The sequence below is a fragment of the Flexivirga lutea genome (genome assembly GCF_054778955.1).
The window spans coordinates 671590-784396 of the sequence record NZ_BAAGZB010000002.1 but is presented as its reverse complement, the minus strand read 5'-3'; the positions used below and the strand labels follow the sequence as shown (position 1 = coordinate 784396).

At 68.7% G+C, this 112807-nt stretch carries 108 protein-coding genes and 3 pseudogenes (2 of these 111 running past the window's edge); 56 read left to right on the top strand and 55 right to left on the bottom strand.

Annotated elements, in window-relative coordinates:
- Positions 1-841: the 5' portion of an aldo-keto reductase family protein gene (locus ACYVBN_RS10115; protein ID WP_460600401.1), read on the bottom strand. The gene continues 182 nt to the left of window position 1, outside the view; the window shows 841 of its 1023 coding nt (coding positions 1-841); its start codon is at positions 839-841; its stop codon lies beyond the left edge, outside the window.
- Positions 842-952: 111 nt separating this feature from the next.
- Here ACYVBN_RS10115 and ACYVBN_RS10110 point away from each other — a divergent pair, with 111 nt between their 5' ends.
- Positions 953-1579, top strand: coding sequence for a TetR/AcrR family transcriptional regulator (locus ACYVBN_RS10110; protein WP_460600400.1), 627 nt, complete (start codon positions 953-955; stop codon positions 1577-1579).
- Between the two features lie 61 nt (positions 1580-1640).
- On the opposite strand, the gene ACYVBN_RS10105 is transcribed toward ACYVBN_RS10110, so the two are convergent.
- A complete protein-coding gene (locus ACYVBN_RS10105) occupies positions 1641-2144 on the bottom strand; it encodes an MmyB family transcriptional regulator (protein ID WP_460600844.1) in 504 nt (167 codons plus the stop codon).
- A gap of 75 nt (positions 2145-2219) precedes the next feature.
- Positions 2220-2450 (bottom strand): annotated as a pseudogene (locus tag ACYVBN_RS10100) (helix-turn-helix domain-containing protein); the annotation flags it as partial.
- 68 nt (positions 2451-2518) lie between these two features.
- Here ACYVBN_RS10100 and ACYVBN_RS10095 point away from each other — a divergent pair.
- The gene (locus ACYVBN_RS10095; RefSeq protein ID WP_460600399.1) at positions 2519-3241 is read left to right on the top strand and encodes an SDR family NAD(P)-dependent oxidoreductase; all 723 of its coding nucleotides are present in this window, start codon (positions 2519-2521) and stop codon (positions 3239-3241) included.
- A 120-nt stretch (positions 3242-3361) separates the two neighbouring features.
- On the opposite strand, the gene ACYVBN_RS10090 is transcribed toward ACYVBN_RS10095, so the two are convergent.
- Positions 3362-3718 carry a hypothetical protein gene (locus ACYVBN_RS10090; RefSeq protein WP_460600398.1) on the bottom strand — a complete coding sequence of 119 codons (357 nt, stop codon included), beginning with the start codon at positions 3716-3718 and terminating at the stop codon, positions 3362-3364.
- 21 nt (positions 3719-3739) lie between these two features.
- On the opposite strand from ACYVBN_RS10090, the pseudogene ACYVBN_RS10085 reads away from it, so the two are divergent.
- Positions 3740-3922 (top strand): annotated as a pseudogene (locus ACYVBN_RS10085) (alcohol dehydrogenase catalytic domain-containing protein); the annotation flags it as partial.
- A 77-nt stretch (positions 3923-3999) separates the two neighbouring features.
- Positions 4000-4635, top strand: a complete 636-nt coding sequence (locus ACYVBN_RS10080; protein ID WP_460600854.1) for an MDR/zinc-dependent alcohol dehydrogenase-like family protein — start codon at positions 4000-4002, stop codon at positions 4633-4635.
- A 19-nt stretch (positions 4636-4654) separates the two neighbouring features.
- Here ACYVBN_RS10080 and ACYVBN_RS10075 read toward each other — a convergent pair whose 3' ends face one another.
- Both ACYVBN_RS10075 and ACYVBN_RS10070 read right to left on the bottom strand, forming a co-directional pair.
- Positions 4655-5197 (bottom strand): DUF2231 domain-containing protein, encoded by a 543-nt coding sequence (locus tag ACYVBN_RS10075; RefSeq protein WP_460600397.1) that lies wholly within the window; start codon positions 5195-5197, stop codon positions 4655-4657.
- Positions 5198-5276: 79 nt separating this feature from the next.
- Positions 5277-7502, bottom strand: a complete 2226-nt coding sequence (locus tag ACYVBN_RS10070) for a heavy metal translocating P-type ATPase (protein WP_460600396.1) — start codon at positions 7500-7502, stop codon at positions 5277-5279.
- Between ACYVBN_RS10070 and ACYVBN_RS10065 the strand changes: the two genes are divergently transcribed.
- Both ACYVBN_RS10065 and ACYVBN_RS10060 read left to right on the top strand, forming a co-directional pair.
- Complete coding sequence (locus ACYVBN_RS10065) at positions 7474-7680, top strand: hypothetical protein (protein WP_460600395.1); 207 nt, start codon at positions 7474-7476, stop codon at positions 7678-7680. The two genes, ACYVBN_RS10070 and ACYVBN_RS10065, sit on opposite strands and share 29 nt — an antisense overlap.
- Before the next feature lie 243 nt (positions 7681-7923).
- On the top strand, positions 7924-9687 hold the full coding sequence (locus ACYVBN_RS10060) for an HNH endonuclease signature motif containing protein (protein WP_460600394.1): 1764 nt from the start codon (positions 7924-7926) through the stop codon (positions 9685-9687).
- Between the two features lie 60 nt (positions 9688-9747).
- Here ACYVBN_RS10060 and arsB read toward each other — a convergent pair whose 3' ends face one another.
- A complete protein-coding gene (gene arsB / locus ACYVBN_RS10055; protein WP_460600843.1) occupies positions 9748-10749 on the bottom strand; it encodes an ACR3 family arsenite efflux transporter in 1002 nt (333 codons plus the stop codon).
- A gap of 106 nt (positions 10750-10855) precedes the next feature.
- Positions 10856-11668, bottom strand: coding sequence for a class I SAM-dependent methyltransferase (gene arsM, locus ACYVBN_RS10050; RefSeq protein ID WP_460600393.1), 813 nt, complete (start codon positions 11666-11668; stop codon positions 10856-10858).
- Between the two features lie 86 nt (positions 11669-11754).
- Here arsM and ACYVBN_RS10045 point away from each other — a divergent pair, with 86 nt between their 5' ends.
- From ACYVBN_RS10045 to rocD, 4 genes are all read left to right on the top strand, one after another.
- Entirely contained in the window at positions 11755-12111 is a 357-nt protein-coding gene (locus ACYVBN_RS10045; RefSeq protein ID WP_460600392.1) for a metalloregulator ArsR/SmtB family transcription factor, read from the top strand.
- A gap of 112 nt (positions 12112-12223) precedes the next feature.
- Entirely contained in the window at positions 12224-13189 is a 966-nt protein-coding gene (locus tag ACYVBN_RS10040) for a GNAT family N-acetyltransferase (RefSeq protein ID WP_460600391.1), read from the top strand.
- Between the two features lie 141 nt (positions 13190-13330).
- Positions 13331-13804, top strand: a complete 474-nt coding sequence (locus ACYVBN_RS10035; protein WP_460600390.1) for an Hsp20/alpha crystallin family protein — start codon at positions 13331-13333, stop codon at positions 13802-13804.
- 178 nt (positions 13805-13982) lie between these two features.
- Complete coding sequence (gene rocD / locus ACYVBN_RS10030; RefSeq protein ID WP_460600389.1) at positions 13983-15236, top strand: PLP-dependent aminotransferase family protein; 1254 nt, start codon at positions 13983-13985, stop codon at positions 15234-15236.
- A 30-nt stretch (positions 15237-15266) separates the two neighbouring features.
- On the opposite strand, the gene ACYVBN_RS10025 is transcribed toward rocD, so the two are convergent.
- From ACYVBN_RS10025 to ACYVBN_RS09980, 10 genes are all read right to left on the bottom strand, one after another.
- A complete protein-coding gene (locus ACYVBN_RS10025) occupies positions 15267-15521 on the bottom strand; it encodes a hypothetical protein (RefSeq protein ID WP_460600388.1) in 255 nt (84 codons plus the stop codon).
- A 268-nt stretch (positions 15522-15789) separates the two neighbouring features.
- Entirely contained in the window at positions 15790-16311 is a 522-nt protein-coding gene (locus ACYVBN_RS10020) for a MarR family winged helix-turn-helix transcriptional regulator (protein ID WP_460600387.1), read from the bottom strand.
- 48 nt (positions 16312-16359) lie between these two features.
- Entirely contained in the window at positions 16360-17751 is a 1392-nt protein-coding gene (locus ACYVBN_RS10015; protein ID WP_460600386.1) for a tryptophan-rich sensory protein, read from the bottom strand.
- Positions 17752-17754: 3 nt separating this feature from the next.
- On the bottom strand, positions 17755-18489 hold the full coding sequence (locus ACYVBN_RS10010; protein WP_460600385.1) for a CPBP family intramembrane glutamic endopeptidase: 735 nt from the start codon (positions 18487-18489) through the stop codon (positions 17755-17757).
- Between the two features lie 79 nt (positions 18490-18568).
- Positions 18569-19006: an SRPBCC family protein gene (locus ACYVBN_RS10005; protein ID WP_460600384.1), complete on the bottom strand. Its 438-nt coding sequence runs from the start codon at positions 19004-19006 to the stop codon at positions 18569-18571.
- Between the two features lie 93 nt (positions 19007-19099).
- On the bottom strand, positions 19100-21163 hold the full coding sequence (locus tag ACYVBN_RS10000; RefSeq protein ID WP_460600383.1) for an alpha-galactosidase: 2064 nt from the start codon (positions 21161-21163) through the stop codon (positions 19100-19102).
- A gap of 82 nt (positions 21164-21245) precedes the next feature.
- Positions 21246-22589 carry an ABC transporter substrate-binding protein gene (locus ACYVBN_RS09995; RefSeq protein ID WP_460600382.1) on the bottom strand — a complete coding sequence of 448 codons (1344 nt, stop codon included), beginning with the start codon at positions 22587-22589 and terminating at the stop codon, positions 21246-21248.
- A 54-nt stretch (positions 22590-22643) separates the two neighbouring features.
- Complete coding sequence (locus ACYVBN_RS09990) at positions 22644-23552, bottom strand: carbohydrate ABC transporter permease (protein WP_460600381.1); 909 nt, start codon at positions 23550-23552, stop codon at positions 22644-22646.
- On the bottom strand, positions 23549-24457 hold the full coding sequence (locus ACYVBN_RS09985; protein ID WP_460600380.1) for a carbohydrate ABC transporter permease: 909 nt from the start codon (positions 24455-24457) through the stop codon (positions 23549-23551). Before ACYVBN_RS09985 ends, ACYVBN_RS09990 begins: the two co-directional genes overlap by 4 nt.
- Positions 24454-26502 (bottom strand): beta-galactosidase, encoded by a 2049-nt coding sequence (locus ACYVBN_RS09980; protein ID WP_460600379.1) that lies wholly within the window; start codon positions 26500-26502, stop codon positions 24454-24456. Before ACYVBN_RS09980 ends, ACYVBN_RS09985 begins: the two co-directional genes overlap by 4 nt.
- Positions 26503-26627: 125 nt before the next feature.
- On the opposite strand from ACYVBN_RS09980, the gene ACYVBN_RS09975 reads away from it, so the two are divergent.
- Positions 26628-27650 carry a LacI family DNA-binding transcriptional regulator gene (locus tag ACYVBN_RS09975; RefSeq protein WP_460600378.1) on the top strand — a complete coding sequence of 341 codons (1023 nt, stop codon included), beginning with the start codon at positions 26628-26630 and terminating at the stop codon, positions 27648-27650.
- 39 nt (positions 27651-27689) lie between these two features.
- On the opposite strand, the gene ACYVBN_RS09970 is transcribed toward ACYVBN_RS09975, so the two are convergent.
- Positions 27690-28583 (bottom strand): MerR family transcriptional regulator, encoded by an 894-nt coding sequence (locus ACYVBN_RS09970; protein WP_460600377.1) that lies wholly within the window; start codon positions 28581-28583, stop codon positions 27690-27692.
- A 61-nt stretch (positions 28584-28644) separates the two neighbouring features.
- Here ACYVBN_RS09970 and ACYVBN_RS09965 point away from each other — a divergent pair, with 61 nt between their 5' ends.
- The 12 genes from ACYVBN_RS09965 to ACYVBN_RS09910 all read left to right on the top strand — a co-directional run bounded on the left by ACYVBN_RS09965 (position 28645) and on the right by ACYVBN_RS09910 (position 39119).
- Entirely contained in the window at positions 28645-29034 is a 390-nt protein-coding gene (locus tag ACYVBN_RS09965; protein WP_460600376.1) for a sigma-70 family RNA polymerase sigma factor, read from the top strand.
- Entirely contained in the window at positions 29034-30464 is a 1431-nt protein-coding gene (locus ACYVBN_RS09960) for a cryptochrome/photolyase family protein (RefSeq protein ID WP_460600375.1), read from the top strand. Before ACYVBN_RS09965 ends, ACYVBN_RS09960 begins: the two co-directional genes overlap by 1 nt.
- A complete protein-coding gene (locus ACYVBN_RS09955; RefSeq protein WP_460600374.1) occupies positions 30461-31300 on the top strand; it encodes an SDR family NAD(P)-dependent oxidoreductase in 840 nt (279 codons plus the stop codon). The genes ACYVBN_RS09960 and ACYVBN_RS09955 overlap by 4 nt, the downstream gene beginning before the upstream one ends.
- Positions 31297-31743: a pyridoxamine 5'-phosphate oxidase family protein gene (locus tag ACYVBN_RS09950; protein WP_460600373.1), complete on the top strand. Its 447-nt coding sequence runs from the start codon at positions 31297-31299 to the stop codon at positions 31741-31743. The genes ACYVBN_RS09955 and ACYVBN_RS09950 overlap by 4 nt, the downstream gene beginning before the upstream one ends.
- A 74-nt stretch (positions 31744-31817) precedes the next feature.
- Positions 31818-32204: a hypothetical protein gene (locus tag ACYVBN_RS09945; protein ID WP_460600372.1), complete on the top strand. Its 387-nt coding sequence runs from the start codon at positions 31818-31820 to the stop codon at positions 32202-32204.
- Between the two features lie 39 nt (positions 32205-32243).
- Positions 32244-33338: a polyprenyl synthetase family protein gene (locus ACYVBN_RS09940; RefSeq protein ID WP_460600371.1), complete on the top strand. Its 1095-nt coding sequence runs from the start codon at positions 32244-32246 to the stop codon at positions 33336-33338.
- Positions 33335-34285, top strand: coding sequence for a phytoene/squalene synthase family protein (locus tag ACYVBN_RS09935; RefSeq protein ID WP_460600370.1), 951 nt, complete (start codon positions 33335-33337; stop codon positions 34283-34285). The genes ACYVBN_RS09940 and ACYVBN_RS09935 overlap by 4 nt, the downstream gene beginning before the upstream one ends.
- Positions 34282-35940, top strand: a complete 1659-nt coding sequence (gene crtI, locus ACYVBN_RS09930; protein ID WP_460600369.1) for a phytoene desaturase family protein — start codon at positions 34282-34284, stop codon at positions 35938-35940. The genes ACYVBN_RS09935 and crtI overlap by 4 nt, the downstream gene beginning before the upstream one ends.
- Entirely contained in the window at positions 35937-36293 is a 357-nt protein-coding gene (locus tag ACYVBN_RS09925; RefSeq protein WP_460600368.1) for a lycopene cyclase domain-containing protein, read from the top strand. Before crtI ends, ACYVBN_RS09925 begins: the two co-directional genes overlap by 4 nt.
- Complete coding sequence (locus ACYVBN_RS09920) at positions 36290-36631, top strand: hypothetical protein (protein ID WP_460600367.1); 342 nt, start codon at positions 36290-36292, stop codon at positions 36629-36631. Before ACYVBN_RS09925 ends, ACYVBN_RS09920 begins: the two co-directional genes overlap by 4 nt.
- Positions 36628-37989 carry a cytochrome P450 gene (locus ACYVBN_RS09915; RefSeq protein WP_460600366.1) on the top strand — a complete coding sequence of 454 codons (1362 nt, stop codon included), beginning with the start codon at positions 36628-36630 and terminating at the stop codon, positions 37987-37989. Before ACYVBN_RS09920 ends, ACYVBN_RS09915 begins: the two co-directional genes overlap by 4 nt.
- Entirely contained in the window at positions 37986-39119 is a 1134-nt protein-coding gene (locus ACYVBN_RS09910; RefSeq protein ID WP_460600365.1) for a glycosyltransferase family protein, read from the top strand. The genes ACYVBN_RS09915 and ACYVBN_RS09910 overlap by 4 nt, the downstream gene beginning before the upstream one ends.
- A gap of 169 nt (positions 39120-39288) precedes the next feature.
- On the opposite strand, the gene ACYVBN_RS09905 is transcribed toward ACYVBN_RS09910, so the two are convergent.
- From ACYVBN_RS09905 to ACYVBN_RS09895, 3 genes are all read right to left on the bottom strand, one after another.
- On the bottom strand, positions 39289-39966 hold the full coding sequence (locus ACYVBN_RS09905; RefSeq protein ID WP_460600364.1) for a GntR family transcriptional regulator: 678 nt from the start codon (positions 39964-39966) through the stop codon (positions 39289-39291).
- Between the two features lie 72 nt (positions 39967-40038).
- Positions 40039-40983, bottom strand: a complete 945-nt coding sequence (locus ACYVBN_RS09900; protein WP_460600363.1) for a beta/alpha barrel domain-containing protein — start codon at positions 40981-40983, stop codon at positions 40039-40041.
- Positions 40983-42215 carry a CaiB/BaiF CoA transferase family protein gene (locus ACYVBN_RS09895; protein ID WP_460600362.1) on the bottom strand — a complete coding sequence of 411 codons (1233 nt, stop codon included), beginning with the start codon at positions 42213-42215 and terminating at the stop codon, positions 40983-40985. The genes ACYVBN_RS09900 and ACYVBN_RS09895 overlap by 1 nt, the downstream gene beginning before the upstream one ends.
- Positions 42216-42465: 250 nt before the next feature.
- On the opposite strand from ACYVBN_RS09895, the gene ACYVBN_RS09890 reads away from it, so the two are divergent.
- The 3 genes from ACYVBN_RS09890 to ACYVBN_RS09880 are packed head-to-tail and all read left to right on the top strand — an operon-like array spanning position 42466 to position 47060.
- Positions 42466-44559, top strand: coding sequence for a hydantoinase/oxoprolinase family protein (locus tag ACYVBN_RS09890; RefSeq protein ID WP_460600361.1), 2094 nt, complete (start codon positions 42466-42468; stop codon positions 44557-44559).
- Positions 44560-44562: 3 nt separating this feature from the next.
- Entirely contained in the window at positions 44563-46434 is a 1872-nt protein-coding gene (locus ACYVBN_RS09885) for a hydantoinase B/oxoprolinase family protein (RefSeq protein ID WP_460600360.1), read from the top strand.
- Positions 46431-47060: a cysteine hydrolase family protein gene (locus ACYVBN_RS09880; RefSeq protein WP_460600359.1), complete on the top strand. Its 630-nt coding sequence runs from the start codon at positions 46431-46433 to the stop codon at positions 47058-47060. The genes ACYVBN_RS09885 and ACYVBN_RS09880 overlap by 4 nt, the downstream gene beginning before the upstream one ends.
- A gap of 16 nt (positions 47061-47076) precedes the next feature.
- Here the strand turns inward: ACYVBN_RS09880 and ACYVBN_RS09875 are convergent, their stop codons facing one another.
- Entirely contained in the window at positions 47077-48030 is a 954-nt protein-coding gene (locus ACYVBN_RS09875) for an aldo/keto reductase (protein ID WP_460600358.1), read from the bottom strand.
- 137 nt (positions 48031-48167) lie between these two features.
- Between ACYVBN_RS09875 and ACYVBN_RS09870 the strand changes: the two genes are divergently transcribed.
- Positions 48168-49076 carry a helix-turn-helix transcriptional regulator gene (locus tag ACYVBN_RS09870; RefSeq protein ID WP_460600357.1) on the top strand — a complete coding sequence of 303 codons (909 nt, stop codon included), beginning with the start codon at positions 48168-48170 and terminating at the stop codon, positions 49074-49076.
- Positions 49077-49242: 166 nt separating this feature from the next.
- On the opposite strand, the gene trhA is transcribed toward ACYVBN_RS09870, so the two are convergent.
- Both trhA and ACYVBN_RS09860 read right to left on the bottom strand, forming a co-directional pair.
- Complete coding sequence (gene trhA / locus ACYVBN_RS09865) at positions 49243-49878, bottom strand: PAQR family membrane homeostasis protein TrhA (RefSeq protein WP_460600356.1); 636 nt, start codon at positions 49876-49878, stop codon at positions 49243-49245.
- A 104-nt stretch (positions 49879-49982) separates the two neighbouring features.
- Positions 49983-50390: a DUF5994 family protein gene (locus ACYVBN_RS09860; protein WP_460600355.1), complete on the bottom strand. Its 408-nt coding sequence runs from the start codon at positions 50388-50390 to the stop codon at positions 49983-49985.
- Positions 50391-50930: 540 nt separating this feature from the next.
- On the opposite strand from ACYVBN_RS09860, the gene ACYVBN_RS09855 reads away from it, so the two are divergent.
- On the top strand, positions 50931-51149 hold the full coding sequence (locus ACYVBN_RS09855; protein ID WP_460600354.1) for a hypothetical protein: 219 nt from the start codon (positions 50931-50933) through the stop codon (positions 51147-51149).
- A 42-nt stretch (positions 51150-51191) separates the two neighbouring features.
- On the opposite strand, the gene ACYVBN_RS09850 is transcribed toward ACYVBN_RS09855, so the two are convergent.
- The 6 genes from ACYVBN_RS09850 to ACYVBN_RS09825 all read right to left on the bottom strand — a co-directional run bounded on the left by ACYVBN_RS09850 (position 51192) and on the right by ACYVBN_RS09825 (position 56239).
- Positions 51192-52700, bottom strand: coding sequence for a cryptochrome/photolyase family protein (locus tag ACYVBN_RS09850; protein WP_460600353.1), 1509 nt, complete (start codon positions 52698-52700; stop codon positions 51192-51194).
- 5 nt (positions 52701-52705) lie between these two features.
- Complete coding sequence (locus ACYVBN_RS09845; protein ID WP_460600352.1) at positions 52706-53557, bottom strand: oxygenase MpaB family protein; 852 nt, start codon at positions 53555-53557, stop codon at positions 52706-52708.
- On the bottom strand, positions 53551-54033 hold the full coding sequence (locus ACYVBN_RS09840; RefSeq protein WP_460600351.1) for a DUF427 domain-containing protein: 483 nt from the start codon (positions 54031-54033) through the stop codon (positions 53551-53553). Before ACYVBN_RS09840 ends, ACYVBN_RS09845 begins: the two co-directional genes overlap by 7 nt.
- A 70-nt stretch (positions 54034-54103) precedes the next feature.
- Complete coding sequence (locus ACYVBN_RS09835; protein WP_460600350.1) at positions 54104-54769, bottom strand: class F sortase; 666 nt, start codon at positions 54767-54769, stop codon at positions 54104-54106.
- A 31-nt stretch (positions 54770-54800) separates the two neighbouring features.
- Positions 54801-55619 carry a DUF4397 domain-containing protein gene (locus ACYVBN_RS09830; protein WP_460600349.1) on the bottom strand — a complete coding sequence of 273 codons (819 nt, stop codon included), beginning with the start codon at positions 55617-55619 and terminating at the stop codon, positions 54801-54803.
- Positions 55620-55762: 143 nt separating this feature from the next.
- A complete protein-coding gene (locus ACYVBN_RS09825; protein WP_460600348.1) occupies positions 55763-56239 on the bottom strand; it encodes a MarR family winged helix-turn-helix transcriptional regulator in 477 nt (158 codons plus the stop codon).
- A 63-nt stretch (positions 56240-56302) separates the two neighbouring features.
- Between ACYVBN_RS09825 and ACYVBN_RS09820 the strand changes: the two genes are divergently transcribed.
- A complete protein-coding gene (locus tag ACYVBN_RS09820) occupies positions 56303-56797 on the top strand; it encodes a nitroreductase/quinone reductase family protein (protein WP_460600347.1) in 495 nt (164 codons plus the stop codon).
- A complete protein-coding gene (locus tag ACYVBN_RS09815) occupies positions 56794-58893 on the top strand; it encodes an MMPL family transporter (RefSeq protein WP_460600346.1) in 2100 nt (699 codons plus the stop codon). The genes ACYVBN_RS09820 and ACYVBN_RS09815 overlap by 4 nt, the downstream gene beginning before the upstream one ends.
- 40 nt (positions 58894-58933) lie before the next feature.
- Here ACYVBN_RS09815 and ACYVBN_RS09810 read toward each other — a convergent pair whose 3' ends face one another.
- Complete coding sequence (locus tag ACYVBN_RS09810; RefSeq protein WP_460600345.1) at positions 58934-59599, bottom strand: hypothetical protein; 666 nt, start codon at positions 59597-59599, stop codon at positions 58934-58936.
- 161 nt (positions 59600-59760) lie between these two features.
- Between ACYVBN_RS09810 and ACYVBN_RS09805 the strand changes: the two genes are divergently transcribed.
- The 3 genes from ACYVBN_RS09805 to ACYVBN_RS09795 all read left to right on the top strand — a co-directional run bounded on the left by ACYVBN_RS09805 (position 59761) and on the right by ACYVBN_RS09795 (position 61734).
- Positions 59761-60333: an RNA polymerase sigma factor gene (locus ACYVBN_RS09805; protein ID WP_460600344.1), complete on the top strand. Its 573-nt coding sequence runs from the start codon at positions 59761-59763 to the stop codon at positions 60331-60333.
- The gene (locus ACYVBN_RS09800) at positions 60317-61096 is read left to right on the top strand and encodes an anti-sigma factor (protein WP_460600343.1); all 780 of its coding nucleotides are present in this window, start codon (positions 60317-60319) and stop codon (positions 61094-61096) included. Before ACYVBN_RS09805 ends, ACYVBN_RS09800 begins: the two co-directional genes overlap by 17 nt.
- A gap of 95 nt (positions 61097-61191) precedes the next feature.
- Positions 61192-61734 (top strand): glycosyl-4,4'-diaponeurosporenoate acyltransferase CrtO family protein, encoded by a 543-nt coding sequence (locus tag ACYVBN_RS09795; RefSeq protein WP_460600342.1) that lies wholly within the window; start codon positions 61192-61194, stop codon positions 61732-61734.
- A gap of 3 nt (positions 61735-61737) precedes the next feature.
- Here ACYVBN_RS09795 and ACYVBN_RS09790 read toward each other — a convergent pair whose 3' ends face one another.
- The 4 genes from ACYVBN_RS09790 to ACYVBN_RS09775 all read right to left on the bottom strand — a co-directional run bounded on the left by ACYVBN_RS09790 (position 61738) and on the right by ACYVBN_RS09775 (position 65677).
- Positions 61738-62478: a GAF and ANTAR domain-containing protein gene (locus ACYVBN_RS09790; protein ID WP_460600341.1), complete on the bottom strand. Its 741-nt coding sequence runs from the start codon at positions 62476-62478 to the stop codon at positions 61738-61740.
- A gap of 66 nt (positions 62479-62544) precedes the next feature.
- The gene (locus ACYVBN_RS09785) at positions 62545-62901 is read right to left on the bottom strand and encodes a hypothetical protein (protein ID WP_460600340.1); all 357 of its coding nucleotides are present in this window, start codon (positions 62899-62901) and stop codon (positions 62545-62547) included.
- Entirely contained in the window at positions 62898-63926 is a 1029-nt protein-coding gene (locus ACYVBN_RS09780; protein WP_460600339.1) for an SDR family oxidoreductase, read from the bottom strand. The genes ACYVBN_RS09785 and ACYVBN_RS09780 overlap by 4 nt, the downstream gene beginning before the upstream one ends.
- Complete coding sequence (locus ACYVBN_RS09775) at positions 63923-65677, bottom strand: glycoside hydrolase family 15 protein (protein WP_460600338.1); 1755 nt, start codon at positions 65675-65677, stop codon at positions 63923-63925. Before ACYVBN_RS09775 ends, ACYVBN_RS09780 begins: the two co-directional genes overlap by 4 nt.
- Positions 65678-66498: 821 nt before the next feature.
- On the opposite strand from ACYVBN_RS09775, the gene ACYVBN_RS09770 reads away from it, so the two are divergent.
- Together ACYVBN_RS09770 and ACYVBN_RS09765 are read left to right on the top strand one after the other, a co-directional pair.
- Positions 66499-66642: a hypothetical protein gene (locus ACYVBN_RS09770; RefSeq protein WP_460600337.1), complete on the top strand. Its 144-nt coding sequence runs from the start codon at positions 66499-66501 to the stop codon at positions 66640-66642.
- Positions 66643-66667: 25 nt separating this feature from the next.
- On the top strand, positions 66668-66970 hold the full coding sequence (locus ACYVBN_RS09765) for a YrhK family protein (protein WP_460600336.1): 303 nt from the start codon (positions 66668-66670) through the stop codon (positions 66968-66970).
- A gap of 31 nt (positions 66971-67001) precedes the next feature.
- On the opposite strand, the gene ACYVBN_RS09760 is transcribed toward ACYVBN_RS09765, so the two are convergent.
- Positions 67002-67787, bottom strand: a complete 786-nt coding sequence (locus tag ACYVBN_RS09760; protein ID WP_460600335.1) for a glucosamine-6-phosphate deaminase — start codon at positions 67785-67787, stop codon at positions 67002-67004.
- A gap of 53 nt (positions 67788-67840) precedes the next feature.
- On the opposite strand from ACYVBN_RS09760, the gene ACYVBN_RS09755 reads away from it, so the two are divergent.
- A complete protein-coding gene (locus tag ACYVBN_RS09755) occupies positions 67841-68728 on the top strand; it encodes a MurR/RpiR family transcriptional regulator (RefSeq protein WP_460600334.1) in 888 nt (295 codons plus the stop codon).
- Positions 68729-69109: 381 nt separating this feature from the next.
- Here ACYVBN_RS09755 and ACYVBN_RS09750 read toward each other — a convergent pair whose 3' ends face one another.
- Genes ACYVBN_RS09750 through ACYVBN_RS09740 form a run of 3 tightly spaced genes read right to left on the bottom strand, consistent with a single transcriptional unit; the run spans position 69110 to position 71270 of the window.
- Complete coding sequence (locus tag ACYVBN_RS09750; RefSeq protein WP_460600333.1) at positions 69110-69721, bottom strand: hypothetical protein; 612 nt, start codon at positions 69719-69721, stop codon at positions 69110-69112.
- A gap of 25 nt (positions 69722-69746) precedes the next feature.
- Positions 69747-70484, bottom strand: a complete 738-nt coding sequence (locus tag ACYVBN_RS09745; RefSeq protein ID WP_460600332.1) for a class F sortase — start codon at positions 70482-70484, stop codon at positions 69747-69749.
- Between the two features lie 15 nt (positions 70485-70499).
- Positions 70500-71270, bottom strand: a complete 771-nt coding sequence (locus ACYVBN_RS09740) for a hypothetical protein (RefSeq protein WP_460600331.1) — start codon at positions 71268-71270, stop codon at positions 70500-70502.
- A 282-nt stretch (positions 71271-71552) separates the two neighbouring features.
- Here ACYVBN_RS09740 and ald point away from each other — a divergent pair, with 282 nt between their 5' ends.
- Positions 71553-72668 carry an alanine dehydrogenase gene (gene ald / locus ACYVBN_RS09735; RefSeq protein ID WP_460600330.1) on the top strand — a complete coding sequence of 372 codons (1116 nt, stop codon included), beginning with the start codon at positions 71553-71555 and terminating at the stop codon, positions 72666-72668.
- Positions 72669-72780: 112 nt separating this feature from the next.
- On the opposite strand, the gene ACYVBN_RS09730 is transcribed toward ald, so the two are convergent.
- The 4 genes and pseudogenes from ACYVBN_RS09730 to acs all read right to left on the bottom strand — a co-directional run bounded on the left by ACYVBN_RS09730 (position 72781) and on the right by acs (position 78057).
- Complete coding sequence (locus tag ACYVBN_RS09730) at positions 72781-73143, bottom strand: DUF779 domain-containing protein (protein WP_460600329.1); 363 nt, start codon at positions 73141-73143, stop codon at positions 72781-72783.
- A gap of 24 nt (positions 73144-73167) precedes the next feature.
- Positions 73168-74691 (bottom strand): aldehyde dehydrogenase family protein, encoded by a 1524-nt coding sequence (gene exaC / locus ACYVBN_RS09725; RefSeq protein WP_460600328.1) that lies wholly within the window; start codon positions 74689-74691, stop codon positions 73168-73170.
- Between the two features lie 97 nt (positions 74692-74788).
- Positions 74789-76048: a sigma-54-dependent transcriptional regulator family protein gene (locus ACYVBN_RS09720; RefSeq protein ID WP_460600327.1), complete on the bottom strand. Its 1260-nt coding sequence runs from the start codon at positions 76046-76048 to the stop codon at positions 74789-74791.
- Between the two features lie 49 nt (positions 76049-76097).
- Positions 76098-78057 (bottom strand): annotated as a pseudogene (gene acs / locus ACYVBN_RS09715) (acetate--CoA ligase).
- A gap of 235 nt (positions 78058-78292) precedes the next feature.
- On the opposite strand from acs, the gene ACYVBN_RS09710 reads away from it, so the two are divergent.
- Positions 78293-78934: an acetate uptake transporter family protein gene (locus ACYVBN_RS09710; protein WP_460600326.1), complete on the top strand. Its 642-nt coding sequence runs from the start codon at positions 78293-78295 to the stop codon at positions 78932-78934.
- Positions 78935-78949: 15 nt separating this feature from the next.
- On the opposite strand, the gene ACYVBN_RS09705 is transcribed toward ACYVBN_RS09710, so the two are convergent.
- Both ACYVBN_RS09705 and mftR read right to left on the bottom strand, forming a co-directional pair.
- Positions 78950-80191, bottom strand: coding sequence for a GAF domain-containing protein (locus ACYVBN_RS09705; RefSeq protein ID WP_460600325.1), 1242 nt, complete (start codon positions 80189-80191; stop codon positions 78950-78952).
- Positions 80192-80280: 89 nt separating this feature from the next.
- Positions 80281-80877: a mycofactocin system transcriptional regulator gene (gene mftR / locus ACYVBN_RS09700; RefSeq protein WP_460600324.1), complete on the bottom strand. Its 597-nt coding sequence runs from the start codon at positions 80875-80877 to the stop codon at positions 80281-80283.
- Between the two features lie 106 nt (positions 80878-80983).
- On the opposite strand from mftR, the gene mftD reads away from it, so the two are divergent.
- The 4 genes from mftD to ACYVBN_RS09680 all read left to right on the top strand — a co-directional run bounded on the left by mftD (position 80984) and on the right by ACYVBN_RS09680 (position 85495).
- Positions 80984-82204: a beta/alpha barrel domain-containing protein gene (mftD, locus tag ACYVBN_RS09695; protein ID WP_460600323.1), complete on the top strand. Its 1221-nt coding sequence runs from the start codon at positions 80984-80986 to the stop codon at positions 82202-82204.
- 93 nt (positions 82205-82297) lie between these two features.
- Positions 82298-83491 carry an iron-containing alcohol dehydrogenase gene (locus tag ACYVBN_RS09690; RefSeq protein ID WP_460600322.1) on the top strand — a complete coding sequence of 398 codons (1194 nt, stop codon included), beginning with the start codon at positions 82298-82300 and terminating at the stop codon, positions 83489-83491.
- 4 nt (positions 83492-83495) lie between these two features.
- A complete protein-coding gene (locus ACYVBN_RS09685) occupies positions 83496-84842 on the top strand; it encodes a sensor histidine kinase (RefSeq protein WP_460600321.1) in 1347 nt (448 codons plus the stop codon).
- Positions 84839-85495 carry a transcriptional regulator gene (locus tag ACYVBN_RS09680; RefSeq protein WP_460600320.1) on the top strand — a complete coding sequence of 219 codons (657 nt, stop codon included), beginning with the start codon at positions 84839-84841 and terminating at the stop codon, positions 85493-85495. Before ACYVBN_RS09685 ends, ACYVBN_RS09680 begins: the two co-directional genes overlap by 4 nt.
- A 121-nt stretch (positions 85496-85616) precedes the next feature.
- On the opposite strand, the gene mftM is transcribed toward ACYVBN_RS09680, so the two are convergent.
- The 4 genes from mftM to mdo form a co-directional block, all read right to left on the bottom strand.
- Positions 85617-86519, bottom strand: coding sequence for a mycofactocin oligosaccharide methyltransferase MftM (gene mftM / locus ACYVBN_RS09675; RefSeq protein ID WP_460600319.1), 903 nt, complete (start codon positions 86517-86519; stop codon positions 85617-85619).
- Between the two features lie 53 nt (positions 86520-86572).
- Positions 86573-88099: a VWA domain-containing protein gene (locus tag ACYVBN_RS09670; RefSeq protein ID WP_460600318.1), complete on the bottom strand. Its 1527-nt coding sequence runs from the start codon at positions 88097-88099 to the stop codon at positions 86573-86575.
- A 7-nt stretch (positions 88100-88106) separates the two neighbouring features.
- Positions 88107-89324 carry an AAA family ATPase gene (locus ACYVBN_RS09665; RefSeq protein WP_460600317.1) on the bottom strand — a complete coding sequence of 406 codons (1218 nt, stop codon included), beginning with the start codon at positions 89322-89324 and terminating at the stop codon, positions 88107-88109.
- 119 nt (positions 89325-89443) lie between these two features.
- Positions 89444-90736 carry a dehydroquinate synthase/iron-containing alcohol dehydrogenase family protein gene (gene mdo / locus ACYVBN_RS09660; RefSeq protein ID WP_460600316.1) on the bottom strand — a complete coding sequence of 431 codons (1293 nt, stop codon included), beginning with the start codon at positions 90734-90736 and terminating at the stop codon, positions 89444-89446.
- Positions 90737-91153: 417 nt separating this feature from the next.
- On the opposite strand from mdo, the gene mftA reads away from it, so the two are divergent.
- From mftA to mftF, 6 genes are read left to right on the top strand one after another with little or no spacing between them, the layout of a single operon-like run.
- Positions 91154-91273: a mycofactocin precursor MftA gene (gene mftA, locus ACYVBN_RS09655; RefSeq protein ID WP_460600315.1), complete on the top strand. Its 120-nt coding sequence runs from the start codon at positions 91154-91156 to the stop codon at positions 91271-91273.
- A complete protein-coding gene (gene mftB, locus ACYVBN_RS09650; RefSeq protein ID WP_460600314.1) occupies positions 91239-91610 on the top strand; it encodes a mycofactocin biosynthesis chaperone MftB in 372 nt (123 codons plus the stop codon). Before mftA ends, mftB begins: the two co-directional genes overlap by 35 nt.
- Positions 91607-92815 (top strand): mycofactocin radical SAM maturase, encoded by a 1209-nt coding sequence (mftC, locus tag ACYVBN_RS09645; RefSeq protein WP_460600313.1) that lies wholly within the window; start codon positions 91607-91609, stop codon positions 92813-92815. Before mftB ends, mftC begins: the two co-directional genes overlap by 4 nt.
- Before the next feature lie 48 nt (positions 92816-92863).
- Positions 92864-93613 (top strand): mycofactocin biosynthesis peptidyl-dipeptidase MftE, encoded by a 750-nt coding sequence (mftE, locus tag ACYVBN_RS09640; protein ID WP_460600312.1) that lies wholly within the window; start codon positions 92864-92866, stop codon positions 93611-93613.
- Positions 93610-94383 (top strand): SDR family oxidoreductase, encoded by a 774-nt coding sequence (locus tag ACYVBN_RS09635; protein WP_460600311.1) that lies wholly within the window; start codon positions 93610-93612, stop codon positions 94381-94383. The genes mftE and ACYVBN_RS09635 overlap by 4 nt, the downstream gene beginning before the upstream one ends.
- Positions 94376-95782: a mycofactocin biosynthesis glycosyltransferase MftF gene (gene mftF, locus ACYVBN_RS09630; protein ID WP_460600310.1), complete on the top strand. Its 1407-nt coding sequence runs from the start codon at positions 94376-94378 to the stop codon at positions 95780-95782. Before ACYVBN_RS09635 ends, mftF begins: the two co-directional genes overlap by 8 nt.
- A 10-nt stretch (positions 95783-95792) precedes the next feature.
- Here mftF and ACYVBN_RS09625 read toward each other — a convergent pair whose 3' ends face one another.
- The 3 genes from ACYVBN_RS09625 to ACYVBN_RS09615 all read right to left on the bottom strand — a co-directional run bounded on the left by ACYVBN_RS09625 (position 95793) and on the right by ACYVBN_RS09615 (position 98587).
- Positions 95793-96473 (bottom strand): class I SAM-dependent methyltransferase, encoded by a 681-nt coding sequence (locus tag ACYVBN_RS09625; protein WP_460600309.1) that lies wholly within the window; start codon positions 96471-96473, stop codon positions 95793-95795.
- A 99-nt stretch (positions 96474-96572) separates the two neighbouring features.
- On the bottom strand, positions 96573-98090 hold the full coding sequence (locus ACYVBN_RS09620) for an efflux MFS transporter permease (protein ID WP_460600308.1): 1518 nt from the start codon (positions 98088-98090) through the stop codon (positions 96573-96575).
- A 179-nt stretch (positions 98091-98269) separates the two neighbouring features.
- On the bottom strand, positions 98270-98587 hold the full coding sequence (locus ACYVBN_RS09615) for an antitoxin (protein ID WP_440281061.1): 318 nt from the start codon (positions 98585-98587) through the stop codon (positions 98270-98272).
- Positions 98588-98705: 118 nt separating this feature from the next.
- On the opposite strand from ACYVBN_RS09615, the gene recC reads away from it, so the two are divergent.
- The 5 genes from recC (at position 98706) to ACYVBN_RS09590 (ending at position 108513) form a co-directional block, all read left to right on the top strand.
- Positions 98706-102086, top strand: coding sequence for an exodeoxyribonuclease V subunit gamma (gene recC / locus ACYVBN_RS09610; RefSeq protein ID WP_460600307.1), 3381 nt, complete (start codon positions 98706-98708; stop codon positions 102084-102086).
- The gene (locus tag ACYVBN_RS09605; protein WP_460600306.1) at positions 102083-105484 is read left to right on the top strand and encodes an exodeoxyribonuclease V subunit beta; all 3402 of its coding nucleotides are present in this window, start codon (positions 102083-102085) and stop codon (positions 105482-105484) included. The genes recC and ACYVBN_RS09605 overlap by 4 nt, the downstream gene beginning before the upstream one ends.
- Positions 105481-107337 (top strand): exodeoxyribonuclease V subunit alpha, encoded by a 1857-nt coding sequence (recD, locus tag ACYVBN_RS09600; protein WP_460600305.1) that lies wholly within the window; start codon positions 105481-105483, stop codon positions 107335-107337. Before ACYVBN_RS09605 ends, recD begins: the two co-directional genes overlap by 4 nt.
- A 211-nt stretch (positions 107338-107548) precedes the next feature.
- The gene (locus ACYVBN_RS09595; RefSeq protein ID WP_460600304.1) at positions 107549-107875 is read left to right on the top strand and encodes a DUF2087 domain-containing protein; all 327 of its coding nucleotides are present in this window, start codon (positions 107549-107551) and stop codon (positions 107873-107875) included.
- Between the two features lie 2 nt (positions 107876-107877).
- The gene (locus tag ACYVBN_RS09590) at positions 107878-108513 is read left to right on the top strand and encodes a hypothetical protein (RefSeq protein ID WP_440281056.1); all 636 of its coding nucleotides are present in this window, start codon (positions 107878-107880) and stop codon (positions 108511-108513) included.
- Between the two features lie 6 nt (positions 108514-108519).
- Here ACYVBN_RS09590 and ACYVBN_RS09585 read toward each other — a convergent pair whose 3' ends face one another.
- Together ACYVBN_RS09585 and ACYVBN_RS09580 are read right to left on the bottom strand one after the other, a co-directional pair.
- Complete coding sequence (locus tag ACYVBN_RS09585) at positions 108520-109140, bottom strand: transcriptional regulator (RefSeq protein ID WP_460600303.1); 621 nt, start codon at positions 109138-109140, stop codon at positions 108520-108522.
- Positions 109137-110375, bottom strand: coding sequence for a sensor histidine kinase (locus ACYVBN_RS09580; RefSeq protein WP_460600302.1), 1239 nt, complete (start codon positions 110373-110375; stop codon positions 109137-109139). Before ACYVBN_RS09580 ends, ACYVBN_RS09585 begins: the two co-directional genes overlap by 4 nt.
- A 178-nt stretch (positions 110376-110553) precedes the next feature.
- Between ACYVBN_RS09580 and ACYVBN_RS09575 the strand changes: the two genes are divergently transcribed.
- The 3 genes from ACYVBN_RS09575 to ACYVBN_RS09565 all read left to right on the top strand — a co-directional run.
- A complete protein-coding gene (locus tag ACYVBN_RS09575; RefSeq protein ID WP_460600301.1) occupies positions 110554-111621 on the top strand; it encodes an ABC transporter permease in 1068 nt (355 codons plus the stop codon).
- Positions 111622-111677: 56 nt separating this feature from the next.
- Positions 111678-112367, top strand: a complete 690-nt coding sequence (locus ACYVBN_RS09570; protein WP_460600300.1) for an ABC transporter ATP-binding protein — start codon at positions 111678-111680, stop codon at positions 112365-112367.
- A 350-nt stretch (positions 112368-112717) separates the two neighbouring features.
- On the top strand, positions 112718-112807 hold the beginning of the coding sequence (locus ACYVBN_RS09565) for a hypothetical protein (RefSeq protein ID WP_460600299.1). Its footprint extends 381 nt past the window's final position; the window shows 90 of its 471 coding nt (coding positions 1-90); the start codon lies at positions 112718-112720; its stop codon lies beyond the right edge, outside the window.

Here is a 112807-nt window from a genome sequence, read left to right as displayed (position 1 = left end):
GGGCGCTACTCACGCCGGGGTGGGACGTAGCGAATGCCAAGGCGAGCTGGATGAGGGTCAGGCCGGCCTGATCTGCCAGGGACGTGAGCTTCTCGACGGCGTCCATCCGCGCTTGGTTGACTGGCTCCGCGAGGTCGAAGCGCTGCGGCATGAACGCCGAACGATGGGTGGTCACGTCCCTGTCACGGCGCACCGCACCGGAAAGCCATCCCGAGGCCAGCGGGCTCCACACCATCACCCCGAGCCCGTAATGCTGCGCCACCGGGAGCACGTCCCGCTCGACGCCGCGTTGCAGGATCGAGTAACTGGGCTGCTCGGTGACGAAGCGTCCCGTTCCGGCCCGGGCTGCGGCCCATTGCGCCTCCACCAGCCGGTAGGCAGGGTATGTCGAGGTGCCGAAGTAGCGAATCTTGCCCGCGCGCTGCAGATCCGTCAGGGCTCCGAGCGTTTCCTCATCGCTCGTGGCAGGGTCCCACCGGTGAATTTGGAAAAGGTCGATGTGGTCCACTTGGAGGCGGTGCAGGCAGGCGTCGAGGGCGGTGACCAGCCAGCGCCGGGATGCGCCTTTATGCCCGACCCCGTCATCCATCGGCAGTCCGGCCTTGGTCGCCAGCACGACTTCGTCGCGGTGGCCGCGAAGGGCAGTGCCGAGCAGTTGCTCGGATTCGCCGCCGCTGTAGACGTCGGCGGTGTCCACGAGGTTGATCCCCGCATCGAGCGCGCTGCGAACGAGCACGTCGACCTCAGCCTGTGTCGTGCGGCCCATTCGGCCGAAGTTCATCGCTCCCAATGCCAAGTGACTGACCTGGATCCCGGTGGCGCCGAGTGTGCGGTATTGCATGAATTATCTCCTGGGTGGGTGTGGCCATGAGTGCGCTGGTCCGGCATCATCGATCCGGAACGACGCTCCACCAACTTATCGGAACATTGTTCCGTTTATCAAGGAGATTCTTTGACACCTGCTGCCGATCCCTCCGGTCTCAACCCCGGCGCGCATCATGAGCGGGCCGCCTCGGGCCGGGCGCGACGTGCCGACTCGCGCCGCAACGAACAGACTTTGCTCGACGTAGCAGCGCGGGTGTTCGCAACATCAGGAATCGATGCCCCAGTGCGAACCATCGCCGCCGAGGCCGGAATCGGGGTCGGGACCCTCTACCGCCACTTCCCGACACGCAGCGACCTCGTCACCGCGGTCTACCGCCACCAGGTCGACGCATGCCTCGAACTCGGTGAGACGCTGCTTCGCGAAGGCTCGCGGCCGTTCGAAGCGCTCCAGGAATGGGTCGGCGCCTTCGTCGACTTCCTAGCGACCAAGCATGGGCTCGCCAGCGTCCGCACCCAGGATGACTCAGCCGGAGGTCTGCACAGCTACTTCCTCGACCGCCTCGTCCCCATCTGCGACCGCCTTCTCGCCGCCGCACGCGACAGCGGCGACATTGCCGCAAACATCACCGGTTACGAACTCCTGCGCGGCATCGGCAACCTGTGCCTGTTCGGCGGAGACGAGAACCGGTACGACCCCCGCAGACTCACGCGTCTGCTCCTGATCGGCATCCGCGACAACGAGCAGGGGGCCTGACTCGCGTGTCCGAACGACGACTCTTCCGGTACACACACCTGCGCACTCGACCCTGACCAAGTCACGTCACCGCGCGGGGCACTGCGTGCGGCGCACTGAGGGCGAGCAGCGCACGCTCGTCCTCACTGCCGGGTTCGGCGGTGACGAGAACGACCTGCTGGTCGTCCTCTGCGACCAGCAGCACGTCGCAGTTGACCGTCACTCGGCCCGCGACGGGATGATCCACCGTCTTGATGCGATGCCCCGGGATACGGGTCGGGTCAGTGGTCCAGAGCGCGCGGAAGGTCTCGCTGCCGGCGTCCAGCTCGGCCAGCAGACGTACCAGTGACGGGTCGTCGGGATACCGCGTAGCGGCGGCGCGCAGCCGTGCCACGGCGACTTCGGCGAAGTCGTCGCTGGCAGAAGTCCAGTGCCGGCCGCGCAGGAAATAGTTGCGTGCGAGGTTCGGCTCGCCGGCCAGACCGGCGAACAGCGCATCGGCGAGTGGGTTGCTGGCAATGACGTCATACGTCGCGGCCGTGACAATGGCGGCTGTGCGAGGCAGTCGGCCCAGTAGCGCAGTCACGTGCGGGCGTACCTCGCGGGGGACCAGTCGCGGCGGAGTCGGCATGCTCCTCGCCAGCGCGAACAACCGAACGCGGTCCGCCGCATCGAGTTCCAGTGCGGAACTGAGCGCATCCAGCACCCGCGGCGACGGCGTAGCACCTCGCGCCTGCTCCAGCCGAACGTAGTAATCCACCGAAATGTTCGCACGCTCCGCGACCTCCTCCCGACGCAGCCCCGGCGTGCGGCGCCGGCGATGACTCGTCGCCGGCTGACGCAAGAGGGCGCGCCGTCCGCGCAAGAACCGAGCCAGCTGGGCTGTCGACATAGCGTTGCCTTCCGGGTGGTACGGACGGGGCCTGGTTAGTGCTGCGCTCCACGCGAACAGTACGTCTCATGAGATCATCTACTGCACTCGTGACCGGAGCAACCAGCGGAATCGGCCGAGAGATCGCACGACAACTCGTCAGCCTGGGCTGGACGGTGCTGATCGGCGCCCGCGACGGCGAACGTGGCAAGCACACCGCCGACGAGGTCGGCGGTCGAGCGTTGCGGCTGGACGTCACCCAGGCCGCCAGCATTGCCGCAGCAGCCGAGGCCGTCGACACCCTCGATGTCCTGATCAACAACGCCGGCATTTCTCTCGACACCGGAGAGGTCATCACTGACGTCGACACCGACGTGTTCCGGCGAACTTACGAGACCAATGTCTTCGGTGTAGTCGCCGTCACCAACGCCTTCCTTCCAGCGTTGCGTCGCTCGGCGCGTCCGCGGATCGTCAATCTCTCCAGCGGCACCGGCTCGCTGACGTGGAGCACCGGACCCAATCCGCAGTTCGACTTCCGCGCCGCGGGCGCCGGTCGTGGTGCGGCGTACCGGTCTTCGAAGACGGCGCTCAACGCGCTGACCGTCTTCTACGCGCACGCCCTCGCCGACGAGGGGATCAAGGTCAACGCGCTCGCGCCGGGACTGCGCGCGACGAATCTCAACCCGATCGCGGCCGCCGCCGGCGGTGATCCGGGCGAGGCCGCCTCCGCTGCAGTTCGACTCGCGACGCTGCCTGATGACGGCCCCAGTGGGCTGATGTTCTCCTACGACGACAGCGTCGCACCCTGGTGACCGAGGCTCGGCCACTGCACGGACGGCGAACTGGACGACGGTGAACCCTTCGCCCAGTTCGCCGCCGGCTCGAAGCTGCAGGGCGCTGCGGCCTCGGCGCCCCAGTCGCGCAGTGCGGCGTCAGCCAGGGGCGTTTCGCCGCAGTGCCAGCCGGGGCCGCTCCTCGCCCCCCATCGGTAGCGGCGCCCGCGGGGCGTCGCCGAGCACGTCCCGGGTGTGCTGCACGGCACGCTGCATGACGTCATCGAAGTGGTCCCGCGGGTGGTCTATCCAGTCCTGCCACGCGATGTCGAAGGCGAGCACAGCCAGCCGCGAGGCGAGCACCGCTTGCCGCTCAGGGATGTCACGCCGTGTAAGTCCTTCGGTCAACGCGTCACTGACTGCCGCCATCTTCGCGAGGTCGCGTTCGCGCAGTTCAGGGGATGATTCGATCAGCGCGCGCACGGCCGGCGCGAATGCGCGGATCCGTATCCCCACCCCGGCGAGGGTCAGCTCGTCGTGCGCGTGCGCGCCGTGGCGGTCAACCCGGTCGACTGGATCATCCAGGTCGCCGGCAGGCTTTCGTATCGATGGCTGCGCTACCCGACCGTCCTGGGCGCCGACCTCGCCGGCGACGTGGTCGAGGTCGGTGCTGGCGTGACCCGCTTCGCTGTCGGCGACCGTGTCATCGGCACCGCCGTGGGCACCGACAAAGACAGCAACAGCGCCGCCGAGGGCGCGTTCCAGCACTACACCGTCGTCATCGGACCGGCGCCACGGTGCTCATCTGGGGCGGCTCCACCAGCGTCGGCACGCAAGCCATCCAGCTTGCGGTCGCGGCCGGCTACGACGTTGTCACCACCTGTTCACCGCGCAACTTCGCCTACGTGCAATCGCTTGGGGCGACGCGAACCTTCGACTACAAGAGCGCCACCGTCATCGACGACATCGCCGCCGATCTTGCTGATCGCACGGTCGCAGGCGCGATCGCCATCGGCGCCACCAGCGCAAACGGATGCGCCAGAATCCTCGCCCAGGGCCGGGGCCGCAAATTCATCTCCATCGCGACGCCACCGGTCTCCTTCGAGGGTCTCGCCCCCGAACACCGCACCCGGTTCACCGTGCTTCGCACAGTGTCGCGGCTCATCTCCTCGAACGTTGTCCTGCAGTTGCGTGCCCGTGCCCGTGGCGTCACCTTGAAATACATCTGGGGCACCTCCCTCAAGAACAACGAGGTCAGCGACATCATCTTCGGCGACTTCCTACCTGCTGCGCTGCCCGCCGGCACCTACCGAGCGCTTCCGGAGCCGCGGGTTGTCGGCGTCGGTCTCCACGACATCCAGCGCGCCCTCGACGTGCAACGCGAGGGAGTCTCCGCAACCAAAGTCGTCGTCACGCTCGACCCACCGCGCTGAAGGCCGGGGCTACGTCGACCTACGAGAAGCCCGGGTTGACGCTCGACATCTTGCGCACCGACGCCAGGTGGCCGCCGAAGTAGCCGCCGGCGCCGACACACGTCAGCCCGGCGAGCCCGATCATCGCGCCGCGGCCGCGATGACTGCGCCTGCGCGCCCGATATGACGCGCAGAACAACGCGATCCCGGTGGCGTTCGTCAAGGCATGGACGACCCCGATCCGCTGCTCGCGGCGGCCGGCGTGTGCCAGTTCGGCGAGGCCGGTCAGCGCGGTGGGCCAGGCGGCCAGCAAGCCGAGCCCGACCAGCCGGCGCGCGGCCGGTGCGGCGTGCCGGCCGGCGAACACGTCCAGCGTGCTCGCGGAGATCCACATGCCCAGCGGCGCCATGGTCAGCGCCGGATGCACCGCATGGCCGAGCCACTTGCCCTGCAACAGGTCTCGCCGGGTCGGCGAGATGACCAGCGCTGCACTCAGCGGCGCGACGACCTTCACGACCTGATCGAGGCCATCGTTGCTTTCGAGCGCAGTTGTAAGTCGTACCAACGGATTTGCCGAACTCATGAAGCCTCTCCTGACGCCTGACTGCTCACGCCATACCCCTGGAGCGGGCAGCGAAACCGGCTGCCGGCGTCCCCGTCCGTCAGCGAAAGGCCCGCAACCGCAGGCTGTTGGTGACCACGGACACCGACGAGAACGCCATCGCGGCGCCGGCGAGCATCGGATTGAGCAGGCCGGCCGCGGCGACCGGGATCGCCACGACGTTGTAGCCGAAGGCCCAGAACAGGTTGCTCTTGATGACGGCGAGGGTGCGGCGGGAGAGGCGGATGGCGTCCGCCGCCACCCGGAGGTCGCCGCGGACCAGGGTGATGTCGCCGGCCTCGATCGCCACGTCGGTGCCGGTGCCCATCGCCAGGCCGAGATCCGCCTGGGCCAGTGCGGCCGCGTCGTTGACGCCGTCGCCGACCATCGCGACCACCCGGCCCTCGGACTGTAACCGGGTGACGACGTCGACCTTGTCGGCCGGCAGCACCTCGGCGAAGACGTCGGCTGCGTCAATGCCGACCTGTCCCGCCACGGTCCGGGCGACCCGCTCGTTGTCGCCGGTGAGCAGGATGGGGCGCAGCCCGAGTCCGCGCAGTTGCGAGATCGCCTCGGCGGAGCTGTCCTTCACCCGATCGGCGACCACCAGCACCGCGCGGGCGCGGCCGTCCCAGCCGACGGCAACCGCCGTCTGGCCGCGGTCCTGCGCCTCGTCGAACGCATTCTGCAACTCGCCGAGACCACCTTCCGACCACTGCTCCAGCAGCTGCGGCCGGCCGACGAGCACAGCGTGGCCGTCGACGATGCCCTGCACGCCGAGGCCCTCGACATTGGCGAAGTCCTCGACGGCACCCAGCTCGCCGGCCTCCCGGGCCGCGTCGGCGATCGCGCGCGCGATCGGGTGTTCGGAGGCGTCCTCGAGTGCTCCTGCCAGCCGCAGCACCTGCGCAGGGTCCTCGCCGTCGGCGATGTGCGTGGCGGCAAGGGTCATCTCGCCGGTGGTCACCGTGCCGGTCTTGTCCAGCACGATGGTGTCGACCGTCCGGGTCTGCTCCAGCACCTCCGGTCCCTTGATGAGTATGCCGAGCTGCGCGCCGCGTCCGGTGCCGACCATCAGCGCGGTCGGGGTGGCCAGGCCGAGCGCACACGGGCAGGCGACGATCAGCACGGCGACGGCGGCGGTCAGCGCACCCGCCGCACCCGCGCCGGTGGCCAGCCAGAAGACGAAAACGCCCACTGCTACGGCGATCACGACCGGCACGAAGACTCCGGAGATGCGGTCGGCGAGCCGCTGCACGGCGGCCTTGCCGGTCTGCGCGTCCTCCACCAACCGCGCCATCTGCGCCAGCTGGCTGTCGGCACCGACGCGGGCGGCGCGCACCACCAGGCGGCCGGAGGCGTTGACCGTCGCACCGACGACCATGTCGCCGGCGGAGACGTCGACCGGGATCGATTCGCCGGTCAGCATCGACGCGTCGACCGCCGAGCGGCCCTCCTCGACCACGCCGTCGGCGGCGATCTTCTCGCCGGGGCGGACGACGAAGCGGTCGTCAACGACCAACGAGGACACCGGGATCCGTTGTTCGGTGCCGTCGCGCAGCACGGCGACGTCGCGTGCGCCGAGATCGAGCAGCGCTCGCAGTGCCGCACCGGCGTTGCGCTTGGAGCGGTGCTCCAGATAGCGGCCCAGCAGGATGAAGGTGATGACGCCGGCTGCTGCCTCGAAGTAGATGTTGGACGTGCCGTCGCTGCGTTGGATGGTCAGCTCGAATGGGTGGCGCATCCCCGGCATACCGGCGTCGCCCCAGAAGAGCGCGTAGACCGACCAGGCGAATGCCGCTGTCGTGCCGAGGGATACGAGGGTGTCCATGGTGGCGGCGCCGTGCCGCAGGTTGGTCCAGGTCGCCCGGTGGAAGGGCAACGCGCCCCATACGACGACCGGGGCGGCCAGCGTGAGGGACAGCCACTGCCAGTTGTCGAACTGCAGTGCCGGCACCATCGCCATCGCGATGACCGGCACGGACAGCAGCGCGGAGACGATCAGCCGGGTGCGCAGATCGCGCAGGGCCGCGGTAGCGGGGGAGTCGTCGGCGTCGTCCAGTGCCGTTGCGTCGGAGGCGTCGGCGGTGTCGCGTGCGGCCAGCGGCGGTTTCGGGAGGGTCGCGCCGTATCCGGCGGCCTCGACCGTTGCGACCAGGTCCTCGGTGGTGACGTTGTCGGCATACGTGACCTTGGCCTTCTCGGTCGCGTAGTTGACCGTGGCCTTCACTCCGTCGAGCTTGTTGAGCTTGCGTTCGATGCGGTTGGCGCACGATGCGCAGGTCATCCCGGTCAGCAGCAACTCGACATCGGTGCCGCCGATCGGCTCCGCCGTGCCTGGTGATGTCGTCGTCGCGCTCGTGCTGGCATCCGTGCTCATGAGCGCCTCCTTCGTCTCCATTGTCCTCGGCCATCGCCGCATGCGGACGATCTGCCCGGACACGACACAACCATATACCCCATAGGGGTATTCCCAAGTGTGGCCGAATCGTATGGCGATCGCCGCCCGGGTGAAGCGAGCGCGCACGGACCAGTCGGCGCGAGGAGAACCGCTCGGTGCCCGGGGGTGGCCGCAGGAACGTATTCAATTTCCTGGAGGAAAGAATCGCCTGCATGTCGGCATATTCAGCCTGGAGAATCTTCACTTGCAGGGTATTTGATTGTCGTCAGGCCTTCCGTAATGTGTCGAACACAGATACCATGGATACATGAACCAGCCAGCCGATGAAGCGCCCGAACGGGGTGGGCTCTCGGCTGCGGACTCGACCGCCGCCGAGAAGCTCGACGCCGCGTTCGGGCTGCTGGCGGCCGCATTCCAGGACTCGCGGACCGACGCCCTTGGCTTGACCCGGGACGACCTGATCGACCAGGTCGTGCTCGCGCAACGCGTGCTCAACACGGTGTGGGCGCTGCAGTCCGCCCGTCTCGCCCAGGCCGGGGCGATCGAGGACACGTGCAGGCCGGACTCGCGGGACCCGCGCGGGTTCCGCGACCCGCAGGTCCGCCACTCCATCGGGTCCTTCCAGGCCGAATTCATCGGCGCCGACATCGGTCCTCGACTGGGCTGGACCACCGGCCACGCCCGCGCCAGAGTCCAGGAAGCCACCGAGGCGATCACCCGCACGCCCAGGTTGTTCGGCCGGGTCGGCACCGGTGACCTCGAACCCGCCAAGCTCGCCGCCGTGCACCGCGCCCTCGGCCGCGTGTTCCGCGGGACTGTCGAGGACGGCACACCTGCGACCCTCGACGGGTCGCGCACCGTCGAAGCTGCGTTGCTGGGCGAAGGGGACGATGCCGATGCACCGGGCACCACCGATGCGCAGGCTGCTGCGGTCGAGCAGGCCGGCGTGGATCTGCTGGCGAGGCAGTCCGCCCGCCAGGTGCAACACCGCACCGCCCGCATCCTGTCGTCGATGGACCCGGTGGCTGCCGACCGTGCCGCCGCCGCGCGCCGCCGTGACCGGGTCGGCGTGTTCGCGCATCCGGACGAAGAACCCGGCCTGTCGCACCTGCACGCGATCGTCCCCGCCGCGGTGGCCGCGAAGGTCATGACCGCGGTCGACCGGCACGCGCGCGATCTGCACGCCGACACCACCACCGACAAGACGCTGGCCGAGTGCCGCACCGACGCCCTGGCCGACCTGGTCCTGGCCAACGCCACCGTCACCACCCACCTGGTCGTCCAGATCCCGGTCCACACCGGCTCCCGGCCGCCGTTCGACGGTGAATCCGGGGGTTCCGGCGCGTTCGCACACCCCGTCACCGGGCTGACCGGCTTCGCATCCGGGTGTCCCGCCCCGAGCCCGGCGTGGTCCGCCGGCCCGGTGGTGAAGTCACAGGACACCATCGACCGCGAATTCAACGATCTGCTCAAACGGCTCTACCCGCCCGACCCCGGCGGTTGCGCGGACTGGGAGCTCGACGACCCGAGCGACTCCGCGGGCCGATGGCGACCACCCGACGACCTCCGACCGGCCGACATTCCACCGAATGCCACCGAACCGGCCGATGCCCAGCCGGTCGACACCGCGCGAGAGCCCCGGGCCACGGCGGCGCGGCTCGGTGATGCGACGGTGCCCGGCATCGGCGTCATCCCCGCAGCCGTGATCGAGGCGATGTCGCGTTCGTTCGGGACGACCATGACCCGTGCGCTGGTTGACGCCGGCACCGGGATCACGCTCGAGACCTGCGAGGCGCGTTACCGGCCGAGCGCACGGCTGCAGCACTTCGTCCGGACACGGGACGGGCACTGCCGCTTTCCCGGCTGCACGCGCGCGGCGCGGTGGTGCGACCTCGACCACGTCGATCCCTGGCCGCTGGGCCCGACCTCGGCTGCCAACCTGCAATGCCTTTGTCGACACCACCACCGCACCAAGCAAGCCCACGGCTGGTCCGTCGTCATGACGCCCCTGGGCATCTGCACCTGGACCAGCCCGACCGGCCGCACCTACGTCACCACCCCCGGCGAATAGGCGCCCGATCCGCCGGCCGCGGCGACACAGATGAAGCGGCGACAGTGGGCTCGGTGGCGGTCATGCGCCGTTCGGCGCGGTATGGCGATCGGTGCTGAAGCGAGACCGCAGGGTCAGCGCGACGTACACCAGGCCGACCAGGGCCGGCACCTCGATGAGCGGTCCGACGACTCCGGCGAGGGCCTGCCCGGAGGTGACGCCGAAGGTGGCGATCGCCACGGCGATGGCCAGTTCGAAGTTATTGCCCGCAGCAGTGAACGCCAGCGTGGCAGTCCGGTCATAGGGCAGTCCGACGGCCGTGCCGAGCGCGAACCCACCGCCCCACATCACCGCGAAGTAGACCAGTAGCGGGACCGCGATCCGGGCGACGTCGAGCGGGTGATCAGTGAGCTGATGGCCTTGCAGAGCGAACAGGATCACGATCGTGAACAGCAACCCGTACAGCGCCCACGGGCCGATGCGGGGCAGGAACGTCTGCTCGTACCACGCCCGGCCCCTGGCGCGTTCGCCATACCGGCGGGTGAGGAACCCCGCGAGCAGCGGAACCCCGAGGAACACCAGCACGGAGGCCGCGATGTGCCACGCGGACACGTTCAGGTGCTCCTGCTGCAGACCGAGCCAGCCGGGCAGCACGGAAAGGTAGAACCAGCCGAGGGCCGCGAACGCGATCACCTGGAACAGCGAGTTGACGGCCACGAGCACGGCGGCTGCTTCCCGGTGCCCGCCGGCCAAGTCGTTCCAGATGATCACCATGGCGATGCAGCGGGCGAGGCCGACGAGGATCAGCCCGGTCCGGTATGGCGGCAGGTTGGGCAGGAACACCCAGGCGAGAGTGAACATCAGCAGCGGGCCGACCACCCAATTCAGCACCAGCGAGGTGGCCAGCATGCGCCTGTCGCCGGTGACGACGTTCAGCCGGTCGTAACGAACCCTGGCCAGCACGGGATACATCATGATCAGCAGCCCGAGCGCGATCGGCAACGACACTCCCTGCACGGCGACCGCGCTCAGCGCGGTGTCCAGACCGGGAACGACTCGGCCGAGCAGCAGCCCGGCCACCATGGCGGCGCCGATCCAGAGCGGTAGGAACCGGTCGAGGGTCGACAGTCTCGCCAGCAGTTGTGCGTCGGCGGTGGCCGGCTCGGCAGTGTGCGCGTCGGTCACGGTGTCATGCCCCGGCGGCCGTTTTGACGGCGCGGATCAACGCGGAGTGCATGCCGTCGGCGGCCTGGTGGGTGAACGTGACCTCGGCGCCGGTGAACCCAGCAGCCGACAGTCCGTCCAGGTATTCGCTGCGGGACAGTGCGCCGGCGATGCACCCGACATACGAGCCGCGCTCGGCCCGGTCGGCCGGGGTGAGGTGGTCCTCGGCGACGACGTCGGAGATCCCGATCCGCCCACCCGGCGTCAGGACGCGGAACATTTCGGCGAGCACGGCCGGCTTGTCGGTCGACAGGTTGATCACGCAGTTGGAGATCACCACGTCCACCGCCCCGTCGGGCAGCGGGACGTCCTCGATGGTGCCCTTGAGGAACTCCACATTGCGGGCACCGGCCTTGGCCTTGTTCGCGTTGGCCAGATCGAGCATCTCGTCGGTCATGTCCACGCCGTACGCGTGCCCGGTGGGTCCGACCCGACGTGCGGACAGCAGCACGTCGATGCCTCCGCCGGAACCGAGGTCGAGGACCTTTTCGCCCGCGTGCAGCTCGGCGACCATCATCGGGTTGCCACAGCCCAGTGATGCCGCGACCGCTTCGGCCGGCAGCTCACCCTGCTCGTCGGCCGAGTACAACGCCGCGCCGAAGGCGTCGTCGACCTCGCCTGTCCCGCCGCAGCAGGACGCGTTGTCGGTCGGCGCGCCACACGACTGGTCGGCGTCGACCACGTCCAGGGCGTTGCGATCACCGCGGGTCACAGCAGTCGCCGCAGCGGCATACCGGGCGCGCACCTGCTCGCGGGTCTCGTGGGTGAGGTCGGCCATGATCCATCTCCTATTGAAGAACTTCGATGCGACACATCGTGCACGACATATCGACGGTCGTCAATGTGTCACCTATCATGGTCGCCATGAGCACCAGGGCCGAGCTGCCGATCACGCCGGTAGGGATCGCAGCCTGCTGCTCACCGCTGACCGGCGGCATCCTTGACGACGAGTCCGCGCAACAACTGGCCCGGGTGTTCAAGGCATTGGCCGACCCCACCCGTGTCCGGTTGGTGTCGCTCATCGCGGCCGCCGAAAGCGCCGAGGCGTGCCTCTGCGAGCTGACCGACCCGGTCGGGCTGAGCCAGCCCACCGTGTCGCACCACATGCGGCTGCTCGCCGAGGCCGGCCTGGTGACCCGCGAACAGCGCGGCAAGTGGGCCTACTTCCGGCTCGTCCCTGACGCGTTCGAGGCCCTGCGACGCGCGGTCAGCCTCGACTAGTCGCCCAAGAGACTCGTCGGCACACGCTGCGGGAGCTCCTGCCGGGCCGACCGCGGCGCCCCTCGACCGAAATTCGGCTGCATTCGTGCGGCGCACCGGCGACGATCAACGAATGACGATCGAGCGCGCCACCGCCGACTTCGACGGGCTCGGGCTGGAGCCGGCCACATTCGCGGGCTGGCAGGTGCGCACGCTGCGAATGGCCGATGCCGCGCAGGTCGCCGCGGCGATGGCTGCTTCCCAGCTGCACGACACCGGCGAGGTCGCCGTCGAGGAGGCCGACATCGTCGGAGACTGGCAACGACCCTCCTTCGACGTGGTCGCCAGCACCGTCGGCGTGTTCACCCCGCACGGCGAGCTCGCGGCATACGCCGAGTACCCGGGGGCCGACCGCTACGACGCGACGGTCCGACCGGCATACCGCACAAGGGGTGTGGGCACCGCCCTGGCGCGTTGGGTGTGCACTCGGGCCAGGGCCGCCGGGGCGACGGCCGTCGGTATGCCGGTGCCGCGCGGTTCCGACGGGGAGCGCCTGCTGCGCAGCCTCGGCTTCGCCGAGCGCTGGACCTCCTGGACCCTGCGCCTGCCGCCGGACGTCCGGCTGCAGCAGCCGCGCTTGCCCGATGGTGTGCATCTCCGGAACGCCGTGTCGGGACCGGACCGGGCTGCGGCATACGACGTGATCGAGGACGCCTTCCTCGAGTGGTCCGTCCGGCAGAAGGCGTCCTACGCCGACTTCACCGCGCAGACCTACGAGCGTCCCGGCTTCGCCGACTGGCACATGCGCATCGTGTGCCGGGAGACGCCGGACGGTGACGACGTCGTGGGAGCGGTGTTCTCGATCATCGACACCAACACCGGTGCGCTGTATGTCGACCGGCTCGCCGTACGGTCCGACGCGCGTGGTCAGGGGCTCGCCCGCGCGCTGCTGGCCGACGTCTTCGCTCTCGGTCTCGCCCGGGGCGCCACCGGGTGCGAGCTGTCGACCGACTCCCGGACCGGTGCGCTCGGGCTCTACACCGGGCTCGGCATGCAGGTCACCGGCACCTGGGTGAACCTGGCCGCGGCACTCGGGTGAACCCGGCTTCGCCGGCCGAAAATGTTCTGTGTTGGATCTGGCACTCTCGATTGGAGAGTGCTAACTTTTGGTTCGTAGGAATTCGTGGTCGGTTGCCTCCGGGTGATCGGTAGGCAGCCCTGGATCTTGTTGGAGGTTGCTATGCGCTCTGACTCGCTTTCTGACTTCGACGCTCTTGCCCGCAATCTGCTGGGCATGCGGGCCGGCTCCGCCCGGTCGCCGCAGTTCATGCCGATCGACCTCTATCGCATGGACGACAACTACGTGCTGCACGCCGACCTGCCCGGCATGGATCCCGGCAGCATCGACGTCAATGTCGACCGCGGTGTGCTGACGTTGACCGCGCACCGGACGCCGCCGCCGGAGAACGACGTGCAGTGGCTCACCAGCGAACGCTTCGCCGGCGTCTATCGGCGTCAGATCAGTCTCGGTGACGACATCGACACCGAACGGATCACCGCCAGCTACGACAACGGTGTGCTCAACTTGACGATCCCGGTGCACGAGCGTGCCAAGCCGCGCCAGATCCGCGTCGCACACGGCCGGGACAGTGACCAGAAACTGGTGGCGACGACCTCGGAGCAGTCCCGGACCACGGCGGAAGGAGGCGAATGAGTAGAGCTGACAGAGTGATTCGCACATAGTCCGATGGCCGGGCGGGACTCGGCAGGGTGTCACGGCCCGATCTCGTCCTCTCGTATGTCGTCCGAGTCCCGCCCGGCCACCGTCGTTGATCCGCCATGCTGGGTGGGGACGCTCCCGCGAGCGCGTACAGGCGACGGAAAGGACCACCATGTCGACGGAGACCGAGCCGGACCGGACGCCCACCGCGGCGTCGAACGCCGAGAACGCTGCGGCGATAGAGGTTGACGCCGCCTACATCGCACACAACTATCACCCATTGCCCGTGGTGGTCGCCGAGGCGTCGGGCGCCTGGGTGACCGACCTGGACGGCAAGCGCTACCTGGACTGCCTCGCCGGCTACTCGGCACTCAACTTCGGCCACGGTCACCCGGCGCTCCTGGCGGTCGCGCACGCCCAACTGGACCGGGTGACACTGACCAGCCGGGCCTTCCACAACGCAGAGCTCGGGCCGTTCGGCCGGGCGCTCGCCGCGCTGGCCGGTAAGGACATGGTGCTGCCGATGAACACCGGCGCCGAAGCGGTCGAGACCGCGATCAAGGTCTCGCGCAAATGGGCGTATGACGTCAAGGGCGTTCCGGCGGATCAAGCGAACATCGTTGTCGCACAAGGGAATTTCCACGGCCGCACCACGACAATCGTCGGCTTCTCCGACGATCCGGGTGCGCGCGACGGCTTCGGACCGTTCGCGCCGGGCTTCCGCTCCGTGCCGTACGGTGACCTCGCCGCGCTCGAAGCGGCCGTCGACGACGACACCGCCGCCGTCCTGATGGAGCCGATCCAGGGCGAGGGCGGCGTGATCATCCCGCCGGACGGATTCCTGCGTGGCGTGCGCGAGCTGACCACCCGGCACCGGGTGCTCTTCGTCGCCGACGAGATCCAGTCCGGGCTCGGCCGCACCGGCACGACGTTCGCCTGCGACCTGGAGGGTGTCGTCCCCGACATCTACGTCCTCGGCAAGGCGCTGGGCGGTGGCATCGTCCCGATCTCGGCGATCGTCGCCGACCGCGACGTCCTGGGCGTCATACACCCGGGAAACCACGGCTCGACCTTCGGCGGCAACCCGCTGGCCGCCGCCGTCGGCCACGCGGTCGTGGATCTGCTCGCCACCGGTGAATACCAAACGCGCGCAGCGAGACTCGGCGAGCGGCTCGGTGACGGTCTGCGGGCACTCATCGGCCGCGGGGTGCTCGCCGTGCGCACCCGCGGACTGTGGGCCGGCGTCGACGTCGACCCCGCGCTGATGACCGGCCGGGAGCTGTGCGAACGACTCGCCGCCCGCGGTGTCCTGGCGAAGGAGACCCACGGCTCGACGGTGCGGCTCGCGCCGCCGCTCGTGATCGACGAGGCCGACCTGGAGTGGATGCTCGAGCTACTGGAGGCGGTCGTCACCGGCGCGGGCTGAACGGCGCCGCGAAGCAGCTGCGTCGCCGGCTCACTCGTCGCGCTGGGCAGCCAGCACGACGGCCCGTCCGGCGTCGTCCTGCGGGCTGAGCTGCAGCTGTGCGGTCGGTCGCAGCCCGGCCGTGCACAGCATCGCCACCAGCGGCTCCGGCTGCCAGCGGTGCGTGGTCCAGGAGACCGGCACGTCGCCATACGCCTGCGTGCGCCGCACGTCTTCGTCGCCGACGTGCGTCGCGAGGATGAACTGCCCGCCCGGCCGCAGTGCCCGGGCACTGTGCGCGAGCACCGGCGGCACCAACGCATGGCAGGTTGAACGGCGACGACCACGCCAGGATCCCGCCGTGCGACGCCGGCGGCAGCTCGAGCTCGGTCCACGAGTCGACCTCGAAGTGACACCCCGGATGCAGCCGGTGCGCATCGGCGATCATCCGCGGCGACAGGTCGACGCCCGACACATCCGCCCGCTCGCGGCGAGGTCGGCCGTCACGGTGCCGGGCCCGCAGCGCCTCCGGTGCGTGACGTCAGACGCGACCAGCGCGTCCTCCGCTCGCTGTTCACCGGTGTTCATCAGGGTTCTGCTCCTGCTGTCGGCGCCGGCCGGTCGCGTCGGCCGGCACGTGGTCCTCGGCGAAATCGGCGAGCGCGGCGGTGATCCGGGTCAGGAAGTCCAGCACGACGCTCGCCTGGTCGGTCGTCAACTCGCCGGTGATCCGATTGATGTCGGCGATGAGCGGCCCGAGGGCGGTGCGGACGTCGTCGTATGCGGACGGTGTGGGGTTCAGGCTGGTGCGCCGGCCGTCGTGGGGGTGGGCACCGCGCGTCACGTGACCGCTGGTGACCAGGCGATCGACCAGCACGGTCGCCGAGGCCGAGCGGATGCCGAGCAGACGCGAGAGATCGCCGACACCCATGGGGCTTGAGCCGGAGGTGATGTGGTCCAGCGCCAGCAGATCGGTGACACCGACGCCCACCCGGGACGCCAGCTGCCCGTGCACGGCCGGGGCGACCTGCAACAACCTGCGCAGCTGCTGGCCGATCTCCCGGCCGAGCTGCGCTGGATCGCCGACCGTGCTCATCCCTGCATCGTATCGGTGGCGGCCTGATCCATAGGCGCCCTAACTCGGCTACCGGCTGTTGCGGCGCGCGATCGACCCGGTCAGCGCGGTGGCGAAGAGGCACCACCCGGCATACAGCCCGATGCCGGCTGCCTTTCCCCGGCCCGTGGCGCCCGCCCGGCGGGCCAGGTCGGCCGAACTGGCAGTGAGGACAGCGCATTCGACGGCCGCCGGCCAGGGTCGGTGGCCCCGGAAGAACAGCGCGGTCCAGCCGGCGTTGAGCACCATGTTGGCCGCCAGCGCCTGCTCCAGTTGCCGGCTCCGGGCCGGGTGGCCGGTTTCGGCGAGCTCCGCGCTGCTGCGGGCGGTGGCCACCGCCGTGGTGGCGTACAGCAGCGTCCACACGGTGGGGAACGCCGCCGGCGGCGGCTGCCAGGCGGGCTTGTCCAGCCGGCGGTACCACGGCGAATCCGGTGTGGTCAGCAGCGAACCGGCGACCGCGGCCGTGCCGACGACCGCCGACGTGCGGGCCAGCGTGCGGATCCACCGGTGCGGCTCCAGGTCGGTGACCGCCGCCCGGATCGCGTCGGCGAAGCCGGTCCGGCCCCGCGGGGGCGGCCCGATCGCGTCGAGCACGTCGTCCTCCTGGCAGATCGCGTCGTGCACCAGGCTGCCGACCAGCGGCCGGGCGATCCCCGCGGAGATCGGCGTGACGACCTCGACCCACAATCCGGCCAGCCGGGGCGTCAGCACCGGCACGCTGATGATCCGTCGTGGCCGCAGGCCGACGATCTGGGCATACCGCTGCATCATCTGCGCGTAGGTCAGCACCTCCGGGCCGCCGATGTCGAAGGTGCGGTTGGTGTCGGCGGGCAGCTCCGCCGCGCCGGCCAGGTAGTGCACCACGTCCGCGACCGCGACCGGCTGGATCCGGTTGTCGACCCAGCGCGGCGCCACCATCGCCGGCAGCCGCTCGGTCAGGTGCCGCAGCATGTCGAACGATGCGGACCCGTTGCCCAGCACCACACCGGCCTGCAGCACCACGGCCGGGATCGGACCGTCCAGGAAGACCCGCCCGACCTCGACCCGGGACGCCAGGTGGTCCGAGAGCTCACCTTCGGGGTGCAGCCCGCTGAGGTAGACCACCCGGGCGATCCCGGCGTCGGCCGCCGCGTCGGCGAAGGTCTGCGCCATCGCCCGGTCGCGCCGCCGGAAGTCGCCCCGGCCGTCCATCGAGTGCAGCAGGTAGTAGGCCGTCTCGACCCCGTCCAGCGCGCGACGGCAGTCGGCCGCGCGGGACGCGTCACCCTCGACCACCTCGACCTGTCCCGACCACGACTGCCCGCTGAGTCCGGACGTATGACGGGTGAGCACGCGGACCGTGTGCCCCCGCTGCAGCAGTTCCGGAACGAGCTGTCCGCCGATGTAACCGGTCGCGCCGGTGACCAGCACGAGTGCCATGGTTCAACCTCCTGTGGGTAGGACGACGGGTAAGAGGAGCAGCATGCCCAGCGACCAGATCAGATGGGTGATGATCGGGGCGAGGATGCCGCCGGTGACACGGCGTTGCAGACCGGTCAGCAGGCCGAGCGCGGCCGCCGCGAGCACCAGCAACGGTATGCCGCTGCCGGCCGTGGCCAGAGAGTAGACCGCGGTCGAGACGAGCACGGGATATCGCCGTCCGACGGCGGCATACAGCGCCCCGCGGAAGTAGATCTCCTCCGCGACCCCGTTGGCCGCGGTGATCAGCACGATCGCCGGCAACGAGCCCAGCCGGGCGTGGTCCAGCAACCGCACCACCGGGTCGCGCAACGCCGGCAGATGGGACACCAGCAGGCCGCCGGCCAGGAAGACGGCCAGCAGCAGCGCACCGAGCGCCAGCGACTGCACCACCGGCCGGGCCCGGTCAGAGCCGGCCCGGGTGTGCGCGCGGCCGAGGTGGAGTGGACCCGAGAGCAGGCCGCCCACCGTCCAGACGACGGCCAGCACCGCCGTCGCCAGGTAGAACGAGGGATCGCCGGCCCGGATGCGCAATGCCGCTGCGAGCAGCGCCGCACCGACCACCAGCGTGGCCAGCGCCACGATCCGTCGCCGCCGGAACGCCGCGTCGGTCTCCCGGTGGTCACGCGGCACCGGCACGACCAGCGCCGCCCGCACGAACGAGCGCACCTCCCGCACCGGGTTCACGAACACGACCATCGGCATCAACCCGAGGCCGACCGGGCGGGGTGGGCGCTCACCGGCCGCCATGGGCCTGCCGCACGCACCGGTCCCGCCATCAGCGAAGACCGTTGAGGACCGTGGTCATGCGGTCGACCGTCTTGTCGGCGACCGGTCGCATGAACAGCTGCAGCAGCGGATCGAGGACGACATGCAGCCGGCTGCGCAGGGTGATGGTGGCGGTGTAGGTGATGCGGGTGCCGCCTTCCGGCGCCGGCGCGAGCTGTATGTCGTCGCGCGAGTCGGCGGAGTCGTTGGAGCCCTCGAAGACGAGGCGGTGCTCGTCCGTGCGGGCCAGCACGTAGGTCAGCGTCACCGAGCGGCCCAGGAAGCGGGACTCGTTGCGCCAGCGACTGCCCACCGCGATCGGTCCGCGCTCGAGGCGTTCGCACCGCTGGGTGCCGGGATCCCACTCCGTTGCATGGCCGAAGTCCTGCAGGTACGCATGCGCCACGGCCGGTTCGGGTCGAACGAGAAAACTTCGGGAGATCTTCATCGACGGTGCTCCTGGAGACTTCGCGCGGCGTTCGGGTGTCGTGCAGTCGAATTCACCGTACGTCACGGGACGCGGACGGTGATCAACGTGTGCTCACGGCGGCGGGGTGACCGGCGGAACCCGCAGGATGCTGAGGAGTAGGACCTCGCCCGGCGCGAGGGGCGGCGTGGCGAATCCGATCGAGCTGATGGCGGACCCGGGCAGCGCGAGATCGGGGCCATGCAGCCTCGCGAAGGAGTCCTGGACCGGCCAGTCCAGCGGGGCGAGGTGCACTGCGGCGATGCGGTATGTCGAGGTGGGAGACAGCCCGGGTAGTCGCAGCGGGGGAGGCGTCGCCGACCGCACCGCATCATCGGCAACGAGTTGAAAATATGCCTCGGATCGATCGGCGGCGACGATGCCGTGCACGTGCAGACCGTCCTCGATGGAGTCGGACCGCACGACGGTGCCCGACGCAACGAGTCCGCGAACTTCCTTGTACCAACTGATCCAGTCGCGCAACGCACGGCGTTCGGCCTGCTCGATGCGGGTCAGATCAGCCTCGATCCCGGCGGCAGCGAAGCTGGCGGTTGCGACGCGCAGAGCCAATGAGGAAACGCGCCCGGTCGTGTGCGCGGTCGCCGCGCCGACGTGGCTGCCGATCAACTCCGGTGGGACCAGTAAGGAGGTCCAGCGCTGGGTCGCCTGCCGTTGCAGTGGATCCAGCGAATCGCTCGGCCACACCCGGATCACTCGCTCCAATACCCCCAGGTCCACTCGGGCGCCCCCGGACGAACAGGATTCGATCTCCAGGCGCGGGTGCCGGGTGAGGAGTTCGTCCATCAGCCGGTAGGTCGCGAGCGTCTGACGATGGCTGTGAGGCAGCAACAGGTCGCGGTTCTGATCCCATTTGAGGAACGAGATCGGATATTCGCGCACCAGAGCGGACAGCTGATCGCGGACCGTGCCGAAGGCCGCTGGATTGCTCAGATCGAGCATGTATTGGTGCCGCCACGAAGGTGGCAGGTGCCCGGTGGAATCGCGCAGCACCCACTCCGGATGAGCGCGCGCCGCGTCGGAGTCGAGACTGATCATCTCCGGCTCCACCCAGAGGCCGAAGTCCATCCCGAGGCGTGTCACCGTGCTCGTGAGCGGATGGAGTCCGTGAGGCCACCGCTGTGGGTCCACGGACCAATCGCCCAGTGCCCTCCGGTCATCGATGCGCCCGCGCATCCAGCCGTCGTCCAGGACGAAGCGCTCCACGCCGACCTCGGCGGCGCGCTCAGCCAGTTCGATCAACCTGCTTTCATCCTGATCGAAATACACGGCCTCCCAGGTGTTGAGCACCACTCGAGGCGTACGTTCGCGGGCCGGCCGGCGAAGGGCCTGCACGTCGCGAACCCAGTCGTGGAACTGGCCCGAGACGGCGTCGAGGCCCTCACCGTGCGCAGCGAACACCCGCGGTGCACGGTAGACATCCCCGGCGCCCAGGCCGACCTCACCGCTGTCCAACCGTTCCCCGGCAGCCAGGACAGTTGGACCGAGCGGTGAGGATTCTGCCGACAACTCGTGATCGCCGCTCCACCCGACGTGCACGGCCCACACCTCCCCATGCCGGAACGAGAAGCCCGGCATGCCGGCGACCATCACGAACGGCGTGTCATGGCCGGTGCGGCCATGCCGGCTCTGCCGAACCCAGGCGCCGTGTTGCAGGCGGTGCCGCTGCGGGCGTCGCTCCGCCGCCCATCTGCCGCCGAAATCGAGTATCTCCTGAGCGGCCGACGGCACCGGGAGAGTCACCATGGAACGCTCGACTCCCAGATCGGTTGCGCCCGCATTGCGGATTTCCTGGTCGATGAGAAGCAGACCCGAACGGCACAACTGATAACGGAGTCCTACTGTTACCGCGGCTCGTTCGTCGTGCATCGTGACGGTGAGCACCCCGTCTCTCCCGGCGTCGAGGTCGGCGCGCCGCAGGTGCAGCGGACAGAGCTGAGAGTCGCGCACCACCGCCAAACCGGGTCGGCCGGTCCACGCCTCCGCCAGCACCGGCAGGGCGCTGACGGGCAACGGAAAATCGATCGAACTGGGCGGCACCGCGGGAATGACCGCATCCGCGATGGCCGCGAGCTCCTTCTCGGAACACGGCCCGAGTTCGGCCCCCCAATGGACGATCACGGGTGCGTGCGGGCCCCGGGCATCCAGCACGAAACTGGTGCCCGGGGCGCACAGGTGAAAGACGGATCCGATGACTGACTTCTCACTTCACCGGTATGGACTGGGCTTTGAGAGCCGCAATCGTCTTCTGCTGCCCGGTCTTTAGCGCGCCGGTGAGCGTGCCGGAGCCGCTGAGCGCGGCACCGAACCCGTCGGACACGTCGTTGTAAGTCTGGGTCATCGTCGGGCCCCAGGTGAAGTCGGGCTGCACCTGAGTCGACGCCTGCTTGAAGACGTCGTAGATCCGCTGACCGCCGAAGAACGGCTGCCCTGCCTGGAACGCCGGCAGGTCAGCACCAGCGGTCGCCGCCGGATAGAGGCCTCCCAACTTGTTCTCCAGTGCCAGAGCCTGCGGATTCGTGTTCAACCACATGGCGAACTGCGCAGCTTCGTACGGGTGCTTCGATCCCTTCAGCACCGCGGTCGTCGATCCGCCCCAGTCGCCAGAGGATTTTCCGCCGGCAGTCCACTGTGGCATCGGAGCCACCGCCCATTTGCCCGCGGTGTGCGGCGCGCCGGTCTGCAAGGTGGTGGCGCCCCAGACGGCGGAGATCCAAGTCCATTGCTGGCCGTCATCGAACGACTTGTTCCAGGCATCCGAGAAGGATGCGAGCTTGGAAACCTGTTGGGCGGAGATGAGCTTCTGCCAGTAGTCCGCGACCTGGGTGGACTTCGAACCGGTCAGGTTCACCGTCCAGGTGTCGCCGTCGTTCTTGAACCATTTTCCGCCGTTCTGCCAGACCATCCCTGCGAACCAGTTGACGTCCGTCTTGGGGAAGTTGGTGATGTAGGAACCCTTCGCCTTGATGAGCGCTGCGTCCTTGGCATACTCCGCCCACGTCGTGGGCACCGGGATGTGTGCTGCCTTGAAGAGGTCCTTGCGGTAGAACATCGCGATGGGCCCGGTGTCCTGTGGGATTGCGTAGACCGCATTCTTCTCCCCGAAGGTCACCTGCTGCCACGTCCAGTCCACGAACTTCTTGTCGGCGCCGGCGACCGGCTGACAGTCCGCGATGTTGACCAGCCCGTCCTGCACCCGGAAATTCGGCAACGCATCGTATTCGATCTGCCCGAGGTCCGGTGCGTTACCCGCCTTGATCTCGTTGAAAAAATTCTGGTAGGTGCCGCTGTTCCCGTTGGGACCGATCTGGACCTTCACGTGCACCTTGGGGTGCTGCTTGTTCCAGAGAGCCACCACCTTGTCCATACCGGGAACCCAGGTGGTGAAGGACAATTGGACGGTGCCCTTGGAGGGTGCACAACTGGAGGAGTTGCCTCCACCGCTGCCGCCGGCCGTCGATCCGGAACCACCGCTCGAGCATGCGGTCAGACAGGCTGCTGCGACGAAGGCCACGCTCAGCGCGGCGGTCGTGGACGTTCTTTTCATCGGTGTGCCCTTCGTGTTGTCAGCTCTGCTGATGTTGAGTGGTGATGAGTCGGTCTACTTGACGCTGCCCGCCGACAGCCCGCTGCTCCAGAAGCGCTGCAGGCTCAGGAAGGCAATGATCAACGGAAGGATGGAGACGAGCGCGCCGACGATGACCAGCGTGCGCAACTCCGGGGCTTGGCCAATGGCGCTGTTCCAGGAATAGAGCCCCAGGGTCAGTGGAAAGAGTTTCTGGTCCCGCAGCATGATCAGCGGCAGGAAGAAGTTGTTCCAGATGGCGACGAACTGGAAGAGGAAGATCGTCACCAGGGCCGGCGACATCAGCCGGAGCGAAACCGTGAAGAACGTCCGCACTTCGCCGGCGCCATCCAGGCGCGCAGCTTCCAGCAGTTCGTCGGGCACACTCGCTGCCGCGAAGATGCGCGCCAGATAGACGCCGAACGGATTGACGATGCTGGGCAGGAAAACTGCCCAATAGGTGTTGGTCAATTGGATCTTGCTGAAAATCAGGAACAGCGGGAGGGCAAGTGCCGTGGAGGGTACGAGGACCCCACCCAGGATCACGTTGAAAAGTCCTTCGCGTCCGCGAAACGAGTACTTCGCGAGGGCGTAGCCGCACATCGCCGCTATCAGGGTGCCCAGGAAGGCGCCTGCGCCGGCATACACGATGCTGTTGACGATCCAGTGGACGAAGACGTTGCCGTCATACGTGAACAGCTGTCGAAGATTGGTCAGCAGATTGGCGAAGCCGTCCGGCGTGAACCACAGGGCCGCGGTCGACGTCAGCTGCCCACGAGTCTTGGTCGCCGACACGAGGAGCCACCAGACCGGCAGCAGGAAGTAGACGGTGAAGACTCCCATCACCAGCATTGCGCTGGCCCGCGACAAGGTGTTGCTCTGCGCGATGTGGCGTCCCGGCCGCTCTGTGCGGGCCGATGTGCGAGGGGCTTCGGTGGTCGTCATGCGAAGGCCCTTCGCTGGGTGAGCTTGAGAAAGGTGAAGGACAACACGAAGGTGGTCAGCGCCAGCACGACCGAGAAGGCCGCGGCGAGGCTGTAGTCAGGGACCGACGCGGTGGTGTAGACCGCGAGGTTCGGTGTGTAGGTGCTGCTGATCGACGTGCTGAAACTACGCAGCGTTTGCGGCTCGGCCAGCAATTGCAGGGTTCCGATGATCGAGAAAACCGCAGTGAGAATGATTGCCGGTGTCACCAACGGGATCTTGATACGCCAGGCGATCTGCCACTGGTTGGCTCCATCAAGTCTGGCCGCTTCGTAGATCTCCTGCGGAATGGCCAGCAGCGCCGAGTAGATGATCAGCATGTTGTATCCGACGTACACCCAGGTGACGATGTTCGCGATCGACCACAGCACCAAACCGCCGGACAGCAGATTGAGGTTGTCGGAGATTATCGGAATGGGCGACAGCGACGGCGAATAGAAGAAGCCCCACATGATCGCCGCGATGACCCCGGGCACCGCGTAGGGCGCGAAGAATGCCAGCCGGAAGAACTTGCGGCCGCGCAGCAGCGACGAATCCAGCAGCAGCGCGAACACGAGGGCCAGGCCCAGCATGACGGGCACTTGGACGATGCCGAAGACGAGCACCCGGAGGACGGAGGACCAGAACGCGCCGTTCTGGAAGACCGCGGAATACTGCGTCAAGCCTCCAAAAACTTGCCTCGCCGGGCCGAAAGTGCCTTGACGACGCACCGTCAGCAAGGACTGGTAGATCGCGTAGCCGACCGGTGCCAGGTAGAAGATCACGTACAGGATCGCGAAGGGAGCGATGAAGAGGCTGATCGAGCGAGTCAGGCTCCGGCCCCTGCTTCGCGCACGGGGTGCCGTCTTGAGTTCGCCTGTCGTCATGGGGACACCACCGATCCTCGGGAAGTCGAATGGGGCGCGGACCGCACCACGCGCACCGACCCGGCAGGTATGAGCACCTCACCGGTCAGGTGCTGTCCACTGAGAAGCTCGACACCTGCGGCCGGCGCCGTGACAGCGAGCTCGCCATGATTGATGAAGAACACGTAGTCCGCGTCGTCGGAGCGACGAGTGACGATCTCGACGCCGTCGCCGCCTCGCGTGCTGATGTGCGCTTGGTCGGCAACGGCACCGAGCAGGGTGCGCAGGCAGGCGGGATCGAGCGCCGTGCCGAGATACCAGGCGTGACCGTGGCCGACATCGTGCCGGGTGACCGCCGGATCTCCCGGCACCGGACCATCCGTGAACGATGTCACGGCCGTCGCGCCGGCGAGCACGATGTGTTCCGCCCACATGCTTGCGGTGGAGTCGTCGTCCAGGGTGATCGATTCGCCGGCCGCCAACGGGAAGAATTCGTCCACCCGTATGCCGAGCAGTTCGCGGAAGGCGCCGGGATAACCGCCCAGGCGGATGCGGTCGTCCTGATCCACGATGCCGCTGAAGAAGCTGATGACGGCTGTTCCTCCGTCGGCGACGAATCGCGCCACGGCTTCGGCGGCGGAGTCCGACACCAGGTAAAGGCATGGGACCAACACCAGGCGATAAGCGCTGAGATCGGCGGATGGTTCCACGACGTCGGTGGTGATGCCCACCTCCCACATGGCCCGATACATCCGGTGCACCTGGTCCAGATAGCGCACGTCTTCGCTGGGGCGCGAGTCCATGTCGCACGCCCACCACGCCTCCCAGCTGAACAGAATGGCGACGTCCGCGACCACGCGGCTGCCGGTGACCGGAGCGAGCGTGTCCAAGGCGTGGCCGAGCTCGATCACTTCGTGCCACTTGCGGCTCGTCGTTCCGGCGTGCGGCACCAGACCGGAGTGGAACTTCTCGACGCCCTGGGCGGATGCTCGCCATTGGAAGAAGCAGATCCCGTCGGCACCTCGGGCGACGTGCGTCAACGAGTTGCGCAACATCTCTCCAGGTGCCTTGGACAGGTTGCGCGGCTGCCAGTTGACCGCGCCACTGGCCTGCTCCATCAGCATCCACGGACGCCCGCCCGCCAGTCCCCTCGTCAGGTCGGCGGCGAAGGCAAGTTCCTGGTGCGGTGCGGCCAGTCGATGGTCGAGGTAATGGTCGTTCGCAACCAGGTCGACGTCATCCACCCACTGCCAGTAGTTCTGGCTGCGGATGTGCGCCGTCACCATGAAATTGGTGGTCACCGGACGGTCGCTCAACCCGCGCAACACTGCAGCCTCCGAGCGGAAGACCTCGAGCAGTTCATCGGAGCTGAATCGCGCGAAGTCGAGTGCCTGCGTCGGGTTACCCGCGGACAACGTCTGCCGTGGCGGCAGGACCTCGTCCCAGTTCCCGTACTGCTGGCTCCACACGCTCGTTCCCCAGGCGCGGTTGAGGGCCGCGACGTCGCCATACCGGCGCTGCAGCCACCCGCGGAAGGCCTGCGCCGACACGTCGCAGAAGCACGCGGCGTTGTGGCAGCCGAGTTCGTTGGACACGTGCCACAACCGCAGCGCCGGATGCTCGCCGTAACGAGTCGCCACCGCAGTGGTCAGCCGGCGCGCATACTCGCGGAAGACCGGTGAACTCGGACACCAGGCCTGGCGACCCCCGGGCCAGTAACGCGTTCCGTCCTTACCCACCGGCAGGATTTCCGGGTGCAGCCGGGTGAGCCACGGCGGTGGCGACGCGGTGCCGTTGCCCAGGTTGACTGCGATGCCTGCCGCGTCCAGCAGATCCATGATCTCGTCCAACTCGGTGAAGTCGAAATCGCCGGGTCGCGGCTCCAGGCGGGACCAGCCGAACACGTTGATCGCCACGATCCCGACGCCTGCTTCGCGCATCAACCGCACGTCCTGCGCCCACACCTCAGGTGCCCATTGCTCGGGGTTGTAGTCGCAGCCCAGCGCTATCCCGGCTCGGGCGGGCAGGCCTGCAGCACGTAACTCGGGAAGCGCGGTCCTGGTCATCCACAGCTCATTTCGGTGGCCATGTTGGGAACGTTCCCAATTTTGGATTGGTGATCTGGATCACAAATCTGGGAACGTTCACAAGGTAGGCACGGTTGATCGTCCTGTCAAGCTAAAGTTGTCGGGTGAGTGCTTCGGCCCGGCGTCCGCGACAGGCGACCATCAACGACGTCGCCCGGGAGGCGGGCGTTTCGCGTGGCACCGTCTCGCGGGTCATCAATCGCGAGCCGTACGTGTCCCGGCATGCCGCGAAGCTCGTGGAGGCGGCCATTGCTCGAGTCGGCTACGCGCCAAACACGGTGGCGCGCAACTTGAAGACCAAGCGCTCTCACGCCGTCGCGCTGGTGGTGCACGAGCCGCATTCATTGTTTCTGGAGGACCCGAACATCGGCGCCATCCTGCTCGGCACCAACTCCGTGCTGTCCGAGGCGGATCACCAACTCGTGTCGCTGATCATCGACTCGCCGCGGGACAGCGACCGCGTCGCCGACTACCTGCGAGGGGGCTTCGCCGACGGCGTGATCATCATCTCGGCGCGTGCCGGGGACCCGATCGGTTGCGCCGTGGCGAAGATGGGCATACCGGCCGCCTTCGTCGGCCATCCCCCGGGCATCGACGGCATCCCGTTCGTCGGCATCGACAACGTTGCGGCGTCACGAGCGATCACCGAACGGCTGGTGGCAACCGGCCGCCGCAGGATCGGGATGATCGCAAGTGCGTTGGACCGGGATTCGGGGCGCGACCGACTGCTGGGATTCCAGCAGGCCCTTGGTGACCGGTTCGATCCCGTGCTGGTGGTGGACTACCCGCTCTACGCGCACGGCAGTGGGGTGGACGGGATGCGGGAGTTGCTGGAACGAGCCCCCGACATCGATGGTGTGTTCGCGGCCTCGGACGCGATCGCCGCCGGGGCCTTGGACATTCTGCACAGCAAAGGTCGGCGCGTGCCCGATGACGTCGGAGTCGTCGGATTCGACGACAGCGCGTGGGCGTTGCGCTGCCGACCCGCCTTGTCCACGGTGCGGCAGCCGGCCAACCTGCTCGGTCAGGCGGCCGCTCGCGCCGTGCTCGGCCAACTCACTGCGGGCGAGCCCGCGGCAGAAGGGCTCATTCTGGACACCGAGGTCGTATGGCGTCAGTCGGCATGACGACGCGCGCTCCGATGCGGCAGGCCACCGCTGCTGGCATCACACAAATGTTCGTCGGTGTCTGGAGTTGCCCCGATGCGCTAACGCGGCCGCGACGGTCTGCGCTGATGCGGTGAGGGACGACACCAGCGGGATCGCTCCCGGAACACGATGGGCGTCCCGGCCACCGACGTAGACCGTTTCGACCTCGGCAGCGAGCAAAGCGCGGACCGCGGCGTGGGCGCGCTCGATGTCGGTGGTGCACGCAACACCGATGACGGCGGCGTCCGGCTGCCACACCTCGGCCAGGCGTGTCCAGCACGACTCGGGCACGTCGGCGCCGACATACAGCACCTGCGTCCCCAGGCGCTGCAGTAGTAGTGCGAAGGCCAGGGCGGGCAGCTCGTGGCGGTTGGCGGCCGGCAGGCCGACCACCACGCGAGGGCCACGCGCCGGCGTGGTGTCGAACAGCGCGGACAGTTTGCGCATCACTGCGGCGCTGACCAGATGCTCGGAGACGACGTCCAATTCGCCGGACTCCCAGGAGCGTCCGACTTCGTGCATGCTCGGCACTAGCCAAGCGTCGACGGCTGTCTCGATCGAGGTGACGGCGAAGGCTTCATCCAGGATCCGTCGCAATGCGTCGTTGTCCAACGCCGCTCCCGCGCGCGCCAGGGCCGTCACGTCCTGGAGCGGGGCCTCGGGAACGCCGGCCGACGTCTGCGAAGAATGGCTGGCCGGCGAAGCAGCCAGCTGCGCCGCACGCCGTGGTGGCACGCCGGAGTCCACGAGAGCTCGCATGCGCTGGAGTGTCTCCAGGTCGCGCTCGTCGTACTGCCGGTACGACGATGCGGTGCGGCCGGGCCGGACGACGCCGTAGCGGTTCTCCCAGGCCCGCAACGTCACTGCGGGAACGCCGGTGAGCTCGGCGACCTCACCGATCGTGTACGTCATGCGCTGAGCTTACCTTCGACGAAACCTTTTACAAAGAGCCGATTTTGCGTAAGCTACCGACATGCCCATCCAGCGGAACTCCGTCGGCCGACGTGACACGAGCGGTAACCGGGCGTGTCACCTGCCGGAAGCTGCGGGCGTCGCGGTGCAGCCGACCGCGGCCGGTGAGCCGCGATCACGAGGCGAGCGGTGGGGCGCTCTGCTGGTGCGATGTGCTCGCGGCGACGTCGCGGCACTCGGTGCCCTGTATGACGACACGGTCGGCTGGTCCTATCCGCTCGTCCACCAGGCCGCGACGGATGTAACCACGGCCGAGTCGCTCGCGAAGGACTTCTACCTGCAGATCTGGCAGGACAGCGCGCTGTTCCGGCCCGGCACGGACAGTGCGGTGGCCTGGATACTGCAGCGGCTCGGTCGCCATCTGAGGCCCGATTCGAAGGCATCGCGGTGATGTCGACGGTCTTGTGGCTGCGGCGCGACCTGCGCCGCAGCGACCACCCGGCCCTGCAGGCGGCAGCGGCCGATGGGCCGGTGCTGCCGGTGTTCGTCATCGAACCGCGGCTGTGGGAAGCCGCCGGCCCGGTGCGACGTGGTTGGCTCGCCGCCTCGGTGCTGGCCGCCCGGGAGGCGTTCGACGGCCGCCTCTGCGTGCGCGCCGGCCGGCCCGACACGGTCTTGCCGGCCCTGTGCGAAGAGCACGAGGCGCATGCCGTGCACCACAGCCGGGAGACCACTCCCTGGGCGATCCGACGCGACGACCGAGTGGCCGCGACGCTGCACGAACGCGACATCGACTTGGTGGCGACCGGCACGCCATACGCCGTCGGCCCCGGCCTGGTGACCCGCGAGAACGGCCAGCCCTACAAGGTTTTCACGCCGTTCTCCCGCGCCTGGCGGTCGCACGGCTGGCCCGCGCCGGCACCCGCCCCCCAGGATCTGCAGCTGATCGACGGTGCCGACGAACCCGACGCGCTCGCCCTGTTGGAGCACGCCGTACGGGAGTGCCCGGTGCCGCTGCCGGACGCCGGTGAGCACGCGGCGCGGGCACGCTGGGCGGAGTTCCTGCAGGACTCGATCGATCGGTATGACGAGGACCGCGACCGGCCGGACCTCGACGGCACCAGCCGGCTGTCGCCGCACCTGAAGGTCGGTGCGCTCCATCCGCGGACCCTGCTGCACGACCTGGGCCGCCGCCGGAGCCGGTCGGCCGAGCGCTTCCGCACCGAGCTCGCCTGGCGTGAGTTCTACGCCGACGTGCTGTGGCAGGCGCCCGAAAGTGCTTGGCACGACATGACGTCCGGCATGTCGCCGTTGTACGACGCCCCGGCCGACACCCGGCGCGACACGGGTAGCGACACCGATGGCGCTGGCGATGGCGAGGAGCTGGTGCGTGCCTGGCAGGAGGGCCGGACCGGCTATCCGCTGGTGGACGCCGGTATGCGGCAGCTCAACGCGACCGGGTGGATGCACAACCGGGTCCGCATGGTGACGGCGAGCTTCTTCACCAAGGACCTGCACCGGTGGTGGGGTGAGGGCGCCCGCTATTTCATGGAGCGCCTCATCGACGGCGACCTGGCCTCGAACAACCACGGCTGGCAATGGGTCGCCGGCACCGGCACCGACGCCGCCCCGTTCCACCGGGTCTTCAACCCGGTGCGGCAGGGGGAGCGGTTCGACCCTGACGGCGACTACGTGCGCGAGTGGGTGCCGGAGTTGCGGCACCTGACCGGCGCGGACGTGCATGCGCCGTGGAAGCACCCGGAAGGCCACGCGCACGGATACCCTGCGCCGGTCGTGGATCACGACCACGAACGCCGCGACGCGCTCGGGCGCTACGAGCACGTGCGGGCCGCCAGAGCCGGCCGGGGAGGCCGGCGATGAGGACGCGGACAGCTCTGCTCACCGGGACGTCCTCAGGCATGGGCCTGCACGCCGCCGTCGAATTGGCTCGTCGCGGTGTCGTCGTGCTGGCGTCGATGCGTGACCCGCGCAGAGCGGGCCGGCTGGAGGAAGTGGCGGAGCGGATGGGTGTCCGAGTCACCGTCTGCCCACTGGATGTGACCGGAGCCAATGTCGAGCGTCAGCTGCAGCAGATCATCCAGCGTTACGGGGAGATCGACATCCTGGTGAACAACGCCGGTCGCGGCAGCGTCGGCACCGCCGAGGACCTGACGATGGCCCAGATCCGTGCTCAGCTGGAAGTCAACTATCTGGGGCCGGTGCGGCTGACGAAGATACTGCTGCCGCGCATGCGAGAGCTGGGCAGTGGGACGATCCTCACCGTGACCAGCGTCGGCGGCGTGGTCGGGCAGCCGTTCGCGGATGCTTACTGTGGCGCCAAATTCGCCGTCGAGGGTTTCATGCAGTCGTTGTCGACCGTGGCTGCGCAGTTCGGTGTGCGGGTCGGTGTGATCGAGCCGGCGGCCGTGGCCAGCTCGTTCGTGGCAAGTATCGGCCAAGCCGCCGCCACCGGGCCCTATGAAGAGTTGCTCGCCGCGTACCTGGCACGGACGCGACGAGCGTTCCATTCCGCGCAGAGCGAGGTCGATGCGGGTTACCAGATCGCCGACGCTGCGCTCAGCGAGGACTTCGTCTTTCGCCGGCAGACGTCCGATGCGGCACGCCGGTTCGCCGCCATGTCGCTGGGCGATCTGGACGGTTCACGCGTGTGGTCCGCCACGAAGCCGTGGATCCAGCCGGGTGGTGAGACCGCATGACGGAGCGATCGGCACCGGGCGACGCGCCACCGCGGCGTCGACGCACGCACCGGTTGACCCTGGGCGACCCCGAGGTCCAGGAGTTCTGGGCTGAGCGTCATCTCGCGACCCTGACGACGCTGACATCCGACGGTCGACCGCACACCGTCCCGGTGGCGCCTGTGCTCGACGCGGGCAACGGGTCGCTGTGGATCCTGACCTCGCGCCGGTCCCGGAAGGTGCGTAACGTGAGCGAGGCTGGCGACGCGCCTTGGGTCGCGGTGTGCCAGGTCGACGGGCGTCGCTGGTGCACCGTCGAAGGAACAGCTCGGGTGCTGACGGACACGGAGTCGGTGCGCACCGCCGAGGAGGCCTATGCCCGGAGGTTCCGTGTTCCCCGGCCGAACCCGGAGCGGATCGTGCTGTCGATCACCGTTCATCACCTGATGGGCAGCCTGCAGTGACCGACCCGCCGGAGTATGACGTCAACCCCGAGGTAACCCGCCGATACCCATCCGCCACCCCAAGGAGCCACACCATGCACGCAGATTCGTCCCGTCCCACGACCAACGCCGTCCCCGCCGGACGCGTGCTGGTCCTGGATGAGCGATTCGTCAACTCCCTCGACGCCGCGCAGCTGCGGGACTACCTCGACATCCTGACGCGAGCAGCGTCCGGCGCGCATCCGGACGTCGATGAACTGGCGAACCTGCTGAGCGACGAGTTCGACGACCTCGCGCTGCCGATGCCGCCGGTGCAGGTCAAGATGATCGCCGAGCAGCTCTTCGGGGTACAGGACGCCAGGCTGGACATCGTCACCACAGGCGGTGATCTGCTCGCCCAGAAGGACGGCGTCGTTGGCGTGCCTGAGCGACCCGGCTCGGCGGGCGACCCCGAACACCCGGATCGGCCGTTCATCAGTTGAGAGCCGGCACGGATTCGATAGCCGCAGGGAGGCAGAGCAGTGAACCATGAACCGGGCGAGGCACCGGTCGACTGTGCGGCGGGAGCGAGAGGTTGGCGCGCACGACTCGACGCCGAGTTGGACCGGTTCGTCGCCGACGGCCTGCGCTGCGCGACAGGACAGAGTGCCGATACGCACGAGCTGTGGCAGCAACTCGGCCGAGCGGGCCGCGGCGGCAAGAAGCTGCGATCGGCACTGCTGTTCGCGGCGTACGAGTGCTGCGGCGGCGGTGATGGTGAGGCGGTCGCCCGCGTCGGTGCTGCGGTGGAGTTGCTGCACACCGCGTTGGTGATCCACGACGACGTCATCGACCGGGATGTCGTGCGGCGCGGATCGGCCAACGTGTCCGGTGTCTTTGCCGACACGGCACGGGTGCGTGGCGCGCGCGAGGACGGCGCGGTCACTCTCGGCGTCGCGGCCGGCATACTCGCTGGAGACCTTGCACTGGCCCGCGCCATACAGCTGGTGGCGCTGTGTGGCGCAGACCCTGCAACGACGCGTGCGCTGCTGGCGTTGGTGGAGGATGCGGTGCGGGTCAGTGCCGCCGGAGAACTCGACGACGTCGCCGCCGGTGTGTGCCGCGCTCCGACACCCACCCTCGAGCAGGTCCTCGCGATCGCCGAGCAGAAGACTGCGTGGTATTCGTTCCGCTTCCCGCTGCAGGCCGGCGCAGTGCTCGCCGGCGCGCCCCGAGCAAGCGTCGACCAGCTCGCGGAGGTCGGTCGTCTCGCCGGCATCGGTTTCCAGCTCGCCGACGACCTCCGCGGCGTGTTCGGGGACGAATCCGACACCGGCAAGAGCGCGCTGAGTGACCTGCGCGAGGGAAAGTTCACCGCGCTCATCGCGCACGCGCGGACGACCCCTGCCTGGGACGCGTTGGCGCCGCACATCGGAGACGCCGCGCTGGACGCGGGAGCCGCCGAGACGGTGCGCGAGCTGCTCGAGAGCTGCGGATCGCGACGTTTCGTCGAAGGACTCGCCGAGCAGCACCTGACGCGTGCTGTGGACACGGCGGAGCGTATCGGCCTCGATCCGGCGCTGCTGGCCGAGCTCACCCGGCTCAGCCGCCGCATCATGCGGAGTACTGCCGCATGACGCACCGCACGGCGAAATGGGATGCGAGGGCCAAGAAGCCTCAGTCGGCGCCACACGCCGACCCCTACCAGCAACGCACCTACGACGCGGTGGCGCAGGTCGCCGCCGCACGCATGATCAATGCCTTCTCCTCATCGTTCGGGATGGCCGCGCGACTCCTGCAGCAACCGGTGCGGGATCACGTCCGCAACATCTACGCGCTGGTCCGTCTCGCCGACGAAGTCGTGGACGGGCCGGTCGGCGTCGGCCGGCCCCAGCAGGCCGGCGTGCTGCTCGACCGGCTGCAGGCGGACACTGAGGATGCGATCAGCACCGGCTACAGCGCGAATCTGGTTGTCCACGCGTTCGCTTCCACCGCCCGGGAATGCGGCATCCGGCCGAACCTGACATCGCCCTTCTTCCGGTCGATGCGCACCGACCTCTCGGTGCGTGAGCACGACGCGGACAGCTTCGCCAGCTACGTGTACGGCTCGGCGGAAGTAGTCGGCTTGATGTGTCTGCGCGTGTTTCTCGCCCCCGTGGGCCGCGAACGCTCCCCGGTCCCAGAGCTGCTGGCCGGTCCTGCGTACGAAGAACTCGCGGCCGGAGCATGCCGGCTCGGCGCTGCGTTCCAGAAGGTGAACTTCCTGCGGGACCTGCGCGACGACTACTTCCTGCGTGGCCGCTGCTACTTCCCCGGCATCGACCCGGCGCACCTCACCGAACGCGACAAGCAGCGGATCCTGGACGATATCGACGCCGACCTGGACCATGCCGCCGCAACCGTCTCCCAGCTTCCGAACAGCAGTCGCCGGGCGGTGGCCGCTGCGCACGCGGTCTTCGCAGAGTTGTCACACCGGTTGCGCATCACACCGGCCGAGCAGCTGGTGCGGCAGCGGGTCCGGGTGCCCGGACCCACCAAGCTGCGGATCGCGCTCGCGGCCGGCATACGGCAGGGGCGAGCGTGAGCGGCGCACGGAAGGTGGTCGTCATCGGCGGCGGTGTCGCCGGTTTGGCATCGGCGGCCTTACTCGCACGTGACGGTTTCGAGGTGGAGCTGCACGAGAAGAACGCCACCGTGGGCGGCCGCGTCGGCAGCTGGACGAAGAACGGCTTCCACTTCGACACCGGCCCGTCGTGGTACCTGATGCCCGACGTCTTCGAGCACTACTTCGGACTCCTCGGTGCTGCTGCGGGCGACGAGCTGGCACTCACCCGGCTGGAGCCGGCGTACCGAGCTTTCTTCGAAGGCCACCCGGAACCGATCGACGTGCGCTCCGGCACGGCTGCGGTGACGGCGCTTTTCGACGGCATCGAGCCCGGAGCGGGCCCGCGCATCGCGTCGTATCTCGAATCCGCCCGGACGACATACGAGCTGGCGGTCCGCCGCTTCCTCTACACGACGTACCGCTCCATGGTGCCGCTGGTCCGCCGCGATGTCGTGACCCGCCTCGGCCGGCTGACGCGGATGTTGGTCCAGCCACTGGACCGTTTCATCGCCACGTATGTGCGGGATCGGCGGCTGGAGCAGATTCTCGGCTACCCGGCCGTATTCCTCGGGACCGCGCCGTCCCGTGCGCCGAGTATCTACCACCTGATGAGCCACCTCGATCTGGTCGATGGCGTCTACTACCCGCAAGGTGGCTTCCGGGCGCTGGTGGACTCGCTGGTGACGCTCGCCGAGGCGGAGGGGGTCCGCATCCACACCTCGTCCCGCGCGACCAAGATCCACACGGCCGTCCGTGCCCGTCGGTGGCGGTCCCGTGACCATCGCAGGTTTCAGGTCACCGGTGTCAGCTTCGCCGCGGGCGACGATCAGATGACCGTCGACGCCGACCTCGTGGTCGGCGCGGCGGATCTGCACCATCTGGAGACGCGACTGCTCGGTGACGCCGCCCGCAGCCGGCCCGCATCGTGGTGGTCCAGGCGCGACCCGGGCCCGGGAGCGGTGCTGGTCCTGCTCGGGGTGCGCGGGCAGGTTCCACAGTTGGCGCACCATTCGCTGTTCTTCACCCGGGATTGGGAGAAACACTTCGCCGCCATCCACCGATCGGAGGCGATCCCCGACCCCGCGTCGATCTACGTGAGTCGGACCACCGCCAGTGATGCGGCCATGGCACCGGACGGTCACGAGAACCTCTTCCTGCTGGTCCCGGTCCCCGCCGACCCGGCAATGGGACGCGGCGGTGTCGACGGCGCCGGTGACCGGGCGGTCGAGCTCGTCGCGGATGCGGCGATTCGCCAGGTGGCCGCCTGGGCGGGGGTGCCCGATCTGGCCGAGCGCATCGTCGTCCGTCGTACGATCGGCCCGCAAGACTTCGCCGACGATGTGTTCGCCTGGAGGGGTGGAGCGTTGGGACTGGCACACACCGCCCGGCAGTCCGCGTTCTTCCGCGGACGCAACAGATCACGACGGGTCGCCGGGCTGTTCTATGCCGGTCACAGCACGCTGCCCGGCATCGGCCTGCCCATGTGCCTGATCAGCGCGGAGGTCCTGCTCAAGGCGGTCCGCGGGGACGATTCCACCGGCCCGTTGGCCGCTCCGCTACCCGTGCGATCCACCGGCGGGCGAGCCGATACCGACCACGGCGGGTCGGACCGGCCGAGGCGGTGGCCGCAATGAGCCTGCGACATCTCTCCTACCTGGCCATGCTGGCGTTCTGCCTGGCCGGCACCCTCCCCCTGGAATTCGGCTACCACCTGGGAGTGCTGCACCGGCCGCTACGCCTGCTGACGACCATCGTGGTGGCATCCGCTCCCTTCGTGGCCTGGGACGTGTGGGCCACTCATGCCGGACAGTGGCATTTCGACAGCCGGCAGACGCTGCCATGGCGGGTCGGCGGGCTGCCGCTGGAGGAGATCGCCTTCTTCGTCGTCGTTCCGCTGGCGGCCATCCTCACCTATGAAGCCGTGCGTCACCTCACCGGCAGACGCCCTGCACACGGCGACAAGGCACGCCGGGAAGGATCGGTATGACGTACACGGCGCTCGCCGTCATCGCCGTCATCGCCTCGGTGTGTGTCGATCGTGTGATCACCCGCACCCGGCTGACCACCTCCAGGACCTGGTGGGCGGCCTACGCAATCCTGCTGATCTTCCAGCTGGTGACGAATGCGTGGCTGACTGGGCGGGGCATCGTCCGCTACGACGGGGACGCGATTGTGGGGACGACACGGATCACCTGGCTCGGGGACGGCCGGCTCTTCTGGGCGCCCGTGGAGGATGTCGGTTTCGGCTTCGCGCTGATCCTGCTGACCTGTGCGGTGTGGGACGCACTGGCGGGGCGTCGCCGCCGCCGTTGCGCGACATCGTGAGCGGCTTTGCAGCACGGATCAGGCAGGGTCCGCTGGACATCGGGGCTCCCGGTCCGTCGACGCGGGAGATGATGACCGGTTTCCGCTCGATCCGGGCCGATCCGCTGCGCTTCCTGTGTCGCGCACGGGAGCGGTACGGCGACCTGGTCGCGTTTCCGGTGCCCGGTCCGCCGGCCCTGCTGGTCAGCGATCCGGCCGACGTCCGCCGGGTGCTGCAGACGGGCGCCCGCAACTGGAGTAAAGACACCGTTCAGTACCGCGCGTTGGCGAGAGTGACCGGTCCTGGCCTGCTGGCCTCGGCCGAACCGAATTGGCTGGAGCATCGCCGGATGGTGGCACCCGCCTTCCATCATCAACGACTGCATTCTCTGGCGGCGCGGGTGGCGGACGCGGGTGATCGCGCCTTGGACGTGCACATCGGGTGGAGTCCACGGAGGCACACCGTCGATGTGGCCGAGGTTTGCCTGCGCATCGCGCTCGACGTGGTGGGCGATGCCATCCTGTCCACCGATCTGTCCGAGCAGGCGCATCGGTTGCTCGAGGCGACCAGCGCTGCGGCCAGACTGGTGGTGCGACTCGGGCAGTCGATCCTTCCCGAGCGGATCCCGTCCGCTCTCAACCGCCGGTTGACGACGACACGCCGCAAACTGGACGTTCTCTGTTTCGAGTTGATCGAGGCACGCCGGGCCTGCACATCGCACGGTGACGACCTGCTCGGCCTGCTGATCGAGGGGGGTCTGTCCGACCAGGAGATCCGCGACGAGCTGGTGACGATGGTCATCGCCGGGCACGAGACCGTTGCGGCGGCGCTGTCCTGGACGCTGATGCTGCTCGCCGAGCACCAGGCTGCGCAGGACGGCGTGCGCAGCGAGGTCGCCCTGCTACCCGGTGCGGTCCCGATGATGCAGACCCGGAGGGTGTTGCCGTGGACTCGGGCGGTCATCGACGAGGCGCTGCGCCTGTATCCGCCGGCGTGGGTCATCTCGCGCAGATCACGGGCGGCCGATCTCATCGGCGGCCGGGAGGTGCCGGCCGGCACGACTGCGATCATCAGCCCCTGGGTGCTGCACCGCCGCGCCGATGCATGGGACGGTCCTGAGGAGTTCCGGCCGCAGCGCTTTCGCGATGACCCGACGCCACGCACCCACTACCTGCCCTTCGGTGCAGGCCCCCGACTGTGCATCGGCCGGGACTTCGCGCTGGGTGAGATGGCCATCATCCTGAGCAGGATCGTGTCGAGATTCCGAGTCGAGCTACCCGCCGAGTGGAGCCGTCCGAGCCCGCAGGCCGACGTCGCAGTCCACCCCAGCGGCGGTATGCCGCTGTGTCTGACGCCGATCGGGTCACCACTGCCGTGACCACTGTGGTTGTCCTGCTGCTCCTGCTCGCCGGTGCATGGGCCGGCGCTCGGCAAGTGGCGAACCTGCGTGGTCTGGGCGACGAAGGCCGCACCTCCGGCACCGGCCGGATCGCGGTCGTGATCCCGGCACGCAACGAAGCCGGCACCCTGCCGGTGTTGCTGGGCTCGCTGAAACACGGCGGCAGCGCACTGGCTGAGGTCGTCGTGGTCGACGACGGGTCCACCGACGGCACTGGCGACGTCGCCTCCGCCGCCGGCGCCCGCGTGCTCGCGGTCCGGGAAGTGCCTGCCGGCTGGACCGGCAAGGCCTGGGCCTGTCAGGTGGGAGCGGATGCGACGCAGGCGGAACTCCTGCTCTTCCTTGACGCGGACACCGCCCTCGGGACCGGCGCCGTCGAGCAGCTGCTCGGTGCGCACCGCAGGTATGGCGGGCTGGTCTCGGTGCAGCCCTACCACGAGGTGCACGCACCCTACGAACAGTTGTCGGCCTACTTCAACGTGATGTCGCTGATGGGTAGCGGAGAGTTCGCGCATCGCAGGACGCGCAGGCCGATGGCGTTCGGTCCGTGCCTGCTCACGTCACGGGCGGACTACCAGAGCTCCGGCGGCCACGAGGCGATCCGCGGCGCCATACTCGACGATGTGGAGTTAGCGGCCGCCTACGCGCGCGCCGGTCTGCCGGTGCGATGCCTGACGGGTGGGGCGGCACTGCGGATGCGGATGTATCCGAACGGTTTCCGTCAGCTCGCCGAAGGCTGGACGAAGAACATCGCTTCCGGTGCCGGACAAGCGGCGCCCGCTGCCCGGGCCGGCGCCGCGGCATGGGTCATCTGCCACTTCGCCGTTACCGTCGGCGTGCTGCTGACCATTCTGTCCGGTGCGAGCGGACATCGGGTGTTCGTCACTGGGCCGTGGTTCGTCTGGGTGATCGGCTGGGCCGGGCTGGGATTGCAGTTCGGGAGCATCCTGCGGCGGGTGGGGTCCTATCGGTGGTGGACGTGGGCTGTCTTCCCGGTGCCGTTGGTGGCGTTCGGTGTGCTCTTCGCGCGTTCGGTATTCCTGACCTATGCGCGCGGGTCCGTGCGGTGGCGCGGACGCGACGTCGTGATGCACTCGGAGAGCGAGTAGCCGAGGGCACCGGTGACGTCTGTTGCCGAGCGATTCACGATCGCCGGCGCCGGACGTGCGCCGACCTGTCCACTTTCGGCGACCGTTGCCGGTTGTGTACGCGTCAGCGTCCCGAGCGCGTCCACTTTCGGCGACCGTTGCCGGTTCGGTCGCACGGCTGCAGCCGGCCTCAGCGCTCGGCGGGCACGTCGTTGTCGGCGCCGGTCGGTACGTCATCACCGACATGGCGGGCGGACAGGATGTGCGCCCGCATCACTGCCTCTGCCCACTCGCCGTCGCGGACACGCGCCGCGGTGATCAGATCACCGTGGTAACGCATGCTGCGCAGGAGCGAATCGTGGTCATAGGCCCGGAAGGTCCGGGTGACGAGGACCGGTCGCATCAGTGCGCCGATGGCAAGGCCGAGGTGCCTGTTACCGCAGCGCTCGATGAACAACGTGTGGAACGCGTTGTTCAGTGACGTCAGCTCTGCGCGGTCGTGCCCCGAGCCGACGATGTCGAGCATCCGCTCGTGCAGATCCAGCAGCCGGGCGAGGTCGGACGCGTCCATGCGCTCGACTGCCAGTCGCGCGGCGACGGGTTCGAGCTCGGCGCGTAACGTGTACAGCTCGCGGTTGTCCTTTTCGGTTACGGACACCACCTGGGCGCCGCGATTGGGGACCACGTCCACCATGCCTTCGGCTGCCAGGCGACGCACGGCTTCGCGGACCGGGGTTCGGCTGACGCCGATGTCCGCCGCCAGAGCCTGTTCGGGCAGGCGTGCCCCAGCGGCCAACCTGCCGTCGTAGATCCGTTCCAGGACAGCTTCATACGCGCGTTCGGCCGCGTCGCGGGAATCACTGGACATGCACAGACACCGTTTCCCGGACCTTTCCGATCAGTCAGCCCGTCGTGCAGGGCCGATCCGGTGGACTCGTTGTCAGAGCAACGGCCAGCCGGCTGCGGCCAAATCCTGCCGAGAGCCTCCCCGCGTGACGAACGACGTCGAGGGTATCCCAGTGAGTCGTTCGCTGAGTTCGACCACACGTAGGTAGGCCCTCAGGTCGATCCCCGTTCGCACCCCCAGGCCGTCGCAGAGATGCACGAGGTCCTCCATCGGTGCGTTGCCCAGGACCGTGGGGTCTCCCGGGAACCACAGGTCGCCCCCCAGGCCGGCGAACGACCCCTCCAGGAAGTGAGCCCCGGCCAACAGGGCGGCGAGTGCGTTCGCCGGTGCGAAACCGTTGCGATTGTGCAGGTGGACACCCACGTCCAGCCCCGGGTATGCCGCCCTGGTGGCGGCGACCCCGTCATGGATCTCGCCGGGATGTTCCTGACCGGAGGTCGCGGCCAGGTAGACGCCGCGGGCTCCGCTGTCGACAGCGGCGGCGACGACCCGCTCACGATCGGCTGCTGGGATCGGACCCCGTGCCGGCGCGAAGAAGGCGCATGCCACGGCGACCAGCAGGCGGGCCTCGGCCCGCTCGGCGACCGCAGCGATGGCGGGCAGCTCCGCGAGCAGTTCGCAGATGCTGCGTCGCTGATTGCGGCGGGCCACTTCCTCGTCGGCGGGTATGACGACGACCAGTTCGTCCAAGCCACAGTCGGCGGCGCGTTCGGCGCCGCGCAGGTTCGGCACCAGGCCGCGATAAGTGATTCCCTCCGGACGCGGAACCGCCGCCATGACGGCGGCAGCGTCGGCCAGCTGGGGAAGCACCTTCGGGTGCGCGAACGAGACCGCCTCGATGGTCGTCACTCCGGCGGCGATGAGCAGGTCGACGATCGCCACCTTGTCCTGCGTCCGCAGCGGCTCCGAGATGGCCTGCAGTCCGTCTCGCAATCCGACGTCGACGAGCCGGACCGACTGCGGTAGCGCGAGTGACATCAGATCGATCCTTCCGCCCGCAGCGTCTGGAGCTCGTCCGCACCGATGCCGAGCTCAGCCAGCACCTCGGCAGTGTGCTGGCCCAGCTCGGGGCCGGGCCAACCGACCTCGCCGACGGTGCGAGACAACCGGGGGAAGACGTTCTGCATCGCGAGATCGCCGAGCACCGGGTGCTCGACCCGGGTGATGGTCTCCCGGGCGGCGAAGTGCGGGTCGGTCAACATGTCCACCGGGCGGAAGATTTTGCCGACCGGAACGGATGCCTCGATCAGCGTGGCCTCCAAGGCGTCCGCGGACAGAGTCGCGGTCCACTCGGCGATGAGATCATCCAGCTCCTGCTGATGCTCTCCGCGAGAGCCGTGGGTCGCATACCGCGCATCGGTGGCGAGCTCCGCGCGCCCCATCGCCTCGGCCAGTCGCGTCCAGACGGTGTCCTGGTTCGCCGCGATCAGCATCCACGTGCCGTCGGCGGTCGGATAGACGTTGCTCGGTGCGACGTTCGGCAGGACGGCCCCGGTCCGCTCTCGCTGATAACCGGTGATCTGCCACTCTGGGACGAGGGACTCCATGACTCCGAGGACGGCCTCATAAATCGCGGAGTCCACGATCTGACCACGGCCGCTGCGTTGCCGCTCCTGAAGCGCAGCCAGCGCGCCGATCGTGGCGAACAGAGCGGCCAGCGTGTCGCCGATCGAGATGCCGGTGCGGGACGGTGGCGTCGAGGGATCACCGACGACATACCGCAGACCGCCCATGGCCTCGCCGATCGAGCCGTAGCCCGGACGATCGGCATACGGCCCCTGCTGCCCGAATCCGGAGACCCGAGCCATGACCAGGCCCGGGTTCAGCTCGCTCAACCGGTCGTATCCCAGGCCCCAGCGCTCCATCGTGCCGGGGCGGAAGTTCTCCACCAGGATGTCGGCACCGGCGATGAGCTTCCGAGCGAGATGCTGGCCGCGTGGTGAGCGCAGGTTGATAGTGACCGAGCGCTTGTTGCGTCCGACGATCGACCACCACAGCGACTGGCCCTGCGGACGTTGACGACCCCACTGCCGCAGCGGATCTCCGCGGCCCGGGTCCTCGATCTTGACCACGTCCGCGCCGAGGTCACCGAGCAATTGGCCGCAGAACGGGCCGGCGAGCAGCTGACCGACTTCGACGACGCGAACACCGGCGAGCGGACCGCCGCGGCTCGGCTCGGGGGACGTGCTCTCCGGGGTCTGTGCACGCACGACATCCTCCAACAGCGGGTAAGGGCGATCACGGACGACTTCATTGCATGCAATCGCGCATAAAAAGATGAGCGTAGCACCGGTAATTACGAAACCATGCCGATGATTGTATGCAATATGCTTGACCCGTCGAAATGTCAGACCTACTGTGATCTCCATCACTCGAGCGGCGGTCTCCACTGGCTGAAGGTGGCGCCGTTCGGCCGTTCCTCGGATCTGCCCCGCACCTCGGTGCCGAACAGGAGTACCCATGACTTACCGACTCGGTGTGGACGTTGGGGGAACGTTCACCGACGTACTGCTGATCAACGAGGACACCGGGGAGACCTTCCGCGAGAAGACCGTGTCGACGCCCGCGGATCAGTCGGTTGGCGTGCTGCGGGGCATCTCCGCCGCCTGCCGGACAGCCGGGGTCGACCCCTCCCAGATCCGCGAGGTGCTGCACGGCACCACCGTCGCAACGAACGCCATCCTGGAGAAGAAGGGTGCGCGCGTCGGCCTGGTGACGACCCAGGGATTCCGGCAGGTGCTGCAGATCGCCCGGTCGTTCGTGCCCGGAGGGCTCGCCGGCTGGATCATCTGGCCGAAGCCGGAACCGCTGGCGGCGCTGGAGGACACCGTCGAGGTGATCGAGCGGATCGACAGGAACGGCGCCGTGGTGACGGTCCTCGACGAGGACGACGTCCGCACCAAGATCCGGAGGCTGAAGACACAAGGCATCGAGGCGCTCAGCATCAGCCTGCTGCACTCGTATGTCAACGATGCGCACGAGCGCCGGGTGGCGGCGATCGCTGCGGAGGAACTGGACGGGATCCCGATCTCCCGGTCTTCGGCCGTGCTGCCGGAGTTGCGCGAATACGAGCGCACCCTGACGACGGTGGCGAATGCCTACGTCCAGGGTCAGGTTGCGCGTTACGTCGGCAATCTGCAGTCGCAACTGCAAAGCTCGGGTCTGGACACCGGATTGTCGATCCTGCGCAGCGACGGCGGTCTGGTGTCCGCAGACGTCGCGGCCCGGACGCCGGTCGCCCTCCTGATGTCCGGCCCCGCCGGCGGCGTGGCCGGCGCGGTCTGGGTCGCGCAGCAGGCTGGCTTCTCCGACCTACTGACCTTTGACATGGGTGGCACCTCCACCGATGTGGCACTCGTGCAGGGCCTGACACCGCGCATCGGCCGCGAGACGACGGTGGGCGATCTCACCGTGCGCGCCTCCTCGGTGGACGTGCGTACCGTCGGCGCCGGGGGCGGTTCGATCGCGCACGTCCCGCCACTCACCCAGGCGTTGCGGGTGGGGCCTCAGTCGGCCGGAGCGGAGCCCGGTCCGGCGTCATACGGTGCGGGTGGCACCGATCCGACCGTCACCGACGCCAACGTCGTCCTGGGCTACCTTCCGGCCGAGCTCGCCGGCGGCGAGATCCAGCTGGACGTCCAAGCGGCCCGCAAAGTCGTCGAGACCATCTCCACCGCAACCGGATTGGGTTCCGTGGAGGCAGCCGCAGCCGGCATCTACGACATCGTCAACGAGAACATGTACGGCGCCCTGAAGCTCGTCTCGACCCAGCAAGGTTTCGACCCACGCGACTTCGCGCTCATCGCATTCGGAGGTGCTGGACCGTTGCACGCCAACGCGCTCGGCAAGCTGACCGGTGCCTGGCCGGTGATCGTGCCACCGTCCCCGGGCGTCTTGTGCGCGTATGGCGACGCGACGACCAGCCTGCGGGACGAGTCAGTGCGCACCCTGATCCGCCGCTTCGACGAAGTCACCGCCGACGAACTCGCCGCAATTCTCGACGAACTGGCACAGGGGGCACAACAGTCGCTCCTGGCCGCCGGAGTCGCAGCCGAGGAAGTCAGCCTCACCTTCGCTGCCGACGTGCGCTACCACGGTCAGGGTTTCGAGATCCCGGTCGTCATCGACCGCGGCACGCTGGACAGCGACGGCCTGGACGGGCTGCGTGCGGCATTCGACGCCGAACACGAGCGATTGTTCAACTTCCTGCTGCGCAACGAGCACGAGCTGGTGACGGTGCGAGCGACAGCCAGCGGCCCCCGACCGAGCATGGCGCCGGTGGTGCTCGACGAGGGCTCGCCGGACGCGGCCGACGCCGCGCTGCGGCCACACCGCCTGTGGGTGGATGGCGTCGAGGTCGACGCGACGATCTACGACCGCAACCTGCTGCGGGCCGGCAATGTGATCACCGGCCCGGCGGTCGTCGTCGAGATGGACTCGACCACTCTGGTCCTTCCCGGACACGCCGCGACCGTGCACTCCAGCGGTGCCTTGCTGATCCGCCCGATCGAGCCCTGCCAGACCTCCGAGACTTCCGCGACAGGTAAGGACTGACCCATGGCCACGTTGCTCCAAACCGACGACGCTCCGTTCGAGCAGGTCGACGTCGACGTCGTGACTCTCGACCTGGTCGAGAACGCGCTGCGCAGCGCGCGTTACGAAATGGACGAGGTGCTCTTCCGCACCGCGCTCTCGCCCGGAATCCGCGAGCAGCACGACGAGTTTCCGCTCATCGGCGACCCGGAAGGGAAGATGGTGGTCGGTCAGTTCGGACTGTCGATCCCGGACTTTCTCGACAACTTCGAGGGGACCATCGAGGAGGGCGACGTCCTCCTGACGTCCGATCCGTATTCCTGCGGCGCGGCTATCAGCCATGCGAACGACTGGCTCGTGGTCATGCCGATCTACTTCGAGGGGCGGATCGTCGGCTGGGCATCACAGTTCGGGCACATGTCAGACGTCGGTGGCAAGACGCCCGCGTCGATGCCGACGGATGCCCGCACCATTTTCGAGGAAGGCGTGGTAATCCCTCCCTTCAAGCTTTACAAGAAGGGGGTGCTGGACGAGGACGCCCTCAACATCATCCTGAACCAGGTGCGTAAGCCGGACTGGAACCGCGCCGACCTCAACGGGATCGTCGCGGCCTGTCGGACGGCGTCGCGTCGAGTGCAGGAGATGTGTGCGCGTTTCGGCGTCGACACCTACACCTCGGCGCTGAGCGCTCTGCTGGACCGCAACTACCGTGCGATGAAGACACTGCTGGCTGCCGTGTTCGAGGAGGGCGTGCCCCTAACCTTCACCGACTACATCGACGACGACGGGCGCGGACACGGTCCGTACGAACTGACGATGACGATCACCCGCTCCGGCGACAAGGTGCTGATCGACCTCAGTGGTTCCTCGCCCCAGGCCGAAGGACCGATCAACTACTACATCAACGAGAACCTGATCCGGATGTTCTTCGGGATCTACCTGATCACCGTGGCCGATCCGCAAATCCTCTGGAACGACGGTTACTACCCGTTGGTGGACGTCAACATCCCCGACGACTCCTTCTGGAAGCCCAAGTACCCGGCCGCTCTCAACGGGCGCAACCATGGCATCGGCCGGCTGTTCGACCTGTTCGGTGGGTTGCTCGGACAATCGAACCCGAGCCTGCTCAACGGTGCCGGCTTCTCGTCGTCGCCGCACTTCATGTATTCCGGGAACTACACCGAAGGCGATCGTGCAGGCGAGTGGTTCCAGCTCTACTCGATCGGCTTCGGCGGCATACCCGGACGTCCGGTCGGTGACGGACCCGATGGCCACTCGTTGTGGCCGTCTTTCGTCAACATCCCGTGTGAGTACCTCGAGTCGTACTACCCGTTGCGGATCGAGCGCTGGGAGACGGTCGCTGACACCGGCGGCGCGGGTCTGCACCGAGGCGGCAACGGCGTCGACGTCGCCTACCGTTTCCTGCAGCCGGGCACCATCGCGATTCACGACGACCGGTGGCTGACCTACCCGTGGGGTGTGCTCGGTGGCGAGCCGGGTGCGCGCGGGACGAAGTGGATAGATCGTGTGGACGGGTCGCGCGAAGTGATCTCGTCCAAGGTCCACGACTTCGAGGTCGCGGCCGACGACGTGCTGCATTTCGTCACCTGGGGTGGCGGCGGCTGGGGCGATCCGTTGCAGCGGGATCCGGCGCTGGTGGCACTGGAGGTCCGCCGGGGGCTGATCTCACCGGAGGGCGCCCGACGTTACGGCGTCGTCTGCACGGCCGACGGAGTCGACGCCGACGCGACCGAAGAGCTGCGCGCGCAACTGCGGCAGAGGCGGCCGGACGAACTGCCGTTGTTCGACAAGGGTCCCGACCTCGCGACGATCCTGGCCCGCGCACAGCGGGAAACCGGTCTGCCGGCGCCCCTGCCGCCCACGAGCCGCCGATGACCGACTGGGCCGAAGGATTCGCGGGCGAGCTGCGGCCGGGACCCCGACCGGTCGTCCTGTCGATCGACCTGATGCGCGCATATTTCGAGCCGGGGTCGCCGTTCTGTCTGCCCGACCGGGCCTGCCTGGAGGCGGCCGTCGACATCGTCTCCGCAGCCCGGACAGCACGAGTGCCCGTGATTCACACCGTGGTCAAGTATGCCGCCAGCGCACTGGACGGCGGCCTCTTCGTGCGTAAGGTGCCGGCCCTGCGGCGCCTCGCCGGTGACACGCCACTGGGCCGAACGATGCCGGAGGTGCAGCCACGGGCCGACGAACTGGTGCTCGTGAAGCAATACGCCAGCGCGTTCTTCGGCACCAGTCTGGCCTCAACCCTGGCTGCGATGCGTGCAGACACCGTGGTCATCGTCGGGGTCAGCACCAGCGGATGCGTTCGCGCTTCCGCCGTCGACGCCCTCCAACACGGGTTCGTCCCGATCGTCGTCGCCGATGCCGTGGGCGACCGGGACGCTGCGGTGCACGACGCATCGCTGTACGACCTGCAGGCGAAGTATGCGCAGGTCGTCGACCTGGCCGCCGCCCGCGCGGCGATCGGCTCGGCGCCCGCCGGCAGTCCCGACAGCTGACCCGGTGCTGCGCGGTTCACATCTCCTGCTCCCACCAGCCGCGGGTGTCCACGCCCGCGTCGTCGGCCAGCGCTTCCAGCTCGGCCACCTCGTGTTCGGTCAGTGCGATGTTGCGGACAGTGGCCAATCCTTCGACGTGCACCCTCTTGGTCGCTCCGACGATCGGCGTGACGTCCTCGCCGATGGCCCAGGCGATCGCGACTTCGGCCGGGGAAACGCCATGGGACCGTCCGATGGTTGCCATGCGGTCGGTCAGGGCCTGCAGTTGAGGCAGCAGCTCGTTGTAGACCGCGGCCCGGCTCGTACCTTCCGGCATGGGGTTGGCCGGGCCGAATCGGCCCGTCAGCGCGCCTTGTTCGAGCACCATGTAGGCGAAGAACTTCATGTCATGCTCGCGGCAGTAGTCAATGATCCCGGCCCGCTCGGAGCTTCGGTACAAGAGGCTGTAATGGTTCTGCACCGCCTCCAGCCGGAAGCCCGCCGCGCCGAGGACCTGGTTGGCCACGGTGATCTGTGCCAGGTCGTGATTCGAGACGCCGACGTGCCTGACCCGGCCGCTTTCCAGCAGCGGTATCAGCCGTGCCGTCCACCGCGCCACGTCGGCCGGGTTGTGGATCCAGTAGAAATCCACATAGTCCGTACCCAGCCGCTGCAGACTCTGCGTGAGCATGACGTCGACCGCGGCGTCGTCCTCGCCAGCGGCCTGCGGCGTAAATTTCGTCGACAACTGGTAGTCGCTGCGGTCGTATGCCTTGAGTGCCTGCCCGAGAATCGTCTCCGCGCGGCCCATCCCGTACACCACGGCGGTGTCCCACAAGGTGAACCCCTTCGACATGGCGGCGTCGACGACCTCCTGCAGGGAGCTCTCGGTCAGCGTGCTGCCGAAGTGCCCCTCGCCGGGCGCACCGCTGTCACCCCAAGCCCAGGTGCCAAGAGCCACTGGCGGCACGGTGAGTTCGTTGTCGGTCATGTCGTATCTCCCATGGGTGTATTCGAAGCCGCGGGTCGGCCGGCCGACACCAGTGGACCGCGAGCGGCGCCGCGGAGGAAGTTGCTGTTCATGGGGGTACAAGTTCGCACCCCTTGCGGCGGCGCCCGCTGGCTACGATGGCGCACGTGACGCAGCAGGGCGGTCAACGAGGCGAGGTACGGGACTTCCTGGTGAGCCGACGCGCCAGAATCACGCCGGCTCAGGCCGGCCTGCCGGTCACTGGCCGCCGTCGGGTCGCCGGACTGCGGCGGGAGGAGGTCGCCGTGCTCGCGGGAGTGAGTACGGAGTGGTACACGCGGCTGGAGCGAGGCTACATCGGCGGCGTCTCCCAGGAAGTTCTTGCCGCTGTCGCTCGCGCCCTGCAACTGGACGATGACGAACGGACCTATCTTTTCGAGCTGGCCAGGTCGTCGCGCAGCGCGAGCCCGGCGCCCTCTCGTCACCGGGAAGGCACCGTCCCGCCGCAGGTCCAGTGGCTTCTCGACTCCATGACGATGTCCTCGGCATTCGTCCGCAACGGCCGCGCTGACATCGTCGCCGCCAACGCCTTGGCCCGCGCCCTCCATGCGCCCGTTTTCGACAGCTCCACCTCGGACGGTCGGGGGCGTCCGAACCTGGCTCGCTACATCTTCCTCGACCCCAGCGCCCAGGACTTCTTCGTCGACTGGGAGGCCGCCGGAAGTGCCACGACGGCGCTGCTGCGCGCGGAGGCCGGGCGCGAGCCGGGCGACCGGGCGCTGCGTGAGCTCGTCGGTGAGCTGGCCACCCTCAGTTCGGCTTTCCGCGACCGTTGGGCCGAGCACGATGTGCTGTTGCGACATGCGGGCGTCAAGCGGCTCCAGCACCCTGAGGTCGGACAACTGGACCTGACGTTCCAGTCCCTGGACCTGCCCGTGTCCCGGAGGGCCATGCACCAGCTGGTCGTCTACACAGCCGAACCGGGCACCACGTCGGAGGACGGGATCAAGGTCCTTGCCAGCTGGAGTGCCACGCATCCGCAGCGGTTGCGACCCGCAAGGGGCTGACCCAGCGCCAGGTTCGAGTCCATCACAGTGGAGCTCTTAGTGGTCTCAAGCGACGGATCGTGGCTGATTGGTCGAGCACGGCTTCGGCTGGCTGCTCGCGTTCGGGGCGAGTTGGGTGCCGATTCCGAGGCGCGGGAGTCGCTGATAGGGCAGCTGGCGATCGAGTTCACGCGCCGTGGTGGATCGCGAGCGAGATGGCGACGTAATGGGTGATGAACGCGGTGGTGGTGAGGCTGTGGAAGATCTCGTGAAAGCCGAACCACCGTGGTGAGGGATCCGGGAATCTGGTGCCGTAGACGATCGCACCGAGGGTGTAGAGAAGGCCGCCGATCGCGATGAGGGTGATGACCGCAGGTCCGCCGGCCCGAGCGAACGGGCCGAGGTAGAAGATCGCTGCCCAGCCCAGAGCGAGATAGATCGGCAGGTACAGCCAGCGAGGTGCGCCGACCCAACACATCCGGAACAGGATGCCCAGGATCGCGCCACCCCAGACAAGGGACAGCAGAACGGTGGCTTGCGAACGGTCCAGCAGGACGAGAGCCAGCGGGGTGTAGGTGCCGGCGATGATCAAGAAGATGTTGGAGTGGTCCATCCGCATGAGCCGGCGCTCCACGGGCGGCGTCCAGCTGCCGCGGTGATACGCGGCAGAGGTCGCGAACAGCAGACCGGCCGTCACAGCGAAGGCGGTCGCACCGATCCGAGCCGGCGCGTCGGGTGCCAGCACGACCAGCACGATTCCCGCCATGGTCACCAGCGGTGTCATCACCGCGTGGAACCACCCCCGTAGCCGGGGTGCGATCACAGTCGTTGTGTCTTCGACGTCGGGTCGCGCAGATGGTCCGCCGTGGGCGGTGGCTTTTTCGGTGCCCGGCGATCTACCGATCCCGCTGGATGCGCCCCTCGACGTCATCGGTCGAGGAGCCAGCGGCGGTCGGCTGCAGCGCCGGGGTCGTCGGAGGTCCGCGTCGCGGCAGTGACCACGGTGCCGCGGTCCGTGAGGGCGATACCGGCAAAATCTGCATCGGTTGCGGAGGGGATCACGGTGAGTACCAAACGGGTGCCACCGGTCAGGGACAGTCCGATGTTCTCGGGATAACGGCCGCCGGCGAACCAGCCGAACTTGGTGATACCGAGTGCGGTACGGATCTTGCGCGGAGCCGGAGGCCATTGGCCCTGGGTGTAGGAGACCCGTGCAATCCGCTGGTGGAAGTGGGCGTTGACTGCCACGTCGAGGGCTGCGATCTCGGTCGCCAGGTCCGTGCTGTGCGGCCACCATGCTCCATCGGAGGGACCGGTGCCACGGGTCGTGCTCAAGCTCCACCGGCTGCCGGTGGCCGCAGCCGGGCCAGGTGCGGCCTCCACGGTCAGGACCACACCCCGACGTGTGATGGCCGTAGGGGCTCAACGGGTGGCGAAGTGAGTGGACGCCCCGGTGTCGGCCAGCCGGAGACGATCCAGCAGGCGATCACGCGGAGGGGAGTGGTGACCATGACAGGCTCCCTTCGGGAGCGACAGAAGATGTTGATCAGGAACCGCGGTGGTCTGGGCCGGCTGCTCGTTGTCGTGAGCGGATATGCCGACGCCAGAACGGTATTCGAGTGCGTGAGAGCGGAGCTGTCGTCGGCGACACACATCAGGCGGCTGATGGAGGCGCGTCCGTCGACGCGCACCGGCGCCGACGACACAGGGTAGGCGAAGCTGTCTGATCAGCCCCGCGCGAAACGGTCCCTACGTATCTATTCTACGCCCGTCCCGAGCCTGATCCGGCGACGGCGAGGTCAGGTGAGGTCACGTGATGTCAGCTGGGCGCGTTGGTGTGGCACGGCTCACAGCATCCGGGCGCATACTGCGGTCATGACTGCCTCACCGGCTCGGCGCCGCCACCTGACCAACAGCCCCTTCCGGCCGACTGTCGTGCCCGAAGTCGAAGAGTACGCATGCGGTGACCTCGTGTGTCACGACACCTACGGCATGGGGCGGGTCATCGGCATCGAGGCATCAGCGGTCACCGTCGACTTCCGGTCAAGCGCACAGCGCATCGTCAGCCCGTTCGGAAAGATGAGCAAGTTGTAGCAGCCGGCCATCAGTGCCGGAGAGTGTCGAAGCATCACCGGCTCATCGCCCGAGCCAGCTGGCTGCACGGCGCAGGTGCCGCTGCTGGGTCTCTACGGTCATCCGATCCCACAAGCTCGTGATGTGCCGGGCCCGGTGATTGCCCTCCAGGACGTCTCGATGATCGCGCACGAACGTCCAGTAGAGACCGTCCCAGTCGTCGGTCCAGCTGCCGCGGGGCAGATCCGACATCCTGCGCAGGTAGTTGCTGCCGGAGACATACGGCTTGGTCGTCATCGCGTCGCCGGCCGCGAACTGGCTCATGGCATAGACGTTCGGGACCATGACCCAGTCGTAGGCGTCGACGAACAGGCTCATGAACCACTCGTAGGCGTCGGTGGGGTCGATGCGCAGCAGACACATCGCATTGCCCAGCACCATCAGTCGTTCGATGTGGTGCGCGTAGCCGGAGTCGAGCACCCGTTGGACCACCAGATCGACCGGCTCCAAACCGGTCGATGCACTCCACCACCCGGCGTCGAGCGAGCGGGTGTGCCCGAGCGTGTTCGAGGTGCGCATCCGTTCGCCGAAGAGGTGATAGGTGGCGCGCATGTACTCCCGCCAGCCGATCACCTGACGGACGAAGCCTTCGTACGACGGCAGCGGCACCTCGTGTGCGGCGGCCGCTACCTCAGCTGCCCGGATCACCTGTCCTGGCGTCAGCAATCCGGTGTTGAGCATCGGGGTGAGCAGCGAGTGGTAGAGATGCGGATGCTCCACCGAGATGGCGTCCTCGTAGGGACCGAAGTCGGCGAAGCGTTCGGCAAGGAACTGCGCGAGGTGGCCGGCGGCCTCGGTGTGGTCGGTCGGCCAGGCGAACGACTGCGGGTCGCCCGGCGCATCCGGGAAGTCGCGGGCGACCGTCTCGATGGCGTCGCGCACCTCGCGGCTGTGACCTTGCACCGCATCCACCTGCGGAGCGTGATGACCTCGCGGTAGCTTCTTGCGGTTCTCGGTGTCGAAGGACCAGCGACCACCGACCGGTCGGTCGCCCTCGACGAGGACACCGAGCCGGCGGCGCTGCCACCGGTAGAAGTGCTGCATCCGCGCCGGATGACGGCCGAACCACTCGATGAAATCGGCACGGGCCGTGAGGAATCCCGCAGACTCGAGGACGTCCTCGCGACCCAACTCGTATCCGCCGGCCTGCAACGCCGCCGTCGTGGCCCTGGCCAGCCAGTCGTCGACGACGTCATACACCTCGACCTTCACCGGACGGGTGCGACGGATCAGCCGGGTGAGCCGGATGCCGGTCGACTCCTGCGCCGAGGAGGTGATCACCGTGACGTCGTGACCCACGCCCCGCAGGCGGCGGGCGAAGCGAGCGAGAGACGCCCGGTGCAGCACCAGCTTGTGCGCGTGGAAACGATATTGCCGAAAGTACAGATCGTCCTCGATCAGGACGAAGGAAGTCCCCATCGCAGCGTGCAGGTGGTCCTCGAAGAGCTGGTGCGGGAAGACCAGCCGCAGCGGTGCCGCGGTCACCGCCAGCCGGTCCGGATGAAGGTGCATGGTTCTCAGAGGCCGCTCATTCCCCACCGGATGGCGCGGGTGCCAAGCCGGCCTGCAACGGCAGCAAGAGGCCGTCGCGTCAGCTGCAACTCGGTCCTCGCCCACGGCGGCAGGATCTCGACCGCGCCGTGCGCCAGTAGCCGGTAGCCCGGTCGAGCGGCCAGCGGCAGCGGCGGTTCGCGCAGCAGGAAGTGCGCAGCGTCCAGTGCCTGCGGTGTCGCCGTCGTTGCCGGGCGGTATGCCGCCAGGGTGGCTCGCAACCCGCCCACGCTGGCGGGCAGGTCGGTCGCACCCAGCGCAGCGGCCGGCCGTGACGCCTGAGCGACGTACTCATCGGCGGCGGCGGTGCTCAGCGGCTCGGCGCCATACCGTTGATGGGCGGTGAGGAAGCACCAGACCTCGGCGACGTGTACCCAGCGGAGGAGGTCGGGGTCGCCGGCTCGGTACGGGCGACCGTCCGGGGCGCGTCCCCTCACCCGCTCGTGCACCGCGCGGACCGCACCGATGGCGCGCTCGGCATGCTCGATCGTCCCGTAGGTCGTCGTGGCGAGGTAGCGGCTGGTGCGCGCCAACCGGCCCCAGGGGTCGGCCCGATAACCGCTGTGCCCGGCGACTCCGGCCATTGCCAACGGATGCAGCGATTGCAGCAGGAGCGCGGCGATTCCGCCGGTGAACATCGAGGCGTCGGCGTGCACCCGCCAGATGGGATCCTCGGGTCCGAACCAGCGTGGGCCGGGGGTGTCCCAGATCAGCGCATGGGCGGCAGCCGCATCCGGCCCGGCGACTCGAGCGCGCACGGATTCGCCAAGACGTCGGCGCAGCGAGCGGCGCCGGCGGGACGTCGTGTCGTTCACCATCCGTGCGTCCCGCGGGCACCTTTGAACGGTCCGGTGATCCGGGAGGTGATCCACCCGCCGTAGAAGTCGCCGGCCTGCGCCTCGACGACCTCGTCGTCGAGCCGGCACCGATCCATCGGTGCCGGATAGACGGCGATGCGCTCGGACAGGGCCTCGTAACCAGGCGTGGGGTCGGGGTAGTACCAGCCCGCTCGCCGTGCTCGGCGCGCACCACCGACCAGGTCGACGTACCGTGCGCGACCCTTGAATTCGCACCAGGAGGTGCCGTCGGCTTCGATCACGCAGCCGTCGGCGAAGGCGCTGCGGTGCAGGTAGACCGTCGGCGGATGGCTGGTTTCGAGCACTTCGACAACCTCGTCCGCGCGGGCGATCATCACACCGCCGAGCAGGACCTCCACGCGACACCGCGTCGTGCGAACCGCGGGCGGCCGGGGATAGTCCCAGACCGACTCGACGTCCCGGTGCTGCTGCGCCATACCATTCACCATACTTTCGGACCCTCGCTCCGAACGGTTCGCGGCGCGAGGGTGCGCCGATGACCGGTGCTCACGAGGCAAGCGGGACAGCGGTGACCACGATGTTGTCCCGGTAGTGATGTGTGCTGTAGTCGTAGGATCCACCGCAGGTGACCAAGTGCAGTTGCGGGCTCCCGGTCGTGGCGAACAAGTTAGGCAGATCGACATCCGGCTTGGCGATCGCGGTGACCGTTTGCACGCGGTAGCTCAGTTTCGTCCGGCCGGCGGTCACGTCGACCCGATCGCCACGTCGCAGGTTCACCAGCCGGGCGAAGGGGCCCAGGCCGTACCCGTCCGCGTCGATGTGCGCAGCGAGCACCGGTGTCCCCTGCGGTGCACCGGGTTTGGGACCGTATTCGTACCAGCCGACGGTGTCGGGGTCGGCCGGGATCGCCATCTGACCGTCCTTGCTCACTCCGCGGGGAATCACGCGCATCGAGATGCCCAGTCGTCGGATGGTGAGGTGTGAAGGGGCCGGTAGCTCGTCCTCGCCGTTGCTCTGTTCGGCCGCGGCGGCGCTGGTCTGAGCTGCCGCTGCCCCACCGTCCGATGGTGATGGAGCAGCGGCAGCGCCGGAGGCGGATGGCGCACTCGCGAGAGCGGCCGGCGGAAGCGCCGTGCTGCGCGCCGCCGTCGCGTGCACGACCCACCCGCTGCCCGCCCCGGCCAGGGTGGCGACGGCGACCGCCGCCGCCACCCTGCGGACAGTGAACCGAGACGACGGCACGTCAGCGGTTGACCTTCTTGCGACGTCCGAACAGGACAGCTCCACCGGCCAGCGCGGCGGCGCCGCCGACTGCCGCCGCGGTCGCGAGGCCGTCGTGCGCGGTGGCAGCCTGACCGCCGTTGCCGGTGGGCACGCCTCCGGGCGGCATACCCATACCGCTGATGTTCTGCACGGCGAGTTTCAGGTTGTTGCCCTTCGCGCTGCCCCAGGCGTAGACGATCGTGTTGGAACCGGCCTTGAGGTCCAGGGACGCAGGACCGATGACGACCTTGTCGGTCCCGGCGAGAACAACGTCGGCCGAGATCTTCCCGGCGGGAAGGACGGCCTTCATCTCGTTCGGGTTGGTCAGGTTCTTGAACGCTGCTTTCCCGTTGGCACGAACGTCGACCGCGGGAGCCGCGGCGTCGTGCCGCACCGTGAGGCGCGCCTGACCCGCCGGAATCTTCGACACGTCGTTGACATAGGGGGTCAGCTCGGGCTTGTCGTCGGCGCTCAGATGCGCCACGACGGTGATGTTGGCCCCCGCCGGAACGGTGACTCCGTCGGCTTCGGCGATCGCCTTGCCGTTTGCGCCGGCTCCCGGCGCGGTGATCTTCAGGTCGTATTTTCCGGCCGGCAGCATGACCGGCGCGGTGAGTGTGCCGGGCTTGAAGTCCTTGAGCAGTTCCTTGCCGTTGGCGTAGACGTCGACTGTTGCGCCCGGCACGGCGTGCAACACCGACACGCTGGCGTCATTCGGTCCTGCAGCGTGCGCTGCCGGCGCCAACGCCAGTGGGGTCATCGCCAGGGCGACCACGGCCGCGATGCGTACTGGTTTCATTGCTCGATCCCTTCCGTCCTGCGGGGTACACCGCGCCACGGAGGACGTGACGGGCGCGAAGCTGCCTGCTTCTTGTCCTTGATACGACCGATGGAGGTCGCCTGGATGCGGGCGAGCCCAGATTTCTTTCGCCGAAGTGTCGTTCAGTCGCTGGTCGGCGGGCCGGCGGCGAACGAGTCGAGCGCTGCGACGATCCGCGTCAGAAAGGTCAGCACCACTTCGGCCTCGACGTCGCTGAGTGTCTCGGTGATCGTGTTGATGTCGGCGATGAGTGGAAGCAGGGCATCGCGGACGTCGTCATACGCGCTCGCCGTCGCGTGCAGGGTGGTGCGCCGGCCGTCAGTGGCATGCCGACCGCGTTCGAGGTGTCCGCTCGCGACGAGCCGGTCCACCAGCACGGTTGCAGACGCCGAGCGGATCTTCAGCAGCTGCGATAGCTCGCCGACTCCAGCCGGCTGATCTGCCGATGTCAGATGGTCCAAGGCGAGCAGGTCGGTGACGCCGACCCCGATTCTCCGTGCCAGCTCTGCGTGAACCGCGGGAGCCGCCTGCAGCAGTCGCCGCAATTGCTGACCGATCACCCAGCGTGGCTGCGGTGCGGGGGCTGCGGCGTCGGGCATCTACGAATCGTAGAACCCTACAGTTAGCTAGACAATCTACTAAGGTGCGTTACCCTGACGCCCATGACAGCACCCGCAGCAGCACATCCCGATCGGGGAACACCCACGCCCCAACAGCTCAATGCGGACATGGTGTCCCGGTTGCTGTCTGCACCGGAGACCGAGGTTGCGGATGGCGAGCACGAGTTGCGGGTCTTGTGCACCAAGGGCCGACGGACCGGTGCCGAGCACCTGACTCCGGTCGGGGTGCTGCATCTGGCGGGCCGACTGTTCCTGGTGTGTCCCGATCGGCGTCGGGATTGGCCGCGCAACCTCGGCGCTGACGGAAGGTGCTCCCTGCGGTCCGGCGCGGGGGAGCAGCGGTGCGAGGCTCGAGAGGTCACCGGTGATGTCGCCGCAGACGTCGTGGCAGCCTACCTGTCAGCGGTGCAGGTGCCTTGGGCTGTGCGTGCCTTCGGGCTGGGGCCTTCTCCGGACCGCGCCTCGATCGTGTCGGCGTTGCCAAGATTCGCCGTCTTCCGGCTTGACGATGTCGAGGCCGGGAAGGGGATGCGATGAGAAATGCCCTGCAGAGCAGCCGGTCCGAGCGCCGGCGCCGATGGGTTCTGCCTGCGCTGTTGGTGCTGGTGTGGCTCGTGGTGGGCGCGGTCGCCGGCCCCTACTCCGGGAAGCTGAGCACGGTGGCCACCAACGATCCGGCCGCGTTCCTGCCGGCCAGCGCGGAGGCCACCCAGGTGACCAAGCTGGCCAAGGGCTTCGAGGGCCAGGAGGTCAACCCCGCGCTGGTCGTCTATCAACGCGACGGCGGCGTCAGTGCGGCGGACCGGTCCGCAGTGCAGCGTCGGGCACGGTCGGTGCAGTCCCTCGACGGTGTCGCCGGCCGAGTGGTCGGGCCGATACCGTCCAAGGACGGGCAGGCGCTGGAGGTCGTGGTGCCGCTGAACGGCAAGCTCGGCGATCGCACCGGCGATGTCGTCACGCAGCTCGGCCAGCGGATGAAGGGTGACCTGCCCGCTGGTCTGCACGCCTACGTGACCGGGCCGGCCGGCTTCGCGGCGGACCTCGGCAACGCCTTCGGCGGCATCGACGGTGTGCTGCTGCTGGTCGCACTCGTGGTCGTGCTCATCATCCTGGTGATCGTCTATCGCAGCCCGATCCTGCCGTTCGTCGTCCTGCTGTCGGCCTTGTTCGCCTTGTCGCTCGCCAGCGGCGTCGTCTACCTGCTGACCGATCAGGGGGTGCTCACTCTCAACGGGCAGAGTCAGGGGATCCTGCTGATTCTGGTGGTCGGTGCTGCGACCGATTATGCGTTGTTGCTGACCTCGCGATTTCGGGAGGAACTGCGCGAGGAGGAGTCGCGGTTCGCAGCGATGCGCGTCGCGTTGCGGCAATCCCTCGAACCGATCGCCGCCTCCGGTGTCACGGTGATCCTGGCATTGCTGTGCCTGTTGGTCAGCGACCTGAACTCCACCAGCAGCCTCGGCCCGGTGGCCGCGATCGGGATCGTCTGTGCGCTCGCGTCCGCGTTGACGTTCCTGCCCGCCGTGCTGGTCCTGCTCGGCAGGGCGGCGTACTGGCCGAAGCGACCGCAGCTGGGGTCGCCGCATCCGGAACGGTCCGGGGTGTGGGGCAAGGTGGCCGCCCTGGTGAAGCAGCGGCCGCGGCACCTGTGGATCGGTGCGACCGTGTTGCTGGTGATCGGCGCCGCGTTCCTGCCCACCCTGCGCGCCAGCGGCGTTCCGCAGACGGCGCTCTTCCTGAATCCTGCCGAGTCGGTCACCGGTCAACGAGTAGCCGCCGAGCACTTCCCGGGCGGCACCGGCAGCCCGGTGCAGATCATCGGGCCGGCGTCGAAGATCGGTCAGCTCGCCGAGAAAGTCGCGACGGTGCAGGGCGTGTCGTCCGTCGAGGTGATCGGGACGTCGGGCCGTCCGGCGCCGCCGCAGAGCAGGCCCAAGGTCGTCGACGGACGCGCAGAACTGCAGGCGGTCCTGACCCAACCGGCGGACAGCGACGCCGCGATCAACACGGTGAAGAAGCTGCGGCAGGCCGTGCGGACCGTGGCTCCATCGACTCTCGTCGGCGGATCGACGGCGATCCAACTGGATACCCAGCGCACCGCGGAACGGGACCGTGCGCTGATCATTCCGATCGTGCTGGCAGTCGTGCTGATCCTGCTGATGCTCGTGCTGCGAGCGATCCTGGCGCCGGTGTTGCTCCTTGCCTCGGTGGTGCTCAGCTTCGCGGCCACGCTGGGAGTCTCCGCGCTGGTGTTCAACCACCTACTCGACTTCCCCGGTGCGGACCCGTCGGTGCCACTGTTCGGCTTCGTCTTCCTGGTCGCGCTGGGCGTGGACTACAACATCTTCCTGATGACCCGGGTGCGCGAGGAGTCGCTGCGCCGCGGCACACGGGACGGCATCAGCACTGGCCTGGCTGCGACCGGAGGCGTCATCACCTCGGCCGGGGTCGTGCTGGCGGCGACGTTCTCGGCGCTCAGCGTCATCCCGATCCTGTTCCTGGCACAGATCGCGTTCATCGTCGCCTTCGGAGTGCTGCTCGACACCTTCGTGGTGCGTTCGGTGCTGGTGCCGGCGCTGTCCGAGGACATCGGCGCGCGCATCTGGTGGCCCAGTCGTTCGTTCCGGGACTGAGTGTGTCGTGGTGATGTGCCGCTCGCTCGGAAGCGGTGACTCAGCGGGGCCAGGTGTTGCACGGTCCGCTCTTGAGGGTGACCTGGCCGGTGCCGAACAGCAAGCTGCCGTCGGTGGGCAGGCCGAGGTCGAAGGTCGAATTGAGTGCGTTCGCCGCCGCCGGGTCGAGCTTCAGCCCGATGCCGGACAGCACCGTACGGCCTTCATGCTGGTCGACTTTCAGGCCGCTCAGGTCCAGGTCCAGCACCGGCAGATGCGCGCCGCGGAAATCGACCTGGTCGGCGAAGATCTTCCCGGCGGACAGGTCGATATCGAATCTGCCGATCTCCAGGTGACTGCGCCGTCCCGCGAAGTAGATGCCGCCGTCATGGTGTATGTCGCCGGACGGCCCCGCCAGATCGGGGTCGCCGCCGGTGATGGGGAAGCGATAGGTCGCGGCGAGCGACCCGTGCGAGAAGGAGAGCCCGAATCCGGTGCGGGGCAGCACCGGCAGGGGCAGAACGCCGCTGCGGATCAGCGTCAGTGCGATCCCCGGTGCGGTGGTGACCGAGGTCTGGCCCATCAGACACCTCGCCGATCGCTGGCTGGCTGCCGCGTGGGAGGTGGACGTCGTTGCGGCGTCGGCCGGGGTGGCTGCGGCCAGCGAGCCGGCGGCGACGGCGGTGATGCCCACGATGACGCTGTAACGGATGCGGTGGTGTCGCATGATGAACTCCTCGCATTGTGGACGGGCCGTTCCCGCCCTATGCAACAGGTACGACCGCTGTGGCCCTCCCGGATGCACTCTGGTGGTTCAGCCGAGCTCGAACAGGTTCTTGCCGGGTTTGCCACAATGGTGAGGATGAGCGATGTCGTGGAGCGTGCGCGGTGACCTCCGTCGCGCCGCGCTCGGCCGACGAGGAGGCGCTCGTGCGTGCTTTCCGAGCAGGCGACGAGGGCTCATTGCGTCAGATCTACGACCAGCACGGTCCCCTCGCGTACCGGATCGCGTTGAATTGCCTGCCCACCGAGTCCGACGCACAGGACGCCGTGCAGGCAACGTTCGTCGCGGCCTGGCAGGCGCGGACCACCTTCGACCCCGGCCGCGGCAGTCTGCGCGTCTGGCTGATCGGCATACTCCGGCGCCGTTGCATCGACAGGCTGCGCGCGCTGCACCGTGAGCAACGCACCGTCGAGGCGGTGGCCGCGGTGCAGGCCACCCGGCCCGCGACCGTCAGCGACATCGATGGCATGATCGAGCGGCTGAGCCTGCTCGATCGCCTTGCCGGTCTGCCGAACTCACAGCGCAACGTGCTCGAACTTGCCTTCTATGGTGACCTGACCCATGCACAGATCGCGCAGCAGACCGGCCTGCCGTTGGGCACGGTGAAGAGTCACGTGCGGCGAGGACTGGCGGCGCTCCGGGACCGTTGGGAGGTGGATCGTGAGCCCACTGGATGAGACGGGTCACGTCGACCACGCGGCCGAGCGTGCGGACGCCATCATCGATGTGGCGTGCGGCCAGCCGATCGAAGCGGTCGACGCCGAGCGCATTCGCGACTGCGCGGAGTGCGTCGAGGACGTCCGGCGCCATCGGCGCACCATCGACGTGCTCCGGTCTGCGCCGGTCGACTCGGCGGACCCCGAGCTTCCGCCCGACCTGTGGGGTCGCATCGCCGCAGATCTCCAGCTCCGCGAGGCGACACCCCAGCCCCTCGCCCCGCCGGATAGGATCCGGGACCGCCGGTCGGCCGGTCCGTTTTCGCATCCCGCCGGCACAGCCCGCCTCGGCCGCCGCCGAGCAGTCGCAGCCGCAGTTGCCGTGGTCGTCGCCGGTGGCGCCGGGGTGATCGGCTACCTCGTCGGTGCGTCGCACAGCCCCACCACCGGAACGCAGCAGGCCAACGCAGACCTGCGCCGCCAACCCGGGGCTCCGGCAGCTGCCTCGGGGACGGCGACCGTTCGCGCCTCCAAGGATGGCCGGGCGGTCGACGTGCGTACGTCGCGACTGCCTGCCACGTCGGGTTACTACGAGGTATGGCTGTTCGATCCGCAGGCGAACACGATGGTGGCCATCGGCACCCTCGGCGCGGGGCACGACGGCAGCTTCCCGGTGCCGGCCGGCCTGGACCTGGGCAAGTTCCACGTCGTCGACGTCTCGGCGCAGAAGCTCAACGGTGACAACACCCACCAACGCAGTGTCCTGCGCGGTTCGTTGAGCTGATCCGGCACCCGCCGCGGAGTCGGCCGAGGCGTCATACTTGAAGGCGACCGGTGGCCGGATGGACCGGCCGGGGGAATCGAAGGGCGGCGACCGCGGTGCTCGACTTCGTCATGCCGATGCCGGTCACCATCGCGGTCGACATCGCCGCTTGGGGCGTCTTCCACGCCGGCACGGGGTATGCCGCCCATCGGCTGACCGGTCGGTGCCTGGACCAGGACGGGTGGCTGTTGCGCCCCCGCAGGTTCGAGGACTCCGGGCGGTGGTACCGGCGCCGGCTGCGCATCCATGCCTGGAAGGACCGGGTGCCCGAAGCCGGTGACCTCTTCGACGGCGGCATCAGCAAGGCGCGACTGCCGAGTGCCTCCGACGGCGGGCTCAAGCTCCTCATCCGGGAGACCCGCCGCGCCGAACTCGCACATTGGGGCGCGTTGGCGTGCGGGCCGGTGTTCGTTCTCTGGAACCCGGCACTGCCCGCCGGCCTGCTCATGGCCTACGGCGTGCTGGTCAATCTGCCCTTCATCGCCATCCAGCGGTACAACCGATTCCGGTGCCAGGAACTGCTGTCCCGGCGCACGACCCGACCTGCGTGCGGCAGGGCTCAGCTAACGGCCATGACCTCAGCTGCCGCGGAGACCTGAGCTTCAGGCGACCGGCTCCGCATCCGGTGCCGGGTCGACCGGCTGGATCGGTGTGCTGAGCGCGGCGCCGCCCTCGGGCAGTCGGCGCGAGTCGACCAGTTGCTGCGCCACCTCGCGCAGCTTGATGTTGTGGTCCTGGGAGTAGCGGCGCAGCACCTCGAAGGACTGATCGGCCGAGAGGTCGTGCCGCTCCATCAGGATGCCCTCCGCCTGGCCGATCACCTTCCGGGCGTCGAGCGCCGTGTGCAGTTGCGCATCCTGCAGTGACGCCGACAGCGCCACCGCGGCGTGGACGGCGAAGATGCTGGCATAGGCCAGGTCGTCCGCGGTGAAGACGGTCGGCTCGGTCCAGTAGAGGTTTAGCGCGCCCAGCCGCCGGCCGTCGTCGGCGGCGGTCAGCTCGGCGCCCATCGCGCTCTTGATGCCCAACTGCACCACGCGGGGCGCCCATTCGGGCCAGCGGGTGTCACTGCTCAGGTCCTGACTGACCAGCGTGGTCCCCTCCCACGCGGCATCGTGGCATGGCCCCTCGCCCAGCTCGTACTGCAACTGGTCGGCCTTGACGACCACGTCGTCGGAAGCGCCGATCGTCTCCAGCCGGCCCCGGCTGCGGATCAAGGTGACGCCGCCGTGCGTCGCGCCCAGTGCCGTGCAGGCATGGGCGACGACCTGGGCCGCGGTCTGGTCGGGGGCGTCGGCTCGACTCAACTCTTGAGCGAGCGCTGCGAACTCAAAAGCATCCATGCCGCATATTTTGGCCCGTGTTCCTGCGCGTGCAACAGCAGCTCCGGCGGCGGACGTGCGGAGGGGTCAAGCGGCTCGATCGTGACGGCGCTCGGCCGCGGCGAAGAATGCCTCGACGACCGCGTCCGCACCGGTCAACCGCCGCTCACGCGGCTCGCAGAGCAGCGCGATGGGCCCGAGCGAGACGAGGTGCAACGCGTCGACCGCGGCGGCCAGCCGCCGGGTGATGCCGGGCTGTGCGCGGGCGGTCACCGCGGCCTGCAGCACGTGCCGAGCGCCCAGCGCCCGGATCACCCAGGTGGCGGTCACGCCGGGCCGCTCACCGGTCACCGCGCGGCCGAGTTGCTCGGGTGCGGCCAGCAACGCCACGCCGTATGCCGCGCGCAGGACCTCCAGGCCCCGGACCGGCGCGGACCCGCTCATCGGGCGAGCCGGCGGCCGACGCCCACGGCGAGCATCGCGGCCCCGGTCGCTGCGGCGCCGAGGAGGCCGTGGTGGTGCGACGCCCACAGCTGCACCGACCGGTCCGTCGACTTGCCGTCGAAGACGCCGTGCGTGCCGAAGTCGCGCTCCTGGTCGGCCGGCTCCCACAGGTTCTCGGGCTGGTCCGGGTCTCGCCGCTGCTGGGTCTGCTGGGACTTGAAGCCGGTCTTGGCCAGGTAGCGGTCGAGTACGCCGGGCGCGACGGCGTTGGCCGCCAGCGTCCCCATGGTGCTCCCGCCGACCCAGTACTCACGCCGGGACGGGTGCTGAGCGGCATACACCACGGCGCGCCCGGCCACCTCCGGCTGATAGATCGGCGGCACCGGCTGGGCGTGCCGCGGCAACCGGGACAGCACCCAGGAGAACTGCGGTGTGTTGACGGCCGGCATCTGCACCATGGTCACCTTGATCGGGCTGTTCTCGTGCAGCAGTTCGCAGCGCAACGCCTCGTGGAAGCCCTGGATCGCGTGCTTGGCGCCGCAGTATGCCGACTGCAGCGGTATGCCGCGGTAGGCCAGCGCCGAACCCACGTGCACGATCGTGCCGTGCCCGCGCTCCTTCATCCGGGGCAGCACCGCCATCGTGGCGTAGACGTAGCCCAGGTAGCTGACCTCGGTGACCCGCCGGAACTCCTCGGGCTTGATCTGGTCGAACGGCGCGAACACGGAGGTGAATCCGTCGTTCACCCAGATGTCGATGGGGCCGACCTCCTGCTCGATCCGGTCGACCGCACCGTTGACCTGGTCGGCATCGGCCATGTCGGTCGGTATGGCGATGGCCTTGCCGCCGGCGCGCTCGACCTCCTCGGCGGCGCCGCGCAGCCCGGCCGCGCCCCGCGCGAGCAGCGCGACGGTCGCGCCGTGTTTGGCGAACTCGATGGCCGAGGCGCGCCCGATGCCGCCGGTCGAGCCGGTGACCGCGACCACGGTGTCGGAGGTGATGGTGTTCGTCTTGGTCAGGTTCATCTGCGCTCCTGCGGGTTGTGGAAATCGGGTCCGGTGTCGAAGTGGGTGCTCAGGCGCGCCGCGGCTTCGATGAAGAACGCGTGCACGAACGCCTGCGGCAGGTTGCCGCGCAGCTGGTGCTCGCGGACGTCGTACTCCTCGGTGTAGAGGCCGGAGTTGGTGCACGAGACCCGGGCGCGTTCGAAGTAGTGGATGGCCTTGGTCTGGTCGCCGACCTGGGCCTGGGCGAGCGCCAGGATCAGCCCGCACAGGGTGAACGAGCCCTCGGCCTCCTCCAGCGGGCGCTGGTCGTGCCGGAAGCGGTAGACGTGGCCGTCCCGGGTCAGCTCCCGCATCACCGCCGAACGGGTGGCGACACTGCGCGGGTCGTCCGGGGCGATGCCGCCCCGCACGGTCGGCAGCAACAGCGAGGCGTCCACGCGTTCCTGGGTGGGACTCTGCTGCCAGCGGCCGGTCGGATGCAATGACGTGTCACTGGTCTTGGCCAGGATCCGGTCGGCGAGTGCCAGCCAGGGTGCCGCTTCGGCGGCGTCGACGTGTCGTGAGATCGCGCGCAGCCCGGCCACGCAGGCCAGCCGCGACTGGGTGTAGAGGTCGTTGTCCAACTCCCAGATGCCGGCGTCCGGCTCGCCCCACTTCTGCTCGATGACTTCGACGCAGGTGTCCACCGCCTCCCAGTGCCGTGGCTGCAGCAGACCGTGCGGCGCCGCGGCGGCATACATGGACAGCGCCTCGCCGAGGGTGTCGAGCTGGAACTGGTCGTTGACCCAGTTGCCGACCACGTCGCCGCCGCCGGGATAGCCGGGCAGCCCGGCATGGTGCTCGTCGGGCACCGACTCACCGCTGACGGTGTATGCCGGCCGCAGGTCCGCCCCGTGTTCGAGCAGGCGGTCGGTGACGAACGCCAGCGCCGAGTCCAGCAGTGAGTAGGGCCCCAGCGCGGCGATCGCCTGTCCCGCGTAGCACTGATCACGGATCCAGGCGTAGCGGTAGTCGTAGTTGCGTCCCTCCCGGGCACGCTCCGGCAGCGACAGGGTGGCGGCGGCCACCATGCCGTGGTCGACCGAGGTGAGGCCGGCGAGCACGGCATACGACTGGCGCACATTCTGCCGGGAGTGGACCGTCTCCAGTTGGGGGACCGCGCGGTCCCAGGCCGACCGGGTCGCGGTCCACAGCTCGTCCGCCTCGGGCGGATCGTCGGACAGTTCGTCGCGGGTGAGCTCGACCACGATGTCGTGGTGCGAGCCGGCCGGGATGTCCAGCTCCGCGGCCAGCCGGCCGGGCCGCTCGATCGTGGCAGCGGCCAGCCCGCTCACCCGGACGTGGAGGTCGCCGGCCGTGCCGGTCCAGACGTCGTTCTCGAGCGTGAAGTTCTTCACCGGGGTGCCGTTGAACCCGCCGACCGGTTCCAGGACCACCTGCACCTTGGCCGGGCCGGTCACTCCGCGGACCCGGCGCAGCAGCACGGCCGTGCTCAGGTCGGCGGGGTAGTTCAGCGCCTCGTCGCAGTCGATCATGCCGTCGTGGCCGACCCAGCGGCTGTGCCATACCAAGGACGCGGGCTCGTAGCTGCCGCCCCACACGTGCCACGGGTCGGTCGGGGTGACGGTGAACTCACCGGCGCCGCCGAGCAGGCTGGCGAAGACCGGCTCGTCGTTCCAGCGGGGCACGCACAACCAGACGATGTCGCCCTGCGGCCCGATGACGGCACCGCGTTCGCCGTCGGCCAGCAGGGCGAGATCACGCAGCACGCTCGGATGATTGGCCGCCCAGGTCTGGTGGCCGCGTTGCGCAGCGTGCGTCCGCTTCCCTCCCGACGATCCCTTGTGTTGATTGCGGGATCGCCCGCCCCGTGGTGCGCCTGGGGACATGCATCGGCTCCTTCCGTGGAAGTGGGGATGTCATTCCCCTACCCATCCGCGGCGGATCTACGCAGCGCGGGCGGGAAGCGACCCGTCCGCAGTTCGAGCGGCGGCCGGCCGGGTATGTCGCCGGGCATGGGAAGCCTGGATGTCACGACGGACGCGGCCGGTTCGCTGCTGCGCGGGATCACGGTGGCGATCGGTCGGCTGCGCGCGCCGCCATGCTCCCCAGGGTCAGGTTCGGCACGGGTACACCGGCTGGCGGCGTACCAAAGTCTCCCCAGGGTCGAGAAATGACCGGCTATGCCGCTGGTGGCGTACCAAAGTCTCCCCAGGGTCGAGAAATGACCGGCTATGCCGCTGGTGGCGTACCAAAGTCTCCCCAGGGTCAGGTTCGGCACGGGTATACCGGCTGGTGGCGTACCAAACTCTCCCCAGGGTCAGGTTCGGCACGGGTATACCGGCTGGTGGCGTACCAAAGTCTCCCCAGTGTCGAGAAATGACCGGCTGCCGACACCGGCTATGCCGCTGGTGGCGTACCAAAGTCTCCCCAGGGTCAGGTTCGGCACGGAGCCGCCTCCAAAAGGACCTCAGTGCCGCTCGGGCGGGGCTGGGTAAACGCCGAGAATCTTGACGTCGTGTGAAGAAACCAAGCTCGTCCAGGACGAGCTTGGGGCCCGGGTAGCGGACCGGAAATTGACTTCGACCCGGTGCTGCACGCGCTGCCGGACCTGCCGCCCTACGCCTGGGTCCGCCGGCTGCGGGAGCCGGCCTACCGGGCCGCCAGGGTGACGCGGCACGCGCCACCGCACGCCGCACCCGACACCGCACCGCGCACCCCGCGCGAGATCTGACGCGCCACGGAGGCAGGCTGAGTCCATGACACGAGACACCGAGCGACAGCACGATCCCCGCGACGTGACCCTGACGATCGGGCACGAGGAGCTGCGGGTCCGCGGCATCTACGAGGCGCTGTCGATCACCAACGACTTCCTGGCGGGGGTGCTCTTTGTCGTCGGCAGCATCCTGTTCTTCTGGGAGTCGACGACCATCACCGCGACCTGGTTCTTCCTGGTCGGCTCGATCCTCTTCGTGGCCCGGCCCGGCATCCGGCTGGTCCGCCGCATCCATCTAGGGCGGATCGCCGACGGCACGCCGCACGAGTCCGCGCGCGACTTCTGAGGCCGCCGATGATGCGGCGGTATGCCGCCGGTCAGGCGCCTCGAGCCGCCAGCGGCCGCCGGGAGAGCGCGCCCGCGGCGGCCTCGTCGGCCACGACCAGCACGTCGGGGTGCCGCTGCAGCCACGACGCCGGGCAGTCGGCGGTCGGCGGCTGCTCCAGCGCACGGGCCAGCGCCTGCGCCTTGCGCGCGCCGGAGGCCAGCAACAGGATGCTGCGCGCTTCCAGGATCGTGCCGATGCCCTGCGTCAGGGCCTCCCGGGGCACGTCGTCGATCGAATCGAAGAAGCGGGCGTTGTCCTGCCGGGTGCGTTCGGCCAGCGTGACCGCCCGGGTGCGTGAGTCCGCGGCCGAGCCCGGTTCGTTGAAGCCGATGTGGCCGTTGGAGCCGATGCCGAGGATCTGCAGGTCGACGCCGCCGTTGTCGCGCAACTGCTGCTCGAAGCCGGCCGCCGCGGCCGCGAGATCCGCTGCCTCGGCCCGCGGCACACCCACCTGCCCCGGTGCGATGCCCAGCGGTTCGGCGATGTTCTGCCGCACGAAGGTGGTGTAGCTGCCCGGGTGGTCCGCGGGCAGGCCGACATACTCGTCCAGCGCCGCGAGGCGGATGTCGTGCAGACGTCCCTCGCTGCGCTCGGCCAGCTCACGGTAGGTGCTGGCCGGCGTGCCGCCGGTCGCGACACCGAGGACCTGGAGCCGGCCCTCGTCATACGAGCGCAGGATCCGGTCGGCGGCGACCCGACCCAGCGCCGCGTTGTCGGCCACGACCTCGATGTGCATCTCGCGGTGCCCTTCTGCAGTGATGTAATAGAATTTCATTCTATCGCCATCATTGTGGAGCGTCACTCCACGGCACGATCCGGGAGGTCCTCGTGCACCACGAGCCGCTCGCTCGGACCACCGACGTGCTGCGCCTGGTGGCCGCCCGACGGGACCAGCTGAGTCCGGCACTGCAGCGCATCGCCGACACCATCGCCCGCCAGCCGCAGGACGTTGTGCACATGTCGACAGCCGAACTCGCCCGCCGGTCGGAGACCTCGGACGCCGCCGTGTCGCGCTTCTGCCACAGCGTCGATGTCGCCAGCTTTCCCGAATTGCGCTCGTTGATCGCGGTGGCGCTCGCTCAGGGCCGCGAGCCGGCGGCGGTGTCACTCGCGGACGTCCAGCACAGCACCGACCTGGCCACCGTCGCCCGTGCCGTCCGCAATGCGCACGTGGACGCGGTCGACCTGACCTTCGCCCAACTGGACATCGACACGACGGCGTCGGTCATCGACGCGATCGGCGCCGCCCGGCAAGTGCTCGGCTTCGGTGTCGGAGCTGCGGCCGCTGTGCTCGCCGACCTGGACTTCAAACTCGGACTGGTGGGAGTGCCGGTGACCACGACCACCGATGTGCACCGAGCGCTGTCGCTGACGGCGCGCGCCGGGGCCCACACGGTCGCCGTCGTCATCAGCCACTCCGGCGACACCCGCGAGTGCCTCGAGGTCGCGCAGTCCGGCATCGAGGCGGGCGTCACCGTGGTAGCCATCACCGCGATCGCCACCTCCGCGCTCAGCCGGGTGTCGACGCACACGCTGCGTCCGGTCGCGCACGAACCCCGGCTGCGGTCCGGTGGCACCGCCTCCCGGATCGCCCAGCTGTATGTCGTCGACCTGCTCTACCTGGGGTTGCTCGCCCGGGCGCCGCAGCGGGAGAAGGCGGCCGCCGACCGGATGCGTCGGGCCGTCCGCGGCCATCAGCTGAGCGACAGGGCGTGACCGGCGCTCCCGGACGGCCGGAGGGCCGGAGAGCTTGAGGGCCGGACCCTTCTCGACCCTGGGGAGACTTTGGTACGGCCAGGGGGTCGGGTTTGGTCTTTTGTTGACCCTGGGGAGACTTTGGTACGGCCAGGGGGTCGGGTTTGGTCTTTTGTTGACCCTGGGGAGACTTTGGTACGGCCAGGGGGTCGGGTTTGGTCTTGTGTCGACCCTGGGGAGACTTTGGTACGGCCAGGGGGTTCGGGTCTGGTCTTGTGTCGACCCTGGGGAGACTTTGGTGCGGCCAGGGGGGTCGGGTTTGGTCTTGTGTTGACCCTGGGGAGACTTTGGTACGGCCCGATGCCATCCTCGGCGCCGTCTCAGTGATTCCTCAGTGATTCCTCAGTGACTCCAGCAGGCCAGCACGTCGGTGGCCACGGTGTAGGCGAAGTCGGTCTGGCTGGTGTCCGGGCTGCCGAGCGTGCCCGACAGCTTGCTCGCGTCGACCAGCAGCGTGAAGTCGTCCTTGACGAAGCCGACGGTGCCGGCCCGGTCCTGGAAGGCCGGCAGGCCGAGTGACTGCAGGCCGGTGATGGTCCGGCCGCCGGCGGCCTGTTTGCGCTGCTGGAAGTAGCCCTGTGCCGCCTGCTTGTCCGATGACTGGTGCACGGTCAGCACGAGCGGGCCGGCCGACAGGTCGTACCGACAGGTGAAGAGCGTGCCGTCCCAAGTCGCGTGTCCACGCGGCACGGACGAGACGTGCAGCACTTTGGCGATGCTGGCCCGCAGCTCGTCGGAGCACACCATCGAGGCGTCGTCCGGCGCCTCGGCGACCGGGCGTTCGTGGGCGACGAGCTGTTCGCCGGCGGGATCCTGGGACGCCTGCTGGGAGGCGGTGGCCGACGCAGGGTCGGCCGATCCGGCGGCGGAGGTGCCGGCCGAGGTGCCGCATCCGGCGAGCAGGGCAGCGGCCGTCATCAGGGCGGCGATGCGGGCGGTGGTACGTGCAGGCACGTGGGCGGACATGACGGGCTCCGGATCAGGCGGGATGGCTGGAGACGAGGTGCGCGTAGACGACGATGTTGTCGACGTAGTGGTGGATCGAGTTGTCGTAGCGGCCACCGCAGGTGATCAGCCGCAGGCCGGCGTGATCGAGGTTGCCGTAGACCTCCAGGGTCGGGAAGTCGGCCTTCTTGAAGCGTTCGACGCTGTCCACCTCGAAGACCGCCACCCGGTGATCGGCGAGGGTCACCGATGCCCGGTCCCCGGGCCGCAACTGGCCGAGCCGGAAGAAGACCGCCGGTCCGGTGTCGGAGTCGACGTGGCCGACGATCACCGACGGGCCGAGTTGCCCGGGCGTCGGTGACCCGGTGAACCAGCCCGCCGGGGTGTCCGTCTTCGACGGCGGGACCGCGATCTCGTGGTGCTTGTCGACGCCGTACTGCGCCAGCGGCGTGTTCTTGATGTCGATCTTCGGCACGCTGAGCGACACCGGTGTCGACCGGTCCAGCACCGGCCCACGCGTGCTCGGGCTGCTGGCGTCGGATCCGGGCGTGCCGGCGGTTCTGCTCGGATCCGCACTCGAGCCGGGTGGGGTCGACGGCGCTGTGCGGTTGCCCTCGGCGGCCGGTCGGGCGGCCGACGCGGGCGGTTGCGGCGCGTGGTGCTGGGAGCGTATGGCGACGACCAGCACCACGGCCGCCGCCACGACCAGCACCGCAGCCACCACGGACAGGACCGTGCGGTTGCGGCGCCGGCTGCGGCGTGTCGCAGTCATATCGAGCCGACTACCTCAGTGCTGCTTGCCGAATTTGCGGCGGGCGGCCAGCGTGCCACCGGCGCCGAGCGCGAGAACGCCTGCGGCGTAGAACAATCCGGCGTTCTGCAGGCCGGCGGTGCCGCCACCACCGGTCTGGACGCCACCGCTGGGCATCGTGTTCATCTGCGACTCGACGACCTTGCCGCACAGTGCCGGCGAGGTGGCCGCCAGCGGCAGCGAGGGCACCAGGTCGCTCTTCTCGCCCTGTGCCTTCTTGGACAGCTTCGACGGGTCGAGGCCGTGGACCACGATCACCGCGGTGCCGTCCTTCAGCGCCGCGACCGACGTATCGGACAACGTGATGGTGCGGTGGTACTTGTAGGACGCACCGCTGGGGGCGATCTTGATGTTCGTGCCGGACGCCGGGCTGGTGTCCCCGCTGGTGGACAGCGTGGTGACGATGTTGCCGTAGTGCGGGCCGCCCTCGGTCGTGCTGATGACGCCGTCGCCGTTCTTGTCGGCCGACATGTCGGGGCACATGCCCATGGCGCCGCCGTGGATGTGCTGGACGTGCGGGTAGGGCGCGCCCATGAAGGTTGCGGCGAGACCGCTGGTCTGCTCGGTGATGACGGCCTTGTTGCCGGTCAGCTTGAGCCACAACGTGCCGGACGCCCCGGAGTTGTTGATCGACGTCAGGGTGGCCTGGTAGGTCGTGGTTCCGGTGTCCGCGTGTGCGGCCGGCATACCCGAGACGGCCAGTGCTGCGACGGCGACCGGTGCAAGAAGTAGCGCCTTCTTGGTCATGAGACTTCCTCGATTTCCTTCGGACTTCCTTCGGGGAACGGCCGACGCGATCCCGAACCTGCCGTCTGTGGGCGAGCACCGGTCCTGCGTGGTGCTCGGGGGGAGTTCGGCACCGGGAGTGGATCGGATGGGTCGATGCCGCGCCGGATCGCCGGTGGCGGTCGCCGAATCGCCATACCCGGTGGACGAGCGGTGGGCGGCTCGAACCCGTGACGGTCGCGCGGTGCCGTGGCTAGTCTCGAAGACGCTCGCGTGACGACGTCGACGACAGGAGCCGCAGCCATGAGGATCGGAGTACCCACCGAGATCAAGTCGGGCGAACACCGGGTGGCCATCACCCCGGTCGGCGTCCATGAGTTGGTCCGCAGCGGTCACGACGTGCTCGTGCAGCGCGGCGCCGGGGAGGGGAGCTCGATCAGCGACGAGCAGTATGTCGCCGAGGGTGCCACCATCGTGGACGCGGCCGACGACGTGTGGGGCGACGCGGAGCTGGTGCTGAAGGTGAAGGAGCCGGTGGCGGAGGAGTTCCACCGGATGCGCGCCGACCTGACTCTGTTCACCTACCTGCACCTGGCCGCGGACGAAACCCTGACGCGTGAGTTGATGCAGCGCAAGGTCACCGGGATCGCTTATGAGACGGTGCAATTGCCGTCCGGCATGTTGCCGTTGCTCTACCCGATGAGCGAAGTGGCCGGATGCCTGGCGCCACAGGTGGGGGCGCACGCGCTGTTGAAGGCGCAGGGCGGTTCGGGGGTGCTGATGGGCGGCGTCGGCGGGGTGGCCAGTGCCAAGGTAGTCGTACTCGGCGCCGGTGTGACCGGCCAGAACGCCGCCAACATCGCGCTCGGGATGGGTGCCGACGTCACGGTGCTGGACACCGACCTGGAGAAGCTGCGGATGACGTTCTGGCGTTACGACAACCGGGTGCGGCAGATCGCCAGCTCGTCCATGGCCGTGCGCGAGCAGGTGCTGGGTGCCGACCTGGTCATCGGGTCGGTGCTCGTCCCGGGCGCCCGGGCGCCGAAGCTGGTCACCCACGAGATGGTCGCGAACATGAAACCCGGATCGGTGCTGGTCGACATTGCCGTGGACCAGGGCGGCTGCTTCGAGGACACCCACCCCACGACCCACTCCGACCCGACGTTCCAGGTGCACGGCAGCACCTTCTACTGCGTCGCCAACATGCCCGGGGCGGTGCCCAACACCTCCACCTGGGCGCTCACCAACGCCACGCTGCCCTATGTCGTCAAGCTGGCGGCGCAGGGCTGGCGTGCGGCGCTGCGGTCCGACCCGGCGCTGGCCCGCGGGCTGAACACGTATGCCGGCGATGTCGTGTGCGAGCCCGTCGCGCAGGCCCACGGCATCGAATACGTCGACCCCGCAACGGTGCTCGCGTAGCCCATTGCGAAGATTGACCGGCATACCACGGGATTGAGCGGCGTAGCGAAACCGGCCGACCCGGTATGCCGCTCAATGCAGCGGTATGCCGCTCGATCACCGGGCGTGGAACCTACTGATCGGGTGGCGTGCACACGTCGGACCGGGTGAGGAACCGATACCCCGTCGGCCCCTCCAGTGAGAAGCCGGACCCGCGTCCCGGCACCAGATCGATGGTGAGTTCCGTGTGGCGCCATACCTCGAACTGCTCACCGGAGATGTAAACAGGCACACAGTCGTAGCCGTCACCGATCGCCAGGTCCCCGAGGTGCACGTCGCGCTGACCCAGCCGGTATTCGCCGTCCGGGTAGCACATGGGAGACGACCCGTCGCAGCAACCACCGGACTGGTGGAACATCAGCTTGCCGTGCTCATCGACGAGGCGGCGCAGCATCTGCGCCGCCTCGTCGGTGACGGCCACTTGATAGTGGCTCATCGACTCTCCTCGGATCGGGGTGATTTAGAAGAACCCGAGCTTGTTCTCGCTGTAAGAGACCAGCAGGTTCTTCGTCTGCTGGTAGTGGTCCAGCATCATCGCGTGGTTCTCGCGACCGATGCCGGACGACTTGTAACCTCCGAACGCCGCGTGTGCCGGGTACTGGTGGTACGTATTCGTCCACACCCGACCGGCCTGGATCTCCCGGCCGGCGCGGTACGCCGTGTTGGTGTCGCGCGACCAGACACCGGCGCCGAGACCGTAGAGAGTGTCGTTGGCGATGTCGATCGCGTCATCGAAGCCGTCGAACTCGGTCACCGAGAGGACGGGCCCGAAGATCTCCTCCTGGAAGATCCGCATCTTGTTGTTGCCAGCGAAAATCGTTGGTGCAACGTAGTATCCGCCGGACAGATCGCCACCGAGGTCCACACGCTCACCACCGGTGACGACCCGTGCACCTTCCTTGGTGCCGATGTCGATGTAGGAGAGGATCTTCTCGAGCTGGTCGTTGCTGGCTTGGGCTCCGATCATGGTCTCGGTGTCCAGCGGGTTGCCCTGCTTGATCGCCTTCACCCGCTCGGTGCCGGCAGCCAGGAACGAGTCGAAGATCGGCTTCTGGATCAGCGCACGGCTCGGGCAGGTGCAGACCTCACCCTGGTTGAGCGCGAACATCGCGAAGCCCTCGAGCGCCTTGTCGTAGAACGCGTCATCCTTGGCGGCGACGTCGTCGAAGAAGACGTTCGGGCTCTTGCCGCCGAGCTCGAGAGTGACCGGGATGAGGTTCTCGCTGGCGTACTGCATGATGAGCCGGCCGGTCGTCGTCTCCCCGGTGAACGCGATCTTGCGGATCCGGTTGGAGGAGGCGAGCGGCTTGCCCGCCTCGACACCGAAACCGTTGACAACGTTGAGGACTCCGGGCGGCAGCAGGTCGCCGATCAGCTCCATCAGAAGCAGGATCGAGGCCGGCGTCTGCTCGGCGGGTTTCAGTACGACGCAGTTGCCGGCAGCCAGCGCGGGAGCCAGCTTCCAGGTCGCCATCAACAGTGGGAAGTTCCACGGGATGATCTGACCGACGACGCCCAGCGGTTCGTGGAAGTGATAGGCGACGGTGTCGTCGTCGATCTGGCTCAGGTGACCCTCCTGCGCCCGGATCGCGCCCGCGAAGTAGCGGAAGTGATCGACTGCGAGCGGGAGGTCGGCGGCAAGGGTCTCGCGGACCGGCTTGCCGTTGTCCCACGTCTCGCCGACAGCGAGCATCTCGAGATTCTGCTCGATCCGGTCGGCGATCTGCAACAGGATGTTGGACCGCTCGGTGACCGAGGTCTTGCCCCATCCCGGGGCGGCCGCCCACGCCGCGTCGAGTGCCTTGTCGACGTCGGCGGCGGTCGACTGGGCGACCTCGGTGAAGACCTTGCCGTTGACCGGGGAAACATTCTCGAAGTACTTGCCGGTCACGGGCGGCACCCATTCGCCGCCGATGAAGTTGTCGTAGCGGGACTTGTAGGAGGCGGGGCTGCCCTGGTCGCCCGGCCGCGCGTAAATCGTCATTCTGCGTGTCCTTCTGGGGGATTCCGCTCCGGGCATCCTTGCCCGGCGTGTGACGCAGATTACGTAGCGCAACGTTGCACGAACGTTGCGCTGCGGATCACGACCCGCGCAGTCGGCTGACGCGTGCGGCGACGGTGTCGCTGCGCGGGGAGCGCGGGCTCATCAAGGATTCAGCAGCCTCCCAGAGCTGCAGGTCGTCACGCCCGAACGTCGTGTCGGCGAACCGCAGCAGTAGGTCCGAATCACCGTGTTTCAGAATCGAATTGCGCATCCGCGCGTGTAGCTGCTCCCGGATCTGTATGACGGCCGGGGCCTCCGAGTTGGGCAGCACCGGACCTCGGTAGGCGCTGACGGCGGCACCGATCTCCCCGCGATCAAGGTGATCGCGCACGACCGCGACGTCACTGCGGACCTCGGTCCCGAAACGGTAGGGGCGCGACAACAACAGTCGTGACGGGAGCGACGATCTCAGCCTGGAGATCTCTGCACGAAGGGTCACCGAGGGCCGGTCGTCATCACTCAGCGCGACGGCCAGCTGGTCTGCCGTCATACCGTCCGACGCCTCCGACAACAGCAGCAGCAGCTCACTGTGGCGAAGGCCGAATCTGTGCACGCTCTCGCCGTTGGACAGAGTGGCGCCGCCACATCCGAGGACTGTCAGCTGGTGAGCGGACGCGAACTGGGACGAGTCGTAGCTCGCCATACCCGAAGTCAGCCGGGCGACGCGCAACTGTGCCTCGACCGCAGCGACCGTTGCGCCGACCAGCGCGAGGCTCTGTGGGGTGGCGGCGTCGTCGTCGCCGGTGAGGTCGAGTGCGCCGAGCTTCGCTCCGGTGTCGGGATCGTGGATCGGCGCGGCCGAGCAACTCCACGGCGTCACCTGACGAGCCAGGTGCTCGGCGCCGTGGATGCGGACAGCGCGGTCGATCGCGATCGCGGTGCCGGGTGCGTTGGTTCCCACCGCCTGCTCGGTCCAGTCGGCGCCGGGGAGGAACAGCATCTTCTCCGCGCGCCGACGCAGCGTGGTGTTGCCCTCGACCCACATCAGCCGACCGGCTGCATCGCTCACGGCGACGAGGAGGCCTGCTTCCGTGGCACTCTGCGTCAGGAGCGAGCGGATCAATGGCATTGATGCCGCGAGCGGATGCTGATCCCGCAGTGCACTGAGCGCATCGTCGGCCAGTGGCTCCTGGGACAGCTCGGCCTCCGGCTCGAGTCCGTCCGTCAGCGAGCGGAGCCACGACTGGTAGACCTCAGGACGGACCTGACCCCGCGCGCGCTCGTCGAGGAACGCGGCGCGGGCTTGTTCGGCGCGACGACGATCATCATGCGGCTGGATGGATCCCGACGATCCCATCGGTCCACGGTAACCGGCAGCTGCCGGGGCGGCAATCGCAGTGTGCCCGTTAGCTTTCGGTCGAGGTGGTGATGCCCTGCTCGATGGCACCCATCACCGAGGAGTCGGCCAGCGTGGTCACATCGCCCACCTCGCGGTGCTCGGCGACGTCGCGCAGCAGGCGTCGCATGATCTTGCCCGAGCGCGTCTTGGGCAACTCGGTGACGACGAGGATGCTGCGCGGGCGGGCTATCGCCCCTATCTCGGACGAGACATGCTTGCGCAGCTCGTCGACCACGTCGTCTCCGCCGCCGTCGGCGCTCGCACGCAGGATGACGAAGGCAACCACCGCCTGCCCCGTCGTCACGTCGGCGGCGCCGACGACGGCAGCTTCGGCGACCTTCGGGTGGGACACGAGGGCCGACTCGATCTCGGTCGTCCACAACCGGTGCCCGGAGACGTTCATGACGTCATCCACGCGACCGAGCACCCAGATGTCGCCGTCCTCGTCCTTCTTGGCACCGTCGCCGGCGAAGTAGAGGCCCTTGAAGCGCGACCAGCAGGTGTCGACATAACGGTCGTCGTCACCCCAGATGGTGCGCAGCATCGCCGGCCAGGGTTCCTTGAGCACCAGGTAGCCACCCGAGCCGTCGGGCACCGACTCACCGGAGTCGTCCACGACATCTGCGACGACACCGGGCAACGCGTTCATCGCCGAGCCGGGCTTGGTGCTCGTGACGCCCGGCAGCGGGCTGATCATGATCATCCCGGTCTCGGTCTGCCACCAGGTGTCGACGACGGGAGTCTTGCCGCCACCGATCGTGTCGCGGTACCAGACGTAGGCCTCCGGGTTGATCGGCTCGCCGACCGACCCGATGAGCCGCAGCGACGTCAGGTCGTGCGCGGCCGGGACCTCCGGGCCGATCTTCATGAAGGTGCGGATCGCGGTCGGGGCGCAGTAGAGGATCGTCGCCTTGTACTTGGCGACGATCTCCCACCAGCGGCCGGGGTGCGGGGTCTCCGGCGTGCCTTCGTACATGATCGACGTGGTGCCGTTGGTCAGCGGACCGTAGACGATGTAGGAGTGCCCGGTCACCCAGCCGATGTCGGCCGCGGTCCAGTAGACGTCGGTCTCGGGCTTGATGTCGAAGACCGACCAATGGGTGTATGCCGTACCCACCAGGTAGCCACCGGTCGTGTGCAGGATGCCCTTGGGCTTGCCGGTCGTGCCCGAGGTGTACATGACGTACAGCGGGTGCTCGGCGTCGAACGCCTCCGGCGTGTGCTCGGTCGACTGCTTTCCGACCACGTCGTCCCACCACAGGTCACGGCCCTCGGTCCAGCCGACGTCCTGACCGGTTCGCTTGACCACCAGCACGTTTCGGACGTCGGGGCACTCCTGCAACGCCTCGTCGACAGCCGGCTTCAGCGCCGAGGGCTTGCCCTTGCGGTTGCCGCCGTCCGCGGTGATGACGGACGATCTCCGCCTGGCAGTCGATGATCCGGTCGCGCAGCGCCGACGCGGAGAAGCCACCGAAGACGACCGTGTGCGGCGCACCGAGCCGCGCGCACGCCAGCATCGCCACGACGGCCTCGGGAATCATCGGCAGGTAGATCGCGACCCGGTCCCCCGTCCTGACGCCCAGCTCGATGAGCGCGTTCGCGGCCTGGCAGACCTCGTCCTTCAACTGCGCGTAGGTGATCGTCCGGGTGTCTCCGGGCTCACCCTCGAAGTAGTAGGCGACGCGGTCGCCGTTGCCGGCCTCGACGTGCCGGTCCAGGCAGTTGTATGCCGCGTTCAGCCTGCCGCCGACGTACCACTTGGCGAACGGCGGGTCGGACCAGTCCAGCACCTCGGTGAAGGGCGTGTCCCAGGTGACCCGCTCCGCCTGCTCCGCCCAGAAACCCAGTCGGTCGGCGTCAGCCGCGGCATACGCGTCAGCCGTGAGGTTGGCCGAGGCGGCCAGGTCGGCCGGCGGATCGAAACGTCGCGTCTCGTGCAACAGATTGGACAAAGTGGTTTGCGCCATTGATCTTCTCCAGGGGTGTCGACGTGATGCGGCCCACACGGTAAGGAGCGTCAGGTTGCAGCAACGTTGCACTGGTCAACGGCGTCATTGCCCGGGTCGGACCGCCAGGTAGTCGTGCAGCGTCATTGCAGCCGTGCGTTCCTACGCTCTTCACCACGGTCGAGCGTTCGTCACGGCCGCGTTTTCCCTTCGACGACAAGCATTTCCGCCCCCCTACGGCACAGGAGTGACAGTCATGACCGAGACAGCAACCCGGGCAGCAGCCCGCGAGACTCCGGACGACAGTGAACACGCGAGCGCCGTCGTCGTGGGTGACCCGGCAGTCATCGGCGTCCCGACGTTCGTCGCTGGATCGATCGCGCTCGGCCTTGTACTCGTCGGGTTCGTCCCAGCGGCGTCTGTCGGCGCGTCGATCCCGATCATCATGACGGCCACGGGTCTCGGCCAGGTGATCGCCGCGGTCTGGGCCGCTTCGCTCGCCCAGAACGCGGTCGCGAGCGTCTTCGGCACGTTCGCGGGGTTCTGGCTCAGCTACGCCGCGCTCGTGCTCGGTCTCACCCATGGCTGGTTCGGAGTCGCGGCACAGGACGCCGTGCGAACGCAGGAGCTCTTCCTCACCACGTGGCTGTGTGTCATCGTGATGCTCACGCTCTGCACGCTGCGCTTGCCGCTGGTTTTCACCGTGCTGTTCGTGTTGGTCGACGTGGCGCTCGCCCTGGTTCTGCTCGGCACCTCACAAGCGAGTTCCGGCCTGACCAAGGCCGGCGGGTTCGCGGTGTTCGCCTTCGTGCTGGTCGGCGTGTACCTCTTCTACAACGCACTGGCGGCGGCGACGGGCGGGCGAGGGCTGCCGGTGGGACGGCCCGTGCTGCAGTGAGTCCGGGGCAGGACCTCAGTGCCCGTAGGAACAGCTGTGGTCCACGGCGCCCAGGCTGACGTCTAGTCGGTGCAATTGGCCGCGGACCATCGGCAACAACGGCGATCGGGGGTCGAGCGATCGCGACTGCACCTGCCACATCTCGTAGTCGTCCGCTCCCCAGCTCGAGGTGGTCCAGTGCGACATGAGCTCGGGTTGACCGCTTCGCAGCACCGCTTCGCGCAGGCTCGACTGGACGCTGTCGCGGATCCGGCATACGCCCGGGGCGACGGAGCGAGGAAGGATGGGTCCGCGGTAGGTGCGCACGGCCGCAGCGACATCTCCTGCGGCGAGTTGCGCCTCGATGGCGAGCCAGTCGGCGGTGACCTCGGCGGCCAGTCGATACGGCCGCGACGGCAGGAGGTCCTCGCCGAGCAGGTTGCGCAGCCTGGTCATCTCCGCCCGGAGCGTGGAGGAGATCATGTCCTCCTCGTAGAGCTGAGTCCCCAGTTCCGGGCCGGACAAGCCGGTCGGAGTTCCGGTCAGCAGCAGCAGAATCTCGCTGTGCCGCGGGCTCATTCGCACGGTTCGCGAGCAGCCGACGGGGCCCATGGTCAGCAGCGCGTCGGTGCGGCCCAGGAATTCGAGACGAGCTCTGGGGAATCCGAAGGCCTCGTGAGCGTCCGCGGCTCCCGGCCGCGACCGGAGGTCCCGCGCCATCTCCGTCTCGGCCATCCGCGCGACCGCTCGCACCATCGCCAGGGCCTGCGGCCCGATGGCCCGGGTGGCACCGGTGACGTCCAGCACGCCAAGGATGCTGCCGTCCTGCGGGTCATGGATCGGTGCGGCCGCACAGCTCCACGGGCGCACTGTATGGCGGAAGTGCTCGGCACCGGCGACCCGCACCGGCTCGTCGAGAGCAAGCGCCATTCCCGGCGCGTTCGTCCCGGCGAGCCGTTCCTCCCAGTTGCTGCCCTCCACGAAGCCGATCGACTCCGCCTTTCGCAGGACGCCCGAATGGCCACGTACCCACAGCAGCTGGCCCTGGTGATCGGCCACCGCCATCAGCGACTCGCATTCGATCGCCGTCTGGCCCAGCGCATCGTCGAGAATCGGCAGGATCCGCGCGAGCGGGTGCGCCTCGCGGTAGTCGCGCAGGGTGTCCGAGGGCAGGGTGATCGCTGCGTTGGTCGAGTCCGGATCGACTCCCGCAGCGGCTGATCGATGCCACGAGTCGGCGACCCGGGCGCGCATGCTCGCCGCTGGTCGAGGGCTCATCGCATCAGTACACCGCGTACCCGACGTGGATACACCTGGCTGATCGGGCAGATCGACGGTGGACCCGGCACCGGTCGCGGCCGGCAGGGTCAGACCGCCAAGTAGTCCTGCAAGGTGCGCAACGCGCGATCGAGAACGGCGGGTAGGTCGGCACCTGCGTCCCCTGCCAGCCACTCGCCATACCCCGCCATCGACAGCGCGAGCGCCACGTGGCTGGCCATCTGCGGTAGCAACGCGGATGGTTCGGAACGTGTTCTCGTGGCGACATACGCAGCCACGACCTGGCGCCACTCGGCATAGCGGAGCACGGAGTGTGCCTGCAACTCCGGCGTCGTGAGGATCAGCTGCATCCGCGTGCGGTGCTCGGCCATGGCGGCGGCAGGGAAGCGGTTGAACTCGATGACCCCGAGGTGGACGGCCTCGTGCAACGGCCGGTCGTCGAAGCTGTGCAGGATGCTGCGGAAGCCGCTGAGCGTGTCGTCGAAACGTCCCCACGGTATGTCGTTCTTCGATCGGTAGTAACGCAGCAGAGTGCGCCGACCGATGCCGGCGGCGCGCGCGATGTCTTCCAAAGTCGTTCCGACGAAACCCTTTTCGGCGAAAAGCCGGAAGGCGACCCGCTCGATCTCGGCGTGCGATGTCGCGACGGGACGCCCTACTCCCGGGCGGGGTGACGTCGTGGTCATGATCGCCAAATTACCGCATCGCTTTCTTTTTGACCCCGAGTGCCATTATTGTGTGGTCCCGATCACATATTCCGAAGAACACGGCAAGCCGACGAAGGATGACCCGATGAAGTTCGCGAACCCCTGGAAACAGAATCCCTGGTTCGAATCCGTCGCCGTCGCGCAGGAGCGCGCTCGCAAGAGGCTCCCCACACCGGTGTATGGCGCCCTGATCGCCGGGTCGGAGCGCGGCCAGACCATCGAGGACAACCAGCGGGCGTTCACCGAGCTGGGGCTCGCCCCGCACGTCGCCGGTCACCGGCCCGAGCGCTCGATGAGCCGCACGGTGCTCGGCCAGGACGTGTCCTTGCCGGTGCTGATCAGTCCGACCGGCGTGCAGGCCGTTCACCCGGACGGCGAGGTCGCGGTGGCGAGGGCCGCTGCCAGCCGCGGCACGGTCATGGGCCTGTCCAACTTCGCCAGCAAGTCGGTGGAAGAGGTGACCGCGACCGGCGCACCGACCTTCTTCCAGATGTACTGGACCGGCCAGCGTGAGGTCATGATCCAGCGAATGGAACGTGCCTGTGCCGCTGGGGCGCAAGGGTTGATCGCGACGCTCGACTGGTCGTTCTCGATGGGCCGTGACTGGGGGAGCCCGGAGATCCCGGAGAAGGTCGACGTGCAGACCATGGTCCGCTTCGCGCCGAAGGTCGCGACCAGGCCGCGATGGTTGTGGGAGTTCGGCAGGAGAGGGACGATTCCCGACCTGACGACACCCAACCTGCAGGCGCCCGGTGGCGAGGCGCCGACGTTCTTCGGCGCCTACTACGAGTGGATGACCACACCGCCGCCCACGTGGGACGACGTCGCCTGGATGGCTGACCAGTGGAAGCAACTCAGCGGGAAACCGTTCGTACTCAAGGGTGTCTACCGCGTCGATGACGCGCTCCGAGCGGTCGACGCCGGCGTCGACGCCATCTCGGTGTCCAACCACGGCGGCAACAACCTCGACGGCACCCCGGCAACGATCCGTGCGGTGCGACCGGTGAGCGAAGCCGTCGGCGGCCAGATCACCGTGCTGCTCGACGGCGGCATACGGCGCGGGTCCGACGTGGTGAAGGCGCTCGCACTCGGTGCAGATGCCGTCCTCATCGGTCGCGCCTACCTGTGGGGGCTGGCGGCCAATGGTCAAGCGGGTGTCGAAAACGTGCTGGACGTGTTGCGCAGCGGCATCGACTCGGCTCTGCTCGGCCTCGGGCTGTCCTCGATCGACGAGTTGCGGCCGGAACACCTGCTGATCCCGGGCGGGTTCGACCGCGCCGTGACAGCACCGCTCGTCGCCGTATGACGGCAGATATGTCACACGACATGCGATGTCGAACTAGAGTTGACAGGTCCGGATGGCAGCGACATCGCTGCCAGGGCAGGACGGAGGCCGAGCATGACGACCGCTAGTTTCGCCGACGCACCCGTCTCGGACACCGCTGCAGGGCTGGTCAAGTTCCAGGCACCGGAGATCGTCTTCGGTCCCGGTGCCCTCGCGGAGGCCGGCTATTGCGCACTGCGCCTGGGCGCGCGACGCCCGATGGTCGTGACCGACGAGGGCATCGTCGAAGTCGGCTGGGCATCGGTCCTCGAGAGCTATCTCCACGTGGCCGGCCTGACGCCTGTCGTGATCTCCGGTGTGACGCCCAATCCCAAGGAGCACGAGATCGCCGCGGCATACACGCGGTATGCCGAGGAGGGCTGTGACGTCGTCGTCGCCATCGGCGGCGGTTCCGCGATGGACGCGGCCAAAGGGGTGGCGATCCTGGCCGGCAACGGTGGCGAGATCCTCGACTACGGCGGCGTCGACCAGGTGCGGGATCGGATTCCGCCCCTGCTGATGATTCCGACGACATCCGGCACCGGAGCCGACGTCAGCCAGTTCTGCATCGTCACTGACACGACCCGCCACGTGAAGGTGACGATCATGGGGCGCGCCCTCGTGCCGGACATCTCGATCACCGATCCGCGCCTTCTCGTCACAATGCCCGAATGGCTCAATGCTGCAACGGGATTGGACGCGCTGACCCACGGGATCGAGGCGTTCGTCTCCCGTGCACACAACCCGTTGGCCGACGTGCATGCCCTTAGCGCCGTGGGGCTGGTCAACCAACATCTCACCCGCACCGTCGACCTGCCGGACGACGACACGTCCCGCGTCGGTATGGCGCAGGCCAGCCTCAACGCCGGCCTCGCGTTCAGCAACGCCATACTTGGCGCGACTCACGCGATGAGCCACCAGGTGGGCGGTCTACTGGACGCCCCACACGGTGTCATCAACGGCATCCTGTTGCCGCATGTGATCCGTTACAACGCAAAGAGCTCGCCCGACCGATTCATCGAGATAGCAGGACGATTCGGCATCGGGGCCGTGGGAGCGCCGGGAGACGAAGTCGCTGAGCGGCTGGCCGAACGCGTTCGTGAGCTGGCGGACGCGGTCGGCGTGCCGCGATCGCTGAGTGCGCTCGGGATGACCGAGAGCGACGTCGACCTGCTGTCGCGCAACTCCCTGGAGGACGCCTGCATCACGACCAACCCGCGGCACTCCGACGCCGCGGACATTGCGCGGATCTTCCGCGAGGCCCTGTAGTTCCGTGGCCACCGACCCCACCAATGATCTTTCCCGGCTCACCGGAGTCCGCACGGGAAAGAACTCCTACTACCCGGCCTTCGTCCGGTCCAGTCGTCGGATGCAACGCACGGTCCGGGCGATGGACCGCATCTCCAGCGTGGTGGTCCGCACCGTCGAGGGCCCGCGCGGAGTGCTGGAAGAAGTTGCCCGGGCAGCGGCCGGCCACCTGGAGGCGCAATGGGCGCTGCTGGCGCTCGCCGATGAGCACTTGCGTGGTGCGCGGCCGCGGCTCGTGGCGATCGGCCCGGGCGGAAGCAGCCGCGGCGACACCACGGACCTTCCCGCCGAGGTCGAAGTGGAGCTGGCCGCCATCCGCTCCGGCGCATATCCGGTCGGTGCGGTGCACAACGGTTGGCTGAGGGCGCCGATGAACCTGGAGGGCCGGCAGATCGGTGCGCTGTCGGTGCAGCCGGGGCTCGGCGAGGAGCCGGAACCCGAGGACCTCGCGGTGTTGCGGATCCTGGCCAACCAGGCGGCGGTGTCGCTGCACACCTCGGAGCAATACCAGGCCGGCGTGACATTGCACCGGCGCGCCCAGCGGCTCAACCGGGCGGCCGAGCTGCAGGCACGTGACCTGGCGGCACGCACTGCCGAGTTGCAGGCGGCGGAGAAGCAGCTCGCGGTCGCCATGCAGCGTGAGCTCGTCGGCGGCGAACGCCATCGCATCGCGCGTGAACTCCACGACAGCGTCACCCAATACGTTCTGTCGGCCGGTATGGCGGTCGAGGTCGCACGCGGCGAGGCGGAGACCCGCGGCATGGCTGAGCTGGTCGAGCAACTCGCGCGGGCAAAGGGTTTCACCCAGACGGCGGTCCAACAATTGCGCACGGCGATCTACGCGCTCGATCAGCCACCGGCTGAGGCGGCCGCGTCGTTGAAGGAACTCATCGAGCAGGTCGTCGCGCACCACCGTCCCGCGCTCGACGTGCGCGTCGTGGCGGAAGGCCCGGTGAGCGATGTCCCGCCCGCAGCGAGTCAGGAGCTGGCACGCGCCGTCGGGGAGTCGCTCTTCAACGTTGCCGCGCATGCCAGCGCGACCCGGGTGATCATCCGATTGCGTTATCGGGCAACGACTTTGACCGTCTCGGTCTCCGATGACGGCAATGGCGACCCGAAGGCACTGCGACGCATGCTTCGTCTGGAGCAGCGGGCGGTGGGCGACGGACGGCACCGCGGACTGGCGAACATGGACGACCGGCTGCACGAACTCGGTGGCACGCTGGCCTTCCGGAGGTCACGTCTCGGCGGCGTACGTGTCGTGCTCAACCTGCCGTTGCCCGTGCCGTTCCACACACCGGAGGTGTCATGACCGCAACCGAGGGGCAGATCCGAGTGATGCTCGTCGACGACCACGCGATCATTCGGCAGGGCTTGCGGTCCATCCTGGAGCGGGACCCGAAGATCAAGGTCACCGCGGAGGCGTCGTCGAGCGGCGAATGCCTTGCCCTGATGGACTGTTCCGCACCGCCGGATGTGCTGCTGCTCGACCTCAAGCTGTCGACCTCGAGTGACACCGAGGGACTGGACCTGGCACGGGAGGTCGCCGACCGGCATCCGCAGGTCGCGATCCTGGTGTTGACGACGTTCCTCAACGAGGAACTGGTGTTGCAGGCCGTCCAGGCCGGCGCGAAGGGGTACGTCGTCAAGGACGTGGACACCGACGCGCTGATGCGCGCCATACACGATGTGAGCAGGGGTGAGTCGGCCTTCGACGCTCGCAGCGCCGCCGCGATGGTTCGTGGGATGCAGGCGCCAGCACCGGAGGCGAAGCCGGGTCTGTCACCCCGCGAGCTGGAGGTGTTGCGGCACCTGGCGCGTGGCCTGTCGAACAAGGAGATCGGTAAGCGGCTGTATGTCGGGGAGACCACCGCGAAGTTCCATGTCGGCAACATCCTGCGCAAGCTCGAGGTCTCCAGCAGGGCGGAAGCCGTCTACGAGGCGAGTAAGCGAAACCTGTTGTGACCCAATGTGGTTGAGCGCCCCGGACGCTCACGGTGGTTGAGTAGCCCGGAGCGCTGGCGGAGGGCGTATCGAACCCCTGCACGTCCCAGCAGTGCGGTGTGGCTCGACGCGCACTGGTGGCTCACTCCGGACGATCCAGGAGCAGCCATCCACCGTGGTGCTCGTAGACCTGCCAGTCCCAGTCCGCACCCGTGGCTCGCACCCAGGCACGCAGGTCGGTGAGCGTGAGGCTGCGCAGGTGCCCGAACTGCTGCGCCGGCTCGTCCTCGAACGGCACCGCGACGACGACCCGCTTGCGGGCGATGCGGCACGCTTCCTGGATGATCTCGACCGCGGTGTCGTCCGGCACGTGCTCCAGCAGATGTATGGCGAGCACCGTGTCGCAACTGCCGTCGGGCGCGGCGATCCGGGCTGCGTCGGCGACGAGCGTGTGCAGGGGCAGATCGAGTAGGTGGCTCATGTCCCGCAACAGGTCCACGGAGCCGGCCGACAAGTCACTGGCGGTGACGTCGAGGCCGCACCGGGCGAGCCGCAGCGCCTGGAAGCCGAAGCAGGTGCCGAGTTCGTGCACCGAGGAACCGCGCACGACGCCTTCCACGTGCGCGTGCACCGGTGCGTATGCCGCGATCGAACCGCACCCGCTCGGGTCCGTGATCTCTGCGTCGATCCGACGAATCGTGTTGCGGTAGAAGTTCAGCCACGCCTGCTGCGGTGCGTCGGCGCTGGTGAGGACGATGCCGACGAGCAATTCCTCGAAAAGGCGCGGTCCGCGGATCCACCCCGCGTCGAAGAGCTCCACGCTCAGCATCCCGGAGAGGTCGTCATCGACCTGGTCCGGGGCGAGGTCGTGCTCCAGCAGCAGTCCGGTGCCGACCCGGCCGATATCGAAGTGGTCCGTCCGGGCGATGCCCAGGCGGCGCTGCTCGACGAGCGGTCGGCGGCGCACCGTGACGGTGTCGGTCCGGTAGACCCCGCCTGGGCACGCCAGGTAGGCGTCGAGCTCCATCTCGTCGACCCCACTCACCCTGATCCCCTCATCCCTTGTCCCTGACGTCCCGACCACCTCCGGTCGCTCGCTCAGCCGACCCCCTCGGTCATGGCGTGCGAGAAGTCGCGCAGCTGGTGCAGGTTGCGCACGACCTCGACCTTGTCACACTCCTCTGCATACAACGGCAGGTCGCATCGCCCGAGCGCCCACGAATAGCGCGGCTCGGGCGTCAGCCACACCACGGACCGCGCCCGTCGGGCGATCTCGGCGAACGTGTCCAGCGCGGGATCGTTGCCGTTGCCGCGACCATCACCGATGACGATCACCGTGGTGCGGTGGTTGATCGCCGAGCCGTACTCCTCGAGGAACTGCCGCAGGGACGTCCCGTAGTCCGAATCGGCGTCGACATCGATCTTGCCGCCGTCGGCCTTGCCCGCCATGATCTGCGAAAGAGCCTGTTGCACATGGTGATCGGCGAAGAGTGTACTGATCTCGACGCACTCGTCGACGAAGACGAACGAGCGCACCTGCGATGCGATCGACTGCAGGCTGTGCACCAGATGCAGCGCGAATGCCGAGGTCGCACGCACCGACAGGGAGACGTCGCAGAGGACGACGAGCCGCGGCCGGTCCTCCCGGCGGCTGACCAGTACCGGCCGGAACGGCACACCGTCATACCGCATGTTGGTGCGCATGGTGCGTCGGCTGTCGATGACTCCGGTGCCCGACACGTGCCGCCGGGGGCGAGGGGCGCCACGCAGGCTGTGCAACAGGCGACGCAGTGAGTCCTCGAACGCGATGCGCTCGGTCTCCTCGATCACCTCGGCCCGGGCGGCCTCGATCTCGCGGGATTCGACGTCCTGCTCGTCGTTCAGCAGGCTCTCCAGGTGCTGTCGCAGCTGCTCGGGCAGCGCCGCGAGGAACGGTGCCAGTCGCTCGCGCAGCGCCGCCAGATCCGGATCGACCTCCGGCTCGTCGCCCGACTCGTCGGGCTCACCGAGCCAGCTCAGCAGTGCCATCTCCTCGGCCACCGACAGTTCGGCGTCGATCTTCAGGCCGTCGCTCTTGGTGAGCCGGCCCGGCGTGCCCGGATTGTGCAACCGGTTGGCGGTGATCTGCACGCGCGCGGCCTCACCGGGTGACACCTTGCCGTCCTTGGACACGACGATCTCGTCGGTCATCGACGCCATATCCAGCTTGTTGGCCTCCTGGTGCAGGTTGTACTGCTGCGCCAGATCCTCCTGCTTGAAGTAGTCCTTGATGTCCTTGGGTGCGTCGTGGGAGTGGCCCTCTTGCGGGGTGTCGGACAGCTCGTCGGACAAGGTGAAGTCCTGCAGGTCACCTTCGTCGTCGAGATCGTCGTGCGCGTGCCCGTGCTCGGTCGGGTCCCGGACCACTGCCTGCAGCTTGAAGAACCGATCGAAGACGTCGTCGAAGACCTCCAGATCGCGTCGGTCCTTCACCAGCGAGACCGAGAGCGCAGAGCGCAGCCGTTCCCGGTCCAACGCGATCCCGGGGCGGGCCGCCGCTTCTACGGCGTCGAGCGCCTCGGCGACGCTGATCCGCATCCCGTGCAGCCGCAGGAAGCGGATGAACCGGTGCAGTGTGCCGTCCACGGTTGCCTCAGACCGGCCGCTTGCGGGCGGCTCCACGGTTGAACGATCGCTCACCCTGACCGGGCGGAACCTTGCGGGGAGCGGCAGGTTTCGCCGTCGGTGAACCGTAGTAGCGCTCATCGTGTCGGCCGGGCTTGTCCTTGTCCTCGCGGACCTGGACGCCGTCCGCATCCGCCGGGGTGTCGTCGTGGCTGTGCCCGTGGCTGTGTCCATGCCCGTGGCCATGCCCGTGACCATGGCCGAGTGACTCCGGGACGTCCGCGTTCGGGTCGAGCAGGCGTGGGATGTGCCGGGTGGCGAGCGTCAGGTCGCGCTCGTACTTCATCACGACGTTCAGGGTGTCGGCGAGCACCGAAGGCGACATGTCGTGCACCCCGAGTACGGCGAGAGTCCGCGCCCAGTCGATGGTCTCGGAGATGCTCGGCGACTTGCGCAGGTCGAGCGTGCGGAGGGTGCGCACCACCTCGACGAGCTGCTCGGCGATCGAGTCGGCCAGGCCGGTGTCCTTGGAGCGGATGATCTCCAGCTCCCGCTGCGCGTCCGGGTAGTCGAGGAAGAGGTGCAGGCAGCGGCGCTTGAGAGCGGCCGACAGGTCGCGTGTGTTGTTCGACGTCAGCAGCACCAGCGGTGTCGACTGAGCGATGAACGTGCCTATCTCGGGGACCGACACCTGAAACTCGCCGAGTAGTTCCAGCAGCACGGCCTCGAGTGCCTCGTCGGCGCGGTCGACCTCGTCGACCAGCAGCACCACCGGCTCGGTCGACTGCACGGCCTCCAGCAGCGGTCGAGGTGCGAGGAAGCGCTCGGAGAAGAAGACGTTGTCCTGAGCGGCGATCTTTTCGACCGCGGCGTTCAGGTCCGCGGTGTCGGCGATGATGTCGCCGATCTTCTCGCGCAGCATCTGGGTGTAGAGCAGCTGCTTGCCGTAGTCCCACTCGTAGAGTGCCTTGGTCTCGTCCTGGCCCTCGTAACACTGCAGCCGCAACAGCTTTCGCCCGGTCGCCGCAGCGACGCTCTGGGCCAATTGGGTCTTGCCGACACCTGCTGGACCTTCCAACAGCAGTGGCTTGCCGAGGGCGGACTGCAGGTATGCCGTGGTCGCGAGCCGCTCGTTCGTGAGGTAGCCGACGCCACGCAGCCGCTCACGTGCGTCCTCCACGCTGTGGAAGTCGGGGTCGATCTCGTCCGGCTGGGTCTCGGTGCTCTGGCTCACGGGCGTTGTCACGGGTGCTCTCCTTCGACTGGGTGGTTGGGTGCGCTGCCCGCACGCGAGTTCGCCTCGTGTGCGGGCAGCGTGTGCAGGGGCCGGACGATCGACAGTCCGGCCGGCGGTCGGCCGCCGTCTCAGCCGAGCAGGTCGTCCAGGTCACCGTTGAAGCAGTGCTCGACGACCGGACGAACCGTGTCGAACGTGCATTCCTTCGGGTTGCCGGGCGTACACGTGTCGCCGAGAACGTGGTTGGTGATGTTGTCGACGTCCGCCTTGTCGCCCTTGACGACCTTCTTGTTCTCGTAGTACTTCGTCGGGCCCTGGCCGAGCCGGTTCTTGATGTAGCTGTCCTGTGTGACGTCGGTGAACTTTTCGGGAATGCCGACGTCGCGGAGCAGCCGGATCGACGCTGCCAGCGCCGCATCAGCGGCCTGCACGTCCGTCATACCGTGGGTGTCCACGCCCATCGCCTCGGCGATGTCGGCGAAGCGCTTGTACATGACGGGCATGTTGAACGCCCATACCCGCGGAAGTGCGATCGCGTTGTTCAGGCCGTGGTGCAGGTCGTAGAAGGCCGACACCGCGTGGCTGATCGAGTGGATGATGCCCAGCCCACCGGAGTTGAAGGCCTGAGCGGCGATGTACTGCGCGTACATCATTCCCTCGCGGCCCGGGAGGTCCTGCGGGTTCCAGGTCGCCTCGCGCAGGTTCTCCGCCGTCAGCTTGATCGCCTGCAACGCGCTGCCCAACGACGGCGGGAAGTTCAGCCGTGACGTGTAGGGCTCGGACGCGTGCGCCAGCACATCGAATCCGCACTGTGCGGTGAAGTCGATCGGTGTCGAGTAGTACATCACCGGGTCGTCGATCGCCAGTGAGGTGATCGCCGCGTCATCGAACGCGACATACTTGTGCGGCTTGTCCGGGTCTGTCGTGGTGTCGGTGATGACATACGCCCAGGACGTCTCCGAGCCGGTGCCGGCCGTGGTGGAGACGGCGATGTGCGGCGGGTTCTTGGGGTTCTCACTCTTGTTGAAACCCTCGAACTCGTTGATGTTGCGGCCGTCGTGCGCGACGGAGATGCGTGCGCCCTTGCAGGCGTCATGCGACGAGCCACCGCCGATGGACACGAACGAGTCGCACTTGCTGTCCTGGTAGAGCGAGACCGCGTCCATGACGTTGTAGTCCTTGGGATTGGACTCGACCTTGTCGTAGAGCACGACCTCCAGCCCGTGGTACTTCATCGACTCGACGATGTTGTGCACCACGTCGGAGCCGCGGAGCCCGGTCGTCATCACCAGCGTCTTCTTGAAGCCGAGCTTGAGGGCCTCCGGTCCGATCATCTCCGCTCCGCCCGGACCGAGCAGCCCACGAGGGAAGGGATGGAATTCCTTGATCGGGAACGGCTTCAGCAACTCATCAACTTGCATGGGTCCTCCTCGGTGAGGGATGGGCGCGAGTGCGCAATCGGGGGAATGCCGACACCTTCGACGTTAGGAATGTGACGCAGGTCTCGGCACCGGCCTTTCGGTCCGCACTCGCTGACCTACCGGGGAGGGCGAGCCCTACCCGCTCAGGCAGGCGGGGTCGTCGCGACGTATCGGAGCGAGGCTGCGGGGTCCCCTCGAAGTATTCGGGGGAGCGAAGCGGAGGAGGAACTCGTGGGGTGCAGGAATGAGCGGAGGGCTTCGGGGTGCGTGTTCCTACCCGAGCGGGTAGGTGTACGCCGCCCGGGCGGTGAGTGCGGGGTGCGACGCCGGCTTCATAGCGTGGATCGTGCGCTCGAACCGGCGCGCGCGATCTCGGCACTGCCGGGTTGCGTCATACCCACGACGAGAGGAGCCACTGTGGCCACCGAAGAAGTCGAGCTCGAGACCGCGGATCCAGCAGAGTCGAACGTGGACGAGGTTGTCGCCGACGACTTGGTCGAGGATGTCTCGATCGACGGAATGTGCGGCGTCTACTGATGCCGGATCGGGCGGCCCGGCCGAAGGCCGGCCACAAGAAGCAGCAGCTGAGTCGAAGATGAGGGACGAATGTTCGACTCAGCCATGGGAGCTGAACGGTTCGGTGGCGCTGCGCCCCGAGTCGTTCGGCGCCCTCGCCTACGACTTCACGACGCGACGACTGTCGTTCCTGAAAGACCCTGCGCTGGTTGACGTCGTCCGGCAACTGGGTGACCACCCGAATATCACCGAAACGCTTGATGCCGTGGGCATTTCGGACGACCAGCGTCCCCATTTCCAGGCGGCGCTCGAGCGGCTCGCCGACCAGCACCTCATCGTTCGGAGGAACACACCATGACCGCAGTGGCTGAGCGCCCCGCACCGACCCGGTTGGTGGACCACTTCGAATACGGGCTCGACGCGCCGATCTGCTTGACCTGGGAGCTGACCTACGCTTGCAATCTGGCGTGCGTGCACTGTCTTTCGTCGTCCGGCCGGCGTGATCCGCGGGAGCTGTCGACCGACGAGTGCAAGGCGTTGATCGACGAGTTCGAGCGGATGCAGATCTTCTACGTCAACATCGGCGGCGGCGAGCCGACCGTGCGGCCGGACTTCTGGGAGCTGCTCGACTACGCAGTTGAGCACCACGTCGGAGTCAAGTTCTCCACCAACGGTTTTCGTATCACCAAGGAGCGAGCCGAACGCCTGGCAGCGACCGACTATGTCGACGTGCAGGTCTCGCTGGACGGCGCGACACCGGAGGTCAACGACCCGATCCGCGGCGCCGGCACGTATGACGCGGCGATCCGCGCCATGGACAACCTGCGCGATGCCGGGATGAAGGATTTCAAGCTGTCCGTGGTGTGCACGCGTGAAAACATCTCGCAGCTCGACGAATTCAAGGCCATCGCGGACGGCCACGGCGCGCAGCTTCGGCTGACTCGCCTGCGCCCGGCCGGCCGTGGCGCGGAGGTCTGGCACGAGCTGCACCCGCTGCCGCACCAGCAGCGCGAGCTTTACGACTGGCTGGTCGCCAATGGCGAGAACGTGCTGACCGGCGACTCCTTCTTCCACCTGTCTGCGTTCGGCGACGCACTGCCGGGCCTCAACCTGTGCGGTGCCGGCCGTGTCGTCTGCCTGGTCGATCCGGTGGGTGACGTCTACGCCTGCCCGTTCGCCATACACGAGAATTTCCTGGCGGGCTCGATCCGCGACGGAGGCTTCCAGCATGTATGGCGCGACGCCGAACTGTTCAAGTCGTTGCGCGAGCCGCAGACCGGCGGTGCGTGTTCGTCCTGCTCGGCATACGACTCGTGCCGCGGTGGTTGTATGGCGGCCAAGTTCTTCACCGGCATGCCGCTGGACGGGCCAGACCCGGAATGTGTCAAGGGCAACGCGGAATTCGTCACCGCCGGTGACCGGCCGGCGCCGTCGCAGGACCACTCACACAAGGGCACCGTCCGCAATGCACCGGTGCCGGTGAAGATCGGACGCCGTCCGCCGGCGACGATGTGCGACGAGAGTCCGGTGAACCCGCTCGATTTCGCGGGCCACGCGGGTTGAGCAGCGGGGTCCTGCGGGTTGAGTAGCGGAGGAGCGAAGCGGGGGAGGGTGTCGAAACCCGACCTGGCCGGTGTGCCCAGCGCCGAGGCCGTGCACCTCGACCTGCTGCTTGTTCCGCTCGGCAGCGTCGAGCAGCACGGGCCACACCTGCCGCTGTCCACCGACTCCCTCATCGCCACGGAGGTCTGCGGCCGGGTGGTCGAAGAGATTGCGACACAGGGTGTTTCGGCCGCGGTGGCGCCGTGCGTGGAATACGGGTCCAGCGGCGAGCACGAAGGTTTCGCCGGGACCATCTCGATCGGTCACGACGCGCTGCGTGCTTTGCTGGTGGAGATGGTGCGCTCGGCCAGGCGATGGGCCGACCGAGTGGTCCTCGTGTCCGGGCACGGGGGCAACGTCGGTGCGATGATCGAAGCCGTGCAGTTGCTGCGTTTCGAGGAGCCGATGGTCGCGTGGACGACGTGCGCCGAGCCGGACTTCGACGCGCATGCTGGCCACGCGGAGACCTCGATGATGCTCGCTGTCGCGCCGGCGTCCGTTCATCTGGAGCGGGCGGAGGTGGGCAACACCACAGCTGCTGCCGAGCTCTGGTCGGCGCTGAAGGCCGGCGGGATCGCCGCCGTCGCGCCCAACGGGGTGCTCGGCGATCCGCGCACCGCGACGGGCCGGGACGGCGAACGCATGCTGACCGCACTGACCCGCCGGGTGACAGCGCAGATCAGCGCGATGGGAGCAGCCGGCGTTGACCACAGCGGTGCCCTGGTGCGCACTCGGATGCCCGCGGGAGCGCCCGGATGACGCGGGTGGTGGTGCTCGGCGGTGGGGGCCGCGGCATCGGTGCAGCGACGGCGCGGCTGCTTGCCGGGCGCGGCGACCAGGTCGTGGTGCTGGACGCGTTCGACACTCTTGACGACTTCTACCCCTTGGCCGGGCCATCCGATCGGGAGGCTCTGCAGGAGGTTTCGGGGATCGAGAGCAGGACCGTCGATTTACGGGACGCGTCGGCAACCCACGCCGCCGTGACTGAGGTTGTGGAGCGGCATGGGCACGTCGATTCGGCCGTGGCCTTTGCGGGTGCGGTCACCGGCGGCCGCCCGTTGTGGGAGACCGACACCGCAACCTTGGAGAAGGCACTCGCCTTCAACACCCTCACCAGCTGGCACCTGGCGCACGCCGCCCTGCCGCATCTGTTGACCCGGCCGGCGGAGGCACTGCCGGCGTTCGTGGCGTTCACCAGTGTCGCCGGGGAGAGGGGCCTCTACGGGCTGGCGCCATACGTCGTGGCGAAGCATGCGACGGCCGGGGTCGTTCGGGCCCTCTCCGCAGACCTGATCGGCACGTCGGTGACTGCGTGCGGCATAGCGCCCGGGTCGACCGACACGACGATGCTGCGACGGACCGCGGCGGCATACGGGCTGGACGACGTGCACGACCTGGTGCAGCAGCAACACGGCCGGCGTCCGCTCCACCCGGAGGAGATCGCCCGCGTCGTGCTCTTCGCACTGGACGCCGGACCGGTCGTGCACGGCTCGATCCTGCCAGCGGACGCGGGGTTCGGACGTGTCTGAATCGGGCCGGCTGCCAGATGGTTTCGAGGTAAAACTCGGCGCCTGGACGCACCGTTGCACCGACGGCCGCACGCTGTACGGCGACGCCGGAACCCTGCTGCGGCTTCGTCCCATTGCCGTGGAGCGCATCGACGCGGCGGGTGTGGTGCACGTCGAAGACCCCACCTCCCGCACGTTGGCAAGAATCCTGCTGGATCGCGGTATGGCAGAGCCCCGTTGGAGCGATCCGCTGCCGCATTCCCGGATTGAGGACATCACCCTCGTCATACCGGTGCGGGACCGGGCGTCGTCGGTCGACCGGCTGCTGGCGGGCTGCGTCGGTGTCCGGGCAATCGTGGTCGATGACGGTTCGCACGATCCGGACGAGTTGCGCGCGGTGTGCGAGCGACACGGCGCCCGATTGCTGCGTCACCAGACGTCCCGAGGGCCGTCGGCGGCGCGCAACACGGGTCTCGCGCAGGTGCAGACCGAACTGGTCGCGTTCGTCGACTCGGACGTCATCGTCGACGTCGACAGCCTGACCGTGCTGCGCCGCCATTTTGCCGACCCGATGGTGGCGCTGGTGGCGCCACGCATTCTGGGAATGGTGGAGGACGGTGGAGCGCTGTCGCGCTACGAGGCCGCATGCTCTTCGCTCGACCTGGGTGATCAGCCTGCCCTCGTTCGCCCGCACGCTCGGGTCTCCTACGTCCCGAGCGCGATGATGTTGGCCCGAAAAGCCGCTCTGGGCAACGGTTTCGACGAGACGATGCCGGTCGCCGAGGATGTCGACCTGGTATGGCGGCTCGCCGGTGACTGGTCGGTTCGGTACGAGCCGGCGGCACGCGTCCGGCACGAGCACCGGACGGAACTGCGCGAGTGGTTCGGCCGGAAACTGCTCTACGGCACGGGGGCTGCGCCGTTGGCCGATCGGCACGGGAGAGCGGTCGCTCCGGCTGTGCTGACCCCCTGGACGGCGGCTGTCACCGCCGCACTGCTGCTGCAACGGCGGTGGAGTCCCCTCGTCATCGCTCTCACGACGGCCGCACTGTGGCGCGGCCTCGAGCGGCGGTTCGCATTCTCCGACGATCCGTCAGGTTCCGCGACCGCGCTCACCAAGGTGGCGCTGCGTTCGACCCTGGAGCAGGCGGGGTCACTCGTCACACGGCACTACGTTCCCGTGACGCTGGCGCTCACACCGTTCTCCGAGCGCGCCCGCCGCGCGTATCTGCTGTCGACGATCGTCGCCGGGATCGTCGATCATCGCCGCAAGCGTCCGCAGCTCGACCCGTTCCGGTTCATCGGTTTGCGCGCTCTCGACGACCTCGCCTACGGCCTCGGCCTGTGGCGGGGTGCGATTGTGGCGCGTTCGCCCGGCGCGCTGATCCCGTTGGTACGACGCGGGATGCGGGGTGAGTGAAATGAGCGGGTCAGGCTGTGCGGCGCGCCAGCAGTGTCGAGTCGTCGATCTCAACCGTGACGCCGTCACGAGTGACCGAGCGCGGACGCTGCTCGACCACGAGCGCCTCGAAGCCGTCCGGCAGGCCCGGCAGCAGGTCGGCGGCCAGGAACATCGCCCGTCGCTTGCTCTCGGTGAGTTCGGTGAAATGCGCTGCGGGAGAGTGGCCCACGACCAGCAGGTGCCCGCCCGGGGCGACCGCGGCGGCCAGTTGCCCGACCGCATCCACCATCCGGCCGTCCGGCAGGTGCAGGAAGTGCGAGGTCACCAGGTCGAAGGACCGGCCCGCAGCATCGAACTCGCGGGCGTCGACCTGCCACCAGTCGGTGCGGTCGGTCACCCCGGCCTCCTCCGCGTGCTGCGCTGCCCGAGCGAGGCCCTTGCTCGAGAAGTCGGCGCCGGTGACGTGCCAGCCCTGCTGGACCAGCCAGATGACGTCGCCGCCCTCGCCGCAGCCGACGTCCAGTGCGGCCCCGGGGGAGAGCCGCCCCGCCTCGGTCACCAGTTGCGGATTGGGGTTGCCGCTCCAGACGGCATCCGCGCCGGCATACCGCTCGTCCCACGAGGACGCCTCGAAGTAGTCCGGGTCAGTGCCGTCGGTGCCGTGCTGATGTGCGTGTGCCGCCGCGTCGGCGGGCTGGTTCGTCTGCATGGGTCCAGCATCGCCAGCCGACTCATCATATGGCAAAAGACTTTGCTAAAACGGCAAAAAGATCGTCGATGGACCGTCAGGCCCGTCGACGGCGTGCCCTCAGAGCCCGTCGACGCTGCCGGCCGGGACCTGATCCTTCCCCAACTGGGCCGCCATGCGGCGCTCACCGTGCGGGTTGCGGAAGAACAACGCCGCGGCGATCGCGAGGACGGCGACAGCGGCCGGCAGATAGATCGACTCGCCCATCGACCGGGCGAAGCCCGCTGCGACGGCCGGCGGCAAGTGCACCGTGGTGGTGCTGCCGCCGGTGGCCGCCAGATCACCCGCCGAGCTGCCGAGGTGATGCGCGAGCCGGGCCTGCATGACGGCGGCGATCGCGGCGCTGCCGATGACGGCGCCCATCTGCCGGGTCATGTTGTAGACGCCCGACCCGGCACCGGCGCGCTGCGGCGGTAGGGTGCGCGTCGCCGTCACCGAGATCGGCGACCACATGAAGCCGTTGGCCAGGCCGAGCACGATCAGCGGCAGCACGAGTTGCCAGGTGGGGGTCTCCGGGCCGATCGCCGCGCCCAGCCAGAAGAGCCCGACCGCGAGGCAGGTCAGTCCGAAGCCGGCGATGAGCCGTGGGTGGTAGCGGTCGACCAGGTGCCCCACCACCGGCGAGAGGATCGCGGACAGGACCGCCATCGGCACGAACAACAGGCCGGATTCGATCGGCGAGAGCCCGCGCACCACTTGCGCGTAGATCATCATCGGCAGCGCGAAGGACGTGATCACGAAACCCACCACGCAGATCGCCACGTTGGCCAGGCTGAAGTTGCGGTCCTTGAAGAGCCCCAGCGGCACCAAGGGGTCGACCCGGGTGCGCGCCTGCCACCACACGAACACCGCCATCAGCAGCAGGCCGACCACGATCAGCGCCGGCACCGAGACGAACGACCACATGGTGCCCCAGTCATAGGACTCGCCCTCCTGGATGCCGAAGACCAGGCAGAAGAGGCCGGCGCCGCTGAGTGCGACACCCACCCAGTCGAAGGTGTGCGAGTGCACCGGCAGCGCCGGCACCAGCCACCACGCCAGCACGAAGCCGATCACGCCGACCGGGACGTTGACGTAGAAGATCCACTCCCAGCCCCAGTTCTCGGTGATGACGCCACCGACCACCGGGCCGACCAGGGTCGCGACACCGGCGACGGCGCCCCACAGGCTCATCGCCTGGCCGCGCCGCTCACCCGGGAACGTGCGGGTGATCACCGACATCGTCTGGGGTGTCATCATCGCCGCACCCAGGCCCTGCACGACGCGCGCCGCGATGAGCATTCCGATGGTGCCGGTCAGGCCGCACCACAGCGACGACAGGGTGAAGACCGCCAGCCCGATCAGGTAGAGCCGCCGCGGACCGAACCGGTCGCCGAGCCGGCCGGTGACCAGCAGCGGCACGGCATACGCGAGTAGGTAGGCGCTGGTCACCCAGACCACGCTGTTGATGTCGGTGTGCAGACCCTCCTGGATGGCCGGCGTGGCGACCGACACGATGGTCGAGTCGACCAGGATCATGAAGAAGCCGACGCACAGGGCGATCAGCGCGCGCCACGGATTGACCTGCTGGAGCTCCACGGGAGGGGTCCTTCGAAGGGTGAGAGAGATCGGCCGGGCGGACGTCCCGGGGAACCTCACAACTCTAGGCCGTCATACCGACAGCGCCGCGATCCGATCGGGTGGTGGCGCCACGCCCTCGTGCGTATGACGAGAGCGGCCCGCCGCACGACGGACCGCTCTCCTCCTGATGCCGTGGCTCAGACGCCGGACTGCGGGTGCTGCCCGGGATCGGTGGGCGGCGGCACCTGGCCGTCGCCGGCCGTCGGACCGGCCTGGCCGGATGTGTCGCCGTCCGGGCGCTGCTCGGCCAGCTTGTCGGCGCTCCTGAGCGCCGCGTCCTGCGCCTTCTCGATCTTGTCGTGGTATTTGCCCTGGGTCCGCTCATCGATCTTGGACGCCAGCTTGCCCAGGACACCGGCGAACTTGTCCCGGTTGTCGTGCGCCAGTTGCCCGGCGCGCTCCTTGGCCTGCTGGGCGGCGTCACCGGCCTTCTTGAACTGATCGCTGTTTGCCATGGTGATCTCCCTCTGCTGGACGGATCGTCGACTCCTTCAACTATTGATCCCCAACGACGTCGCCGCAAGGTCGGTTCCTTCCCGCGGCGCGTCGGTGCCGCGTCATAGGGTCGGGCCCGTGACGTTGATCCTGCACCGCGCCGAGCGCACCGACGTGCTCGCCGAGGGGCTGGCGCAGCTGTTGACCGACCCGCTCGACGATCCGTTCGTGCAGGAGCTGGTCATCGTGCCGACCCGCGGTGTGGAGCGCTGGCTGGCGCAGTCGCTGTCCCACCGGCTCGGAGCGGGGCCGCGGGGCGGCGACGGGATCTGCGCCGGGGTACGGTTCGTCGCGCCGCACTCGCTGGTCGCGCTGCTGACCGGGCGCGAGCGGGACGACCCATGGCACCCCGACCGGTTGGTCTGGCCGCTGCTGGAGCAGATCGACGCCCGCCTCGACGAGCCCTGGTGCCGCACCCTCGCCGAGCACCTCGGCCACGGGTCGGACGACCCCGACGGGCACAAGGCCGGCCGGCGATACGCCGTCGCTCGACGCCTCGCCGGCCTCTTCACCTCGTATGCCGCCCAACGACCGGGCCTGCTCACCGACTGGGGTGCGGGCCGGTGCACCGACGGCACGGGCGCGGCACTCGACGACGACCTGCTCTGGCAGGCGCAGCTGTGGCGACTGCTGGTCGATGCGGTGCCCGAGCCGGCACCTGCCGCCCGTCACACGCGCACCGTCCAGCAGTTGCGCGACGGTGTCGACCCGGCGCCGAACGCCGCTCTGCCGCCACGCATCTCGCTCTTCGGGCACACGCGGATGCCGGTCACCGAGCTGGAGCTGCTGGAGGCCCTCGCCATACACCGTGACGTGCACCTGTGGCTGCCGCAGCCGTCCGATGCACTGTGGGAGGCGGCCCGCGCCCTGCCGTCCGGGGCGGTGCCGCGCGCCGGCGACGACAGTGCCGAGCTGGTGCATCACCCCCTGCTGGCATCGCTCGGCCGCGACGCCCGCGAGCTGCAGCGCGGACTGCCGCCGGCACGCGACGACAGCCGATCGGGTGCACCGCCGGCCGAGCCCTCGACGGTGCTGAGCTGGTTGCAGCACGACATCCATCGCAATGCGTTGGTGACACCGCAGATTCGCGCCGCCAGACCGGTGTCCGCCGACGACCGGTCGATCCAGGTGCACGCCTGCCACGGCGCGGCCCGGCAGGTCGAGGTGCTCCGTGAAGTGCTCACCGGGCTGCTGCAGGACGACCCGACGCTCGAGCCGCGCGACATCCTGGTGATGTGCCCCGACATCGAGAGCTATGCACCGCTGGTGCAGGCGGCGTTCGGTCTCGGCGACCGTCCCGGTGGTGCCACCACCGCCGGGCATCCCGCGCACACGTTGCGGGTCAAACTGGCCGACCGGTCGCTGGCGCGGGTCAACCCGTTGTTCGAGATCGCCTCGGACCTGGTCGATTTCGCGGTCGGAAGACTGCGAGTGAGCGACTTCCGCGCGCTCATCGCCCGTGAGCCGGTGCGCCGCCGCTTCGATCTGGACGAGGAAGACCTGGAGCGCATCGCCGACTGGATCGCCGAGGCGGAGATCCGGTGGGGGATGGACCGAGACCACCGGCGCCGGTTCGCGCTGCAGGACATCCCGCAGAACACCTGGCGGTTCGGTCTGCGGCGGCTGCTGCTCGGCGTCACGATGAGCGCGAGGGCCGGTGCCGCACTCGGTGAGGTGCTGCCGGTCGACGACGTCGAGAGCGGTGACATCGATTTGATCGGCCGGTTCGCCGAGCTGATCGACCGCATCGACGCCGCGATCGGCGCGCTCCAGGACGCGCGCAGTGCCGACGACTGGATGCGCGCGCTCGCCGACGGCGTCTCCGGTCTGGGCGCGGTTTCACGCGAAACCATCTGGCAGCAGGCTCAATTCGATCGGGAGCTGGAGGTCGTGCGCAGCATGGCCGGTGGCGGCACCGACCTGCGGGTGAGTGACGTGCGTGAGCTGCTGCGTGCGCGGCTGGAGGGCCGCGCCACCCGCGCCAACTTCCGGACCGGCACCATCACGGTCTGCACCATGCTGCCGATGCGGTCGGTCCCGCACCGGGTGATCTGCCTGCTCGGTCTGGACGACGGGGTCTTCCCGCGCACGGGCGGCATCGACGGCGACGACGTGCTGGCCAGGTCGCCGCTCACCGGCGAGCGGGACCTGCGCAGCGAGGACCGCCAGCTGCTGCTGGACGCCGTGCTGTCGGCCACCGACCATCTGGTCGTCACCTACACCGGTGCCGGGGAGCACACCGGCGCCGAGCGTCCGCCGGCCGCACCCCTCGGTGAGCTCATCGATGCCGCGCGCCGCTGCGCCGCCTGGCCGGCCGGGCGCGACGTCATCGTGTGGCATCCCTTGCAGCCCTTCGACGCCCGCAACCTGGTCCCCGGCGCGCTGGACACCAGCGGCCCGTTCAGTTTCGACCGCACCGCGCTCGTCGGCGCCCGCGCGGCGCAGCACCAGCGACCGAGCGAGCCGCGCCTGGTGGTGGCACCGCTGCCCGCACCGCCCCCCGACGACGTCACGCTCGCCGATCTGATCCACTTCTTCGCCGACCCGGCCGCGCACTTCGTCCGCCGGCGGCTGGACATCGCACTGCCCTACGAGCAGCAGAGTGCCGGCGACGCCATGCCGATCACCCTGGACGGCCTGCAGTCCTGGCAGATCGGTGATCGCGCGCTGCAGGAGTCGCTGGTCGGCACCGCCCCGCAGGACATCGCCCGGAGGGAGCGGCTGCGGGGCGCCATACCGCCGGGAGCGCTGGGGGCCGGCGTGCTCGACAAGGCCATCGACGGGGTCAAGGCACTGCGTGGCCCGGTGGTGCCGCTGCTCTCACGCGAGGTCACCAGCATCGACCTGGACGTGCGCCTGCCCGACGGTCGGCGGCTGACCGGCACCGTCGGCGACATGCGCGGTGACGTGCACCTGGCGCTGACGTTCTCCACCCTGCGGGCCAAACAACGCCTCCAGTCGTGGTTGACATTGCTCGCGCTCGCCGCCGGGGCACCCGAGCGTCCCTGGCAGGCCGTGGCCGCCGGCTGGCTGCGCGGCGGCCGCAACCGCCGGGCCGGCTACTACCTGGCCGGCGGGCTCGACCAGGACACTGCCGCCGGTCTCCTCGCCGAACTGATCGACGTCTACGACCGTGGCAGCTGCGATGCGATCCCGCTGCCGCTCGACACGTCGTTCGCGTATGCCGAGAAGCTGCTGCAACGCCCCGGCAACGACCGTTACGCCGCCGAAGCCGCCCGCCGGAAGTGGGACAGCAGCGGTTTCCGCGACTCGCGCATCCCCGGTGACGCGGAGAAGCCGGCCCAGCGACTGCTGTACGGCGGCATCCGCACCTTCGACGAACTGCTCGCCGAACGCCCGGTCGACGACGAGTCCTGGAACGCCGCGACCAGCCGGCTCGGTCAATACGCGCTGCGCGTCTGGGCCCCGATGCTGCAACACCAGGCGGCTCACGGATGAATCCCTCAAGGGCCGACGAGCCCTTCGACATACACGGCCCGCTGCCGACGGGGACGACCGTGCTCGAGGCGAGTGCCGGCACCGGCAAGACCTGGACCATCGCGGCCCTGGTCACCCGCTACGTCGCGGAGGGCGCACACACCCTCGACGAACTGTTGGTGGTGACCTTCGGACGCGCCGCCTCGCGGGAGCTGCGGGAGCGGGTCCGCGAGCAACTGGTCGCCGCGGCCGAGGCGCTCGACGACCCGCACGCCGCTCCGCCGGACCCGCTGCTCCGTGCCCTCATCGAGGTGGCGCCGGCCGAGCGGGCGGCCCGCGCGCGCCGGGTGCGCGACGCGCTGGCGGGGTTCGACGAAGCCACCATCGCGACCATCCACCAGTTCTGTCACCAAGTGCTGCGCGGGCTCGGCATCGCCGGCGACACCGACGCGGGTGCGACGCTCGTCGAGGATGTTGACGACCTGCTGATGGAGGTCGTCGACGACCTCTACCTGCGCGGCTTCGCCGGGCAGGAGACGGCGCCGGAGTTCGACCTGGCCGAGGCACGGCGCATCGCCCGGCGCGTCGCCGGCGACCCCAGCGCACAGCTGGTGCCGACCGACCCGCCGCTGCAGTCCGCGCAGGCTCGCAAGGTCGGCTTCGCGCAGGCGGTGCGGGCCGAGCTGGCACGACGCAAGCGCCGCCTCGGACTGCTCACCTACGACGATCTGCTCTCCCAGGTGGCCGACGCGCTGCGTGATCCGCAGGGCCCCGCCCGCGAACGACTGCGCCGGCAATGGAAGGTCGTGCTGATCGACGAATTCCAGGACACCGACCCGGTGCAGTGGGAGGTGTTCGACCGGGCGTTCCGCGGTCACGCCACGATGGTCCTGATCGGTGACCCCAAACAGGCGATCTACGCCTTCCGGGGTGGCGACGTCACCACCTACCTGCAGGCGGCGCGCACCGCGGGTGTGCGCCGCACCCTCGGCACCAACTGGCGCTCGGACGCACCGCTGGTTTCCGCGCTGGGGCGCTTCCTGGGCGGCGCCGCGCTCGGTGACCCCGACATCCTGGTGCACCCCGTCGTCGCCAGCCACCCGGACAGCCGGCTCGCCGGCGCCCCCGAGCCTGCGCCGTTCCGTCTGCGACTGCTCGGCGCCGACCAGGTCCACAGCTCGCAGGTGCTCAAGGACGGCGCGATCCGCGCCGCGGCATACCGCGACCGGGCAGCGCAGGACGCCGCCCACGACGTCGCCCGGCTGCTCAATTCCGTTGCGACCTATACGGATGGCGGTCACGCCCGGCCGGTCCGGCCCAGCGACATCGCGGTGCTGGCCAGCCGCAACGACCACCTGGCGCTGATGCAGCAGCTGCTGCGCGACGTCGGTGTCCCGGCCGTGCTCAGCGGCGCCGGCAGCGTCTTCCGCACGCCGGCCGCTGACGCGTGGCGGATCCTGCTGGAGGCGATGGACCAGCCGCACCGGTCGGCCCGGGTCCGGGCAGCCGCGCTGACTCCGTTCATCGGCGCGACGGCGGTCGAGCTCGACGCCGGTGGTGAGACGATCACCGAGCAGGTCACCGACCGGCTGCGTTGGTTGGCGTCCGTCTACCAACACCGAGGCATCGCAGCGGTTTTCGAGACATGCAACATCGATGGACTGCCGGCTCGGGTGCTGGCCGAGATCGGTGGCGAGCGGCAGCTGACCGATCTGCGTCACATCGCCGAGGCACTGCACGCGGTCTCGATGGAGCGAGTCAGCGGCCTGCCCGCGCTCCTGGCGTGGCTGCAGGAGCAGGCCGAGCAGGACCGGCCCGCCTCCGGCGATGCCCGCGCGCGACGACTGGACAGTGACGCACAAGCAGTGCAGCTGCTCACCGTCCACGGCAGCAAGGGCCTCGAATTCCCCATTGTCTACCTGCCGTTCGTCGCCGACCGGTGGGTCAACGACGAGGACAATCCACTGTTCCACGCGCCGGGCCAACCGCCCCGGCGCTCCCTCCACGTGGGCACCCCGGACAAGCAGACGGCGGCCCTGGCCCGTCAGGAGGACGCCGGCGAGTCGCTGCGGCTGCTGTATGTCGCCCTCACGCGTGCCAAGTCGCAGGTCGTCGCCTGGTGGGGGCCGTCCAACAACGCTCCGGACTCGGCGATCCATCGGATGCTGATCGACCGCGACCCGGCCGCGGCGGGCCCGGACGGTGCGATCGCGGACTCCCGCGGGCAGCGCAGCGACTCGCAGGCCCGTGCGCTGCTGGAACGCTGGGCCGACGCCGGTGGTCCGCACTGGGAGCAGGTGACGCGCGCCGGAGCCGACCGGGTCGGATCTGACGCCGGGGCAACGGATCTCGCGATCCGCAAGTTCACCCGCGTCATCGACGAGGACTGGCGCCGCACCTCCTACTCGGCGTTGAGTCGTGTCCTGGAGCAGGTCTCGGCCGTGGAAGGCGTGACCACCGAGGTCGACGTCGTCGTCAAGGACGACGAGCGCCTGCCGGACGCGCAGCACGCTGTCCGGGTGACGGAGCGGACGGTCGAGTGCCGGGGGAGCGCCGCGGAGGAGATCGATCGGGGCCAGCATGCTCTCGACGACCCCCTCCATCGCCGGTCACTGATGGCGTCCCTCCCGGTCGGAGCCACCTTCGGGTCGTTGGTCCACGCCGTCCTGGAGACCGCCGATCCGACGGTTGCCGACCTCGCCGTGGAGCTCACCGAGCGGGTGCACGAGCAACTCGTCCGCTGGCCGGTCGACGTGGATGTCCGGCAGCTGGTCGACGCGCTCGTGGCGGTCTACGACACACCGCTGGGGCCGCTCGCCGACGGTGTCACGTTGCGTTCGGTCGGCCGTAACAAGCTGGCCGAGCTCGATTTCGAGGTGCCACTGGGCGCGTCGGAGAGGCCCGAGCGTGTGCGGCTGGGCCAGCTGGGCGCCATACTCCGTCGGCATCTGACGGCCGGGGACCCGTTGCTGCCCTACGCCGACCTGCTGGACACCGAGCTGCTGGGTGGGCAGGTGCTGCGCGGCTACCTCACCGGGTCGATCGACGTGGTGCTGCGTGTGGGTGAGCGCTACCTGGTCGCCGACTACAAGACCAACTGGCTCGGTCCGGCCGACGAGCCGCTGCTGCTGGGCGCCTACGGACCCGAGCCGCTCGCCGCCGCGATGGGGCATTCGGACTACCCGCTGCAGGCGCTGTTGTATGCCGCGACGCTGCACCGCTATCTGCGGTGGCGGCTGCCGGACTATGACCCCGAACGCCACCTCGGCGGTGTGCTCTACCTCTATCTGCGCGGCATGGCCGGCTCCGACAGCCCTGTGGTGGAAGGCAATCCCACGGGTGTGTTCTCGTGGCGGCCGCCGACCGCACTCGTTCTGGAGCTGTCCGATCTGCTCGACGGCGAAGGTGGTGGCCGATGACGGTGGACGACGACGTCCGCATCGCGCGGCGAAGTGGTGGTGTCCTGGGCGTGGCCAACCGTGCGGGCATCCTCACGCCGGCCGACGTGCATGTGGCGCAACAGCTGGGAGACGTTGCGGGGGAGACCGATTCTTCGGTGTTGTTGGCGCTCGCGCTGGCTGTGCGGGCGGTGCGCCGCGGGTCGATCTGTCTCGATCTGCGTGATGCCATGGATCCGGCCACTCTCGCCGATCCCGTGACGGATGGGCCGGACGCGGTCGAGCCGACGCACGCTGGTCGAGTGCCGGGGGAGCGAAGCGGAGGAGGTGTATCGAGACCAAGTGCGACCCCAGCGGGTGAGCTGACGGACCTCTGGCCCACCGACGCCGGCAGCTGGCTGGCCGCGGTGCAACACAGCGCGCTGCTGCGATCCGGGGTGTTGCGTGTCGAGTTCGGCCTGGTTTACCTGGATCGCTACCACCAGGAGGAGGTCCGTGTCGCCGAGATCCTGCGCGAGCGGGCCGTGCAGCAACCGCCGGTGGTCGACACCGAGCGGCTGGCGACCGGCCTGGACCGGCTGTTCGACGGGACGCCGTATGCCGAACAGCGTGCCGCTGCCGACCGCGCGGTGCGGCAGTGGACCACGGTGCTGACCGGCGGCCCGGGCACCGGCAAGACCTCGACCGTCGCCCGTCTCCTGGTGCTGGTCGCCGAGCAGTGGGAGGCGAGCGGCCGGTCCCGGCCGATGCGCATCGCGCTGGCCGCGCCGACCGGCAAGGCTGCGGCTCGGCTGAAGGAGTCGGTCGCACAGGCGGCGGCGCAGCTGGCACCGGCCGACGCGGCACGGATCCGTGACCTCGACGCGCTGACGTTGCACCGATTGCTGGGTTGGAATTCGCGCAGTAGCAGCAAGATCCGCTTCCACGAGACCAACCGGCTGCCTCATGATCTGATCGTCGTCGACGAGACCTCGATGGTGGCGCTGACGATGATGTCGCGACTGCTTCGTGCGACGCGATCGACCAGCCGACTGGTGCTGGTCGGCGACGCCGATCAGCTGGCGTCGGTCGACGCCGGCGCCGTGATGGCGGATCTCGTCGACGGCTATCAGCAACTCGCGCCGGGCACCGTGTGCCGGCTGAGCACGTCGCACCGGTTCGACGCCGAGATCGGCTCGCTCGCCGCGGCGGTGCGCGCCGGTGACGCCGACGCGGTGCTGACCGTGCTTCGTCTTGGCGGGGAGGCGGTGGAGTGGATCGAGGACGACGACCCGGTGCCGGTGCTGCGCGGCCGCCTGCTGCAGCACGCGCTGCGGCTGCGCGAGTGTGCCGTTGCGGGCGACAGTGCAGGCGCGTTGTCCGTGCTGGGTGAGCACCGGCTGTTGTGCGCGCAGCGCAGTGGACCGCGCGGCATCCGGTGGTGGAATCACCTTGTCGATCAATGGCTTTCGGAGTCGACCGGTGACCCGATGTGGGAGCCGATGTATGCCGGGCGTCCGATCCTGATCACCCGCAACGACTATGCGCTCGGGGTCCACAACGGCGACAGCGGAGTGGCGATGACCGGTGACGGCCCGTCCACGGCCTGGATCGGCACCGCGGCGGGGCCGATACCGATCGCAGCGAGCCGCCTGTCCGACGTCGAGACCATGCATGCGATGACGATCCACAAGAGCCAGGGCAGCGAGGCCGGCAGCGTCACCGTGCTCCTGCCGGATGACGAATCCGCTTTGCTGACAAGGGAACTGCTCTACACGGCGGTCACCCGTGCTCAGCACCACGTCACCATCGTCGGCAGGGAGCAGACGATCCGGGCGGCGGTCGGTGCACAGATCCGCCGCGCCACCGGTCTGCGGCGCCGACTCAGCGACTAGCGACGGGTCGCACAACCATCGGTGGCCGAGGAGCGAGGCACGAGCGTCTCGAGGCCCCGCGGAGTGCTCACCAGCGCTGGTCGAGTGCCGGGGGAGCGCAGCGGAGGAGGTGTATCGAGACCGAGCGCAACCAGCGGTGCCAGAGGAGCGAATGCAGCCTTGCTGGATCATGTGGTGCCACGCGCGCGACGGATCGTGCTGTACTCGGCACATGACGACATCAAACGAACGGATCGTGGCACGCGAGCCGAGATTGGCGAACTTCGTCCGGGGCGGACGACTGAGCAGGATCCCGTGCAAGCCGTCCGTGGCCCGACTGCTGTATGCCGCGGTGGCGGACCAATTCCCTGCTGGCACAATGATGTCCGAGACGGAGGTCAACAACGAGCTCCGGGCGATGTATGACGACGTGGCCACTCTGCGGCGTGCCCTGGTCGACGCAGGACTCCTTCGCCGGACGCCGGACGGACTGAGTTACGAACGAGCCCAGCAAGAAGGCAGCGAATCCGGCCCTGCCCACGTGCGAACGGAACCCTGACCGTGGGTGCCCACGAGACCCGGGTCATCCGCATGAAGAGTGGCCGCCGAGCGCGGATCGGCATCGCCGCCGATGTCGAATGGATTCGCGGCGGCACGCCACCCTCCACCACGATCACGGCCGCGATCCCGCCGGTGTTCAGCGATTACGCCACCGTAGAACTTCCGGGCAGTGGCGCCCAGGACGACCATGAATGGGATGACGACGGAGCGCGTGGCGAGGCGCGCGCACGTCACGACCGAGCTCTGCTCGCTCTACTGCGAGCACGCACGGACGACCAGCCGTGGTGGCTCGGGTATCTCGACACCGGCGCCGACGACATCGTCTTCCCCGATGCGCCGACGGTGACGCTGTATGCCGACTGGCGATACGTGCTCGTCGAGGCGGGCCCTGCGGAGGCCGCGTCCTGGCGGCGAGAGGACAAGAGCTCGTTCTGGGGCAGTGTCCTTCCGAATCTGATGTTTCCCGCCGACCGGTCCTGGCTGGTGTCGACGCTCTGGGATGACGACTGGACCTGCGTCGGTGGGTCCGCACCCCTGGTCCGCGGCCTCCTGGACGACGACGAACTGGGACCGCGGGCCCGTCGGATCGTTGATCTGCACGTCGACGCCACGCCACCGGGACACCACGCGATGTGATCGTGCTCAGTCCCGCAGCAGCCCGAGCTCGCGGGCGCGAGCCACGGCCCCGGTGCGTGAGTCCACACCGAGTTTCTCGAAGACGTGCACCAGATGGGTCTTCACGGTCGCCTCGCTGAGGAAGAGCGCCTTGGCGACCTCGCGGTTGGACCGGCCGTGCGACACCTGGCGCAGCACCTCCAACTCACGAGCGCTCAGCGTTCGCAACGGATTTCGCAGCCGCGCCAGCAACCGGTCGGCAACTACCGGAGCGAGCACCGTCTCACCACGCGCGGCGCGGTGCACCGCCTCGACCAGGTCGTCGGGCGGCGCGTCCTTCAACAGATAGCCGGACGCCCCCGCCTCGACGGCCCGCAGGATGTCCTGGTCCGTGTCGTATGTTGTCAGGATCAGCACCCGAGGCGCGTCGGAGCGGGCGAGGATCTGCTCGGTGGCCGCGACGCCGTCCATGCCGGTGCCCATCTGCAGGTCCATCAGCACGACATCGACGGCATACTCGCGCACCAGCCGGACGGCGTCCTTGCCGTTCGCGCCCTCCGCGACGACCTCGATCCCCGCGGCGCTCAACAGCATCCGCAGCCCGGTGCGCACCACCGGGTGGTCGTCGACGAGCAGCACTCTGGTCACCGCGCACCACCGGTCGGCAGCTCCACGTGCACGCTCGTGCCCTCGCCGGGCGCCGACTCGATCGTCGCCCGCCCGCCGGCCTCCCGGGCCCGCTCCTGTATGGCGCGCAGGCCGAAACCACCGGCGGCGCTGGGCACGATGTCAACGGTGGTGTCGAATCCGACACCGTCGTCGGTGATGTCCAGGGTCAGGGCGTCGGTCGCTCCGGCACCGAAACCGAGCGCGATCACTGCGTGTCCGGCCCGCGCGTGCTGGCGGACATTGGACAAGGCGCCCTGCGCGATCCGCAACAACGCGGCTTCGACCGCCGTGGGCAGCGGGCGTTCGGCGCCGTCGACGATCAGCCGCGTGTCGAGGTCACCGCCCTGGCGGTCGACCAGCCGCTGCAGGGCCGCCGACAGCGGCGATCGCTCCAGATCCGTGGGGGTGAGGGCGTGCACGACGGTGCGCGCGTCGTCCAGCCCGGTGGCCGCGGACGCCTCGATCTGCCGGAGCAAGTGGACCAGTTGCTGCCGGTCGTGCGTACCGGTCAGGCCGGCGCGCGACAGCAGCAGGATGCTGGAGAATCCCTGCGCGACCGTGTCGTGCACGTCGCGGGCGAGGCGAGCACGCTCGGCCAGCACACCCGACTCGCGCTGCGCGCCGGCCAGCGCCTCGTGGGTGGACACCAAATCCTCCTGCGCCGCCACGAGTTCGGCGTTGAGCAGCCGGCGTTGCTCGCTCTCCGCCCGCAACGCCGCGTAGACCCACGAGATGCCCACCGCGACGATCGCGCCCAGCGACGGACCCAGGATCGAGGGCACCGTCGCGGTGTCCGGCTGATGCAGCTGCGCCACGATCACCACGACCGCGCCCGCCACGACGGCGGCGAGCGCGATCCACCGCGGCAGCAGGTGCAACGCGAGGAAGAACAGCGCGAACGCCACCCAACTCAGCTCCGCGGACGCGGCGACCAGCACCGCCCAGCCGACGAAGAGCACCAGGAACCACAGCCGGCCGGCGACCGCCCGCCGGTCGCCGAACCGAGCCTGCGTGAGCAGCAATCCGGCGGCATACCAGGCGAAGACCAGCACGCAACCGGCGACGAGCAGCCCCGGGCGGCCGGACTCCTGGACGCCGCGGAGGGTGCCGATCACGAGCAGCAGCACGAAGAGCCCGTGCATGGCCAGCTGCAGGGCGCGCATGACCGACGTGCCGGAGGTCGGGACGTGGTCCTGCGCATGGTGATGGAGCATCGGATTGACGCTAATGGATCCCCGCCGTGTCGCGCGCCTTCCCGTCATCCATCGAACGGTTGACCCGCGCCTCCATCGAAGGACATCACCGATTCGACCGTTGGTGCGATGTGCGCTGCACAGATCCGGCGTTGGCTGGGGACATACCGAAAAACGTTGACACGAAGGAGAAGCCGAAGTGTTCCTGGCGATCCGGGATCTGTGGTGGGCCAAGGGGAGATTCGCGCTGATGGCCGCCGCGATCGCATTGATCACACTGCTGGTGGTGCTGCTGTCCGGGCTCACCGAGGGCCTGGGGCGGCAGAGCACGTCGGCGATCACCTCGCTGCGCGCCGACCGGATCGCGATGGAACGACCGGTCTCCGGCGAGACGCTGTCGATGTCGACCAGCCGGATCACCACCACCGCGCTCGGGGCGGCGCGCCGCCAGCCGGGTGTGCGCGCCGCCGACCCGATCGGCATCAGCTCGACCCGCATCACCATCGGCTCGACGCCCGCGCCGGCGACCCTCTTCGGTGTCGACCCGGGAGCCGCCGTAGCGCCGCGTGGGGTCGGCGCCCACAGCGCCGCGGTCAGCAGCGACATCGCGTCGGGCCATGGTGTCCAGGTCGGCGACTCGATCACGGTCGACGGCACCTCGCTGCGGGTCGGCCAGATCGTGCCGGACGCGTCCTTCAGTCACGTGCCGGTCGTCTGGGTGCCGCGGTCGCTCTGGCGCCATACAGCGGGTGCGGGCGGCGGCGAGGGCAGCGTGCTCGCCCTGCGGACGACCCCGGCGTATGACGCCCAGGCGTTCGACGCCGCCACCGGCCTGGTGGCCGAGTCCAAGAGCGACTCGTTGTCCGCGATCGGGTCCTACTCGGCCGAGAACGGCTCGCTGACGATGATCCGGCTGCTGCTGATCGCGGTCTCGGCGCTGGTGATCGGCGCGTTCTTCACCGTGTGGACCGTGCAGCGTGAGGGAGACCTGGCGGTGCTCAAGGCGATCGGCGCGCGGACGCGTTACCTGCTGCGCGACGCGCTCGGTCAGGCGTTGCTGACGCTGCTCATCGGCGGCGGCGTCGGCACCGTGGCAGCCCTCGGCGTCGGCCTGGCGATCCGCAACCAGGTGCCGGTGGTCATCGACGTCGCCACGATCGCCGTGCCGTTCGGCCTGATGGTGCTCATCGGCCTGCTCGGGGCGACCGCCGCGCTGCGCCGTGTGGTGACTGTCGACCCGATGACCGCACTGGCCGGTTCCCGATGACGCACCGGAGCACCCACCCCGAGACGCAAGCCTCGAACTGCACGCAGGAGGACACCGTGCCCGCACTCGAACTCGACCAGGTCACCGTCCGTTTCCGGGACGGTGACGGCTGGACCTTCGCTCTGCGCGAGGTGTCGCGGTCCGTTGCGCCCGGAGAGCTGCTGGCGGTGACCGGACCGTCCGGGTCCGGCAAGTCGACCCTGCTCGCGGTCGCCGGCCTGCTGCTGACACCGACCGGCGGGACGGTGCGGCTGGCCGGCCGCGACGTCACCGCTGCCGGCGCGAAGGTGCGCACCGACCTGCGCAGGGACGACATCGGTTTCGTCTTCCAGCGTCCGCACCTGCTCGGGTCACTGACCGCGCTGGAGCAGCTGGTGATGGTGGCCCGGCTGGACGGTGACCGTTCCCGGGGGAGCAGGCAGCACGCCGAGGACCTGCTCGACCAGGTCGGCCTCGGTGCCGTCATGCACAAGCGGCCGTCGGCATTGTCCGGCGGGCAGCAGCAGCGCGTCGGGATCGCCCGTGCGCTGATGGGCGACCCGAAGCTGTTGCTGGTCGACGAGCCGACCTCGGCACTGGACCACGAACGCGGTGTCGCCATCGTCGACCTGTTGCGGACGCTGACCCAGCAGCGGCAGCTGGGCACTTTGGTCGTCACCCACGATCTGGGCACGCTGGATCCCGGGGACGCGGTCGTCGGGCTGGTCGACGGGCGACTGGTCCGGCAGCCCGCCCGCGTGCACTGACCGCGCGCACGGACAGGCTGCACGGACAGGCTGCACGGACAGGCTGCACGGCCGGCGGCGCACAGCCGGCACATGGACAACACCAAGGGTCGGTCCCTATGTTCGGAGACGGCGCCTCCGCCGGACAACGACACGTCGGACCGGTGCGCACCGGGCCGATCACCGTTGCTCGGACCCTCAATAGGCCTCGTGGCCGGCCCCTTTCGGGCCGGCGCCACGGCCGCCGGTTCACCGGGCCGAACTTCGGGTAGTGGCCGAAGGTGTGTGTCCGCATGACGTCCACCCCGTGCCGACCGCGGCGCTGTCGGTGAGAGCGACGCAGGCTGACCCGTTCGACGATGGAGGTTGAGATGTCCTTGTTGCGCATGAGTCCCAGAGGATCGCAGGAGGTGGTCCACTTCATCGATCGGGCGGTGTCGAACGTCGAGCACGGCCGGTTC

Coding starts and splice junctions, on each gene's coding strand:
- ACYVBN_RS10095 (WP_460600399.1), top strand. CDS start 2,519: ATGAGATCATCTACTGCACTCGTGACCGGAGCAACCAGCGGAATCGGC.
- ACYVBN_RS10075 (WP_460600397.1), bottom strand. CDS start 5,197: ATGAGTTCGGCAAATCCGTTGGTACGACTTACAACTGCGCTCGAAAGC.
- ACYVBN_RS10065 (WP_460600395.1), top strand. CDS start 7,474: ATGCGGTTGGCGCACGATGCGCAGGTCATCCCGGTCAGCAGCAACTCG.
- ACYVBN_RS10070 (WP_460600396.1), bottom strand. CDS start 7,502: ATGACCTGCGCATCGTGCGCCAACCGCATCGAACGCAAGCTCAACAAG.
- ACYVBN_RS10060 (WP_460600394.1), top strand. CDS start 7,924: ATGAACCAGCCAGCCGATGAAGCGCCCGAACGGGGTGGGCTCTCGGCT.
- arsB (WP_460600843.1), bottom strand. CDS start 10,749: ATGGTGGCCGGGCTGCTGCTCGGCCGAGTCGTTCCCGGTCTGGACACC.
- arsM (WP_460600393.1), bottom strand. CDS start 11,668: ATGGCCGACCTCACCCACGAGACCCGCGAGCAGGTGCGCGCCCGGTAT.
- ACYVBN_RS10045 (WP_460600392.1), top strand. CDS start 11,755: ATGAGCACCAGGGCCGAGCTGCCGATCACGCCGGTAGGGATCGCAGCC.
- ACYVBN_RS10040 (WP_460600391.1), top strand. CDS start 12,224: ATGACGATCGAGCGCGCCACCGCCGACTTCGACGGGCTCGGGCTGGAG.
- ACYVBN_RS10035 (WP_460600390.1), top strand. CDS start 13,331: ATGCGCTCTGACTCGCTTTCTGACTTCGACGCTCTTGCCCGCAATCTG.
- rocD (WP_460600389.1), top strand. CDS start 13,983: ATGTCGACGGAGACCGAGCCGGACCGGACGCCCACCGCGGCGTCGAAC.
- ACYVBN_RS10020 (WP_460600387.1), bottom strand. CDS start 16,311: ATGAGCACGGTCGGCGATCCAGCGCAGCTCGGCCGGGAGATCGGCCAG.
- ACYVBN_RS10015 (WP_460600386.1), bottom strand. CDS start 17,751: ATGGCACTCGTGCTGGTCACCGGCGCGACCGGTTACATCGGCGGACAG.
- ACYVBN_RS10010 (WP_460600385.1), bottom strand. CDS start 18,489: ATGGTCGTGTTCGTGAACCCGGTGCGGGAGGTGCGCTCGTTCGTGCGG.
- ACYVBN_RS10005 (WP_460600384.1), bottom strand. CDS start 19,006: ATGAAGATCTCCCGAAGTTTTCTCGTTCGACCCGAACCGGCCGTGGCG.
- ACYVBN_RS09995 (WP_460600382.1), bottom strand. CDS start 22,589: ATGAAAAGAACGTCCACGACCGCCGCGCTGAGCGTGGCCTTCGTCGCA.
- ACYVBN_RS09990 (WP_460600381.1), bottom strand. CDS start 23,552: ATGACGACCACCGAAGCCCCTCGCACATCGGCCCGCACAGAGCGGCCG.
- ACYVBN_RS09985 (WP_460600380.1), bottom strand. CDS start 24,457: ATGACGACAGGCGAACTCAAGACGGCACCCCGTGCGCGAAGCAGGGGC.
- ACYVBN_RS09980 (WP_460600379.1), bottom strand. CDS start 26,502: ATGACCAGGACCGCGCTTCCCGAGTTACGTGCTGCAGGCCTGCCCGCC.
- ACYVBN_RS09970 (WP_460600377.1), bottom strand. CDS start 28,583: ATGACGTACACGATCGGTGAGGTCGCCGAGCTCACCGGCGTTCCCGCA.
- ACYVBN_RS09965 (WP_460600376.1), top strand. CDS start 28,645: ATGCCCATCCAGCGGAACTCCGTCGGCCGACGTGACACGAGCGGTAAC.
- ACYVBN_RS09960 (WP_460600375.1), top strand. CDS start 29,034: ATGTCGACGGTCTTGTGGCTGCGGCGCGACCTGCGCCGCAGCGACCAC.
- ACYVBN_RS09955 (WP_460600374.1), top strand. CDS start 30,461: ATGAGGACGCGGACAGCTCTGCTCACCGGGACGTCCTCAGGCATGGGC.
- ACYVBN_RS09950 (WP_460600373.1), top strand. CDS start 31,297: ATGACGGAGCGATCGGCACCGGGCGACGCGCCACCGCGGCGTCGACGC.
- ACYVBN_RS09945 (WP_460600372.1), top strand. CDS start 31,818: ATGCACGCAGATTCGTCCCGTCCCACGACCAACGCCGTCCCCGCCGGA.
- ACYVBN_RS09935 (WP_460600370.1), top strand. CDS start 33,335: ATGACGCACCGCACGGCGAAATGGGATGCGAGGGCCAAGAAGCCTCAG.
- ACYVBN_RS09925 (WP_460600368.1), top strand. CDS start 35,937: ATGAGCCTGCGACATCTCTCCTACCTGGCCATGCTGGCGTTCTGCCTG.
- ACYVBN_RS09920 (WP_460600367.1), top strand. CDS start 36,290: ATGACGTACACGGCGCTCGCCGTCATCGCCGTCATCGCCTCGGTGTGT.
- ACYVBN_RS09905 (WP_460600364.1), bottom strand. CDS start 39,966: ATGTCCAGTGATTCCCGCGACGCGGCCGAACGCGCGTATGAAGCTGTC.
- ACYVBN_RS09900 (WP_460600363.1), bottom strand. CDS start 40,983: ATGTCACTCGCGCTACCGCAGTCGGTCCGGCTCGTCGACGTCGGATTG.
- ACYVBN_RS09890 (WP_460600361.1), top strand. CDS start 42,466: ATGACTTACCGACTCGGTGTGGACGTTGGGGGAACGTTCACCGACGTA.
- ACYVBN_RS09885 (WP_460600360.1), top strand. CDS start 44,563: ATGGCCACGTTGCTCCAAACCGACGACGCTCCGTTCGAGCAGGTCGAC.
- ACYVBN_RS09880 (WP_460600359.1), top strand. CDS start 46,431: ATGACCGACTGGGCCGAAGGATTCGCGGGCGAGCTGCGGCCGGGACCC.
- ACYVBN_RS09875 (WP_460600358.1), bottom strand. CDS start 48,030: ATGACCGACAACGAACTCACCGTGCCGCCAGTGGCTCTTGGCACCTGG.
- ACYVBN_RS09870 (WP_460600357.1), top strand. CDS start 48,168: ATGGCGCACGTGACGCAGCAGGGCGGTCAACGAGGCGAGGTACGGGAC.
- ACYVBN_RS09855 (WP_460600354.1), top strand. CDS start 50,931: ATGACTGCCTCACCGGCTCGGCGCCGCCACCTGACCAACAGCCCCTTC.
- ACYVBN_RS09850 (WP_460600353.1), bottom strand. CDS start 52,700: ATGCACCTTCATCCGGACCGGCTGGCGGTGACCGCGGCACCGCTGCGG.
- ACYVBN_RS09845 (WP_460600352.1), bottom strand. CDS start 53,557: ATGGTGAACGACACGACGTCCCGCCGGCGCCGCTCGCTGCGCCGACGT.
- ACYVBN_RS09840 (WP_460600351.1), bottom strand. CDS start 54,033: ATGGCGCAGCAGCACCGGGACGTCGAGTCGGTCTGGGACTATCCCCGG.
- ACYVBN_RS09830 (WP_460600349.1), bottom strand. CDS start 55,619: ATGAAACCAGTACGCATCGCGGCCGTGGTCGCCCTGGCGATGACCCCA.
- ACYVBN_RS09825 (WP_460600348.1), bottom strand. CDS start 56,239: ATGCCCGACGCCGCAGCCCCCGCACCGCAGCCACGCTGGGTGATCGGT.
- ACYVBN_RS09820 (WP_460600347.1), top strand. CDS start 56,303: ATGACAGCACCCGCAGCAGCACATCCCGATCGGGGAACACCCACGCCC.
- ACYVBN_RS09815 (WP_460600346.1), top strand. CDS start 56,794: ATGAGAAATGCCCTGCAGAGCAGCCGGTCCGAGCGCCGGCGCCGATGG.
- ACYVBN_RS09810 (WP_460600345.1), bottom strand. CDS start 59,599: ATGCGACACCACCGCATCCGTTACAGCGTCATCGTGGGCATCACCGCC.
- ACYVBN_RS09790 (WP_460600341.1), bottom strand. CDS start 62,478: ATGGATGCTTTTGAGTTCGCAGCGCTCGCTCAAGAGTTGAGTCGAGCC.
- ACYVBN_RS09785 (WP_460600340.1), bottom strand. CDS start 62,901: ATGAGCGGGTCCGCGCCGGTCCGGGGCCTGGAGGTCCTGCGCGCGGCA.
- ACYVBN_RS09780 (WP_460600339.1), bottom strand. CDS start 63,926: ATGAACCTGACCAAGACGAACACCATCACCTCCGACACCGTGGTCGCG.
- ACYVBN_RS09765 (WP_460600336.1), top strand. CDS start 66,668: ATGACACGAGACACCGAGCGACAGCACGATCCCCGCGACGTGACCCTG.
- ACYVBN_RS09760 (WP_460600335.1), bottom strand. CDS start 67,787: ATGAAATTCTATTACATCACTGCAGAAGGGCACCGCGAGATGCACATC.
- ACYVBN_RS09745 (WP_460600332.1), bottom strand. CDS start 70,484: ATGACTGCGACACGCCGCAGCCGGCGCCGCAACCGCACGGTCCTGTCC.
- ACYVBN_RS09740 (WP_460600331.1), bottom strand. CDS start 71,270: ATGACCAAGAAGGCGCTACTTCTTGCACCGGTCGCCGTCGCAGCACTG.
- ald (WP_460600330.1), top strand. CDS start 71,553: ATGAGGATCGGAGTACCCACCGAGATCAAGTCGGGCGAACACCGGGTG.
- ACYVBN_RS09730 (WP_460600329.1), bottom strand. CDS start 73,143: ATGAGCCACTATCAAGTGGCCGTCACCGACGAGGCGGCGCAGATGCTG.
- exaC (WP_460600328.1), bottom strand. CDS start 74,691: ATGACGATTTACGCGCGGCCGGGCGACCAGGGCAGCCCCGCCTCCTAC.
- ACYVBN_RS09720 (WP_460600327.1), bottom strand. CDS start 76,048: ATGGGATCGTCGGGATCCATCCAGCCGCATGATGATCGTCGTCGCGCC.
- ACYVBN_RS09710 (WP_460600326.1), top strand. CDS start 78,293: ATGACCGAGACAGCAACCCGGGCAGCAGCCCGCGAGACTCCGGACGAC.
- ACYVBN_RS09705 (WP_460600325.1), bottom strand. CDS start 80,191: ATGAGCCCTCGACCAGCGGCGAGCATGCGCGCCCGGGTCGCCGACTCG.
- mftR (WP_460600324.1), bottom strand. CDS start 80,877: ATGACCACGACGTCACCCCGCCCGGGAGTAGGGCGTCCCGTCGCGACA.
- mftD (WP_460600323.1), top strand. CDS start 80,984: ATGAAGTTCGCGAACCCCTGGAAACAGAATCCCTGGTTCGAATCCGTC.
- ACYVBN_RS09690 (WP_460600322.1), top strand. CDS start 82,298: ATGACGACCGCTAGTTTCGCCGACGCACCCGTCTCGGACACCGCTGCA.
- ACYVBN_RS09680 (WP_460600320.1), top strand. CDS start 84,839: ATGACCGCAACCGAGGGGCAGATCCGAGTGATGCTCGTCGACGACCAC.
- mdo (WP_460600316.1), bottom strand. CDS start 90,736: ATGCAAGTTGATGAGTTGCTGAAGCCGTTCCCGATCAAGGAATTCCAT.
- mftB (WP_460600314.1), top strand. CDS start 91,239: ATGTCTCGATCGACGGAATGTGCGGCGTCTACTGATGCCGGATCGGGC.
- mftC (WP_460600313.1), top strand. CDS start 91,607: ATGACCGCAGTGGCTGAGCGCCCCGCACCGACCCGGTTGGTGGACCAC.
- ACYVBN_RS09635 (WP_460600311.1), top strand. CDS start 93,610: ATGACGCGGGTGGTGGTGCTCGGCGGTGGGGGCCGCGGCATCGGTGCA.
- ACYVBN_RS09625 (WP_460600309.1), bottom strand. CDS start 96,473: ATGCAGACGAACCAGCCCGCCGACGCGGCGGCACACGCACATCAGCAC.
- ACYVBN_RS09615 (WP_440281061.1), bottom strand. CDS start 98,587: ATGGCAAACAGCGATCAGTTCAAGAAGGCCGGTGACGCCGCCCAGCAG.
- ACYVBN_RS09605 (WP_460600306.1), top strand. CDS start 102,083: ATGAATCCCTCAAGGGCCGACGAGCCCTTCGACATACACGGCCCGCTG.
- recD (WP_460600305.1), top strand. CDS start 105,481: ATGACGGTGGACGACGACGTCCGCATCGCGCGGCGAAGTGGTGGTGTC.
- ACYVBN_RS09595 (WP_460600304.1), top strand. CDS start 107,549: ATGACGACATCAAACGAACGGATCGTGGCACGCGAGCCGAGATTGGCG.
- ACYVBN_RS09580 (WP_460600302.1), bottom strand. CDS start 110,375: ATGCTCCATCACCATGCGCAGGACCACGTCCCGACCTCCGGCACGTCG.